110 protein-coding genes, 1 tRNA gene and 1 pseudogene (2 of these 112 only partly in view) are annotated in these 113077 nt (G+C 73.5%); 69 read left to right on the top strand and 43 right to left on the bottom strand.

Annotation, left to right across the window (positions count from 1 at the left end):
- From KV205_RS07760 to KV205_RS07745, 4 genes are all read left to right on the top strand, one after another.
- A protein-coding gene (locus KV205_RS07760; RefSeq protein ID WP_265863313.1) for a phage holin family protein crosses the window boundary here: on the top strand, positions 1-1156 show its 3' portion. The gene continues 1007 nt to the left of window position 1, outside the view; the window shows 1156 of its 2163 coding nt (coding positions 1008-2163); the start codon falls outside the window, past its left edge; it ends in the stop codon at positions 1154-1156.
- 66 nt (positions 1157-1222) lie between these two features.
- A complete protein-coding gene (locus tag KV205_RS07755) occupies positions 1223-2611 on the top strand; it encodes an amino acid permease (RefSeq protein WP_265863268.1) in 1389 nt (462 codons plus the stop codon).
- A 329-nt stretch (positions 2612-2940) separates the two neighbouring features.
- Positions 2941-3297 carry a hypothetical protein gene (locus tag KV205_RS07750; protein ID WP_265863267.1) on the top strand — a complete coding sequence of 119 codons (357 nt, stop codon included), beginning with the start codon at positions 2941-2943 and terminating at the stop codon, positions 3295-3297.
- A 52-nt stretch (positions 3298-3349) separates the two neighbouring features.
- The gene (locus KV205_RS07745; protein WP_265863266.1) at positions 3350-3502 is read left to right on the top strand and encodes a hypothetical protein; all 153 of its coding nucleotides are present in this window, start codon (positions 3350-3352) and stop codon (positions 3500-3502) included.
- 27 nt (positions 3503-3529) lie between these two features.
- Here KV205_RS07745 and KV205_RS07740 read toward each other — a convergent pair whose 3' ends face one another.
- Positions 3530-4711: a low temperature requirement protein A gene (locus tag KV205_RS07740; protein ID WP_265863264.1), complete on the bottom strand. Its 1182-nt coding sequence runs from the start codon at positions 4709-4711 to the stop codon at positions 3530-3532.
- A 251-nt stretch (positions 4712-4962) separates the two neighbouring features.
- On the opposite strand from KV205_RS07740, the gene KV205_RS07735 reads away from it, so the two are divergent.
- Positions 4963-5400: a hypothetical protein gene (locus KV205_RS07735; RefSeq protein ID WP_265863263.1), complete on the top strand. Its 438-nt coding sequence runs from the start codon at positions 4963-4965 to the stop codon at positions 5398-5400.
- Here KV205_RS07735 and KV205_RS07730 read toward each other — a convergent pair whose 3' ends face one another.
- Positions 5401-6210 carry a helix-turn-helix domain-containing protein gene (locus tag KV205_RS07730; RefSeq protein ID WP_265863262.1) on the bottom strand — a complete coding sequence of 270 codons (810 nt, stop codon included), beginning with the start codon at positions 6208-6210 and terminating at the stop codon, positions 5401-5403.
- A 90-nt stretch (positions 6211-6300) separates the two neighbouring features.
- On the opposite strand from KV205_RS07730, the gene KV205_RS07725 reads away from it, so the two are divergent.
- Both KV205_RS07725 and KV205_RS07720 read left to right on the top strand, forming a co-directional pair.
- On the top strand, positions 6301-6603 hold the full coding sequence (locus tag KV205_RS07725; RefSeq protein ID WP_265863261.1) for a 4a-hydroxytetrahydrobiopterin dehydratase: 303 nt from the start codon (positions 6301-6303) through the stop codon (positions 6601-6603).
- Between the two features lie 23 nt (positions 6604-6626).
- Complete coding sequence (locus KV205_RS07720) at positions 6627-7394, top strand: class I SAM-dependent methyltransferase (protein WP_265863259.1); 768 nt, start codon at positions 6627-6629, stop codon at positions 7392-7394.
- Here KV205_RS07720 and KV205_RS07715 read toward each other — a convergent pair.
- Both KV205_RS07715 and KV205_RS07710 read right to left on the bottom strand, forming a co-directional pair.
- A complete protein-coding gene (locus tag KV205_RS07715; RefSeq protein WP_265863257.1) occupies positions 7372-7851 on the bottom strand; it encodes a hypothetical protein in 480 nt (159 codons plus the stop codon). The two genes, KV205_RS07720 and KV205_RS07715, sit on opposite strands and share 23 nt — an antisense overlap.
- On the bottom strand, positions 7848-8339 hold the full coding sequence (locus KV205_RS07710) for a hypothetical protein (RefSeq protein WP_265863255.1): 492 nt from the start codon (positions 8337-8339) through the stop codon (positions 7848-7850). The genes KV205_RS07715 and KV205_RS07710 overlap by 4 nt, the downstream gene beginning before the upstream one ends.
- A gap of 39 nt (positions 8340-8378) precedes the next feature.
- Here KV205_RS07710 and KV205_RS07705 point away from each other — a divergent pair, with 39 nt between their 5' ends.
- A complete protein-coding gene (locus KV205_RS07705; protein ID WP_265863254.1) occupies positions 8379-9329 on the top strand; it encodes a YafY family protein in 951 nt (316 codons plus the stop codon).
- Here KV205_RS07705 and KV205_RS07700 read toward each other — a convergent pair.
- Positions 9320-10207, bottom strand: coding sequence for an NmrA family NAD(P)-binding protein (locus KV205_RS07700; protein WP_265863253.1), 888 nt, complete (start codon positions 10205-10207; stop codon positions 9320-9322). The genes KV205_RS07705 and KV205_RS07700 overlap by 10 nt on opposite strands.
- 96 nt (positions 10208-10303) lie before the next feature.
- On the opposite strand from KV205_RS07700, the gene KV205_RS07695 reads away from it, so the two are divergent.
- Complete coding sequence (locus KV205_RS07695; protein WP_265863252.1) at positions 10304-11239, top strand: AraC family transcriptional regulator; 936 nt, start codon at positions 10304-10306, stop codon at positions 11237-11239.
- 97 nt (positions 11240-11336) lie between these two features.
- On the top strand, positions 11337-12293 hold the full coding sequence (locus KV205_RS07690; protein WP_265863251.1) for a trans-aconitate 2-methyltransferase: 957 nt from the start codon (positions 11337-11339) through the stop codon (positions 12291-12293).
- 76 nt (positions 12294-12369) lie between these two features.
- Here the strand turns inward: KV205_RS07690 and KV205_RS07685 are convergent, their stop codons facing one another.
- The 6 genes from KV205_RS07685 to KV205_RS07660 form a co-directional block, all read right to left on the bottom strand.
- Positions 12370-13158: an aldo/keto reductase gene (locus KV205_RS07685; RefSeq protein ID WP_265863312.1), complete on the bottom strand. Its 789-nt coding sequence runs from the start codon at positions 13156-13158 to the stop codon at positions 12370-12372.
- Positions 13159-13278: 120 nt separating this feature from the next.
- Positions 13279-14061, bottom strand: coding sequence for an ABC transporter ATP-binding protein (locus tag KV205_RS07680; RefSeq protein ID WP_265863250.1), 783 nt, complete (start codon positions 14059-14061; stop codon positions 13279-13281).
- Complete coding sequence (locus KV205_RS07675; protein ID WP_265863249.1) at positions 14058-16742, bottom strand: ATP-binding cassette domain-containing protein; 2685 nt, start codon at positions 16740-16742, stop codon at positions 14058-14060. The genes KV205_RS07680 and KV205_RS07675 overlap by 4 nt, the downstream gene beginning before the upstream one ends.
- Positions 16743-16754: 12 nt before the next feature.
- Positions 16755-18023 carry an ABC transporter substrate-binding protein gene (locus KV205_RS07670; protein ID WP_265863247.1) on the bottom strand — a complete coding sequence of 423 codons (1269 nt, stop codon included), beginning with the start codon at positions 18021-18023 and terminating at the stop codon, positions 16755-16757.
- 103 nt (positions 18024-18126) lie between these two features.
- Positions 18127-19950 carry a long-chain fatty acid--CoA ligase gene (locus tag KV205_RS07665; protein WP_265863245.1) on the bottom strand — a complete coding sequence of 608 codons (1824 nt, stop codon included), beginning with the start codon at positions 19948-19950 and terminating at the stop codon, positions 18127-18129.
- 343 nt (positions 19951-20293) lie between these two features.
- Entirely contained in the window at positions 20294-21199 is a 906-nt protein-coding gene (locus KV205_RS07660; protein WP_265863243.1) for a LysR substrate-binding domain-containing protein, read from the bottom strand.
- A gap of 103 nt (positions 21200-21302) precedes the next feature.
- Here KV205_RS07660 and KV205_RS07655 point away from each other — a divergent pair, with 103 nt between their 5' ends.
- The 4 genes from KV205_RS07655 to KV205_RS07640 all read left to right on the top strand — a co-directional run bounded on the left by KV205_RS07655 (position 21303) and on the right by KV205_RS07640 (position 23951).
- The gene (locus KV205_RS07655; protein ID WP_265863242.1) at positions 21303-22340 is read left to right on the top strand and encodes a bile acid:sodium symporter family protein; all 1038 of its coding nucleotides are present in this window, start codon (positions 21303-21305) and stop codon (positions 22338-22340) included.
- A 9-nt stretch (positions 22341-22349) separates the two neighbouring features.
- Positions 22350-22919 carry a GNAT family N-acetyltransferase gene (locus KV205_RS07650; RefSeq protein ID WP_265863241.1) on the top strand — a complete coding sequence of 190 codons (570 nt, stop codon included), beginning with the start codon at positions 22350-22352 and terminating at the stop codon, positions 22917-22919.
- A 130-nt stretch (positions 22920-23049) separates the two neighbouring features.
- Complete coding sequence (locus tag KV205_RS07645; RefSeq protein WP_265863239.1) at positions 23050-23571, top strand: isochorismatase family protein; 522 nt, start codon at positions 23050-23052, stop codon at positions 23569-23571.
- On the top strand, positions 23568-23951 hold the full coding sequence (locus KV205_RS07640; protein WP_265863237.1) for a (2Fe-2S) ferredoxin domain-containing protein: 384 nt from the start codon (positions 23568-23570) through the stop codon (positions 23949-23951). Before KV205_RS07645 ends, KV205_RS07640 begins: the two co-directional genes overlap by 4 nt.
- Positions 23952-23984: 33 nt before the next feature.
- Here KV205_RS07640 and fdhD read toward each other — a convergent pair whose 3' ends face one another.
- On the bottom strand, positions 23985-24833 hold the full coding sequence (gene fdhD / locus KV205_RS07635) for a formate dehydrogenase accessory sulfurtransferase FdhD (RefSeq protein WP_265863236.1): 849 nt from the start codon (positions 24831-24833) through the stop codon (positions 23985-23987).
- A 254-nt stretch (positions 24834-25087) separates the two neighbouring features.
- Between fdhD and KV205_RS07630 the strand changes: the two genes are divergently transcribed.
- From KV205_RS07630 to KV205_RS07610, 5 genes are all read left to right on the top strand, one after another.
- Positions 25088-26032 (top strand): beta-ketoacyl-ACP synthase III, encoded by a 945-nt coding sequence (locus KV205_RS07630; protein WP_265863234.1) that lies wholly within the window; start codon positions 25088-25090, stop codon positions 26030-26032.
- A 170-nt stretch (positions 26033-26202) separates the two neighbouring features.
- Positions 26203-26886: a hypothetical protein gene (locus KV205_RS07625; RefSeq protein ID WP_265863233.1), complete on the top strand. Its 684-nt coding sequence runs from the start codon at positions 26203-26205 to the stop codon at positions 26884-26886.
- 103 nt (positions 26887-26989) lie between these two features.
- Positions 26990-27628, top strand: a complete 639-nt coding sequence (locus KV205_RS07620; protein ID WP_265863232.1) for a class F sortase — start codon at positions 26990-26992, stop codon at positions 27626-27628.
- 198 nt (positions 27629-27826) lie between these two features.
- Positions 27827-28291 carry a hypothetical protein gene (locus KV205_RS07615; protein WP_265863231.1) on the top strand — a complete coding sequence of 155 codons (465 nt, stop codon included), beginning with the start codon at positions 27827-27829 and terminating at the stop codon, positions 28289-28291.
- A gap of 86 nt (positions 28292-28377) precedes the next feature.
- Positions 28378-28465 (top strand) — tRNA-Leu (locus tag KV205_RS07610).
- 45 nt (positions 28466-28510) lie between these two features.
- On the opposite strand, the gene KV205_RS07605 is transcribed toward KV205_RS07610, so the two are convergent.
- Genes KV205_RS07605 through KV205_RS07595 form a run of 3 tightly spaced genes read right to left on the bottom strand, consistent with a single transcriptional unit; the run spans position 28511 to position 30154 of the window.
- Positions 28511-29236 carry a class I SAM-dependent methyltransferase gene (locus KV205_RS07605; protein WP_265863229.1) on the bottom strand — a complete coding sequence of 242 codons (726 nt, stop codon included), beginning with the start codon at positions 29234-29236 and terminating at the stop codon, positions 28511-28513.
- 28 nt (positions 29237-29264) lie between these two features.
- Positions 29265-29717: a hypothetical protein gene (locus KV205_RS07600; protein ID WP_265863228.1), complete on the bottom strand. Its 453-nt coding sequence runs from the start codon at positions 29715-29717 to the stop codon at positions 29265-29267.
- A 5-nt stretch (positions 29718-29722) separates the two neighbouring features.
- Positions 29723-30154 (bottom strand): ATP-binding protein, encoded by a 432-nt coding sequence (locus tag KV205_RS07595; protein ID WP_265863227.1) that lies wholly within the window; start codon positions 30152-30154, stop codon positions 29723-29725.
- Positions 30155-30408: 254 nt separating this feature from the next.
- Here KV205_RS07595 and KV205_RS07590 point away from each other — a divergent pair, with 254 nt between their 5' ends.
- The 3 genes from KV205_RS07590 (at position 30409) to KV205_RS07580 (ending at position 32414) form a co-directional block, all read left to right on the top strand.
- Positions 30409-31281, top strand: a complete 873-nt coding sequence (locus tag KV205_RS07590; protein ID WP_265863226.1) for a helix-turn-helix transcriptional regulator — start codon at positions 30409-30411, stop codon at positions 31279-31281.
- Positions 31282-31518, top strand: a complete 237-nt coding sequence (locus tag KV205_RS07585) for a DUF397 domain-containing protein (protein ID WP_015037566.1) — start codon at positions 31282-31284, stop codon at positions 31516-31518.
- A 74-nt stretch (positions 31519-31592) separates the two neighbouring features.
- Positions 31593-32414 (top strand): SAM-dependent methyltransferase, encoded by an 822-nt coding sequence (locus KV205_RS07580; RefSeq protein WP_265863220.1) that lies wholly within the window; start codon positions 31593-31595, stop codon positions 32412-32414.
- Positions 32415-32492: 78 nt separating this feature from the next.
- Here KV205_RS07580 and KV205_RS07575 read toward each other — a convergent pair whose 3' ends face one another.
- Together KV205_RS07575 and KV205_RS07570 are read right to left on the bottom strand one after the other, a co-directional pair.
- Positions 32493-34361: a M64 family metallopeptidase gene (locus KV205_RS07575; protein ID WP_265863219.1), complete on the bottom strand. Its 1869-nt coding sequence runs from the start codon at positions 34359-34361 to the stop codon at positions 32493-32495.
- A gap of 104 nt (positions 34362-34465) precedes the next feature.
- Complete coding sequence (locus tag KV205_RS07570) at positions 34466-35809, bottom strand: 6-phospho-beta-glucosidase (RefSeq protein ID WP_265863217.1); 1344 nt, start codon at positions 35807-35809, stop codon at positions 34466-34468.
- Positions 35810-35826: 17 nt separating this feature from the next.
- Between KV205_RS07570 and KV205_RS07565 the strand changes: the two genes are divergently transcribed.
- The 4 genes from KV205_RS07565 (at position 35827) to KV205_RS07550 (ending at position 38353) form a co-directional block, all read left to right on the top strand.
- Entirely contained in the window at positions 35827-36216 is a 390-nt protein-coding gene (locus KV205_RS07565) for a VOC family protein (RefSeq protein ID WP_265863215.1), read from the top strand.
- A 52-nt stretch (positions 36217-36268) separates the two neighbouring features.
- Positions 36269-37198, top strand: a complete 930-nt coding sequence (locus tag KV205_RS07560) for an aminoglycoside phosphotransferase family protein (protein ID WP_265863213.1) — start codon at positions 36269-36271, stop codon at positions 37196-37198.
- Between the two features lie 62 nt (positions 37199-37260).
- Positions 37261-37854, top strand: coding sequence for a GNAT family N-acetyltransferase (locus KV205_RS07555; RefSeq protein ID WP_265863211.1), 594 nt, complete (start codon positions 37261-37263; stop codon positions 37852-37854).
- A 49-nt stretch (positions 37855-37903) separates the two neighbouring features.
- Complete coding sequence (locus KV205_RS07550) at positions 37904-38353, top strand: YchJ family metal-binding protein (RefSeq protein ID WP_265863209.1); 450 nt, start codon at positions 37904-37906, stop codon at positions 38351-38353.
- Between the two features lie 46 nt (positions 38354-38399).
- Here the strand turns inward: KV205_RS07550 and KV205_RS07545 are convergent, their stop codons facing one another.
- The 3 genes from KV205_RS07545 to KV205_RS07535 all read right to left on the bottom strand — a co-directional run bounded on the left by KV205_RS07545 (position 38400) and on the right by KV205_RS07535 (position 42270).
- Positions 38400-40499 carry an MDR family MFS transporter gene (locus KV205_RS07545; protein WP_265863208.1) on the bottom strand — a complete coding sequence of 700 codons (2100 nt, stop codon included), beginning with the start codon at positions 40497-40499 and terminating at the stop codon, positions 38400-38402.
- 117 nt (positions 40500-40616) lie between these two features.
- The gene (locus KV205_RS07540) at positions 40617-40874 is read right to left on the bottom strand and encodes a hypothetical protein (protein ID WP_265863207.1); all 258 of its coding nucleotides are present in this window, start codon (positions 40872-40874) and stop codon (positions 40617-40619) included.
- A 337-nt stretch (positions 40875-41211) separates the two neighbouring features.
- Positions 41212-42270, bottom strand: coding sequence for an ATP-dependent DNA ligase (locus KV205_RS07535; protein WP_265863206.1), 1059 nt, complete (start codon positions 42268-42270; stop codon positions 41212-41214).
- Positions 42271-42346: 76 nt separating this feature from the next.
- Between KV205_RS07535 and ligD the strand changes: the two genes are divergently transcribed.
- Positions 42347-43363 carry a non-homologous end-joining DNA ligase gene (gene ligD / locus KV205_RS07530; protein ID WP_265863204.1) on the top strand — a complete coding sequence of 339 codons (1017 nt, stop codon included), beginning with the start codon at positions 42347-42349 and terminating at the stop codon, positions 43361-43363.
- 35 nt (positions 43364-43398) lie between these two features.
- Here the strand turns inward: ligD and KV205_RS07525 are convergent, their stop codons facing one another.
- Complete coding sequence (locus KV205_RS07525; RefSeq protein WP_265863203.1) at positions 43399-44193, bottom strand: IclR family transcriptional regulator; 795 nt, start codon at positions 44191-44193, stop codon at positions 43399-43401.
- A 240-nt stretch (positions 44194-44433) separates the two neighbouring features.
- Here KV205_RS07525 and KV205_RS07520 point away from each other — a divergent pair, with 240 nt between their 5' ends.
- Positions 44434-44700, top strand: coding sequence for a WhiB family transcriptional regulator (locus tag KV205_RS07520; protein WP_265863202.1), 267 nt, complete (start codon positions 44434-44436; stop codon positions 44698-44700).
- Between the two features lie 52 nt (positions 44701-44752).
- On the opposite strand, the gene KV205_RS07515 is transcribed toward KV205_RS07520, so the two are convergent.
- From KV205_RS07515 to KV205_RS07500, 4 genes are all read right to left on the bottom strand, one after another.
- Positions 44753-45727, bottom strand: a complete 975-nt coding sequence (locus KV205_RS07515; RefSeq protein ID WP_265863201.1) for an acyl-ACP desaturase — start codon at positions 45725-45727, stop codon at positions 44753-44755.
- Positions 45728-45931: 204 nt separating this feature from the next.
- Positions 45932-47554, bottom strand: a complete 1623-nt coding sequence (locus KV205_RS07510) for an ABC-F family ATP-binding cassette domain-containing protein (RefSeq protein WP_265863200.1) — start codon at positions 47552-47554, stop codon at positions 45932-45934.
- Between the two features lie 308 nt (positions 47555-47862).
- On the bottom strand, positions 47863-48279 hold the full coding sequence (locus tag KV205_RS07505) for an SsgA family sporulation/cell division regulator (protein ID WP_265863197.1): 417 nt from the start codon (positions 48277-48279) through the stop codon (positions 47863-47865).
- A gap of 160 nt (positions 48280-48439) precedes the next feature.
- Positions 48440-48904, bottom strand: coding sequence for a (4Fe-4S)-binding protein (locus tag KV205_RS07500; RefSeq protein WP_265863196.1), 465 nt, complete (start codon positions 48902-48904; stop codon positions 48440-48442).
- Between the two features lie 106 nt (positions 48905-49010).
- Here KV205_RS07500 and KV205_RS07495 point away from each other — a divergent pair, with 106 nt between their 5' ends.
- Positions 49011-50117: an oxidoreductase gene (locus KV205_RS07495; protein ID WP_265863195.1), complete on the top strand. Its 1107-nt coding sequence runs from the start codon at positions 49011-49013 to the stop codon at positions 50115-50117.
- Between the two features lie 37 nt (positions 50118-50154).
- On the opposite strand, the gene KV205_RS07490 is transcribed toward KV205_RS07495, so the two are convergent.
- Positions 50155-50454: a YciI family protein gene (locus KV205_RS07490; protein WP_265863194.1), complete on the bottom strand. Its 300-nt coding sequence runs from the start codon at positions 50452-50454 to the stop codon at positions 50155-50157.
- 54 nt (positions 50455-50508) lie between these two features.
- On the opposite strand from KV205_RS07490, the gene KV205_RS07485 reads away from it, so the two are divergent.
- A complete protein-coding gene (locus KV205_RS07485; protein ID WP_265863192.1) occupies positions 50509-51210 on the top strand; it encodes an endonuclease V in 702 nt (233 codons plus the stop codon).
- Positions 51211-51275: 65 nt separating this feature from the next.
- Complete coding sequence (locus KV205_RS07480; protein ID WP_265863190.1) at positions 51276-51698, top strand: VOC family protein; 423 nt, start codon at positions 51276-51278, stop codon at positions 51696-51698.
- Between the two features lie 21 nt (positions 51699-51719).
- Here the strand turns inward: KV205_RS07480 and KV205_RS07475 are convergent, their stop codons facing one another.
- Positions 51720-52907, bottom strand: a complete 1188-nt coding sequence (locus KV205_RS07475; RefSeq protein WP_265863188.1) for a trans-acting enoyl reductase family protein — start codon at positions 52905-52907, stop codon at positions 51720-51722.
- Between the two features lie 226 nt (positions 52908-53133).
- Between KV205_RS07475 and KV205_RS07470 the strand changes: the two genes are divergently transcribed.
- The 4 genes from KV205_RS07470 to KV205_RS07455 all read left to right on the top strand — a co-directional run bounded on the left by KV205_RS07470 (position 53134) and on the right by KV205_RS07455 (position 58991).
- The gene (locus KV205_RS07470) at positions 53134-54318 is read left to right on the top strand and encodes a CaiB/BaiF CoA-transferase family protein (RefSeq protein ID WP_265863186.1); all 1185 of its coding nucleotides are present in this window, start codon (positions 53134-53136) and stop codon (positions 54316-54318) included.
- On the top strand, positions 54315-55466 hold the full coding sequence (locus tag KV205_RS07465; RefSeq protein WP_265863185.1) for an acyl-CoA dehydrogenase family protein: 1152 nt from the start codon (positions 54315-54317) through the stop codon (positions 55464-55466). The genes KV205_RS07470 and KV205_RS07465 overlap by 4 nt, the downstream gene beginning before the upstream one ends.
- Before the next feature lie 84 nt (positions 55467-55550).
- Complete coding sequence (locus KV205_RS07460) at positions 55551-56765, top strand: acetyl-CoA C-acetyltransferase (RefSeq protein ID WP_265863183.1); 1215 nt, start codon at positions 55551-55553, stop codon at positions 56763-56765.
- Positions 56766-56813: 48 nt separating this feature from the next.
- Entirely contained in the window at positions 56814-58991 is a 2178-nt protein-coding gene (locus KV205_RS07455) for a 3-hydroxyacyl-CoA dehydrogenase NAD-binding domain-containing protein (RefSeq protein ID WP_265863181.1), read from the top strand.
- Here the strand turns inward: KV205_RS07455 and KV205_RS07450 are convergent.
- The 5 genes from KV205_RS07450 to KV205_RS07430 form a co-directional block, all read right to left on the bottom strand.
- Positions 58975-59745 carry a MerR family transcriptional regulator gene (locus KV205_RS07450; protein WP_265863178.1) on the bottom strand — a complete coding sequence of 257 codons (771 nt, stop codon included), beginning with the start codon at positions 59743-59745 and terminating at the stop codon, positions 58975-58977. The two genes, KV205_RS07455 and KV205_RS07450, sit on opposite strands and share 17 nt — an antisense overlap.
- 48 nt (positions 59746-59793) lie before the next feature.
- On the bottom strand, positions 59794-60951 hold the full coding sequence (locus KV205_RS07445) for a PP2C family protein-serine/threonine phosphatase (RefSeq protein ID WP_265863176.1): 1158 nt from the start codon (positions 60949-60951) through the stop codon (positions 59794-59796).
- A 36-nt stretch (positions 60952-60987) separates the two neighbouring features.
- A complete protein-coding gene (locus KV205_RS07440; RefSeq protein ID WP_265863174.1) occupies positions 60988-62079 on the bottom strand; it encodes a DNA gyrase subunit B in 1092 nt (363 codons plus the stop codon).
- 256 nt (positions 62080-62335) lie between these two features.
- Entirely contained in the window at positions 62336-63016 is a 681-nt protein-coding gene (locus tag KV205_RS07435; protein WP_265863311.1) for a response regulator transcription factor, read from the bottom strand.
- On the bottom strand, positions 63013-64209 hold the full coding sequence (locus KV205_RS07430; RefSeq protein WP_265863172.1) for a sensor histidine kinase: 1197 nt from the start codon (positions 64207-64209) through the stop codon (positions 63013-63015). Before KV205_RS07430 ends, KV205_RS07435 begins: the two co-directional genes overlap by 4 nt.
- Before the next feature lie 194 nt (positions 64210-64403).
- Between KV205_RS07430 and KV205_RS07425 the strand changes: the two genes are divergently transcribed.
- The 4 genes from KV205_RS07425 (at position 64404) to KV205_RS07410 (ending at position 66674) form a co-directional block, all read left to right on the top strand.
- Positions 64404-64745 (top strand): DUF6223 family protein, encoded by a 342-nt coding sequence (locus tag KV205_RS07425; RefSeq protein ID WP_265863170.1) that lies wholly within the window; start codon positions 64404-64406, stop codon positions 64743-64745.
- Positions 64746-64781: 36 nt separating this feature from the next.
- On the top strand, positions 64782-65468 hold the full coding sequence (locus tag KV205_RS07420) for an alpha/beta fold hydrolase (RefSeq protein ID WP_265863168.1): 687 nt from the start codon (positions 64782-64784) through the stop codon (positions 65466-65468).
- Between the two features lie 156 nt (positions 65469-65624).
- Positions 65625-66107 (top strand): Appr-1-p processing protein, encoded by a 483-nt coding sequence (locus KV205_RS07415; RefSeq protein ID WP_265863167.1) that lies wholly within the window; start codon positions 65625-65627, stop codon positions 66105-66107.
- An 84-nt stretch (positions 66108-66191) separates the two neighbouring features.
- Positions 66192-66674, top strand: coding sequence for a hypothetical protein (locus tag KV205_RS07410; protein WP_265863165.1), 483 nt, complete (start codon positions 66192-66194; stop codon positions 66672-66674).
- A 98-nt stretch (positions 66675-66772) separates the two neighbouring features.
- On the opposite strand, the gene sph is transcribed toward KV205_RS07410, so the two are convergent.
- On the bottom strand, positions 66773-67759 hold the full coding sequence (gene sph, locus KV205_RS07405) for a sphingomyelin phosphodiesterase (protein WP_265863309.1): 987 nt from the start codon (positions 67757-67759) through the stop codon (positions 66773-66775).
- A gap of 197 nt (positions 67760-67956) precedes the next feature.
- Here sph and KV205_RS07400 point away from each other — a divergent pair, with 197 nt between their 5' ends.
- Together KV205_RS07400 and KV205_RS07395 are read left to right on the top strand one after the other, a co-directional pair.
- Entirely contained in the window at positions 67957-68445 is a 489-nt protein-coding gene (locus tag KV205_RS07400) for a hypothetical protein (RefSeq protein WP_265863163.1), read from the top strand.
- A 144-nt stretch (positions 68446-68589) separates the two neighbouring features.
- Positions 68590-69573, top strand: coding sequence for an oxygenase MpaB family protein (locus KV205_RS07395; protein ID WP_374214639.1), 984 nt, complete (start codon positions 68590-68592; stop codon positions 69571-69573).
- Here the strand turns inward: KV205_RS07395 and KV205_RS07390 are convergent.
- Positions 69568-70173, bottom strand: coding sequence for a hypothetical protein (locus KV205_RS07390; protein WP_265863161.1), 606 nt, complete (start codon positions 70171-70173; stop codon positions 69568-69570). The genes KV205_RS07395 and KV205_RS07390 overlap by 6 nt on opposite strands.
- A 354-nt stretch (positions 70174-70527) precedes the next feature.
- Complete coding sequence (locus KV205_RS07385) at positions 70528-71130, bottom strand: TetR/AcrR family transcriptional regulator (RefSeq protein ID WP_265863159.1); 603 nt, start codon at positions 71128-71130, stop codon at positions 70528-70530.
- A gap of 47 nt (positions 71131-71177) precedes the next feature.
- Here KV205_RS07385 and KV205_RS07380 point away from each other — a divergent pair, with 47 nt between their 5' ends.
- On the top strand, positions 71178-71729 hold the full coding sequence (locus tag KV205_RS07380) for a GNAT family N-acetyltransferase (RefSeq protein WP_265863307.1): 552 nt from the start codon (positions 71178-71180) through the stop codon (positions 71727-71729).
- A gap of 76 nt (positions 71730-71805) precedes the next feature.
- On the opposite strand, the gene KV205_RS07375 is transcribed toward KV205_RS07380, so the two are convergent.
- A complete protein-coding gene (locus KV205_RS07375; RefSeq protein ID WP_265863157.1) occupies positions 71806-73338 on the bottom strand; it encodes a M1 family metallopeptidase in 1533 nt (510 codons plus the stop codon).
- Between the two features lie 235 nt (positions 73339-73573).
- On the opposite strand from KV205_RS07375, the gene KV205_RS07370 reads away from it, so the two are divergent.
- The 5 genes from KV205_RS07370 (at position 73574) to KV205_RS07350 (ending at position 78250) form a co-directional block, all read left to right on the top strand.
- Entirely contained in the window at positions 73574-74884 is a 1311-nt protein-coding gene (locus tag KV205_RS07370) for a M14 family metallocarboxypeptidase (protein ID WP_265863306.1), read from the top strand.
- Positions 74885-75012: 128 nt separating this feature from the next.
- A complete protein-coding gene (locus KV205_RS07365; RefSeq protein WP_265863155.1) occupies positions 75013-75321 on the top strand; it encodes a hypothetical protein in 309 nt (102 codons plus the stop codon).
- A 150-nt stretch (positions 75322-75471) separates the two neighbouring features.
- The gene (locus tag KV205_RS07360; protein WP_265863153.1) at positions 75472-77109 is read left to right on the top strand and encodes an ABC-F family ATP-binding cassette domain-containing protein; all 1638 of its coding nucleotides are present in this window, start codon (positions 75472-75474) and stop codon (positions 77107-77109) included.
- Positions 77109-77843: a 2-phosphosulfolactate phosphatase gene (locus KV205_RS07355; protein WP_265863151.1), complete on the top strand. Its 735-nt coding sequence runs from the start codon at positions 77109-77111 to the stop codon at positions 77841-77843. Before KV205_RS07360 ends, KV205_RS07355 begins: the two co-directional genes overlap by 1 nt.
- On the top strand, positions 77840-78250 hold the full coding sequence (locus KV205_RS07350) for a hypothetical protein (protein WP_265863148.1): 411 nt from the start codon (positions 77840-77842) through the stop codon (positions 78248-78250). Before KV205_RS07355 ends, KV205_RS07350 begins: the two co-directional genes overlap by 4 nt.
- Positions 78251-78343: 93 nt before the next feature.
- Here KV205_RS07350 and KV205_RS07345 read toward each other — a convergent pair whose 3' ends face one another.
- Positions 78344-79636 (bottom strand): glycoside hydrolase family 16 protein, encoded by a 1293-nt coding sequence (locus KV205_RS07345; RefSeq protein WP_265863146.1) that lies wholly within the window; start codon positions 79634-79636, stop codon positions 78344-78346.
- Positions 79637-79948: 312 nt separating this feature from the next.
- Between KV205_RS07345 and KV205_RS07340 the strand changes: the two genes are divergently transcribed.
- Entirely contained in the window at positions 79949-81793 is a 1845-nt protein-coding gene (locus KV205_RS07340) for a ricin-type beta-trefoil lectin domain protein (RefSeq protein ID WP_265863304.1), read from the top strand.
- Positions 81794-81857: 64 nt separating this feature from the next.
- Positions 81858-84968, top strand: a complete 3111-nt coding sequence (locus KV205_RS07335; protein WP_265863144.1) for a glycoside hydrolase family 3 N-terminal domain-containing protein — start codon at positions 81858-81860, stop codon at positions 84966-84968.
- 84 nt (positions 84969-85052) lie between these two features.
- Here KV205_RS07335 and KV205_RS07330 read toward each other — a convergent pair whose 3' ends face one another.
- Together KV205_RS07330 and KV205_RS07325 are read right to left on the bottom strand one after the other, a co-directional pair.
- Positions 85053-87464, bottom strand: coding sequence for a Tex family protein (locus tag KV205_RS07330; RefSeq protein ID WP_265863142.1), 2412 nt, complete (start codon positions 87462-87464; stop codon positions 85053-85055).
- 114 nt (positions 87465-87578) lie between these two features.
- A complete protein-coding gene (locus tag KV205_RS07325; RefSeq protein WP_265863140.1) occupies positions 87579-88442 on the bottom strand; it encodes a hypothetical protein in 864 nt (287 codons plus the stop codon).
- A 157-nt stretch (positions 88443-88599) separates the two neighbouring features.
- Between KV205_RS07325 and KV205_RS07320 the strand changes: the two genes are divergently transcribed.
- Complete coding sequence (locus tag KV205_RS07320) at positions 88600-89592, top strand: GlxA family transcriptional regulator (RefSeq protein ID WP_265863138.1); 993 nt, start codon at positions 88600-88602, stop codon at positions 89590-89592.
- Between the two features lie 15 nt (positions 89593-89607).
- Positions 89608-90243 carry a DJ-1/PfpI family protein gene (locus KV205_RS07315; RefSeq protein WP_265863136.1) on the top strand — a complete coding sequence of 212 codons (636 nt, stop codon included), beginning with the start codon at positions 89608-89610 and terminating at the stop codon, positions 90241-90243.
- An 8-nt stretch (positions 90244-90251) separates the two neighbouring features.
- Here KV205_RS07315 and KV205_RS07310 read toward each other — a convergent pair whose 3' ends face one another.
- Positions 90252-90995, bottom strand: a complete 744-nt coding sequence (locus KV205_RS07310; RefSeq protein ID WP_265863134.1) for an enoyl-CoA hydratase/isomerase family protein — start codon at positions 90993-90995, stop codon at positions 90252-90254.
- A 158-nt stretch (positions 90996-91153) separates the two neighbouring features.
- Between KV205_RS07310 and KV205_RS07305 the strand changes: the two genes are divergently transcribed.
- The gene (locus KV205_RS07305; protein ID WP_265863303.1) at positions 91154-91753 is read left to right on the top strand and encodes an HdeD family acid-resistance protein; all 600 of its coding nucleotides are present in this window, start codon (positions 91154-91156) and stop codon (positions 91751-91753) included.
- A gap of 142 nt (positions 91754-91895) precedes the next feature.
- Positions 91896-92342 (top strand): annotated as a pseudogene (locus KV205_RS07300) (ATP-binding protein); the annotation flags it as partial.
- 124 nt (positions 92343-92466) lie between these two features.
- Here KV205_RS07300 and idi read toward each other — a convergent pair.
- The 3 genes from idi to KV205_RS07285 form a co-directional block, all read right to left on the bottom strand.
- Entirely contained in the window at positions 92467-93075 is a 609-nt protein-coding gene (gene idi / locus KV205_RS07295; RefSeq protein WP_265863133.1) for an isopentenyl-diphosphate Delta-isomerase, read from the bottom strand.
- 143 nt (positions 93076-93218) lie between these two features.
- Positions 93219-94508: a bifunctional class I SAM-dependent methyltransferase/N-acetyltransferase gene (locus tag KV205_RS07290; protein WP_274710174.1), complete on the bottom strand. Its 1290-nt coding sequence runs from the start codon at positions 94506-94508 to the stop codon at positions 93219-93221.
- 188 nt (positions 94509-94696) lie between these two features.
- The gene (locus KV205_RS07285) at positions 94697-95638 is read right to left on the bottom strand and encodes a cation diffusion facilitator family transporter (protein ID WP_265863131.1); all 942 of its coding nucleotides are present in this window, start codon (positions 95636-95638) and stop codon (positions 94697-94699) included.
- Positions 95639-96053: 415 nt separating this feature from the next.
- Between KV205_RS07285 and KV205_RS07280 the strand changes: the two genes are divergently transcribed.
- The 16 genes from KV205_RS07280 to KV205_RS07205 all read left to right on the top strand — a co-directional run.
- Positions 96054-97883 carry a DUF5941 domain-containing protein gene (locus tag KV205_RS07280; RefSeq protein ID WP_265863301.1) on the top strand — a complete coding sequence of 610 codons (1830 nt, stop codon included), beginning with the start codon at positions 96054-96056 and terminating at the stop codon, positions 97881-97883.
- Positions 97880-98629, top strand: a complete 750-nt coding sequence (locus KV205_RS07275; RefSeq protein WP_265863130.1) for a phosphocholine cytidylyltransferase family protein — start codon at positions 97880-97882, stop codon at positions 98627-98629. Before KV205_RS07280 ends, KV205_RS07275 begins: the two co-directional genes overlap by 4 nt.
- Positions 98617-99678 (top strand): iron-containing alcohol dehydrogenase family protein, encoded by a 1062-nt coding sequence (locus tag KV205_RS07270; protein WP_265863128.1) that lies wholly within the window; start codon positions 98617-98619, stop codon positions 99676-99678. The genes KV205_RS07275 and KV205_RS07270 overlap by 13 nt, the downstream gene beginning before the upstream one ends.
- Positions 99656-100435, top strand: a complete 780-nt coding sequence (locus tag KV205_RS07265; protein ID WP_265863127.1) for a CDP-alcohol phosphatidyltransferase family protein — start codon at positions 99656-99658, stop codon at positions 100433-100435. Before KV205_RS07270 ends, KV205_RS07265 begins: the two co-directional genes overlap by 23 nt.
- Before the next feature lie 11 nt (positions 100436-100446).
- Positions 100447-101331 carry a glycosyltransferase family 2 protein gene (locus KV205_RS07260; protein ID WP_265863126.1) on the top strand — a complete coding sequence of 295 codons (885 nt, stop codon included), beginning with the start codon at positions 100447-100449 and terminating at the stop codon, positions 101329-101331.
- 49 nt (positions 101332-101380) lie between these two features.
- Complete coding sequence (locus KV205_RS07255) at positions 101381-102310, top strand: ABC transporter permease (protein WP_265863125.1); 930 nt, start codon at positions 101381-101383, stop codon at positions 102308-102310.
- Positions 102303-103088, top strand: coding sequence for an ABC transporter ATP-binding protein (locus KV205_RS07250; RefSeq protein ID WP_265863124.1), 786 nt, complete (start codon positions 102303-102305; stop codon positions 103086-103088). The genes KV205_RS07255 and KV205_RS07250 overlap by 8 nt, the downstream gene beginning before the upstream one ends.
- A gap of 147 nt (positions 103089-103235) precedes the next feature.
- Positions 103236-103868: a TetR/AcrR family transcriptional regulator gene (locus KV205_RS07245; RefSeq protein WP_265863123.1), complete on the top strand. Its 633-nt coding sequence runs from the start codon at positions 103236-103238 to the stop codon at positions 103866-103868.
- Between the two features lie 386 nt (positions 103869-104254).
- Positions 104255-105157, top strand: a complete 903-nt coding sequence (gene hpnC, locus KV205_RS07240; RefSeq protein ID WP_265863122.1) for a squalene synthase HpnC — start codon at positions 104255-104257, stop codon at positions 105155-105157.
- A complete protein-coding gene (gene hpnD, locus KV205_RS07235) occupies positions 105154-106104 on the top strand; it encodes a presqualene diphosphate synthase HpnD (RefSeq protein WP_265863120.1) in 951 nt (316 codons plus the stop codon). The genes hpnC and hpnD overlap by 4 nt, the downstream gene beginning before the upstream one ends.
- Positions 106105-106318: 214 nt before the next feature.
- Entirely contained in the window at positions 106319-107752 is a 1434-nt protein-coding gene (gene hpnE / locus KV205_RS07230) for a hydroxysqualene dehydroxylase HpnE (protein ID WP_265863119.1), read from the top strand.
- Positions 107749-108849 carry a polyprenyl synthetase family protein gene (locus tag KV205_RS07225; RefSeq protein ID WP_265863118.1) on the top strand — a complete coding sequence of 367 codons (1101 nt, stop codon included), beginning with the start codon at positions 107749-107751 and terminating at the stop codon, positions 108847-108849. The genes hpnE and KV205_RS07225 overlap by 4 nt, the downstream gene beginning before the upstream one ends.
- Before the next feature lie 119 nt (positions 108850-108968).
- Positions 108969-110975, top strand: a complete 2007-nt coding sequence (gene shc / locus KV205_RS07220) for a squalene--hopene cyclase (protein ID WP_265863117.1) — start codon at positions 108969-108971, stop codon at positions 110973-110975.
- Positions 110975-111655, top strand: a complete 681-nt coding sequence (locus KV205_RS07215) for a 1-hydroxy-2-methyl-2-butenyl 4-diphosphate reductase (RefSeq protein ID WP_265863116.1) — start codon at positions 110975-110977, stop codon at positions 111653-111655. The genes shc and KV205_RS07215 overlap by 1 nt, the downstream gene beginning before the upstream one ends.
- A 7-nt stretch (positions 111656-111662) precedes the next feature.
- Positions 111663-112685: an adenosyl-hopene transferase HpnH gene (hpnH, locus tag KV205_RS07210; protein ID WP_265863114.1), complete on the top strand. Its 1023-nt coding sequence runs from the start codon at positions 111663-111665 to the stop codon at positions 112683-112685.
- A gap of 11 nt (positions 112686-112696) precedes the next feature.
- Positions 112697-113077, top strand: the 5' end (the start) of a protein-coding gene (locus KV205_RS07205) for an aspartate aminotransferase family protein (protein ID WP_265863300.1). 1005 nt of this gene lie beyond the right edge of the window; 381 of the gene's 1386 nt are visible here — the first part of the coding sequence; the start codon lies at positions 112697-112699; its stop codon lies off the right edge, out of view.

Genomic DNA, 113077 nt, shown 5'->3' with positions numbered 1-113077 from the left:
CCGGCTGCGCCGCGAGACCCCGCGGGTCTCGCGCGGCGGGCTCTACCCCTTCGTCCGGGCCTTCGCGACCGTCGTCGAGCGGGACGTCGTGGTCGCCGCGGTGATGGGCGACATGCTCGCCGGACGTACCGCCGTCTACGCGGACCTGGTCGCCTACGACGAGGTCGCCCACCACTCCGGCCCGCGGGGCCGCGACACCGACCAGGTGCTCGCCCGGCTCGACCGGGCGCTCGGCCTGATCGCCAAGGTCGCCGAGCACGCGCCCCGCCCGTACCGGATCGTGCTGCTCTCCGACCACGGGCAGAGCCCGGGGGAGACCTTCGAGTCGGCCTACGGGCTGACCCTGAAGGATCTCGTACGGGCCGGGTGCGGGCTGCCGGTGTCGCGCCGGGTACGGCGTACGTGGGGGTCCCCCCGGCCGGAGCCAGGGGGAGGCTCGGAGGCCCGCGACGCCGCGCGCGACGCGCTGCGCAGCGCTCTGCACCGTCCGGTGGACGAGGCGGGGGAGGCCGGGAAGGACGGCGCGGAGGCGGCGGCCGTGGCCGCGGCCCGCGCGCCCGAACCGGTCGTCCTCGCCTCCGGAAACCTCGGCCTGGTGTCCTTCCCCGGTGTGCCGCACCGGATGACCCGCGAGGAGATCGACCGCCTTCACCCGGCCCTGCTGCGCACCCTCGCCCACCACCCCGGGATCGGCTTCCTGCTTGTCGCGAGCGAGCGGCACGGTTCGGTGGTGCTCGGCGGGGACGGGGCCGAGGTACCGGTCGCGGGCCTGGCCGACGACGAGGGGCCGCTGGCCGGTTTCGGTCCGGGCGCGGCCGATGCCGTACGCCGCACCGACGGCTTTCCGCACGTCGCCGACATCATGGTCAACTCGATGCACGACCCGGCCGCCGGCACCGTGCACGCCTTCGAGGAGCAGATCGGCTCGCACGGCGGACTCGGCGGCGACCAGTCCCGCCCCTTCCTGCTGTGGCCGCGCGAGCTGACGCCGCCGCCGGCCGATGTGGTCGGCGCCGAGCGGGTGCACGAGGTGCTGCGCGGCTGGCTGCGGGAGGGCGAGGGCCCGCAGGTGCCGCTGGAGATTTCCCCGTCCAGTGCCGATACGGAAGCGTTTCTTCCGGTCGAAGGGCCCGCCGCGCGGGACAAAAACGGGTGATTTGGAGCGTCGTCCCGCCATCCGGACCATGGTGGCGTTTGTACGACGAGAGGCGCATCACCCCCCATGAGCACGGCCACCACCGCACCCCCCACTCAGGACGCACGCGAACCGCGACCCAGCAAGCACGCCCGGCGCTTCGGACTCCCCGTCGCGACCGCCCTGGTCATGGGCAACATCATCGGCGGCGGCATCTTCCTGCTCCCCGCCTCCGTCGCCCCCTTCGGTACCGTCAGCCTGCTCGCCTTCGGCGTGCTCACCCTCGGCGCGATCGCCCTCGCGCTCGTCTTCGGCCGGCTCGCCCGCCGCCTCCCGCAGACCGGCGGCCCGTACGTCTACGCCCGCGCCGCGTTCGGCGACTTCGCCGGCTTCCTGGCCGCCTGGTCGTACTGGATCACCGCCTGGGTCTCCAACGCGGCCCTCGCCGTCGCCGCCGTCGGCTACCTCGACGTGATCGTCCCGATCCACGAGTCCACGCTCGCCACCATCGCCGCCGCCCTCGCCTTCCAGTGGCTGCCCGGCCTCGCCAACCTGGCCGGCACCCGCTATGTCGGCGCGGTGCAGATCGTCGCGACCGTGCTGAAGTTCGTACCGCTGATCCTGGTCGCCGTCGGCGGACTGTTCTTCTTCGACCCCGACAACCTCGGCCCCTTCCAGGCGAGCGGCGGCAGCGCGCTCGGCGCGGTCTCCGCCTCCGCCGCGATCCTGCTCTTCAGCTACCTGGGCGTCGAATCCGCCGCCGTCAGCGCCGGCGAGGTCCGCGACCCGCGCCGCAACGTCGGCCGCGCCACCGTCCTCGGCACCCTCGGCGCCGCCGCCGTCTATCTGCTCGGCACCCTCTCCGTCTTCGGCACGGTCGCCCACGACAAGCTGGTCGGCTCCACGGCGCCCTTCTCCGACGCCACGAACATCATGTTCGGCGGCTCCTGGGGCGGTGCCGCCGTCGCCGTCATGGCCATGGTCAGCATCCTCGGCGCGCTCAACGGCTGGACCCTGCTCAGCGCCCAGGCCCCCTACGCCGCCGCCCGCGACGGCCTGTTCCCGAAGGCCTTCACCGTCAAGCGGCGCGGCGTCCCGACCGTCGGTGTCGTCGTCACCGTCGCCCTCGCCTCGCTCCTGACGGTCTACAACTACACGGCGGGCACCGAGGGCGTCTTCGAGATCCTCGTGCTCGTCACCACCTTCACCGCCACCGTGCCCTATCTGCTGTCCACCGCCGCCCAGATCCACTTCCTCCTCTCCGGCCGGTCGGATCAGGTCTCCAAGGCCCGCCTCGCCCGCGACGGCGTCCTCGCCCTCGCCGCCTTCGGCTTCTCCCTCTGGCTGGTCGCCGGCGCCGGCTACGCCGCGGTCTACCAGGGCGTGCTGTTCCTCTTCGTCGGCGTGCTGGTGTACGCGGTGATGTCGGCCCGCAAGGGCCGCGCGGGCGCCGCGGGCGTCACCCCCGAGGGGTGAAAAGCGCCCCTGCGGCGTAGGCCGGCCGGGCGGATCTTCGGCCCGGCCCGGAAGCTCCCGCGCCGGGCGGGGCAGTACGGATCACCGTGAGCCCCCGAGCCCGTGTCCGGAGCGCCGCGCCGTCTGCCCCTGAGGGCGGGGCGCGGGGCGGTGGGCGCGTGCCCGGGCCTGGCGGAGAGCCGTCTTCGCACCGGGCGCACCCGGGCGATCCGGCCTCGCCCCGGGGTGCCTCTCGTGCCCGAAGGGCTACGGGGGAGGGCGCGGCAGACGTCGCGCGCCGCGGGCACTCCCGCTCGGGCGGAGCCCGTGGGCCGGAGGCACTTCCTCCCGTGCCGCGGGTCGTACCCCCGCCCGGGCACAGCCCCGGGGGAGCGCGATCCGGGCACGGTACGGGCCGGACCGCCCGGTTCGCGCTCGCGGTGCTGCTCGTGCTCGCCGCGCTGCTCGGCGTGGGCGCCGGCGGGGCGGCGGCCTTCGGCGAGGGCGAGATCCGGTCCGTGTCCGCCGCCGCGGACCCCGGCGGCGAGACCCACGAGACCACCGAGCACCAGGCCACCGCGCCCCTCCGCCGTGCGCACCCGCGGCCCGCGCCGCCGCCCTGCGCGGTACGGCCCGCCGCGCCCGCACCCGTCCCCGTACCCGCCGCGCGTGGCGCCGCTCCCCGGTCGGCGGTGATGCGGTGCTGAGAGGCCCTGCCTCCCAGCACCCCACACCCCCCACCGCAAGGAGCGCACCCCCATGCCCGTCGACCCCTTCGCCGTGCTCAACGCCCTGCTGCGCGCCGAGGCCGCACGCAACCGCACGCCCGAACCGCCCGCCCCGGAACCGGCCCCGACACCCGAGCCCGTCCGGGCCGAACCGACTCCCCGCCGGGAGGCCCGCCCCGAGTGACGCCCGCCCCGGCGGACCGGCGCGCGGTCAGGCCTCCGCCGCCGGTTCCGGCCGGGCCGCCGCCCCGCGCCCGTGCACCAGCACCAGGGCGAGGACCGCCGCCGCGAGGAGCGCGAGGGAGAGCAGGGCCGGAACCCGCTGGACCAGGGGGCCGGCCGCGAGGCCGAGCGCGCCGGCGACGAGGAGGGCGGTCGGGCGGCGGCCCGTGGAGCGCAGGACGATCGCCGCGGCGCCGAGGAGGAACACGCCGACGCCGCCGGCGAGCGACCAGGCCACCGTGCCGTGCAGGGGCTCGGTCAGGGCGTAGTGGCCGGTGTCGGCGACCTGGGTGAGGACCTTCTTCATGCCGAGGGCGCACAGCACCACGCCGGCCACCAGCGGCAGATGGAGGAAGGTGTAGACGTCGCGGGCGAAGCGGGTGCGGTCGTCGCCGTCGAGCGCGCCGAGCCGGTGTTCGGCCGGCTCGCCGAAGCGGCGGAAGTAGAGCGCCCACAGCCCGGCCGAGAGCAGCAGCCCCGCCGCGCACGCGCCGATCACCGCCACCGTCAGCGGGAAGTCGGCCACGCCGACGCCCATCGCCACGATCGACTCGCCGAGCGCGATGATCACGATGAGACCGTGCCGTTCGGCGAAGTGGCCGGGGGAGTTGACCCGCCAGCCGGACGCGCCGGTGACGTAGATGCCTCCGTAGTCGATCAGGACCGCGCCCAGCCAGAGCAGCAGCCGCGGCGTCCCCTCGTACGCGCAGCCCGCGAGCAGCAGGGCCAGCGGCGGCGCGACCGAGAGCAGTGCCGTGCGGCGCAGGGTGCGGTGCAGGGCCGTGTCGCCGGGGCTGGCGATCCGGTACGAGACCAGGTGCAGCACCCGCACCAGGCCGTACGACGTCACGAACACCAGCGGCAGCGGCAGCCCGCCGGTGGCGTCCGCGAACAGCTCCGGCACCGCGAGGGACACCACGAACACCACCGCCATCACGGTCACCAGGACCCCGAACAGCGCGCCGGCGTCGGCCCGTACGACATTGCCCAGCCAGGCGAAGCAGCACCAGCACCACCACAGCAGCGCGAGCACCACCATGCCCTCGACCACCCGGGTCGGCGACGGCGCGGCCGCCATCAGCGCCGTGACCTGCGTGATCGCATAGACGAAGACCAGATCGAAGAACAACTCCGCGGGCGTCACCTTGTGATCGCCCCCGGTCGCCACCATGCGTGACCGATTCCCGGCCGCCATGCCGCGCCCCCTCGTTTCCCGGCCGCGCCCCGCCGGCCGTCCCGGCGCGCACCCTACCGGCCCGGGGCGGCCCGCCGGTCCGCATTACCCCGGACGTAATCGACGCACCGGCCCGCCCCCGGCAAGCTCAAGGCACCGGTTCCCGGGCGGCGCACTCCGTCCGGGCACCGGGCACCGGGCACCCACGCCCCACCCCCTCAACCGTTCTGCCAGGAAGGTGATCTCCCATGTCCCAGGCCCTGCTCGCCGGTCTCTCCCGCACCACCGAGCCGCGGTCCATGGTGCGCCGGTTCCTCGCGCTCGACGCCGTCGTCACCGGCGCCAACGGGCTCGCCTACGCCGCCGCCCCCGGACCGCTCGGCGAACTCCTCGGCGTCGACCGGGGGTTGCTCTTCGAGCTCGGGCTCCTCCTCGTCGCGTACGCCGCCGGGGTGGCCTGGCTGGCGAGCCGGACGCGGCCCGCGGCCGGCGGGGTGAAGGCCGTCGTCGACATCAACCTGCTGTGGACCGTGCTGAGCGTGGTCGCCCTCGTGGCCTGGCTGGAGCCGACCACGGCCGGCACGGTGTGGACCCTGCTCCAGGCCGGCACCGTCGCCGGCTTCGCGGCGCTGCAGTGGTCAGCGCTGCGTGCCGACGCCGCCGATACCGCCGGTACCGCCCGCTGATCAGCCGTCGAGCGAGTGCAGATAGGCGACCGTCGCCGGGTCGGCCGGCAGCAGGGTCTCGATGGCCAGCTCGGCGACCGTCACGTCCATCGGCGTGTTGAAGGTCGAGATCGACGACACGAAGGACAGCACGTGCCCGTCGTGCTCGATCCGCAGCGGCAGCGCGAAGTACGGGTACGGCTCCGGGTCCTCCCGGTCGTCCGGGTCCGTCGTCCCGTCCGGCAGCGGATAGGCCGCCACCTCCTCGTACAGCGCCCGCAGCGCCGCCGAGCGGGCCAGGCCGATCTGCCGCTCCATCTGCGCGAGCAGATGCCCCCGCCACTCGCGCAGATTGCGGATCCGCGGCGCCAGGCCCTCCGGGTGCAGCGTGATCCGCATCGCGTTCAGCGGCGGCGTCAGCAGCTGCTCCGGAAGCCCCGCGAGCAGCAGCTGGATCCCCCGGTTGGCCGCCACCACCGTGTACGAGCCGTCGACCACGAGCGCCGGGAACGGCTCGTACCCCTGCAGCAGCCGCTCGATGCCCTCGCGCAGCGTCTCCAGCTCGGGCGCGTCGAGCGCCGACTCGGCGTAGCGCGGCGCGTAACCCGCCGCGAGCAGCAGGGCGTTGCGGTCGCGCACCGGCACGTCCAGGTGCTCCGCGAGCCGCAGGATCATCTCCTCCGAAGGCCGGGAGCGGCCCGTCTCGACGAAGGAGATGTGCCGCGCGGACGAATCCGCCCGCAGCGCCAGTTCCAGCTGGCTCAGCCGCCGCTGCTCGCGCCATCCGCGCAGCAGGGGCCCCACACCCGTGTCGGTCGCGACAGTCGTCATGGGCAGACGGTATCCCAGAGGGGGACCCGGGTACGTTCTCCCCGGGACCGCTCCGTCACCACCCCGCACACCTACCGGAGGGAGCACCACGTGCCCACTGAGCCCCTGTCGCAGAAGGAGATCGAGGACCGCCTGCGGGAGCTCCCCGGCTGGACCCTCGACGGCGACCGCATCACCCGGAGCTACGAGCTCGCCGACCACTTCGCCGCCACCGCGCTCGTCGTCCACGTCGCCCAGATCCAGCAGGAGCTGAACCACCACAGCGATCTGACGCTCGGTTACAACACGGTCGTCGTCTCCGTGAACACCCACTCCGCCGGCGGGGTCACCGAGAAGGACTTCGAACTCGCCGAACGCGTCGAGGCCGTGGCTCCCGGCCACGGCGCGCACTGACGCCCGCGCCGTACCATCCCCGCATGGGGGAGACGATTCTCGACTACGAGGCCGAGGCCGCGCGCTACGACGAGACCCGCGGCGGCGTCCCACGGGCCGAGGCGGCTGCGGAGGCCGTCCTGCGGCTGCTGCCGCCCGGCACCCGCACCCTGCTCGACGTCGCCTGCGGCACCGCACTCGTCACCGAACGCGTCACCCGCCCCGGCCTCACCGCGTACGGCGCCGACGCCGCCCACGCGATGCTGCGCACCGCCGCCGCCCGGCTCCCCGGCCGGGCGGTGCGCGCCGACGCCCGCCGGCTGCCGCTGCCGGACGGGTCGGTCGACGCCGTCAGCGCGATCTGGCTGCTCCACCTGGTGCCGTTCGCCGAGGAGGTCGTCGCCGAGGCCGCCCGGGTGCTCCGGCCCGGCGGGGTGTTCCTCACCACTGTCGACAAGGACGCCTGCCACGACGTCGGCAGCGACATCGACGCCCTCCTCCGCCCGCACCGCACGGCCGCGGCCGGCTCCGGCTCCGGCTCCGACAGCGCGGCGCGCATCACCGCGTACGCCGCCGCCCACGGCCTCGACCCGGCGCCCGGCACCGAGTTCACCGGCCACGGCCAGGGCGCCACCCCGCGCGGGACGGCGCGGAAGCTGCGCCGCGGCTACTACGCCTCCTGGTACCGCGGCACGCCCGCCGACACCGACACCCTGGACGCGGCGCTCGCCGCCCTGCCCGACCAGGACCGGTCGCGACCCGACCCGGTCTACCGGCTCGCCCGCTACCTCAAGAGCGCTCCCCGCGGCTGAACTCCATCACCCAGTTCACCACCCACTCCTCCTCCGTGCCCTCGGTGCCGGCCGGCGCGAAGGACTGCTCCCAGCGCGCCGTGTCCGGACCGATCCCGGTCCAGCGGAACCGCACCCGCACCGGCCGCCCCGCGTAGTGGTCGTCGCCCAGGAACAGCCCCGTGCCGTCCGCGCCGAACCGGCCCCGCACCGGCGGATCGAGCCGGCCGGTGCGGCTGTTGGACCAGTTCAGCGTCCACTCGCCGGTCTCCGGCTCGTACAGGCGCAGCGTCAGTCCGCTGAAGCCCTTCGACGGGAAGACGATCTCGTCGGCGTGCGCCCGGCCGCCCCAGAAGAGACGCCCGGTGGTGTGCCCGTCGAACTCCTCCCAGCCGCTGTCCGGATCGAGGAAGTCGGCGAGCCGGCGGTTGCGCACGGTCCACCGGCCGTCCAGGAAGTCGAAGTCCCCGCCGCTCACGCGCACACCCCCGTGGTGCCCGTGGTCAGCGCGTCCGCGACATAGCCGGCCAGGTCCGGGGTCTCGGGCGCGAGCATGTGCCGTACCCAGGCCGCCCGTTCGTGCCCGAGCGGCGCCAACTCCCACACACAGCCGATCCAGTTGCGGGCGCCCGGCTCGATCCGTACGAAACGGGCCGGGTCCAGGTCCGGGCAGTCGAGCGCCGGCTGCCCGGCCGCCGCACCCGCGAAGTGCAGCACGTTGTCCCACACCCAGCTGTAGACGTTCAGATACGCACCGGTGTCGCCGCCCCGGTGCAGCACCACGAAACCCGCCGCCGGGGTGGTGCCGTCCGGCTCCGGGAGCAGCTCGGGAAGCAGCGCGTACGCCGCCTTCTCCACCTCCGGCTCGATGCCCGCCGGGTCGGCCGTGACGTGGTAGCGCTTCAGCTGCCGGCCGGCGACCACGACCGGCGGCAGGACGAACAGATTCTTCTCCGTGAAAGCCATGGCTGGACTGTAGGAGCGGTTCACTGACATCTTCTGTCAGTGAAGTCCAGCCGACTCCTGACGATCCTGCTGCTGCTCCAGACCCGCGGCCGGATGACCGCCGCCCAGCTCGCCGAGGAGCTGGAGGTCTCCGTCCGCACCGTCTACCGCGACGTCGAGGCCCTGCACACCGCCGGCGTCCCGCTCTACGGGGACGCCGGGCACCGCGGCGGCTACCGGCTGCTCGCCGGCCACCGCTCCCGGCTCACCGGCCTGTACGCACGGGAGGCCGAGGCCCTCGTCCTCGCCGGGCTGCCCGCCGCCGCCGACGAGCTCGGGCTCGGCGGACACTTCGCCGACGCCCAGCTGAAACTGCGCGCCGCCCTCCCCGCCCCGCTGCGCGAGCACGTCGACCGGCTGCGCGGCCGCTTCCACATCGACGCCCCCGGCTGGTACGCGGAGGACACCGGGACCCCGTTCCTGCCGCAGGTCGCCGACGCCGTACGGGACGGGCGGGTGCTCGCCGTGCGCTACCGGCGCTGGAAGGAACCCACCGACGTCGACCGGCGGCTCGCCCCGTACGGTCTGGTGCTCAAGGCCGGCCGCTGGTACCTGGTCGCCGGGCCGGGGCCCCGCACCTACCGGGTCGACCAGATCCTCGACCTCACCGTCACCGACGAGGACGCCGACATCCCCGAGGACTTCGACCTCGCCGCCCACTGGCGCGCCACCCAGGCCGACTTCCACGCCCGGCTCCACCAGGGCGAGGCCGTCGTACGGATCTCCCCGCGCGGCGCCGCCGCCCTCACCGGCGCCGCGGCCCGCGCCCTCGCCGAGAACGGCACCCCCGAACCCGACGGCTGGACCCGGGCCACCCTCCCCGTCGAGGGCCCCGACCACGCGCACGCCACCCTGCTCGCGCTCGGCGCGGAGGTGGAGGTCCTCGCCCCCGAGGACCTCCGCGACCGGATCGCCGCCACCGTGCGCACCCTCGCCGCGCGCTACGCCTGACCGAACGCCCGGGCCGCGTACGCCGAGAAGTCCCGCGGCTCCCGGCCGAGCACCCGCTTCACCCCGTCCGTCACCGGCGTGTTGTGCCCGTCGAGCAGCATCGTGAACAGGGCCGCCAGCCAGGCCGCTTCGGACTCCGGAAGCCCGAAGCCGGTCAGCATCCCGGCGAACTCGGCCTCGCCCATGGGCACATACGCCACCTCACGGCCCGCCGCCCGCCCGATCTCCGCCGCCACCTCGGCGAAGCCGAGGGCCCGCGGTCCCGTCAACTCATGGACCAGACCCGCGTGTTCGTCGTCCGTCAGGGTCGCCACGACGACCTCGGCGAGGTCGTCCACGTCGAGGAACGGCTCGGCCGTGTCACCCGCCGGGAAGGCGATCACCCCGGCCGCGACGCCCTCCGCGAGCAGCCCCTCGTCGAAGTTCTGCGCGAAGAACGCCGCCCGCACCACGGTCAGTTCGACCCCCGAGGCGCGCAGCGCCGCCTCCGCCCGCACCGCCTCCGGCTCGCCGCGCCCGGACAGCAGCGTCAGCCGCCGCACCCCGCGCGCCGCCGCCAGTTCGCCGAAGGTCCGCATGGCCTCCTCGGCGCCCGGCGCCGCGAGGTCCGGGTAGTAGTTCACGTACGCGGCGTCCGCGCCGTCCAGGGCCGGGCCCCAGCTCGTCGGGTCCGCCCAGTCGAAGCGCACGGCCCCGGCCCGGGATCCGGCCCGCACGCGCACCCCGCGCGCCTCAAGGCCGGCGGCCACCCGGCGCCCGGTCTTGCCGGTCGCGGCGGTCACGAGGACGGTCGAAGTGCCGTCGGCACGGGTGCTGTTCGTCCGCTGGTCGCTCGTCTGCGGGTCGCTCGTCCGCTGGTTGTTCGTCTGCGTCGTCATGGGTCCAGACTCGTCGCCGGGGCCCGCCGTTCCCATGCTCCACAGGCTCGCCCGCATACGCGTGCGTCCACGGGCCCGTCGCCTACGCTGGCCGGCATGGACGCACTCGCCGGTCTCCTCGACGGACCCCGGGCCAAGGGCGCCTTCGTCCTGCGCATGGTGATGGCCCCGCCCTGGTCGGTGCGGATCGCCGACGAGGCTCCGCTCTGCCTGATGTGCGTGACCGACGGCGAGGCCTGGATCGTGCCCGAGGACGGGGCGGCGCCGGTGCTGCTCCGGCCCGGCGACCTCGCGATCGCCCGCGGCCCCGACCCGTACACCGTCGCCCACGCCGCCGACGCCCCGCCGACCGCCGTGATCGGCCCCGGTGGCAGCTGCGCCACCCTGAGCGGCGAGCCGCTGGCCGAGTCGATGAGCCTGGGCGTACGGACCTGGGGCAACGCGCCGGACGGCGGCACCACCGTCCTGGTCGGCACCTATCTGCTTGCCGGCGAGGTCAGCCGGCGACTGCTCGACGCGCTGCCCGGGCTGCTCCACCTGCCGGGCGAGGTCTGGAACTGCCCGCTGATGCCGTTCCTGGAGGACGAGATCGGGCGCGACGAGCCCGGCCAGAGCGTGGTCCTCGACCGGCTGCTCGACCTGCTCCTGATCGCCGCCGTCCGCGCCTGGTTCGCCCGGCCCGGCGCGGCGGCGCCCGCCTGGTACCGGGCGATGGGCGACCCCGTGGTCGGCCGGGCGCTGCGGCTCCTGGAGAACGACCCGGCGCACCCGTGGACCGTCGCCTCCCTCGCCGCGAAGACCGGCGTCTCGCGGGCCGCGCTCGCCCGCCGCTTCACCGACCTGGTGGGGGAGCCCCCGATGGCGTACCTCACCGGCTGGCGCATCGACCGGGCCGCCGACCTGCTGCGGCAGACCGAAGCCACGGTGGAGGCGGTGGCGCGGCAGGTCGGCTACAGCAGCGCCTTCGCGCTGAGCGCCGCGTTCAAGCGGGTCCGGGGGATCAGCCCCCAGGAACACCGGGGGCGCGGCTGAGCCGCGGAGATCGGCGGATCCGGAGATCCGGGAATCCGGTTTTGCCGGTCCGGCAAGTTTTCTCGCGTGTACGGCACCGGGCGCGCACGCTGTCCCCATGAGCGCTGACCACCACTCCGGGCACGACCACGGCTCCCACGACCACGACCACGGCTCCCACGGGAACGGACATGGCCATGGCCACGGCCACGGTTCCCACGGCCACGACCACACCCACCTCGACTGGGCCGAGCTGGCACCCCTCCTGACCGTGCAGGCGGAGACCCAGAGCCCTCTCTACGCGGCGGCCGCGGCCTGGCTCGCCTCCCTCTTCCCGGACGGCGCGGTCCGCCGGGTCCTCGACGTCGGCAGCGGGCCGGGCGTCGTCACCGCCCTGCTCGCCGAGGCCTTCCCCGAGGCGGAGGTGGTCGCCGTCGACGCCACCCCGGAACTCCTCGCACTCGCCCGGGAGCGGGCCGAGGACCGCGGCCTCGGCGACCGGGTCGGCACGCTGCGGGCCGAACTCCCCGGCGACTTCGGCTCCCTGGGCACCGCCGACCTGATCTTCGCCAGCAACTCCCTGCACCACATCGGCGACCAGCGGGCCGCGATCGCCTCCTTCGCCGGACTGCTCAACCCCGGCGGTGTGCTCGCCCTCGCCGAGGGTGGCCTGCCGGAGCGCCATCTGCCGTGGAACCAGGGCGTCGGCCGGCCCGGTCTCGAGGCGCGCCTCGACGCGGCGCACGCCGAGTGGTTCGGCGAGATGCGGGCCTCGCTGCCCGACAGCAAGGAGGAGATCGACGACTGGGCCGCTCTGCTCACCGGCGCCGGGCTCGACCCGAGCGGCACCCGCAGCTTCCTCGCCGACGTCCCCGCTCCGGTGCCGGACGCGGTGCGCGGGCAGGTCGTCGCGCACTACGAGCGCCTCCGCGAGGGCTTCGGCGACCGGCTGCCCGACGAGGACCGCGCGGCCGTCGAGCGGCTGCTCGACCCGGCGGAGCCGCTGTCGCTGCACCGGCGCCCGGACGTGTTCCTGCTGCTCGCCCGCACCGTCCACACGGCCCGTAAGTCCTGACCGGCCCGGACACGGAGAGGGCGGGGGCCCGGCGGAAGCGGATCCGCCGGGCCCCCGCCCGTTCAGCTGTACGCGATCAGGCGCCGAACTCGCCCGGGTTCGGGCCCAGCCGGCGGCCCTCGTCGAGCACGGCGAAGGCGGCCAGGTCCTCGGCGTCCAGCTCGAAGTCGAAGACGTCGATGTTCTCGCGGATACGGGACGGGGTGACCGACTTCGGGATCACCACGTTGCCGAGCTGCAGGTGCCAGCGCAGCACCACCTGGGCCGGGGTGCGGCCGTGCTTCTGGGCGATCGCCACGATCGCCGGCACCTCCAGGAGGCCCTTGCCCGAGCCGAGCGGCGACCAGGCCTCGGTCGCGATGCCGTGCTTCGCGTGCGCCTCGCGGGACGCGGTCTGCTGGAGCTGCGGGTGCAGCTCGATCTGGTTGACGGCGGGCACGACCGAGGTCTCGCCGAGCAGCCGCTCCAGGTGCTCGGGCAGGAAGTTCGACACGCCGATGGCGCGCGCCCGGCCGTCGGCCAGGATCTTCTCGAAGGCCCGGTAGGTGTCGACGTACGCGTCCTTCGCCGGCACCGGCCAGTGGATCAGGTACAGGTCGACGACGTCGAGGCCCAGCTTCTCCAGCGACGCGTCGAACGCGCGGAGCGTCGAGTCGTAGCCCTGCTCGCTGTTCCACAGCTTCGTCGTGACGAAGAGCTCCTCGCGCGGGAGCCCCGACGCGGCGAGCGCCTTGCCGGTGCCGGTCTCGTTCCCGTAGATCGCCGCGGTGTCGATCGAGCGGTAACCCGCCTCCAGGGCGGTGGCGACGGCCGTCTCGGCCTCGTCGTCCGGCACCTGCCAGACGCCGAAGCCGAGCTGCGGCATGCGCACGCCGTTGTTCAGGGTGAGGAAGGGGACCTTGTTGTCCGTGCTCACGGGGGATGGATCCTTACGTCGTCGGGGGGCTTCGGAGGCCTTGGGGAGTAGTCCTCACAGCGTCAACGATCACGACGGTGATCGCATTCCGCCCGCCCCCAGATACGCGGCCCGGACCGCCGGATCCGCCCGGACCGTCTCTGCCGGGCCCTCGGCGAGCACCCGGCCCAGGTCGAGGACGACGACCCGGGCGCACAGGTCCATGACGAACGACACGTGGTGCTCGACGAGCAGCACCGCGCAGCCCTCCTCGGCCGCAAGGCGGCGGACCACCGCGGCCAGCCGCGCCCGTTCCTCCGCCGACATGCCGGAGGCGGGCTCGTCGAGCAGGAGCAGCCGGGGCGGGTCGGCGACCGCGCGGGCGAGCTCGGCAAGCCGGGCCCGGCCCACCGGGAGGACGCCCGCGCAGGCGTGCGCGAGCGGACCCAGGTCGCAGGCCCGCAGCACCTCGGCGGCGCGGGCGCGGCGGGCGGTGGTGACGGCGCGCCCGGCGCCACGCCGCCACTCCTGGGCGACGACCAGGTTGTCCTCGACCGTCAGCTGCCCGAAGAGCTGCTGCCGCTGGAACGTGCGCCGCACCCCGTGCCGGGCCCGCCAGACGGGGGAGCGGCGGGTGATGTCGGCGCCGTCCAGAAGGATCCGGCCCCGCTCCGGGCGCCGGATGCCGGACAGCACGTCGAAGAGCGTGGTCTTCCCCGCCCCGTTCGGCCCGATCAGCCCGCAGATCTCCCCGGCCCGCACCACGAGCGACACCTCGTCAAGCGCCCGCACCCCACCGAACCGAACCCCGATCCCGCGCGCCTCCAGCAGCGCGGCACCGCTGGGCGTATCGCGCCCCGGCCCGTACGTCATGAGCGCACCCCCATTCCCAGATAGGCGTCGGCGAGCCGGTCGGGGTCGGCATCGGCGCGGGGGCCGTGCCACACGATGCGGCCCTCCGCCAGATACGCGACGGTGTCCGCGATGCCCAGCGCCTCTGCCGCCTTCTCCTCCACCAGGAGCAGGGCGGTGCCCCGCTCCCGTACCTCGGTGAGCAGGGCGAACACCTCGTCGACCACCTTCGGGGCGAGGCCGAGCGAGGGCTCGTCGGCGATCAGCAGGGCCGGTGGGCGCTGGAGCAGCGGGGCGAGGGCGAGGAGTTGCTGCTCGCCGCCGGAGAGGGAGCCCGCCGGGACGGTGCGCCGGGCCGCGAGCGCCGGGAAACGCGCGTACACGGCCTCCCGGTCCTCGGCGGCGGGCAGTTGGAGCGCGAGGTTCTCCTCGATGGACAGGCCCGCGAAGATGCCCCGGCCCTCGGGCGCGAGCCGCACCCCGCGCCGGGACCGCGCCACGGGGGAGTCGCCGCGGCTCTCGGCCCCGCCGATCCGCACGGCGCCGTCCCGGCACCGCAGCAGTCCGCTGGCCACCCGGCAGAGCGTGGACTTGCCGGCGCCGTTCGCGCCGAGGACGGCCACGATCTCGCCCGCGCGCACGGTGAGGTCGACCCCGTGCAGCACGTCCGCCCCGCCCCCGTACCCGGCACGGACCCCGGACAGCTCAAGCACGGCGCCCTCCGCGCCCGGGGCATCGCCCTCCCGCCGCGGCGGAGGTACGACAGCGGCCGCCGCCCCACCCGTACGCCGCCGCGCCCACCGGCTCGGGACGGCCGCCACGTACCCGTCCGGATCGTTCGCCAGGGCCAGGCCCGCGAGGCCGAACAGCACCACCGGCAGATGGGCGGAGTCCGTGACGTAGGTGGCGAGCAGGTGCGGGGCGACCGCGAAGACGAGCCCGGCGACCACCGCGTACTGCGGCCGCCGCACACCGGCCGCGACCACCACCGCGAGCCACACCAGACCGGCCATGGCGGGGAAGTCGGTCGCGGTGATCCGGGTGTTGTACGAGGCGTAGAGCACCCCGCCGAATCCGGCGAGCCCGGCCGACACGGCGAACACCAGGAGCTTGGTGCGCACCACCGACACCCCGGAGGCCGCGGCGGCGGCCGGTGCGGAGCGGACCGCGAGCATCGCCCGGCCGCGCCGCGAGCCGCGCAGCCGGCTGAGGCCCGCCACGCCCGCCGCGCACAGGACGACCAGGACGACGCCCATCGCCCGGTCGTCGGACAGGTCGAGCGGACCGATCACCGGGCGCGGGATCGCCCAGCCGGTGTCGCCGTTGCGCAGCCACCCGAACTGGAAGAGCACCTGGTCGGCGAGGAAGGCGAGGGCCAGGGTGGCGAGCGCGAGGGAACGCCCGCCGAGCCGCAGCGCGGGCAGCGCCACGACCGCGCCGAGCAGCGCCGCCACCGCCGTGCCGGCGAGCGCCGCCGCGGCGAACGGCCAGCCGTGGCTCATCAGGAGCCCGGCGACCAGCGCGGCGCCGGTGACGAAGGTGGCCTGGGCGAGCGACACCATCGCGCCGAGCCCGGTGACCACGGAGAAGGACAGAAAGATCAGGCCGATCGCCAGCCCCTGGGCGAGGATGCCGCTCCAGAACGGGGTGGTGACGGTGTAGAAGGCGGCCGCGAGCAGTGCCGCGGCTGCCGCCCACGGCCCCCAGCGCCGTACCGCGCCCGCCTCCGCGAGCCGGTCGTCGGGCGGCGGGTCGGCGGCCGCGGTGCCGGCCACCCGCTCGCGCCGGGCGAGCAGCACGAGCCCGGCGAAGAGGATGAGGAAGGGCACGGCGGTACGGAAGCCGGTGATGCCCTCGGCGAAGCTCGCGTAGCCGGCCACCAGGTTCTGGACGACGCCGAGCCCGAGGCCGCCCGCGAAGGCCAGCGGCACGGACGCGAAGCGGCCGAGCACGGCGGCCGTCGCCGACACGAACAGGAAGAGCGTGTAGTCGTGCGCGGAGAGCCCGAGCAGCGGGGTGGCGAGGACACCCGCCAGGCCCGCGAGGCCCGAGGACAGCATCCACGCGACCGACGACAGCCGGTCGGCGTCCACGCCGCGCAGTTCGGCGAGCGAGCGGTTGTCGACGGCGGCCCGCAGCCGCAGGCCGAGCCGGGTGTGCCGGAGCAGCACCCACAGGCCGGCCGCGACCGCCGCCGTCACCAGCCAGGTGATCAGCTGGTCGGAGTCGACGCCGACCCCGTCGATCCCGAGCGCCTCGAAGGGCTGCCAGGAGACGGCGGGACTGGGCCCGACGCCGGGCAGGCCGAACTGGTTCTCGGCCGGCTTCACCGGTGCCCCGGCCCGCTCCAGGAGCTCCACCGCCCACAGCCCGGCGGCCGGCAGCGCGACGAGCAGGCCGATGGTGGCGGTGATCTGGGCCGTCTCGCCGACCCGGGCGAGCCTGCGGAACATCAGCCGGTCGAGCGCCCAGCCGAGGCCGGGCGCGACGACCAGGACGAGCAGCAGGGCGGTCGGGACGGCGGGCCAGGACAGGCCCGAGTGGAGTTCGTAGAAGGCCAGTGCGCACAGATAGGCGGTCGCCCCGTGCGCGAAGTTGAAGAGCCCGGAGGCGGCGGAGGAGAGCACGAGCCCGGTCGCGAGCAGCGCGTACAGCGCGCCCGAGACCAGACCGCTCAGGACGAAGCCCAGCAGGTCACCCACGGCACCGCGCCCCTAGCGGAAGGGGATCGGCGGATAGCAGCGGAAGGGCACGGCGACCTCGTAGCGCCCGCCGGTGAGGCGGACGAGCGCGCCGCAGCCGAAGCTCTCCTTCTGCCCCTTGGGCTCGCTCCGGTCGCCGACCAGGGTGCCGGTGTCGGAGAAGCCGTTCGCGGCCTCCTGGAAGGACTCGACGGTGAGGTTCCTGCCGGCCCTGGCGGCGACGGCCAGAAACAGATCGGCGCTCATGTACCCGGTCATCATGTGCATGTTGAGCGGAACTTCCCTCCCGCCCGCCGCCTTCCTCACATCGGCCTTGAACTGCCGCATCGCCGGGCTGTCCGCCTCGAAGGGCTGGAACTGGAGCAGCACCAGCACCCCGTCGAGGGCCTGCCGGGTCGCGTCCTTGGCGAGCAGCCCGGGGTCGTAGTCGGTCGGGTCGGAGAGCACGCCCCGATACCCGGCCCGCTTGAGCGCGGTGAACAGGCCGATGTTGTACGGTGTCTGCATCACGGACACCACGGCGTCGGGCTGCTTCCCGCCGGGCCCGGAGCGCAGGATCTCCTTGGTGTACGCGGACCAGTCGCTCGGCAGGGAGCCGGCGGGCACCGCGGCCTTGGCGTAGGCGAGGTCGAAGCCGGCCGCCTCGAAGCCCTGGGTGAAGGTGCGGATGCCGAACTTGCCGGCGTCGTTGTCCCCGGCGATCAGCGCGACCGAGCGGCCCTTGGCGCCGCCAAGCACCTGCGCCAGGCCTTCCGGCCAGGTCTGGTTGAGGGTGCCGCCGGGGGTGGGGACGAGGCAGCCGTTGAAACCGTAGATGTGCTTCGGCCCGCAGAAGGAGGGCAGGGTGCCCCAGCCGACCGTGGGCACGGCCCGGGAGTCGAGGAAGTCGGCGCCCGCGAAGGTCACCGAACTCATCGGCGCGACGGCGAAGACCCTCTTCTGCTGGACCAGTTCGCGGGCGGCGGCGAGGTTGCGGGCCGGGTCCTGTCCGTCGTCCTCGGCGCCGAGGTAGTCGATGCGCCGCCCGTTGACCCCGCCTTCGGCGTTCGCCCGGTCGTAGCGGGCCCGGGCGCCGAGGTCGGTGTCCTTCTTGGAGTAGCCGCTGGCGCTCGTCATGGAGACGATCCCGCCGACCTTGATCGTGTCGGCGGTCACTCCCCGTACGGTGCCTCCCGCGCCGCCCGGAGGGCCTGAAGTCCCTCCGGTGGAGGCGGAGTTGCAGGCGGTGGCGAGGAAGAGCGCCGCCGCCGCGGCGGCCAGGGTGCGGAGCGTTCTGGACACGGTCGGTCATCCCTCCGTCGGGTGACCCGCATTCTGTGACCGACCTGACGACCCGTCAATAACTGACGCTCCATCAGTTGATGATCCATCAACAATCCGGAGGTCAGCGGTACAGGGCCTCCACCTCGGCCGCGTACGCCTGCTCGATCGCCTTCCGCTTCAGCTTCAGGGACGGGGTGAGCAGCCCGTGCTCCTCACTGAACGGATGCGCCAGGATCCGGAAGGTGCGGATCGACTCCGCCTGCGAGACCTTGGTGTTCGCCGCCACCACCGCCCGCCGGATCTCGGTCTCCAGACCCGTGTCGTGCACCAGCTCCGCGGGCGGCAGAGAGGGCCGGTTCTGCATCGCCAGCCAGTGCTCCACGGCCTCCTGGTCGAGGGTGACGAGCGCCGCGACATACGGCCGGTCGTTGCCGACCACGATGCACTGGGACACCAGCGGATGCGCCCGCACCCGCTCCTCAAGACCGGCCGGCGACACGCTCTTGCCGCCCGAGGTCACCAGGATCTCCTTCTTCCGCCCGGTGATCGTCAGATAGCCGTCCTCGTCGAGCATGCCGAGGTCCCCCGTGGACAGCCAGCCGTCGTTCAGGACCGCGTCCGTGGCCTGCGGATTGTTCAGATAGCCGGCGAAGACATGCCCGCCGTGCAGCCACACCTCGCCGTCCTCCGCGATGTGCACCGTGGTGCCCGGCACCGGCTGCCCCACGGTGCCGTACCGGGTGCGCTCCGGCGGGTTCGCCGTCGCCGCCGCCGAGGACTCCGTCAGGCCGTACCCCTCGTAGATCGTCACGCCCGCGCCCTCGAAGAACAGCCCGAGCTGCCGGTCCATCCCCGAGCCGCCCGACATCGCGTGCCGCACCCGGCCGCCGAGGGCGTCGCGCACCTTCCCGTACACCGTCTTCTCGAAGAACTGGTGCTGCATCCGCAGCGTCGCCGACGGCCCGGGACCGATGCCGAAGGCCTTGTGCTCCATGGCCTCCGCGTACTTCACGGCCACGTCCACCGCCTTGTCGAACGGTCCCCGCTTCCGCTCCTGCTCGGCACGCCGGCGGGCGGCGTTGAAGACCTTCTCGAAGACGTACGGCACGGCGAGCACGAAGCTCGGCCGGAAGGCCTGCAGATCGGGCAGCAACTCCGCGGCGGCCAGCACCGGCTGGTGGCCCAGCTTCACCCCGCTGCGGATCGCCGCGACCTCCACCATCCGCCCGAAGACGTGCGCCAGTGGCAGGAACAGCAGCGTGGACGCCTCGTCGCCCGGCTTGGAGTGGAACACCGACTCCCACCGCCCGGTCAGCATCTCCGTCTCGAACATGAAGTTGGCGTGGGTGATCACGCAGCCCTTGGGGCGGCCCGTGGTGCCCGAGGTGTAGATCACCGTCGCGACCGACTCCGGCGTCACCGCCCTGCGGTGCCGCTGCACGACGTCCTCGTCGATCTCCTCGCCTGCGGCCGTCAGCTCCTCGACCGCGCCCGCGTCCAGCTGCCACAGGCGCTGCAGCCGCGGCAGCCGGTCGACCACCGAACCGATCGTCATCGCGTGGTCCTCGTGCTCCACCACGCAGGCCGTGACCTCGGCGTCGTGCAGCATCCACAGCACCTGGTCCGCGGACGAGGTCGGATAGATCGGCACCGGCTGGGCGCCGAGGGTCCACAGCGCGAAGTCGAAGAGCGTCCACTCGTAGCGGGTACGCGCCATGATCGCGACCCGGTCGCCGAACCGCACGCCCTGCGCGATCAGCCCCTTCGCGAGCGCGAGGACCTCGTCCCGGAAGGCCGCGGCCGTCACGTCCTGCCACTGCCCGTCGGCGTCCTTGCGGCCCAGGGCCACCCGGTACGGGTCGTTCTCGGCGTGGTCGAACACGGCGTCCGCCAGACCGCCGACCTGAGGCGCCGCCTCGACGGGCGGCACGGTGAACTCGCGCACTGACCTGCTCCTCACCCGCTCGATGTGGCACTCCGTACGGCGCGGGTGAAACTACCCCACGCCGCAGCCGGGCGGGAGTGCCTTCACCAAGCCGCGACATAACGCATCCGCACAGGTCAGCGACGGATGTACGGGCAAGCGAGAGCCTCCCGGGCCCGGTTGCCCGACCGCCGGTAAGCCCCGGAGGCCGGAATCTCCACCGAATCTGTACGGGCTGATCACTGCGGCACCCGACGGGACCGAGGCCCGGCACGAGCCCGCACCGGGGAGGAGACCTGGGCCGGGCGGCCCCCGGAACGTCCCCCACGGCCCCCACCCACCAGCCGTCCGGCCGAAGCCGCCGTCACCGCGGCCGGTGCAACCGGTCCCCGCCCGCCAGGATCGCCGCCGCCAGCGCGTCCGCCGCCTCCTGCGTCGCCCCCCGCCGCCGCCCCTTGCGCAGGACGAAGTTCACCGCGCCCAGCTCCGGCAGCCCCGCCCGCGCCGGTACCTCGACCAGGCCCGCCGGCAGCAGACCCCGGGTGTGCGCCATCACCCCGAGCCCGGCCCGCGCCGCCGCCACGTTCGCGCTCAGGCTGCTGCTGGTGCAGGCGATCCGCCACGGCCGGCCCTGCGCCTGCAGCGCCTCCAGGGCGCGCGCCCGGGTGATGCCCGGCGGCGGGAAGACGATCAGCGGCACCGGACGCTCCGGGTCGAGCCGCAGCCGGGGCGCGCCGATCCACACCAGCACGTCCTGCCAGACCAGCTCCTCACCACCCACGCCCGCCTCCGCCCGGTCGCCACCGCCCGACTCCGCCCGGTCGCCGCGCCGCTTGGCCAGGACGAGGTCGAGCCGCCCCGCCTCAAGCCGCGCCTGGAGCGTGCCGGACAGCTCGACCGTGAGCTCCAGGTCGACCTCCGGGTGCTCGCGCCGGAAGGTCTCCAGGATCTCCGGCAGCCGGGTCGTCACGAAGTCCTCCGACGCGCCGAACCGCAGTCGCCCCCGCAACCGCGTCCCGGTGAAGAAGGCCGCCGCCCGCTCGTGCGCCGCGAGGATCGTGCGGGCGAAGCCGAGCATCGCCTCGCCGTCCTCGGTCAGCTCCACGCCGTGCGTGTCGCGGACGAAGAGGGGCCGGCCGGCGGCCTCCTCCAGGCGCCGCACATGCTGGCTGACCGTCGACTGGCGCAGCCCGAGGCGCCGGGCGGCCTGGGTGAAGCTCAGGGTCTGGGCGACCGCGAGGAAGGTGCGCAGCTGGTTCGGCTCGTACACACCCCGACGATAGCCCCGTGAGCGCCGCTTATCACGATTCGTGATGACAGTCAGTGCGCTGTACGGCGTTCCCGATCGCCGGGGCGTCGACCAGGATGGACCCATGAGCTCCCGTCCTCCCCGCCGCCCCCTCCTCCCGTCGTGGCTGCCCATCGACCCGTACATCCTGGCGCTGCTCGCCACGGTCGGGCTCGCCGCGCTGCTGCCCGCCTCCGGCGGGGCGGCGACGGCCGCGAACGGGGCGGCGACCGGGGCGGTCGCGCTGCTCTTCTTCCTCTACGGGGCGCGGCTCTCGACCCGCGAGGCGCTGGACGGCCTGAAGCACTGGCGGCTCCACGTCACCGTCCTGGCCTGCACCTTCCTGGTCTTCCCGCTGCTCGGCCTGGCGGCCCGGGGACTGGTCCCGACGGTCCTCACCCCCGACCTCCACAGCGGTTTCCTCTTCCTCTGCCTGGTGCCGTCGACGATCCAGTCCTCGATCGCCTTCACCTCGATTGCCCGGGGCAACGTGCCCGCCGCGATCTGCGCGGGCTCGTTCTCCTCGCTGGCCGGCATCCTGGTCACCCCGCTGCTCGCCGCACTGCTCCTCGGCCACAGCGCGGGCGGCTTCTCGGCGGACTCGGTCCTCAAGATCGTGCTGCAGTTGCTCGTGCCGTTCCTCGCCGGGCAGTTCCTGCGCCGCTGGGTGGGCGGCTTCCTGGTCCGGCACAAGAAGGCGCTCGGCTATGTCGACCGGGGCTCGATCCTGCTCGTCGTCTACACGGCGTTCAGCGAGGGCATGAACCGCGGCGTCTGGCACCTGGTGACCCCCGCCCGGCTCGGCCTGCTCCTCGCCGTCGAGGCGGTGCTGCTCGCCGTGATGCTGGGGCTGACCTGGTACGGCGCGAAGCGGCTCGGTTTCGGCCGGGGCGACCGCATCGCGATCCAGTTCGCCGGCTCGAAGAAGAGCCTGGCCGCCGGACTGCCCATGGCCAGCGTCCTGTTCGGCGCGCAGGCCTCGCTCGCCGTGCTCCCGCTGATGCTGTTCCATCAGATGCAGCTGATGGTCTGCGCGGTCATCGCCCGCCGCCGGGCCCGCGACCCGGAGGCGGCGGAGCCGACCGGGGCGAACGACGAGCGGATCGCGGTGCCGGCCCCGTAGGCTCCACCGATGGACAAGATCGCCGCACGGATCACCTCGGACGCCACACCCACGGCCCCCGCCCTCGTCCTGCGCCCCTGGCAGCCGGCCGATGCCCCCGCCCTGGTCGAGCTGGGCCAGGACGCCGCCCTGCGCCGCTGGACGAGCATGGCCGTGGACGACGAGGCGGGCGCGGCCGACTGGATCCGCACGCAGCGGCGGGGCCGGGAGGCGGGCACGCGTTTCGCGTTCGCCGTCCTGGAGCCCCGCGAACAGGGCGCGGCGGAACGGGTGGTGGGCCACGCGGTCCTCAACGGCCTCGCCCCCGGCGCCTCGTCCGCCGAGGTCGGCTACTGGACGGCCGCCCACGCCCGTGGCCGCGGCGTGGCGCCCCGGGCCCTGGAGGCCCTGACGGACTGGGCCTTCGCCACCTTCGCAGGCGCCGGACTGACCCGCCTGGAGCTCCTGCACCAGGTGGACAACACGGCGTCCTGCCGCGTCGCGGAGAAGTGCGGCTACGTACTCGGCGGGATCCTGCCCGCGGCGCCGCCCGCCTACCCCCGCGACGGCCACGTCCACGTACGGACCCACGGGGCCTGACCGCCCCGGCGCCGCTCGCACCCGAGCCCGACACCAGCCCCCGCCCGCGCCCGGGCCCCCGCACCCGCCCGTGGCCGGGATCGCACCCCACCCGCCCCGGGAAGATCATCGGGCCCGATACGGTGCTCCCATGCCCGCACTCGATCCCGGCCGCACCGCGCTCGTCCTCGTCGACCTCATGGAACGCATCGTCGCGCTCCCCCTCGCCCCCCGCCCCGGCAGCGACGTGCTCGCCGCGGCCGGCCGGCTCGCCGAGACCTTCCGGGCCGCCGGCGCGCCCGTCGTCCACATCCGGGTGGAACGTCCCGGCGTCGACACCCAGCCGCCCGGCAGCGACCTCGTCGCCGACCTCGTACACCCCGGCGACGAGATCGTCGTCAAGCGCACCATCGGCGGCTTCCACGACACCGGACTGCACGAACTGCTGCGGAAGCACGGGGCGACGACCCTCGTGTTCGGCGGCATCGCCACCAACCTCGGCGTCGAGTCCACCGCCCGCGCCGCCGGAGACCTCGGCTACGAGCTCGTCTTCGCCGAGGACGCCATGACCGCCCTCACCGCCGACGAGCACCGCGCCTCCGTCCAGCTGGACTTCCCGCGCCTCGGCACGGTCACCCCGGCCGACGCCATCATCCTGGCCGGCGCCGAGTGACCCGGGTGCCGATACGGTACGGGGCCCGCCCCTGCTCCCTCGTGGTGTGCCGCGGCTGCTGCTGCGGCGACGCCCGCAAGAACCCCGGCCAGGACCACGACGGCCAGCTGGCCCGGCTCCGGGCCGCCGCCGCGGAATCCGGCGGCCGGCTGGTCGTCCGTACCAGCGACTGCCTCGGACCCTGCGCGCAGGCGAACGTGCTCGTCGTGCAGCCGTCCACCGAAGGGCGGCGGCGCGGCGGCCGGGCCGCGTGGATCGGCTGGAGCGCCGACCAGGACTGCCTCGACGAGGTCCTGGCCTGGACGGAGGCCGGCGGCCCCGGCCTCGTACCGCCGCCGGCCACCCTGGAACTCCAGATGATCGACCCGCCGAAGAACTAGGAAGGACGAAGGACTGGGAGGAACGAGGAAGGACTAGGACGCCGGGGCCGCCGTCTCCAGTTCGATCCGGTGCTCGCCCGCGTACACGTTCATGTCCTGCCCGCGCAGGAAGCCGACCAGCGTGAGGCCCGACTCCTGCGCCAGGTCCACGGCGAGCGAGGACGGCGCCGACACGGCCGCGAGCACCGGAAGGCCCGCCATCACCGCCTTCTGCGCCAGCTCGAACGAGGCCCGCCCGGACACGAGCAGCACCGCCCGCTCCAGCGGCAGCCGGCCCTCCTGAAGCGCCCGCCCGACCAGCTTGTCGACCGCGTTGTGCCGGCCCACGTCCTCCCGTACGTCGAGCAGTTCGCCGTCCTCCGAGAACAGCGCCGCCGCGTGCAGCCCACCGGTCCGGTCGAAGACCTTCTGCGCCGCGCGCAGCCGCTCCGGCAGCGCCGCGAGCAGCTCCGGCGTCAGCCGCAGCGGCGGCGTGTCGGCGATCGGGAAGCGGGCGGTGGTGCGCACCGCGTCCAGGCTCGCCTTGCCGCAGAGCCCGCACGACGAGGTCGTGTAGACGTTCCGCTCCAGGGAGATGTCGGGCACCACGACGTCCGGCGCCAGCTGCACGTCCACCACGTTGTACGTGTTGACGCCGTCCGCCGTCGCCCCCGCGCAGTACACGATGTTCCGCACGTCCGAGGCCGCCGCGAGGACCCCCTCGCTGACCAGGAAGCCGGCCGCGAGCGCGAAGTCGTCGCCGGGCGTGCGCATGGTGATGGCGATCGGCCGCCCGTTCAGCCGGATCTCCAGCGGTTCCTCCGCCACCAGGGTGTCCGGCCGGGTGCTGACCGCCCCGCCCCGTATGCGCACCACACGCCGTCGCTCCGTGACCCGTCCCATGGTCGCTGCACCGTTTTCCGTCCGAGCGGGGACGGCACTGTCCCCGCGGATCGCCCCCAGGGGCCTGACCGGGCCATTCTCCTCTTGTCACGGTCGAACAGGCACTTCGGGTGAATCTTGGTGGTTTACGTCACCGGTTACCCATCAGTCGCTGACAAGACTGGGTCCTCCCGCTGCCGCAACGGCGCATCAGCATCACCATGCGTCACGCGGCCGCCACGCACCGACCATCGAACGACCGAGGGGGTCCCGGGATGACCGGCACTCGTATCGCCGCGCTCGGGCACTACCAGCCCGCCAAGGTGCTCACCAACGACGACCTCGCCACCCTGGTCGACACCAGCGACGACTGGATCACCAGCCGGGTCGGCATCCGCACCCGGCACATCGCGGGACCCGAGGAGCCGGTCGACGAACTCGCGGCGCACGCCGCCGCCAAGGCCCTCGCCGCCGCCGGTCTCGGCCCCGACGACGTCGACCTGGTGCTCGTCGCGACCTCCACCGCGATCGACCGCTCGCCGAACACGGCCGCCCGGGTCGCCGCCCGCCTCGGCATGGGCTCGCCCGCCACCATGGACCTCAACGTGGTGTGCGCCGGCTTCACCCACGCCCTCGCCACCGCCGACCACGCGATCCGGGCCGGCGGCGCCCGCCGCGCCCTGGTCATCGGCGCCGACAAGATGACCGACGTGGTCGACTGGTCCGACCGCACCACCTGCGTGCTGGTCGGCGACGGCGCGGGCGCCGCGGTCGTCGAGGCGACCGAGACCGACACCGGTGCGATCGGCCCGGTGCTGTGGGGCTCGGTCCCCGAGATGGGCCACGCCGTCCGCATCGAGGGCACCCCGCCGCGCTTCGCCCAGGAGGGCCAGAGCGTCTACCGATGGGCCACCCAGCAGCTGCCCGCCCTCGCCCGCCAGGCCTGCGAGCGCTCCGGCGTCCGCCCCGAGGAGCTGGCCGGAGTGGTGCTCCACCAGGCCAACCTGCGGATCGTCGAGCCGCTCGCCGCGAAGATCGGCGCGGTCAACGCGGTCGTCGCCCGCGATGTCGTCGACTCCGGGAACACCTCCGCCGCCTCCGTCCCGCTCGCCCTCGCCAAGCTGGTCGAACGCGGCGAACTCCCCTCCGGTGCGCCGGTGCTGCTCTTCGGCTTCGGCGGCAACCTCTCCTACGCGGGCCAGGTCGTCCGGGTGCCGTAGCGGAGGCCGGGGGCGGTTCTCGGCCGGTCCGCGGGCGGTTGACCCGATCGGCGGAGCCCGGTGGCGGGGCACCCGGGGCGCGCCTAGCTTCGAACGCGACGAGGGCCCGCAATCGGCCCGCCGCGGAGCGTGAGCTCCGCGTCCGCCCTCGCGTCATCTGGAGGACCCCCATGCGCGCGATACGCGCCGCCGCTTCCGCCGCCCTGCTCGCCCCCCTCGCGACCGCCGCCCTGGTCCTCGCCGCGCCAGGGGCGTCCGCGGACGACGGGGGCTTCGGCCCGGCCGACCTCGGCCTCCTCAAGGACGAGCTGCTGCTCAAGGAGGACGACGCGGCCCCGAAGGACGACGGCGGCGGCGCCCCGCCCAAGGACGCGTTCCCCAAGGACACGGCCCCCAAGGACGGCGGCACCGGGCACAACATCACGTCCTTCGGCTTCTCCGTCACCCCGTCCACCGTGGCGCCCGGCGGCACCGTCACCCTCAAGGCCGACGGCTGCGAGGTGCCCAGCGTGAAGGTCGAGTCCGGGGTCTTCGACACCGTCACCCTGAACGAGGGTCACCAGGGCACCGCCACCGTCGACTTCGACGCCAAGGTCGGCGCCCAGTACGAGGTCACGTTCGACTGCAAGGGCGAGCGCGGCACCACCACCCTCACCATCGCGGGCGGCGGCGGGCACAAGCCCGACACGTCCACCGGCGCCCGCAAGGGCGTCAGGGCCGGCTTCGGCAGCGGCGGCACGGACGGGATCGGCACCACCGAGACGGTCACCGGCGGCGTCCTCATCGCCGGCGCGCTCGGCGCCGCGGTGGTCCTGATGCGCCGCCGCGAACCCACCGGCACCGACGGGTCCTGAACCCGCCGGTCTCCCAGACGGCTCCTCCGCCCCGGTGTGACGAGGTCCGGGGCGGGGGAGCGCCATCTCCGGCACAGATCCGACGCGAAGGGGCGGCAGACACGTGCAGGGCTCGGAAGGGCACGGGCGCCGCGGCGCCTGGGGCGTGATCGCCGTGGTCCTCCTGATCGGCGTGCACCTGGTGCGCGGCGGGGCGGGGGAGTGGCCCGCCGACGGCCCGCCGCAGCCCGCGACGGCCGCCGCGGCCGGCCGGGCCGCCGACGCCGCGACGACCGCCGATCCGCTGCCCGCCTCGCCGCCCGTACGCGTCAGGGTGCCGTCCGTCCGCATCGACGCGCCGGTGACCCGGGTGGGCCTGGACGCCGAGGGCTGGATCGAGGCCCCCGCCCCGTACGACCGCAACCTCGCCGGCTGGTTCACCGGCGCCGTCACCCCCGGCGAGCGCGGCACCGCCGTCGTCGTCGGCCATGTCGACGTGCCCGCCGGCCGGGCCGTCTTCTACGACCTCGGGGCGCTCGCCACCGGCAAGCGGGTCGAGATCGCGCGCACGGACGGCCGGACGGCGGTCTTCACGGTGTACGGGATCGAGGTCGTCCCCAAGGACGACTTCCCGGCCGCACGGGTCTACGGCGCCACCGGTGCCCCCGAGCTCCGCCTGATCACCTGCGGCGGCCGCTATTCGCCGGACGGCGGCTACGAGAGCAACGTCGTCGTCTCGGCCCGCCTGACCGGGCTCCGCTGACCTGACGGACTCCCCCGCCGCACCTGGACCAGGACCGCTCGGTGGTGGTGAGAGTGACCCTCACGGAGCCGGCGTCGGGGGGCGCCGGGTTCCCCCTGACCCCTAAGGGCCACGGCACCGGCGTGCGCCCCGAGTCGTACCCGGAACGGTCCCGCGGAGGTACGGGAAGCGGCCGGACCGGCGCCCACGATGGAACACATGAACCGCACCCGCATCGCCCTCGCCACCGGCGGCGCCCTCGCCGCCCTCGCCTTCACCGGAGTCGTCGCCGTCCCCGCGGTCGGCGACTGGTGGGACTCCCGCCACGACGAGTACGGCGCCTACGCCACCGGCGCCGCCGCCAAGTCCGACCGGGCCTCCGTGCCGCGCTGGCTGCCGGACGCCGCGGGCCGGATCGAGTACGCGATGCGGACCACCGGCGGCGACCGCGCCCTGAAGGCCACCCTCCCCGGCCCCGCCCTCCCGGCCGCCTGCACCCCGCTCCCCGCCACCACCGCCCGCCCCGCCCCCGCCCTGGCCCCCTCCTGGTTCCCGCCCGACGCCCCCGACCGGGCCACCGTCCGCTGCGGCCTCTACTACGCGTACGCGGACGGCGACACCCTGTACGCCTGGCAGGACCACCGCGACTGGGTCGCGGACAACACGGCGCACGCCCCGCACTGACCACGGAAAACGCTGGTGAAAGGCGCCTCGAACCCCTGGTAGAGTTATCCATGTCGCCGCGGGGAACACCCCGCGCAACACCACCGGTCCGGGTGGCGGAATGGCAGACGCGCTAGCTTGAGGTGCTAGTGCCCTTTATCGGGCGTGGGGGTTCAAGTCCCCCCTCGGACACCAGTCAGTACGGAAGGACCCCGACACACGTCGGGGTCCTTCCGCGTTTCACGCCTTCAGGCCCGGGCCCTTGCGGGCCACCACCAGCCGGCAGCGCGGGCTGCCGTCCTCGCGGGCGCCCAGGGAGCGGATCGGCAGGGTCTCCACCGTGAAGCCGGCGGACGCGAGGCGGGTGCGGATGTCGGCGAGGCGGAAGGTGCGGTAGTACATCACGAAGGGCGGCCGCCACAGCGCGTTGCGGACCCGCATCGCCGCGTCGAAGCCCCAGAGCGTCCAGTACGGGGCGGAGCCCACCCGGGGCGGGGCCGGGAGCGGGAAGGCGAAGGTGCCGCCGGGGCGCAGGGCGGCGTGGACGCCGGCGAAGAGGACGCGCTGCTCGGCGGGGAGGAAGTGGCCGAAGGCGCCGAAGCTGACCGCCAGGTCGAAGACCGGTGCGAAGGGCAGGGCCAGGGCGTCGGCCCGTACCAGGGTGGCTTCGGGGTGGGCGGCGCGGGCGCCGGCGAGCATCCCGGCGCTGAAGTCGACGCCCGTGATCGGGCCCGCGCACACCGAGCGCAGCACCCCGAGCCCCGCCCCGGTGCCGCAGCACACGTCCAGGCCCGAGTCGAACGGGCCGAGCGGCTCCAGGGTCTCGGCGACCGCGCCGAGCAGCCGGTCGGAGGTGCGGAACGGCGTCGCGTCGAACTTCGCGGCGAGCAGGTCGTAGCCGTGCTCGACCGACGACAGCGCCTGGCGGGTCAGTTCGTACAGGCTGGGGCCCTCGGGGGAGAACATGCCCCCGACCCTATGGCCTGGAGACGGGCTAGAGCGCGCTGCGCACCTGTGACGGCATGCTCCAGGCCGGCGCGATCCCGGTCAGCTGGCAGGTCAGCAGATAGAGGGGGATCGGCGGGGTGTAGGGGGAGCCGCCGTCGGGGTGGTGGATGAGCCGCGCGCGGCGGTCCGGGATCACGGCCCCGGGGGCGTAGCAGACGGGCAGCGGCCAGGTCAGGTTCAGGTCCGAGCCGGCCGGGACCAGCCACCACCACCAGTCGCCGTCGGCGTAGACACAGCCCTTGGCGGGCAGCCGGGACAGGATGCGGAAGCCGTAGCGGGCGGGGACGCCGACCGCGTCGCAGCCGAGGGTGGCCGGCAGGTCGACGGGGACCGGCAGCCGGGTCTCGCCGAGGGGCGCGGGCACGGGGGAGAGGGCGGGGGACTTGCGGGGGGCGTTCTCGGGGCTCTTGCGGGCGCGCGGGACCAGCAGCGTCGCCATGGTCCTCAGCACGGCTCGCCCATGCCGTGCGCCAGTTCCGCCCAGACGATCTGCGCCGTGCCGTGGCCGGTGCGGTCCGCGCCCCAGGACGCGCACAGGGCGTCGACCAGGATGAGGCCGCGGCCCCGCTCCTCCTCGCCGCACTCGCGTATCCGCGGACCGGCGGGTCCCCCCTCGTCGCGCACGGCTATCCGCAGCCGGTCCTCGCCCTCCCGGATCTCGCAGACGATCCGCGCGCTGGCGGTGTGCACGACGGCGTTGGTGACGAGTTCGGAGACGACCAGGGCGACGGTGTCGCGTATGTCGCCGTCGCAGCCCCAGAGGATCAGCCGTTCCTCGGCCAGCCGCCGGGCCCGGGACACGGACTCGGTCCGCGCGGGCAGTTCGAAGGCGAAGCGACGGAAGGGGACGTCGTGGGGGCGTGGCCGCTGGTTCATGACGCGAGGGCTCATGAGACCTGAGGAGTGCGCGTTACCAGAAGCCACGACCGGATCCTCACAAAGTGGGCAGGAGTGCCGTACACACCCCTCCGGGGCGATTCGCCCGGCGGCGTGCGTACTGGTTCACCGGAATACTGTGCTCCTGAGTCCGACACTTGGCAAGTGGCACTCTGAAAATTGCAGAGTGCGGTGTTCTCTCTGGCGGGGTTCGTGGCACACTCCTGGAAACAGCGCGTCGGGGAGGTCTGAGAGTGAGCGAGCCGCGGTCCGCCCCCACGGTGGGACAGGTCGTACTCGGCAAGCGTCTGCAGGATCTGCGCGAGCGGGCCGGCCTCAAGCGGGAAGAGGCCGCCAAGATCCTCCGGGTCGCCCCGGCCACGATCCGGCGCATGGAGACCGCCGAGGTCGCGCTGAAGATTCCGTACGTACAGCTGCTGCTGAAGGCGTACGGCATCACGGACTCCGAGGCGGAGGGCTTCGTCGCCCTCGCGGAGGAGGCCAACCTCCCCGGCTGGTGGCAGCGGTTCCACGACGTGCTGCCCGGCTGGTTCTCCATGTACGTCAGCCTGGAGGGGGCCGCGAGCCTCATCCGGGCCTACGAACCGCAGTTCGTCCCCGGTCTGCTCCAGACCGAGGAGTACGCCCGTGCCATTCTGCGCAGTGGGGCCGTCGGCGGGAGGAACGCCGAGGAGTCCGAGGAGACCGAGCGTCACGTCGCCCTCCGCATGGAGCGCCAGTCCCTGCTCACCAGGGAGGGCGCGCCCAAGTTCTGGGTGATCATGGACGAGACGGTCTTCCGCCGACCGGTCGGTGACGGGCCCGAAGTGATGCGCGACCAGCTCGACCGGCTGCTCGAGGCTTCGGAGCTGCCGAACGTCACCCTGCAGATCGCGGAGTTCGCGTCCGGACACCACCCCGGTACGTACGGACCGTTCGTCCTCTTCCGCTTCGCCATGCCCGAACTCCCGGACATGGTCTACAGCGAGTACCTGACCGGTGCCGTCTATCTCGACGCGCGCCCCGAGGTGGCTTCCCACCTCGAGGTCATGGACCGCATGGCGGCCCAGGCCGCGACTGCACAACGCACGAAGGAGATTCTCCGGAATCTCCGCAAGGAGCTGTGAATGGATCGCATATACAACGGCATGCCCGCCGCCGAGCTCGGTGCCGAGGGCTGGCACAAGCCGTGGAGCGGCGGGAACGGGGGCAACTGCGTGGAGGCCATGAAGCTGGCCGACGGCAGGGTCGCCGTGCGACAGTCCGCAGACCCTGAAGGACCCGCGCTCATCTACACCCACGGAGAGATCGCCGCCTTCATCCAGGGAGCGAAATCCGGTCAGGCTGATTTCCTGCTCACCTGAACCCTTCCGTCCCACCCCGTGCATCGCGTAACTCTTGCTGCAAGCAGCACCGTTCGACCCGTCGAGGAGAGCCGATGACCCCCCAGGACCCCGTACCCCCGCAGAGCGGCATACGGATCGACACCAGCAAGCCGCATCCCGCGCGGATGTACGACTGGTTCCTGGGCGGCAAGGACAACTATCCCGTCGACGAGGAGATGGCCCGCCAGCTCCTCACCGTCGACGCCCGGGGCCGCGACATGGCCCGGGTCAACCGGGCCTTCATGCACCGCGCCATCCGCTGGCTCAGCGCCCACGGGGTACGCCAGTACCTGGACATCGGCACCGGCATCCCCACCGAGCCCAATCTGCACCAGATCGCGCAGGGCGCCGCGCCGGAGTCCCGGATCGTCTACTGCGACAACGACCCGATCGTGCTCGCGCACGCCGCCGCCCTGCTGCGCTCGACCCCGGAGGGGGCCACCGAGTACATCCAGGCCGACGCCCGCGACCCCGAGCTCATCCTCGAAAGGGCCGGAAAGGTCCTTGACTTCGACCGGCCGATCGCACTGTCGATGCTCGCGCTGTTGCACTTCGTCGGCGACGAGGACGGCGCCTACGAGCTGGTCGGCAAGCTCGTCGACCAGCTGGCCCCCGGCAGCTATCTGGTCCTCTCGCACGTCACCGGCGACTTCAACCCCGAGGGCGCCGAGCAGGCCGCCGCCATGTACAAGGCCCGCGGACTGACCCTGCGGCCGCGCTCCCGCGACGAGCTCGCCGCCTTCTTCGACGGCCTCGACCTGGTCGAGCCGGGCGTCGCCCTCACCGCCGAGTGGCACCCCGAGCTCGGCGAGCCGGTCCCCGTCCCGGGCGACGAGCCCATCCCGGGCTGGGCGGCCGTCGGCCGCAAGCGCTGACCCGCACTCCCGCCGTACGGGAAGGGCCCCCACCGGATCACCGGCGGGGGCCCTTCCCGTATTCCGTGCCGCGGCGCGCTACGGCTTCTTCTCCAGCGTCACCAGGAAACGCTGCGCCCGGCCCACGTTCCCCGCCGCGTCCACCGTGCGGTACTCCACCGTGTGCGTGCCGTACTCCGGCGTCGCGTCGTCCCACGGCACCGCGCGCGGCCGGCCCAGCTTCCCGTACACCAGGTCGTCGATCACCGTCCCCGACGGCGAGAAGCGGAACGGGGCGGCGGCGTCCGTCGGCCAGCCGTAGTACGTGTACCAGCCGTCGCCGTCCACCCGGAACTGGCTCACCACCGCGCCCGCCCCGTCGTCCCGCGCCGTCAGCCGCATCGTGAACGCGCCGTCGTACACGTACTCGACCGGCCGCCCCGGCCGGCGCACCGTGCGCAGCGGCTCCGACAGCTCGTACGCGACGGAGGCCGGCGTCGCGTCCACCGTCCAGCGCAGCACCTCGCGCGTCCCCGGGATCCGGGCGGTCAGCGCGTGCGATCCGGGCGCGAGGCGCAGCGCGGCCAGGTCGAGATCGCGGTCGTTGCCGGGGTTCGGCACGGTACGGCCGTCGAGCGCCCAGACCACCGCCGGGGTGCGGCGCAGCGGGTGGGTGGTGTCGGCGTACACCACGGACCGGGCGCCGACCGGGGCCGCGGTCGCCGTGTGCCCGGTGAACGCCGCCGGTACGGCGGTCCGCGCCGTGCGCAGCGCCGGGTCCACGGTCCACCGGACGGTACGGGTCAGGGCGGCCGAGCCGCGCACCGCCGGGTCGCGCACGAACGGGGTGGGGTCGGTGACCGTCGCCGTCAGCGTGTACGTACGCCCGGGGGACAGGCCGTCCACGGCCCGAAGGTCCAGCGTGCGGGCGCCGCCGGTGCCGAGCGGCCGCCCGTCGAGCCGCCATTCCACGGCGAGTTCGCCGCCCGTGGGGTGCAGGGTGTCCACCCACACCGTGCGGTCGGCGCCGATCGGGGCGGTGTCCGGGGTGTGGTCCTGCACCAGGTCGACCTTGCCGGAGACGGCCTTCACCATCACCTCGCGCTCCACCTGGTCGAAGGCGTAGCCGAGGGTCTTCATCATCGAGTGCCGGCTCGGCCGCCATATGCCCCGGGTGCTGTACATGCCGCCCTCGTACCGCCCGACGACCCCACCGGACTCGCTCTCCTCGCCCAGCCAGCGCCACCACTTGGCCCGCTCCGCCCACATCTGATCCTCCGTCAGAAGCGAGTGGTGGGCGGAGGCCGGCTCGCCGTCCGCGTAGGCGCCGCCGGGCACCCCGCGCGCGTAGTAGTCGTACTCGTCCTGCAGCCCGCCGAGCGAATGGCCTATCTCGTGCGGGGTGATGAGCGCCGACAGGGCGTTGCCGCCGGACGCGGTGGCGTAAGTCCCGCCCGCGCCACCGTAGGTGGAGCTGTGCGCGAGCGCCACGATCTGCCGGTTCGCCGGCCGGGTGCCCGGCACCAGGTCGGCGAACCCGGCCGCCTTCGCGCTGTCCACGGTGAGCAGCCGCTGGACGCTCCCGGGATTGCAGCCGCCCCAGAAGCCCATGTCGAGGGCGGTGTCCCGGGCCGGTGCGTCGAGCGAGGGATCGCAGTCGACGCCCGACTCCTCCGACGGCACCTCCACCGCCCACACGTTGATGTACGAGCGGTACGACGCGAACGGCTCGATGCTCCACAGCGTGCTCAGATGCCGTTCCAGATCGGCCCGGAACGCCGGCATCTCGTCCGCCGTGTAGCCGTCGCCCATCACCACCAGATTGAACCGGCGGTCGGCGGGACCGGTGGTCTGTACGGGGACGACGGTCGCCCCGCCGGACTCGGCGGCGGCCGGCCCTCCGTCGGCCACGGTCCCGGTGGCCACCAGGCCGGCCGCGAGCAGACAGCCCACCAGAAGCCGGGCCACCCCTCGTCTCGCACCCCATCGTCGCGGTGAAGTCATGGGGCGCGAGCCTAGGCCGAGCGCCCCCACTCGTAAAGGTGTTCGCCGGACGACGTCGGCCGGCCATGTCAGCGACGCAAATAGGCAAGCCCCGCGTGCTCGGCCGTGTAGCCGTCGAGCAGGCGGCGGGCCACCGCCACCGAGTCGACCAGCGGATGCAGCGCGAAGGCCTTCACCGCGGTCGCCCGCGAACCGCTCTCCGCCGCGGCCAGGGCCTCCCGCTCTACGGCCTTCACCGCCGTCACCAGCCCCACCGCGTGATACGGGAGGGGGTCCACCGACACCGGGTGCGCGCCGGCCGCGTCCACGAGGCACGGCACCTCGATCACCGCGTCCGCGTCGAGCACCGAAAGGGTGTGCCGGTTGCGGACGTTGAGGATCAGCGTGGCCCGCTCGTTGCGCGCGATGGCCCGCATCAGGGCCAGCGCCACCTTCTCGTAGCCGCCCGACTCCAGGTCCTCCTCGTCCCGCTCGCCGACCCCGGCCGCCTCCCGGTTGTGCGCCATGTAGGTCGCCTCGCGGTCCGCGAGCACCCGGTGCCAGGTGCCGAGCGGCGGGGTGTCCGGCTTGCCCATCTCCTCGTAGAAACCGGCCTGTTGATCCAGGAGGTAGGCGCCGCGGGTCTTCTCCGCCTCGCGGTAGGCGCGGACCGCCTCGCGGTTGAAGTAGTAGTAGTGCAGATACTCGTTGGGGATCGCGCCCAGCGAGCGCAGCCACTCCGTGCCGAAGAGCCTGCCCTCCTCGAAGGAGCCCAGCAGCGCGTCGTCCTCGAAAAGCCGCGGCAGTACGTCATGTCCGCCGACCTTCAACCCCCGTAGCCAGCCCAGGTGGTTGAGGCCCACGTAGTCGATCCACGCCTCGTCCGGGCGGGCGCCGAGCACCCGCGCCACCCGGCGGCCCAGCCCCACCGGCGAGTCGCAGATGCCGATCACCCGGTCGCCGAGGATCCGCGACATCGCCTCGGTGACCATGCCCGCCGGGTTGGTGAAGTTGATGACCCAGGCGTCCGGGGCGAGTTCGGCGATCCGGTGCGCGATGTGCGTCACCACCGGCAGGGTGCGCAGCCCGTACGCGATGCCGCCCGCGCCCACCGTCTCCTGCCCCAGCACGCCCTCGGCCAGCGCGATCCGCTCGTCCGCGGCCCGCCCCGCGAGCCCGCCCACCCGGATGGCGGAGAACACGAAGTCCGCCCCGCGCAGCGCCTCGTCGAGATCGGTCGTCGCGCGCACCACCGGCGCGTCCGGCACCCCCTCGCCCTGCTCGCCCAGGACCCGCTCGATCGCCGAGAGCCGCCCGGCGTCCAGGTCGAACAGGGTGACGTGGGTGACCCGCCCCTCGGCGTGGTCGCCGAGCAGGGCGCCGTACACGAGCGGCACCCGGAATCCGCCGCCTCCGAGAATCGTCAGTTTCATGCTCGTACGCTATCGGGATGCACGTCCTCAGCAGCAGGATCCTGCTCCGCCCGACCGACCCCGAGCGGTCCCGGCGCTTCTACGGCGAGACCCTCGGGCTCCCCGTGTACCGCGAGTTCGGCACCGGCCCCGACCGGGGCACCGTCTACTTCCTCGGCGGCGGCTTCCTGGAACTCTCCGGCCGCGCGTCCGCCCCGCCGCCGGAACCCGGGGCGCGGCTCTGGCTCCAGGTCGCCGACGTGCACGCGGCCCGCGAGGAACTGCGCGGCAAGGCGGACGTGCGCGTGCTGCGCGAGCCCGTCACCGAGCCCTGGGGGCTGATCGAGATGTGGCTGGCCGACCCGGACGGCCTGCGGATCGCGGTCGTGGAGGTGCCGGAGCGGCACCCGCTGCGCTACCGGCCGTAGGGCCGGGAAAAGCGTTCGTCGCGTGGTGCGGTGAAGGCCTAGGGTCCGGAACATGCTGCCTGCTGTGGAGACGGACGAGGAGTGGGACGCGGTCGTCCGGGACGAGGCGGTGATGCGGCCCGGCGCGGCGGAGCTGTGCGCCCGGCTCGGGCTCGCCGGTGCGCCGCTGACCCGCTTCACCGAGGGGTCGCAGCCGGTCTACGCGGTCGGCGACGCGCATGTGCTCAAGCTGTTCCCCGGTTCCGCCGCCCGCGACGGCGTCGCCGAGGCCGGCGTCCTCGCGCGGGTCGAGGGCCGGCTGCCGGTCCCGACCCCGCGGGTCCGCGCGGCGGGGGAGTACGAGAACGGCTGGCGGTACGTCCTGATGTCCCGCCTCACCGGCGAGAACCTCGCCCACGCCTGGGAGCGCGTCCCGCCCGCGCACCGGCAGCGGCTGGTCACCGAGATCGGCGAGACCCTGGCCGTGCTCCACGGCCTCGCCCCCGGCCCGCTCGCCGACCTCCTCGGCCCCGGCGACTGGGCCGCCTTCGTCGACCGCCAGAGCGCCGGCGCCGTCGCGCGGCAGCGGAGCCGCGGACTGCCTGCGGAGTGGCTGGAACAGATCCCCGGATTCCTCGCCTCCGTGACGCCGGCGCTGCCGCGCACCCCGCGGCCCAGCCTGCTGCACACCGAGGTGATGCGGCAGCACTTCCTCGTCGACCCCGACGGGTGGCGGCTCACCGGCCTCTTCGACTTCGAGCCCGCCATGATCGGCGACCGGGCCTACGACTTCGTGGGCGTCGGCCTCTTCGTCACCGGCGGCGACCCGGCCCTGCTGGGACGGCTCGCCCGCGCGTACGGGGAGGGCTTCGAGCCGGACGTGCTGCTCGCGTACACGCTGCTGCACGTCTACAGCAATCTGCCCTGGTACCTGCGGGAGCTCGGCGACCGGGGCGCGGGCGATCTGCGGGAGCTCGCCGAGGCGTGGTTCGGCACGGTCTGAGCGGATCGCGGAAGAGAGACCCCGGTCGCCCGTTCAAGATCACTTGTGGGGAGAATGTCCGCATGGCGAACACGAACATGCCCAAGAAGGCTGTGCTCGCGGACGCCGGGGACATCAGCCACACGCTGGCCCTGGCCTTCGACGACGACCCGATGATGCGCTGGTTCTTCCCCGAGGCCGCCTCCCGCGAGGCGACCCTGGGCCGCTATTTCTCCACCCTCTTCACCCGCCAGTACCTGGCGAACGGCGTGTGCGAACGCACCGACGGCGCCGCCGCGTTCTGGGTGCCGGCCGAGGCGCAGGAGAAGGCCGTGCCGGACGGCGACACCATCCAGGAGCTGATCGCGATACTCGGCGACCGGGCCGGCCTCTTCAAGGAGGCCGTCGAGACCGCCGCCGGGCACACTCCGGGCGAGCCGCACTGGTCCCTCGCCCTGATCGGCGCCGCCCCGGCCGCCCAGGGCACCGGCCAGGGCGCGGCCCTGCTCCGCTCCGGGCTCGCCCAGGCGGACGCGGCCGGTACGCCCGTCTACCTGGAGTCCTCGAAGGCCGCCAACCTGCCCGTGTACGAGCACTTCGGCTTCCGCGTGCGCGAGGAGTTCGCCCTGCCGGGCGGCGGCCCGCTGCTCTGGGGCATGTGGCGCGACCCGCGCTGACCCGACATCTCGGCGGGGCGGGGGGCCGTCGGCACGCGACAATGAGCCCATGTCCCGACGCAAGACCCGCCCCGCCCGCCCGGCCCGTCCCGCGCCCAGCGCCCCCACCGTGACCGCCGAGTCGCCCTGCCCGTGCGGCCTGCCCGCCCCGTACGGCGCCTGCTGCGCCCGCTTCCACACCGGCCCGGCCACCGCCCCCACCGCCGAGCTGCTCATGCGCTCCCGCTACAGCGCCTTCGTCGTCCGCGACGAGCCCTATCTCCTGCGCACCTGGGCCCCGGCCACCCGCCCCGCCGACGTCGACTTCGACCCGACGCTGCGCTGGACCGGCCTGACGATCGAGGCCACCACCGACGGCACCGCCTTCCACCAGCACGGCACCGTCACCTTCCGCGCCCGCTTCACCCACGCCGGCACCCCGGGCGAGCTCCACGAGCGCAGCCGGTTCGCCCGGCACGAGGGCGCGTGGGTGTACGTGGACGGGGACTTCCTGGACTGAGGGAGGGGCCGTACCGGGCCCCGCCCCGCCCTGCCGCACCCCCGGCCTACCGCACCCCGACCCCCACCGTCTCCCGGTCCCCCTGCGGCAGGCCCTGCGCCAGGTCCTCCGCGATGAGCTTCTTCGCGATGGCGTCCGTGGCCGCCCGCAGTTCGGGGCCGCTCGGGCGGCCGCGTTCCTGTTCGACGCGGGCGCAGAGCCAGTCGCCCCAGGCCTTGGTGATGACGTCCGCCTCGCGCTTGCCGGCCTCCGTGTGGGTCAGCAGATTGCCGTGGCGGGTGAGGAAGCCCTCGTCGACCATGCGGTCGAAGACCGGGAGGAGGACCTCGGGCGGGACGCGGCGGCCGGCCGAGATGAGGCCGAGGCTGGCGTGGCCGACGATGCGGGTGAAGAGTTCGACCTGCATGACGGCCCACGCGCCGGCGGTGTCGAGCCGGGTGTCGGAGTCGGCGACGATGCGTTTGGCGGTGTCGTAGTCGGTCTTGCGGATGATCCGGCCGACCGAGAGTTCGAGCAGCTTGGCGGAGTCGCCGGCGGTGGTCGGCGAGGCGAAGCCCTCGCCCATGTCGGGCGCGCTGGCGCGGGCGGTGTCGCGCAGGGCCACCTGCTTGAGGAAGAGCGCGACGACGAAGCCGACGCCCGCCACCGGCACCGTCCACAGGAAGACGGTCTGCAGGGTGTCGGCGTAGGCCTGGACGATCGGTTCGGCGATCCCGCCGGGCAGCGCGTGGAGCCCGGACGGGCTCTGCGAGCCGCGGACGACGGCCGCCGCCGGGTCGAGCCCGGCGGCGGCCGCGAGCCCCGAGGCCTGGGCGACCGCCTCGGTCAGATGGGGCTTGAGGGTGTTGGTGTAGATGGTGCCGAAGACGGCCGTGCCGAAGGAGCTGCCGAGCGTACGGAAGAAGGTGACGCCCGACGTGGCGGTGCCCAGGTCCGCGTAGTCCACGGTGTTCTGCACCGCGATGGTGAGCACCTGCATGCACAGGCCGATGCCGGTGCCGAGCACGAACATGTAGAGCGAGGCCAGCCAGGCGCTGGTGTCCGGGCCGAGCAGGGAGAGCAGGAAGAGGCCGAGGCCCATCACCAGACAGCCGACGATGGGGAAGATCCGGTACCGGCCGGTCTTGCTGACCACGTTGCCGCTGAAGATCGAGGCGATGAGCAGACCGATGACCATCGGCAGGGTCCGGATGCCGGAGATCGTCGCCGAGTCCCCGTCCACGTACTGCAGATAGGTCGGCAGGAAGGTCATCGCGCCGAGCATCGCGAAGCCGACGACGAAGCTGAGCACCGAGCACACGGTGAAGACCGGATTGCGGAACAGGCGCATGGGCAGCATGGGTTCGGCCGCCCGGGTCTCCGCCACGCAGAACAGCGCGAGCGCGATCAGCCCGCCCGCGAAGAGCCCGATGATGACGCCGGAGCTCCACGCGTACTCGTTGCCGCCCCAACTGGTCGCCAGGATCAGGGCGCTGGAGCCGACCGCGACGAGCGCGATGCCCAGATAGTCGATCACCGGGCGGCTGGCGGAGCGCACGGAGGGGATGGAGCGGGCGGCGGCGATCACGACCAGGATCGCGATCGGCACGTTGACGTAGAACGCCCAGCGCCAGCTGAGGTGGTCGGTGAACAGTCCGCCGAGCAGCGGCCCGATGACGGTGGAGACGCCGAACACCGCGCCGATCGCGCCCTGGTACTTGCCGCGCTCGCGCAGCGGGATGACGTCCGCGATCAGCGCCATCGAGGTGACCATCAGACCGCCGGCGCCGATGCCCTGGAGGCCGCGCCACACGATCAGCAGCGTCATGTTGGTGGCGAGGCCGCACAGGAACGAGCCGGTGATGAAGACGATCGCCGAGATCTGGAAGATCACCTTGCGGCCGAAGAGATCGCCGAACTTGCCGACGAGGACGGTCGCGACGGTCTCCGCCAGGAGGTAGGAAGTGACCACCCAGGACATGTGGGCGGCGCCGCCGAGGTCCGACACGATCGTCGGCAGCGCGGTGCCCACGATCGTCTGGTCGAGCGCGGCGAGCAGCACGCCGAGCATGATCGTGCCGAAGACGACGTTGCGACGGCGGCTGTCGAGCACCGGGGGCTCGGCGGCGGGGGGCGCGGGCGGCGCTGCTTCGCTGGTGGTGGTCACTCTCGCAGGGTCACACCGACGGCGGCGTCCCGCATGTGGAGGACACCCGAACCGGTGCGTACGCAGACGGCCCAGGGCGTACGCCGACGGCGCGGCCCGGCCCGGGCGGGCGGCCCGTCAGTAGCCGGGGCGCACCGGCAGCTTGGGGTGGTGCTTGGCGAGGATCTTGTTGGCCCGGGCGAGCGCGGCGAGCGCGTGCTCCCGGTCGGCCCGGTCCTCCGCGCACAGCGGCCCGCGGAAGCGGTACACCTCGCGCGCCGCGCAGTCGGCGTCGACCTCGGCCTGCAGCACGTGCAGCGGCAGGCAGGAACCGATCAGCGCGGCGACGCGGTCGGGGATCGGCACGGGGACGAGGGTCGAGGGCGAGGCGATCACGGTCGGTCCTTGTGGGGGTCGCGGGCGGGGCGGACGAGGGTTTCTCTCCGCCGTACGTACTTCCATACGTACCGGATGCCGGTGCCGGTTCGCCGACGGCCCTGTCACCGCCGCGCAACACCCGGGGCGCCGCCTCGCCGCGGCGTACGGGCGGGCGCGCCGGTGCCCCGGACGTTCCCGCAGGTGCGGCCGGGTGCGCCCGTCCCGTCGAGCCTCAGTCCATCGAACGAAGTGGCGGGAAGCGGCCGTTGCGCGCAAACATGATGTGGGGCATCTCACGTCCGCCCGGCGCCGTAACGATCTCCGTGTGGTAATGGGGCGCCGCGAGTCCGCGCCGCTACGCGAGGATCTCGCCGAGGTCGTACGAGACCGGCTCCTCCAGCTGCGCGTAGCCGCAGGACTCCGGGGTCCGGTCCGGGCGCCAGCGCTTGAACTGGGCCGTGTGCCGGAAGCGGTCGCCCTCCATGTGGTCGTAGCCGACCTCGCAGACCCGCTCCGGCCGCAGCGCCACCCACGACAGGTCCTTCTTGCCCGACCAGCGGCTCGGCGCGCCCGGCAGACGCGAGGACTCGTGCGCCGACTCGTCCGTCCAGGCCGCCCACGGATGCCCGTCCGGCGGGTCCATGACCAGCGGCGCCAGCTCCTCGACCAGTTCGGCCCGGCGCTGGGCGGTGAACGCCGCGCACACGCCGACGTGTTGGAGCGCGCCCCGGTCGTCGTACAGGCCGAGCAGCAGCGAGCCGATCACCGGCCCGCTCTTGTGGAAGCGATATCCGGCCACGACCACATCGGCGGTGCGCTCGTGCTTGATCTTGTACATCAGGCGCGCGTCCGGCCGGTACGGCAGGTCGAGCGGCTTGGCGATCACCCCGTCGAGCCCGGCTCCCTCGTACTGCTCGAACCAGCGTGCCGCGAGCTCCGGATCCGTCGTCGCGGGCGCGAGGTGCACCGGGGGAGTCACCCCGTCGAGCGCCCGCTCCAGGGCGGCGCGCCGCTCGGCGAGCGGCGTGTCGAGGAAGGCCTCGTCGTCCAGGGCGAGCAGGTCGAAGACGACGAACCGGGCCGGCGTGGTCTCGGCCAGCATCCGCACCCGCGAGTCGGCCGGATGGATCCGCTCGGTGAGCCGGTCGAAGTCCAGCCGCCCGCCGTGCTCGATGACGATCTCCCCGTCCACCACGCAGCGCTCCGGCAGCCGGGCGAGCAGCGCCTCGACGAGCTCGGGGAAGTACCGGGTCAGCGGCTTGCCGGTGCGGCTGCCGATGAAGAGCTCCGGCCCGTCCCGGTGCACCAGGGCGCGGAAGCCGTCCCACTTGGCCTCGTACTGCATCCCCGGCGGGATCTTCTTGACGGCCTTCGCCAGCATCGGTTTCACGGGCGGCATCACCGGCAGGTCCATGCCCGCGATTCTAGGGAGGATCCAGATGATTCGTCCCGATATGCGCGCCATGGGTGCCCGCCCTAGGCTGACCGGCATGGCAGGCAAGGCGGCAGCGGTGGAGCTCGAGGTCGGCGACCGGACCGTGAAGGTGTCCAACCCCGACAAGGTGTACTTCCCCGAGCCCGGCTACACCAAGATGGACCTGGTCCGCTACTACCTGGCCGTCGGCGAGGGCATCACCCGCGCGCTGCGCGACCGGCCCACCACCCTGGAGCGCTACCCCGACGGCGTGACCGGCGAGTCCTTCTTCCAGAAGCGCGCCCCCAAGTACCTGCCCGACTGGATCCCCACCGCCCACATCACCTTCCCCAGCGGCCGCTCCGCCGACGAGATGTGCCCCACCGAGCCGGCCGCCGTGCTGTGGGCGGCCAATCTGGGCGCGGTCACCTTCCACCCCTGGCCGGTGCGCCGGGGGGACACCGACCACCCCGACGAGCTGCGCCTCGACCTCGACCCGCAGCCCGGCACCGACTACGCCGACGCCGTCCGCGCCGCCCACGAACTGCGCGCGGTCCTCGACGAGCACGGGCTGCGCGGCTGGCCCAAGACCTCCGGCGGCCGCGGACTGCACGTCTTCGTGCCGATCCTGCCCAACTGGACCTTCACCCAGGTCCGGCGGGCCGCCATCGCCTGCGGCCGGGAACTGGAACGGCGCATGCCGGACCGGGTCACCATCAAGTGGTGGAAGGAGGAGCGCGGCGAGCGGATCTTCGTCGACTACAACCAGACCGCCCGCGACCGCACCATCGCCTCCGCCTACTCCGTCCGCCCCCGCCCGCACGCGCCCGTCTCCGCGCCGCTGCGCTGGGAGGAGATCGACGACGCCGTCCCGCGCGACTTCGACATCCGTACGATGCCGGCGCGGTACGCCGAACTCGGCGACGTGCACGCCGACATGGACGCCGAGCGCTTCAGCCTGGAGCCGCTGCTCGAACTGGCCCGGCGGGACGAGGCCGAGCACGGCCTGGGCGACCTGCCCTATCCGCCGGAGTACCCGAAGATGCCGGGCGAGCCGAAGCGGGTCCAGCCGAGCCGCGCGAAGAAGGACTGACCTGCGGCCGGTTCGGTACGCCCGGCGCCCAGGGTTTACGCCTCCGGCGCGCGCCGCTCGCCGGGCGGGAGCAGCAGTACCTCCAGGGCACGGGCGCAGGCCCCGGCCCGCGCCAGGAACCAGTCGAGCCTGGCGTCCGCGAGCAGCCGCCGGTCGGCCCGTACGGCCAGGGCGAACCGGGCCCGTCCCGACCGGTCCAGGACCGGCACCGCGAGCGTGCGCTCCCCGGGCTGCGGGTCGTCCTCGGCCAGGGCGTGCCCCCGCTCCCGTATCCGCGCCGACTCCGGATCCGCCGCGCCGCCGCCCGGCTCACCGGGCCCCGGCCAGGCGAGCAGCACCCGGCCCTGCGCGGTCGCGCGCAGCGGCCGGCGCAGCGAGACCTTCGGGGTGACCGCCCCGCCGGCCACCGTCACCGCGTACGGGCCGCTGCGCAGCGCCAGGGTGACGGTGCCGCCGGTCCGCTCGGCGAGATCGCCCAGCTCGGGCCCGGCCAGATGCAGTCCGCGCTGGTGGTACGAGAGCCGGCCGAGCTCCGTGACCACCGGGCCGAGCCGGTAGCGCGCCGTGCGCGGGTCCTGCTCCAGGAAACCGGCCGAGAGCAGCGTCCGGGCGAGCCGGTGCGCGGTCGACGTGGACAGACCGAGCCGGCGGGCCAGGTCCGAGGCGCTCGGGTCGGGCCCGTTGTCCTGGAAACAGCGCAGGACGTCCAGGGCCCGGCGGACGGCCTGCGCCCCGGCGGGCGCGGCGGCGGGCGGCGCCGAGGGCGACGGCACGGACTCGGGCGTTCCTTCGGGCGCGGTGAACGACTGGGCGGCCTGGAGGGTGGTCATGGCCCCCACGCTGCCACATCGCGGGAGGCCCGCAGGGTGGGATCCGGCGACCGGAAACACACCGTTCACGCGCCCTCCCACCGGCTGGGACGCGGCCGGCCCCCGGATCCGCAGATCATGGCCGAAACCGGTCGGACCGGCGCGTCGGAAACCCGCTCCGGCGCGCCGTGTTGACGTCCGGACGGTGCCGTTGATCGGACGTTGATGGCGCGTTTAGAGCCCCGGACCACAGTGGTTCCCATGCAGAACGACACCATGACCCTCGCCCCGCTGCCCCTCGTGGCCGACGACCTCTCGTGGCAGGAGGACGCGCTGTGCGCCCAGGCCGGGCCGGAGTTCTTCTTCCCGGCGCCGGGCTCCTCGACCCGCGAGGCGAAGCTGCTGTGCGGGGCCTGCGAGGGCCGCATCGCCTGCCTGGAGTACGCGCTGACGCACGACGAGCGGTTCGGCGTGTGGGGCGGCCTCTCGGAGAAGGAGCGGATCCGGCTCAAGCGGCGTCGGGGCTGATCCCGCGCGGGGAGTCAGCCCCCGGCCACGGGGGCTCAGCCGGCCGCGGGGCTCAGCCGGCCGCGCGGGCTTCCATCCGGGCCTTGCGCGCCGCGAGCCGCTCGTCGAACTTGCGGGCCTCGGCGTCCAGGCCGTTCATGTACAGACCGAGCTCCTCCTGGGCGCGCAGACCGTCCGGGCCGAGCCCGTCGATGTCGAGCACCTTGAGGAAGCGGAGCACCGGCTGCAGCACGTCGTCGTGGTGGATGCGCAGGTTGTAGATGCCGCCGATGGCCATCTGGGCCGCCGCGCGCTCGAAGCCGGGCATCCCGTGGCCGGGCATGCGGAAGCCGACGACCACGTCCCGTACCGCCTGCATGGTCAGGTCGGGGGCGAGCTCGAAGGCCGCGCCCAGCAGGTTGCGGTAGAAGATCATGTGCAGATTCTCGTCCAGCGCGATGCGGGCGAGCATCCGCTCGCAGACCGGGTCGCCGGAGTGGTGGCCGGCGTTGCGGTGCGAGATGCGGGTGGCGAGCTCCTGGAAGGACACGTACGCGATCGAGTGCAGCATCGAGTGCCGGTTGTCGGACTCGAATCCCTCGCTCATGTGCGCCATGCGGAAACGTTCAAGCTCGTCCGGGTCGACGGCCCGCGAGGCCAGCAGGTAGTCGCGCATCACGATGCTGTGCCGGCCCTCCTCCGCGGTCCAGCGGTGCACCCAGGTGCCCCAGGCGCCGTCGCGGCCGAAGAGGGTGGCGATCTCGTGGTGGTAGCTCGGCAGGTTGTCCTCGGTCAGCAGGTTCACCACGAGGGCGATCCGGCCGACGTCGGAGAGCTTCGACTGCGAGCGGTCCCAGGCCTCGCCGTCCTCGAAGAGGCCCGGGAAGTTCCGGCCGTCCGACCACGGGACGTACTCGTGCGGCATCCAGTCCTTGTAGACCTTCAGATGCCGGTTGATCTCCTTCTCCACGGCCTCTTCGAGAGCGTACAGGAGCCGTGCGTCGGTCCACCCTGAAGAAGTACCGAGGTGGGGAGAGGTGAGCGTCACGGGGACTCCTGGGGACGGAGAAGGGCATTCGAACTACCTACGGCTTCGTAGGTTACGAGACCGTAGGTTAAGGCCCCGTAAGGCGTCGGCCAAGCCCGTCTCGGCGATGTCCGGTTACGTTCCGCTATGCCCCCAGGTCCCGTACCACGGAAGAGACCCAGGTCACGCGTTTGTTCGCCGGGTCCCCCGTGGTCGGGCGGCTACTCAGAGCAGACGGTCGGCCGTCGTCGGCCGCAGGGTGCCGTCGAGGGTCAGCCACCGCGTGATCCCCAGCGATTCGAGGAACGGCAGGTCGTGACTGACGACGACCAGCGCGCCCTCGTACGCCTCGAGGGCGGACGTCAGACTGCGGACCGAGGCCAGGTCCAGGTTGTTCGTCGGCTCGTCGAGGAGCAGCAGGCGCGGCGCGGGCTCGGCGAGCAGCAGCGCCGCCAGCGTCGCGCGGAAGCGCTCACCGCCCGACAGCGTCCCCGCCGGCCGGTCCGCCCGAGCGCCCCGGAACAGGAACCGGGCGAGGCGCGCCCGGATCTCGTTGGGCGTGGCCCGCGGCGCGAACCGCGCCACGTTCTGCACCACGCTCAGCCCGTCGTCCAGGACGTCGAGTCGCTGCGGCAGGAAGCGCAGCGGCACGTGCACCTCGAACTCGCCCGAGACTGGGGCGAGTTCACCCGCGAGCGTCCGCAGCAGGGTCGTCTTCCCGGCCCCGTTCCGGCCGAGCAGCGCCACCCGCTCGGGTCCCCGCAGCTCGAACCCGCCGTCGACCCGTGCCCCGTAGGGCAGTTCCAGATCGCGCAGGGTCAGCACGTCCTGCCCCGGATGCACGGTGGTACGGGGCAGCTCGACGCGGATCTCGTCGTCGTCCCGCACCAGCTCCACCGCCGCGTCGAGCCGCGAACGCGCCGCGTCGAGACGTTCGGCGTGCAGCGCCCGGTGCTTCCCCGCGGACACCTCGGCCTGGCTCCTGCGGTTGTTCGCGACGATCTTCGGCACCACCTTGTTCTCGAAGCTCTTCTGCGCATAGCGCCTGCGACGAGCCAACTTCGCCTGAGCGTCGGAGAGTTCGCGCTTCTGCCGCTGTACGTCGGCCTCCGCGACCCGCACCATCCGCTCGGCCGCCTCCTGTTCGGCGGCCAGCGCGGCCTGGTAGTCCGACCAGGCGCCGCCGTACCAGGTGACCTCGCCGTCCCGGAGGTCGGCGATCTGGTCGACCCGTTCGAGGAGTTCGCGGTCGTGGCTCACCACGACGAGGACGCCCGTCCAGGCGTCCACCGCCTCGTAGAGCCGGCGCCGCGCGGACCGGTCCAGGTTGTTGGTCGGCTCGTCGAGCAGCAGCACCTCGGGCCGGGCGAGGAGCAGCGCGGCGAGCCGCAGCAGCACGGACTCGCCGCCGGACAGCTCCCCGATCGTGCGGTCCAGGTCGATGTGGCCCAGGCCGAGCTGGTCGAGCACCGCCCGGGCGCGCTCCTCCACGTCCCAGTCGTCGCCGACGGCCGCGAAGTGCTCCTCGGCCGTGTCGCCCGACTCGATCGCGTGCAGGGCGGCCCGCGCCGCGTCGATGCCGAGCGCCCGGTCGACCCGCAGCGCGGTGTCCAGGACCAGGTTCTGCGGGAGATAGCCGATCTCGCCGGCCGTGCGGACGGTGCCGGATGACGGGGTCAGCTCGCCGGCGAGCAGCTTGAGCAGGGTCGACTTCCCCGCGCCGTTGAGCCCGACCAGACCGGTCCGGCCGGGGCCGACGGCAAGGCGGAAGTCGTCGAGGACCCGAGTGCCGTCGGGCCAGGAGAAGGAGAGGGACGAACAGGTGATGAAGACGGGGCGAGTTGCCAAGAGGGCCTCCCGGATGCGAAGCGTGGAAAAAGGGGCATCGCGTGAGACACCGGGGCGCGGCGGGATGTCGGGACCAGGAGATCCGGGCCGGAACGGAGACCGGAGCGGCAGGAGCGCTCGTACGCCGAGGTCGGACGACGGCACACGCGGCGGCAGCAGGCAACAGGCATGGCGGCACGCGCGGCACGGTGTCTCAGGACCTCAGACGTTCAACGGCCTGCTCCGATCTGGCGACGACAACGACGCGGACGACGCTACGGGCGGGGTCCGGGGGAGGGCAACCGATTTATCGGAGGGTGGCCGAGCGTCTAGGGGTGCTCCTCCAGGAGCTGCGCCAGGTCCTGGTCCCAGTCCACGTACTGGTGCTCGCGGCCGGACGGCACCACGTGCTGCGAGCGCTCCAGGAAACTGCGCAGCTCCGAGGTGCGGATGTGCACCATGGCCACGCCCTCGGGCGCGTGGAACTCGACCACCGTGCGGTCGTAGCCGTACGGCCGCAGCCGTACGTCCCCGACGCCGGCCGGCCCGTCCACGCCCTGCACGAGCAGCTCGCGGGCGAACGCCCAGGACACCTCGACGCCCTCCAGGGTCGCGGGCGGCGGGAAGGCCATGCTCACGGCGTACGGGTCCGCGCGGTCGTAGCGCAGGGTGGCGGCGACCGACTCCGTGCGGGGTGCGGACGCGACCAGACGGGCCTGCACGGCCTGCTCGATGACCTTGGACATGGGCCAGCCTCCTGTCGCGGTGCCTTGCATCCGCTGCCTCTGCCTGACACAAGGAGAGACGATCCACGGGGCCGGATCGTGCACCGGAGGGGTACGTGAGCTGTGTCACCGCCGGGGCGCGCGGCGCCGTCGGGGCTCCTCGGGGTCCTCGGCAGTGGCCTCAGCGGTTCTCGGCCCGGTCGAAGTCGCCGCCCGCGCAGGGGCCCGAGTGGTCGCAGTACGGCTGGTTCCCGGAGGCCCCGCAGCCGCACAGCACTGCCCGGACCTCGTGCCGCTCGCCGCTGCCGGTGCGAACCCGCAGGTCACCGCGGATCAGCAGGCGTCCGTCCGGCATCCGGCGGACGGTGGTCGGGTCGTCCGGCGGTTCGGTCGTGCCGTCCGCCAGGTGGTAGCGCAGCGCGCCCGAGGGGCAGCGGCGGACCACCTCGGCGACCTCCGAGGGCGCCGCCTCGCCGGGCCGCACCCAGGGGCGCTTCTGCAGGTCGAAGACGGCCGGGAGACCGCGCACGCACTCGGCCGCGTGCAGACAGCGGCGTGGCTCGAAAGTGACGGTGATGCCCTCGCCGTCGTACTCCTTGAGCTTCGGCGCCTCGTCGGGGACGGGGTCGTTCACGCGGTCCGTCATGCGCACCAGCCTAGGAAGGCGGCGGCCGGTGCGCACTCCGGCCGTACGCCTCCGGCCGACGACGCGGTCTGGACGGGGTCTTCGCCGTGGGCTAGCTTCCGGCGCCATGACGTCCATGGGGAAGACGAGACGAGTGGTGGCGGCGGGACTGGCTGGGGCGGCGCTCGCGACGGCCCTGACGGTGCCGGCCGAGGCGGCGGGGGCCGCGGGGGCGGCCGACGGGCACGCCACCGGCGCGTGGCCGGGCTGGCGGCTCACCGGGACCGGCACCGACGCCCGCTTCCGCGGTCTTGCCGCGGTCAGCCGCTCGGTGGCCTGGGCCGCCGGGTCCAAGGGCACGGTCCTGCGCACCACCGACGGCGGAGCGAGCTGGCGGAACGTCTCTCCGCCCGAGGCGGCCGGTCTGGAGTTCCGCGACGTCGAGGCCTTCGACGCGCGGCGGGCCGTGGTCCTCGCGATCGGCGAGGGCGAGGCGTCCCGGGTCTTCCGCACCGAGGACGGCGGGACGACCTGGACGGAGTCCTTCCGCAACACCGACCCGCGCGCCTTCTACGACTGCATGACCTTCTTCGACCGGCGGCACGGGCTCGCGATGAGCGACCCGGTCGACGGCAAGTACCGCATCCTGTCCACCCGCGACGGCGGCCGTTCCTGGGAGGTCCTGCCGAGCGACGGCATGCCGGCGGCGCTGCCCGGCGAGGCCGGGTTCGCGGCGAGCGGCCAGTGCCTGGTGTCCGCCGGCCCGCGCGACGTGTGGCTGGCGACCGGCGGCGGCGCGGCCGGGCGCGTGCTGCACTCGGCGGACCGCGGGCTGACCTGGACCGCCACCGAGACCACCGTCCCGGCGGGCGAGGGCGCCAAGGGCGTCTTCGGGCTCGCCTTCCGCGACCGGCGGCACGGCATCGCGGTCGGCGGCGACTACCGCAAGGACCAGCCCTCGCCGCTGGCCGCCGCCGTCACCGGCGACGCGGGCCGCAGCTGGACCGCGTCCACCACCCCGCCGCCCGCCTACCGCTCCGGCGTCGCCTGGCTCCCGCACAGCGGGTCCGCCGCGCTCGCCGTCGGCCCCACCGGCACCGACCTCACCACCGACGGCGGCCGCACCTGGCGCACGGTCGACCCCGGCTCGTACGACACGGTCGACTGCACCACCGACGGCGCCTGCTGGGCCGCCGGCGAGAAGGGCCGCATCGCCCGGGCGGAACGCCGCTAGCGAAGCCGTCCGGGGGCCGGGCCCGGCCCCCGGACGGTCAGGCGGGCAACTCGTCCCGGAACGGCGCCAGTCCGTCCACCGACTTGGTGGCGTAGAACTGCACGATCCGGTACGCACACACCCCGGCGACGACGAACGGATCGCCCGCCACGATCTCCTCGATCTCCGCCCGCCCGACCCCACCGGCCAGAATCACCCCACCGTCCCGCGGCTCCTTCCGCCCGGACGCCAGGAACACCCCCTCGGCATACCGCGCGTTCAGCCACTCGACATGCGCGCCCAGAAGCGCGTCGACCCGCTCGATGGGCGCGGTGTAACTCAACTCCAGTACGAACATGATCGCCAGGCTACCGGCCCCCTCGAACCCCACGGCCGCATAGGGTTGTGGACCGTGACGATCATCGAGATTCCCGAGGGATGGCCCGCCGACGAGGACGCGGCGCTCGCCGTGCAGCAGGAGCTGCGGGGGCGGCTGGTGCTCGGGGAGGAGGGGCCCGGGGTCGGGGAGGGGAACGTCACCGGGGTGGACGTGGCGTATGACGACGAGCGGGACCTGGTCGCCGCGGCGGCCGTCGTGCTCGACGGGCGGAGCCTGGAGGTGGTGGAGGAGGCGACGGCGGTGGGGCGGGTGTCGTTCCCGTATGTGCCGGGGCTGCTGGCGTTCCGGGAGGTGCCGACCGTGCTCGCCGCGCTCGGGCGGCTCTCCGCCGACCCCGGGCTGCTCGTCTGCGACGGCTACGGGATCGCACACCCGCGCCGGTTCGGACTCGCCAGCCATCTCGGGGTGCTCACCGACCGCCCGGCGATCGGTGTCGCCAAGAACCCGTTCACCTTCACGTACGAGCAACCCGGCGCCGCCCGCGGCGAGTTCAGCCCGCTCGTCGCCGACGGCGAGACCGTCGGACGGGCCCTGCGCACCCGCGCCGGCGTCAAGCCGGTCTTCGTCTCCGTCGGGCACCGCGTCTCGCTCGACCGGGCCTGCGCGCTCACCCTGCACCTCAGCCCGCGCTTCCGGCTGCCCGAGACCACCCGGCACGCCGACGCGCTGTGCCGCCGGGCGCTGCGGGACGCCCTGAGCACGAGCACCCCGTGACGCTTGGGACGACTGAGTACCCGTACGGATATCGAGCCGTGACACCGCGGCGGCAGAGTGTGGGCATGACATCCCCCGGCACGACCCGTCCCACCCCCATCGGAACCCTGCAGTGCGTCGTCCTGGACTGCCCCGACGTGATGGAACTCGCCGTCTTCTACCAGCGGTTGCTCGGAGGCGAGATCAACCGCCCCGACCCCCAGTGGGCCGTCGGCGACGCCTGGGCCACCCTGCACGGCGCCGGCGGCACCCCGGTGCTGGCCTTCCAGGGCGTGGCCGACCACCGGCCGCCGGTATGGGGAGCGCCCGAGCAGCAGTTCCACATCGACGTCCGGGTCGCCGACCTCGACGCCGCGCACGAGGCGGTCCTCGCGCTCGGCGCCTGGCGCCTGGACGGCGACGGCGGCGAGGACGGGAACGGCGACGACCGGGCCTGGCGCATCTACGCCGACCCGGCCGGCCATCCCTTCTGCCTCGTCCGGCACTGACCGCCCCAGGAAAGGACGCGGTCAGCCCGAGTGCGCCACCCGGAAGCGCAGGCCTGCCGCCCGCAGCCGCTCGATCAGCGCGTCGCCCATCGCGACCGCCGTCGTCACCTGCCCGGCGGTCTTCGGCAGGGTGTCGTGCGCCAGGCACAGCGCCGACTCGGCCAGCATCTTCGCCGTCTCGTCGTAGCCCGGATCGCCGCCCGACACCTCGGTGAAGACGCGCCGCCCGCCGACCTCGCCGACGAACCGCACCGAGAACCAGCTGCGCGCCCGCCGCTCCGCGCTCGGCCCCTGGCCCGGCTCCCAACGGTCCATCAGCCAGTCGCGTACGAAGGGGAGTTGGGCCGCGAGCACGCCCGCGCCGACCACCGCCGAGCCGCCCAGCGCCATCGGCAGCGTCTTCACCGAGGCGTAGTGGCGGTAGCGGAAGTCCGGCCCGTAACGCTCCAGGCCGCGCGCCGAACGCGCCACCACCTGCGGGTCGATCGTGGGCAGCGGCAGCGCCCAGGTGCCGGTCTCGCGGCTGAAGCGGGGCCGGCCCAGCGGCGCCCGGGCCCGCCGGGTCACCAACCGCGGCTCGTACAGGCGGCGTTCGCGCGCGGCCCGGAGGATCTCCCGGCCGCGCCCGAACGCGGTGAGCGCCGAGGCGAAGGTGCCGCCGGAGAAGATCGCGCCGGCCCGTACGAACCCGTCGATCCGCAGCGGCACGCCCTCCGGCAGCTGCCGCACGGTGAAGTACACGCCCAGGTCGTGCGGGACCGAGTCGAAGCCGCAGGCGTGCACGAGCCGGGCGCCGGTCTCGCGGGCGACGGCGTCGTAGCGCACGTACATCCGGTCCACGAACTCGGCCTCGCCGGTCAGGTCCAGATAGTCGGTGCCGGCCTCCGCGCAGGCGGCGACCAGCTCCTCGCCGTACCAGACATAGGGCCCGACGGTGCTGGCCACCACCCGTGCGGACCCGGCGAGTTCGCGCAGCGCGGCCGGATCGGCGGAGTCCGCGACGAGCAGCGGCAGCTCGGCGCAGCGCGGCCACCGCGCCGCGAGCCGGTCGCGCAGGGCGGCGAGCCTGCCGCGGCTGCGGCCGGCCAGGGCCCAGCGGGTCTCCGCGGGGGCGTGCTGGGCGAGGTACTCCGCGGTGAGCTCCCCCACGAAACCGGTCGCTCCGAAGAGGACCACGTCGTACGGCCGTGCGGCCGCCCCTGTCTCCATCCAGCCCCTCGCCTTCGCCCCCGCGCCGCACCCGGCGCGCGTGTCGTCGGCGGACTCTAGCGGACGCGGTCCGGTGGGCGGACCGGGCGGTACCCGCCGTGCGGACCGGGCGGTACCCCTCGGCAATTTCCAAGCGCTTGCTCGGCTCGGGGGCTTGTGCCGAGTGGAACACGTTCCTAGCATCTTCGGTGTTACATCATCACTGTCACACACGTCTGGGGACTCGATGGGTACGAGGAGCACGACGCAGACCGAGCGGACCGGCCCGCTCTCCGGCGTCCGCGTGGTCGAACTCGCCGGGATCGGCCCCGGCCCCTTCGCCGCCATGCTGCTCGCCGACCTCGGCGCCGACGTCGTCCGCGTCGACCGCCCCGGCGGCGCCGCCCTCGGCATCGACCCCGCCCACGACCTCACCAACCGCAACAAGCGCTCCGTCGTCCTCGACCTCAAGACCGACGGCGGCACCGGCACCGTGCTCGACCTGGTCGCCCGGGCCCACATCCTCATCGAGGGCTACCGGCCCGGCGTCGCCGAACGCCTCGGCCTCGGCCCCGACGCCTGCCTCGCCCGCAACCCGCGACTCGTCTACGGCCGGATGACCGGCTGGGGCCAGGACGGCCCGCTGGCCAAGGCCGCCGGCCACGACATCGCGTACCTCGCCGTCACCGGCACCCTCGGCATGATCGGCCCCGACCCGGACGGCCCGCCCACCGTGCCCGCCAACCTCGTCGGCGACTACGCGGGCGGCTCCCTCTACCTCGTCATCGGCGTCCTCGCCGCCCTCCAGCACGCGCGGACGCACGGCGAGGGCCAGGTCGTCGACGCCGCCATCGTCGACGGCGCCGCGCACCTCGCCACCATGATCCACGGCATGCTCGCGGCCGGCAGCTGGCAGGACCGGCGCGGGGTCAACCTGCTCGACGGCGGCTGCCCCTTCTACGGCGTGTACGAGACCTCCGACGGCGGCTTCATGGCCGTCGGCGCCCTGGAGCAGCAGTTCTACGACGAGTTCGTCCGCCTCCTCGGCATCGAGGAGGCCGCCCCGGCGCGCCGCGACCTCGCCCGCTGGGACGAACTGCGCGCGGCCGTCGCCGCCCGCTTCCGCACCCGTACGAGAGAGGAGTGGACGGGCGTCTTCGAGGGCACCGACGCCTGCGTGGCCCCCGTCCTCTCGATGCGCGAGGCCCCCGCCCACCCCCACCTCGCCGCCCGCGGCACCTTCGTCGAGCACGGCGGACTCGTCCAGCCCGCGCCCGCACCCCGCTTCTCCGCCACCCCCGGCGCGGTGCGCACCGGGCCCGCGCGGCCGGGCGCCGACGCCGACGAGGTCGCCCGCGACTGGGCCGTACCCGCCCTGCACACCCCGGACGCCCCGCCCGCCCCCGACGCCCAGGAGCCGAAGAACGCATGAAGCGCACGCTCTACACCGACGACCACGAGGCCTTCCGGGGAGTCGTCCGGACCTTCCTGGAGAAGGAGGTGCTGCCGCACTACGCGCAGTGGGAGAAGGACGGCATCGTCTCCCGCGAGGCGTGGCGCGCCGCCGGCCGGCAGGGGCTCCTCGGCATCGCCGTCGAGGAGGAGTACGGCGGTGGCGGCAACCCCGACTTCCGGTACGCCGCCGTTCTCGCCGAGGAGTTCACCAGGGCCGCCGCCCCCGGTCTGGCGATCGGCCTGCACAACGACATCATCGGCCCGTACCTCACCAAGCTCGCCACCGACGAGCAGAAGCGGCGCTGGCTGCCCGGCTTCTGCAGCGGCGAGCTCGTCACCGCGATCGCGATGACCGAGCCCGGCGCGGGCTCCGACCTGCAGGGGATCCGGACGACCGCCGAGGACCACGGCGACCACTGGGTCCTCAACGGCTCCAAGACCTTCATCTCCAACGGCATCCTCGCCGACCTCGTCGTGGTCGTCGCGAAGACCACCCCCGAGGGCGGCGCCCACGGCCTGTCGCTGCTCGTCGTCGAGCGCGGCATGGAGGGCTTCGAGCGCGGCCGGAACCTCGACAAGATCGGGCAGAAGTCCCAGGACACCGCCGAGCTGTTCTTCAAGGACGTCCGGGTCCCCAAGGAGAACCTGCTCGGCGAGCTCAACGGCGCCTTCGTCCACCTCATGACCAATCTGGCTCAGGAGCGGCTCGCCATCGCCGTCGCCGGCATCGCCGGCGCCGAGCACCTCCTTGAGCTGACGACGACGTACGTCAAGGAGCGCGAGGCGTTCGGCCGGCCGCTGGCCAAGCTGCAGCACGTGCGCTTCGAGATCGCCGAGATGGCCACCGAGTGCGCCGTCACCCGCGCGTTCGTCGACCGCTGTATCGCCGAGCACGCCGATCCGGCCGGCCTCGGGCTCGACCCCGTCAACGCCTCGATGGCCAAGTGGTGGGCGACCGAGCTGCAGAAGCGGGTCGCCGACCGGTGCCTGCAACTGCACGGCGGATACGGCTACATGAGCGAATTCCCGGTGGCCAGGGCGTTCACCGACGGCCGTATCCAGACCATCTACGGCGGGACGACCGAGATCATGAAGGAGATCATCGGCCGCTCCCTGCTCACCTGACCCCCGCCGACCCGCCGACCCGCCGACCCGTCGAACCCGCCGACCCTCCGAAACCCCTCTGTGACTCGCCCGAAAGGCAACACCGTGACCACCGAAGCGTACGTCTACGACGCGATCCGCACCCCGCGCGGCCGCGGCAAGGCCAACGGGGCCCTGCACGGCACCAAGCCGATCGACCTCGTCGTCGGCCTCATCCACGAGATCCAGGCCCGCCAGCCCGGCCTGGACCCGGCGGCGATCGACGACATCGTGCTGGGCGTCGTGGGCCCGGTCGGCGACCAGGGTTCCGTCATCGCCCGGATCGCCGCCATCGCCGCGGGCCTGCCGGACACCGTCGCCGGCGTCCAGGAGAACCGCTTCTGCGCCTCCGGCCTCGAAGCGGTCAACCTGGCCGCGATGAAGGTCCGCTCCGGCTGGGAGGACCTGGTGCTGGCCGGCGGCGTCGAGTCGATGTCCCGGGTCCCGATGGCCTCGGACGGCGGCGCCTGGTTCGCCGACCCGATGACCAACATCGCCACCAACTTCGTCCCGCAGGGCATCGGCGCCGACCTCATCGCCACCATCGAGGGCTTCTCGCGCCGCGACGTCGACGAGTACGCCGCGCTGTCCCAGGAGCGGGCCGCCGCGGCAGTCAAGGCCGGGCGCTTCGACCGCTCGATCGTCCCCGTCAGGGACCGGGCCGGGCTCACCGTCCTGGACCACGACGAGCACCTGCGCCCCGGCACCACCGCCGACTCCCTCGCCCGCCTCAAGCCGTCCTTCGCGGACATCGGCGAGCTCGGCGGCTTCGACGCCGTCGCGCTGCAGAAGTACCACTGGATCGAGGAGATCGACCACGTCCACCACGCCGGAAACTCCTCCGGCATCGTCGACGGCGCCTCGCTCGTCGCGATCGGCTCGAAGGAGGTCGGCGAGCGGTACGGGCTGACGCCGCGCGCCCGGATCGTGGCGGCGGCCGTCTCCGGCTCCGAGCCGACCATCATGCTCACCGGCCCCGCCCCGGCCACCCGCAAGGCGCTGGCCAAGGCCGGTCTCACCATCGACGACATCGACCTGATCGAGATCAACGAGGCCTTCGCCGCCGTCGTCCTGCGCTTCGCCAAGGACATGGGCGTCTCCCTCGACAAGATCAACGTCAACGGCGGCGCCATCGCCCTCGGCCACCCGCTCGGCGCCACTGGCGCGATGATCCTCGGCACCCTCGTCGACGAGCTGGAGCGCCAGGACAAGCGCTACGGCCTCGCCACGCTGTGCGTCGGCGGCGGCATGGGCATCGCCACCATCGTCGAGCGCGTCTGACCACCCGGTCCGCACCCCTCTTACGGATCCAACGGAGAAGCATCAGTCATGAGCGAGAGCACCACCATCCGCTGGGAGCAGGACGAGACCGGCGTCGTCACCCTCGTCCTCGACGACCCCGACCAGTCCGCGAACACGATGAACCAGGCCTTCCGGGCCTCCATCAAGGCGATCGCCGACCGCGCGGTGGCCGAGCAGGACTCCATCCGCGGCATCATCTACACCTCCGCGAAGAAGACCTTCTTCGCCGGCGGCGACCTCAAGGACATGATCAAGGCCGGCCCCGAGGACGCCCGGGCGATCTTCGACACCGCCATCGAGATCAAGGACTCCCTGCGCCGCATCGAGACCCTGGGCAAGCCGGTGGTCGCGGCGATCAACGGCGCGGCGCTGGGCGGCGGTTACGAGATCGCGCTCGCCTCCCACCACCGGATCGCGCTCGACGCGCCCGGCTCCAAGATCGGCCTGCCCGAGGTCACCCTCGGCCTGCTGCCCGGCGGTGGCGGCGTCGCCCGCACCGTACGCCTCATGGGCATCACCGACGCGCTCCTCAAGGTGCTCCTCCAGGGCACCCAGTACAACCCGAAGCGCGCCCTCGACAACGGGCTCGTGCACGAGCTGGCCGCCACACCGGAGGAGATGCTGGCCCAGGCCCGCGCCTTCATCGACGCCCACCCCGAGTCGCGGCAGCCGTGGGACGTCCCCGGCTACAAGATCCCCGGCGGGACCCCGTCCAACCCGCGGTTCGCCGCCAACCTGCCGGCCTTCCCCGCCAACCTGCGCAAGCAGCTGAACGGCGCCCCCTACCCGGCCCCGCGCAACATCATGGCCGCGGCCGTCGAGGGCTCCCAGGTCGACTTCGAGACCGCGCTGACCATCGAGTCCCGCTACTTCACCGAGCTGGTCACCGGCCAGACCGCGAAGAACATGATCCAGGCCTTCTTCTTCGACCTCCAGGCCGTCAACTCCGGCGCCAGCCGCCCCAAGGGCGTCGAGAAGCGCCAGGTGCGCAAGGTCGCGGTGCTCGGCGCCGGGATGATGGGCGCGGGCATCGCCTACTCCTGCGCCCGCGCCGGCATCGAGGTCGTCCTCAAGGACGTCACCGACGAGGCGGCCGCCAAGGGCAAGGCGTACTCCGAGAAGCTGTGCGCGAAGGCCGTCGCCAAGGGCCGTACGACCCAGGCCAAGGCGGACGCCCTCCTCGCCCTCATCACCCCCACCGCCGATCCCCAGGCGCTGGCCGGCTGTGACGCGGTCATCGAGGCGGTCTTCGAGGACACCGCCCTCAAGCACAAGGTGTTCCAGGAGATCCAGCACGTTGTCGAGCCCGACGCGCTGCTCTGCTCCAACACCTCCACCCTCCCCATCACCGTCCTGGCCGAAGGCGTGGAGCGGCAGGCCGACTTCATCGGCCTGCACTTCTTCTCGCCCGTCGACAAGATGCCGCTGGTCGAGATCATCAAGGGCGAGCACACCGGCGACGAGGCGCTGGCCCGCGCCTTCGACCTGGTCCGCCAGATCAACAAGACGCCGATCGTCGTCAACGACTCCCGCGGCTTCTTCACCTCCCGGGTGATCGGCCACTTCATCAACGAGGGCGTCGCCATGGTCGGCGAGGGCGCCGAGCCCGCCTCCGTCGAGCAGGCCGCCGCCCAGGCCGGCTACCCGGCGAAGGTCCTCTCCCTCATGGACGAGCTGACCCTCACCCTCCCGCGCAAGATCCGCAACGAGACGCGCAAGGCGGTCGAGGAGGCCGGCGGCACCTGGGTCTTCCACCCCGGCGAGCTCGTCATCGACCGCATGGTCGACGAGTTCGGCCGCCCCGGGCGCAGCGGCGGCGCCGGCTTCTACGACTACGCGGAGGACGGCAAGCGCGGCAAGCTCTGGCCGGGCCTGCGCGAGCACTTCACCAAGCCCGAGGTCGAGATCCCGTTCCGCGACATGCAGGAGCGGATGCTCTTCTCCGAGGCCCTGGACACGGTTCGCCTCATCGAGGAGGGCGTGCTGACCTCGGTCGCCGACGCCAACATCGGCTCCATCCTGGGCATCGGCTTCCCGGCGTGGACCGGTGGCGTGCTCCAGTACATCAACGGTTACGAGGGCGGCGTCGCCGGCTTCGTCGAGCGGGCGCGCGAGCTGGCGGCGACGTACGGCGAGCGCTTCACCCCGCCGGCGCTCCTCGTGGAGAAGGCCGAGCGCGGCGAGGTCTTCACGGACGCGCGGTAGTACGTGGAGTGCCGGTCGTCCTGAAGGCGGTCCTCAGCTCCTCGCTGAGCGACCGCTGGAAGGCCGTCACGAGGGCCTGGACCACCATCGGCTGCATGTGCGCCGACAGCGACTTCATCGCCGTCAGGTGGTCCGGGTCCGCGCCGCTCTCCCGGTACGGATTCCACACCTGCTCCTGGAACAGGCGCGCCAGCTCCTGCGCGGCGCTCCGCGCGTGCTCCAGGAGCACCGTGCGCGAAGCCAGGATCGTCTCGTGCTCGATCGGCACGTCGAGCAGCTCCACGCCGAGCCGCAGCAGCGCGCCGTCCAGCCGGAACACGTCCGGGTCGGGGCCCTTGTCAAGGACGCCCATCGCGGCCAGCCGGTCCACGTCCCGGTCCGCGAGCGGCCGCCCGGCCCGCCGCTCCAGCTCCTGCCGGGTGATCTCCTCGGCCGACTCCGGCGCCCAGGACGCCACCAGCGCCCGGTGGATCGCCAGATCCTGCGCGCTCAGATCCGGCGGCAGCTGCTCCAGATACCGCTCGATCGCCGCGAGCGTCATCCCCTGCCGCTGCAGCTCCTCGATCAGCGCGAGCCGGGAGAGGTGCGCGGGTCCGTACCGCCCGACACGCCGCGCCCCGATCACGGGCGGCGGCAACAGACCGCGCGTGCCGTAGAACCGCACGGTCCGCACCGTGACGCCGGCCCGGGCGGCCAGTTCGTCGACGGTGTAGCCGGGCTCGTCGGCCCGTTCCTCGCTCGCCTGCTGCTGCATGGTTCAACAGTATTGCTGTCTCACCAGCCTTGTAAAAGAGTTCCGAGGCTAGAGGGACGGCTCTCCCGGGGCGAGTCGCTCGACCGCGACCAGCGCCGCGTCGTCGCCGAGGTGCCCGCCCGCGTACGCCTGGAGGTCGGCCCGCAGCCGGGCGAGCAGGGTGGGCGGGTCGTCCCCGGCCCAGGCCGGCAGGCGCTCGGCGAGCGGGTAGAAGGCCCGGGTGTGGTCGCGGGCCTCGACGACGCCGTCCGTGTAGAGCAGCAACACGTCGCCGACGTCGAACGGGAAGGTCTCCACCGTGACGTCGGGGACGCCGGGAGCGCCGGGGGAGAGGACGTCGGACAGGCCGAGGGGCGGGCTGGCGTCGGCGGCGTCGAGGGGGATCACCTGCCCCTCGCGCAGCAGCAGCGGCGGCGGATGCCCGCAGTTGACGAGCCGTACGACCGGTTCGGCGTCGGGGATGTCGAGGACCAGCGCGGTGACGAAGGCCTCGTCGGCGCCGTCGTCCTCCGGGTCCGCGCCGCCGCCGCCGTCGTCGTCGTCCGCCGACACCATCCCCGCCTCCAGCTGCCCGATCAGCTCCGGCAGCTCCCGCTCGCGCCGCGCGGTGACCCGGAACGCGCCCAGGACCAGCGAGGCCTCGCTGATCGCGTCGAGACCCTTCCCCCGGGCGTCCCCGATGAGCAGCCGCGTCCCCCGCCCCGTACGCGCCGCCGCGTACAGGTCCCCGCCCATCTGCGCCTCCTCCTCGGCCGCCAGATACACCGACGCGATGTGCAGCGGCCCCGCCCGGTGCGGCAGCGGGCGCAGGACGACGCTCTGCGCGGCGTGCGCGACCGCCCGCAGCCGGGTCACCCGGCCCTCGTCCCGCTCCCGCAGATGCGCGAAGAAGGTCACGATCACCGAGATCAGCACCAGCGCGATGATCTGGTACGTGTGGTTCAGGTCCGTGAGACTCGTCCGCGCCACCCCCACCACCGACTGTGCGAGGACCGCGACCGCCCCCACCAGCGCCGTCATCCGCGGCCCCGCGAACGACGCCGCCAACGCCGGCGCCGCCACCAGGAACGGCCCCAGATGCACCTCGGGCGGCGCCAGCACGTCCACGACGGTGACCGCCGCGATCAGCCCGAACGGCACGCAGAGCAGCCACCGCCCGCCCCGCCGGGACAGGCGGAGCCGCCGATCACGCCGGTGGGCCTCCATGGGACAGGCATACCCGAGGACCGGGTACCTGTCCTGTTACGGACCGGTGAGCCGGCGGACCACGGCCTCCGCCCGTTCGGGATGCGCCGCGCGCCAGGCGGCGAGGTGTTGTCGTACGGCCTCGGCCACGGTGCCACGTACGCCGTCGCTGCCGAGCCGTTCCCGGGTGACCCCCTCGAAGACCGGGTCGTCCAGCTTCACCGAGACGACCGCCGTCAGGCCGCTATCGGGTGCCGTCCGCAGGCCGAGCGCGGCCGCCACCCCGTCTCGGAAGCCCTCCACATGCGCGCCGCCCTCACAGGTCGGCGCACTGTTGTCGAAGGACCGGATCCCCGCCCCCGGCCCCTCGCTCCACCTCAGGGCCACCTCCACCGCCCCCGCCAGGCGCGAGTCCTCCCGCTCGAAATGCACGATGTCGGGGTGTACGGGGTTGTCGGCACCCGAGTCGAGGAAGGCGACGAAGTCCCGCGCCCCGCCCGGGAACCGGCAATGCTCCTGCCGCGGGGCATCGCTCTCGGCCCGCTCGTCGGTCAGGGTGAGCGTGAGCTCCCGGTTCAGGAAGGCCAGCTCCCTGAAGCGCTCCAGAAGCTCGTCGAACGAACACTCCACCGTCTCGAAGACGTCCGCGTCCGGCCGGAACACGATCGTGGTCCCGCTCCCCGTGGCGGGCCCGGCGGGCCCGGTGGTGACGGCCGGCGCAAGCGCGATGCCCCGCTCGTACCGCTGCACCCGGCGCACACCGTCGCGCCGCACCTCGGCGGTCAACTCGCTCGACAGGGCGTTGGCGACCGGAGCGCCGACGTGACTCAGGTCCATGGTGCGCCGGTCCCGTGGCCGCACCCCGGCGCGGACGTGCGTCATCATGCCTTCGAGTCCGAGCCCGCCGCCGTCCCCCGCCCCGTCGTCCTCGACCCGGATCCGGCCGTCGGCCATGAGGGTGACGTCCAAGCGGGTCGCGCGCCCCGCCAGGACCTCGTTCACCGGCCGGTCGAGCACCCCGTACAGCAGATTGTGCAGACCCCGTTGGCTCGTCGACCCGACATACATTCCGGGCCGCTGCCGAATCGCTTCCGGCCATTCGAGCACCTTGACGTTCGCGGCGCTGTACATGTTCGGGCTGTCGCTCACGAATCCCCCCTCGGGCGTGTTCCGCGGTTCCCGTCAGCCTAGGAGAATTCCCGGAAAAGGCCAGGTCAGAGCTGGTTGGCGGAGGAATCGCGGAGGCGTGTACGGGCCGGTGGGCGCCGTCTGTGAGCGTGCGGACCGGAAGGGGTGCGGGGCACGGGTGACGGCGGTGCGGGGCACCGGCGCAGGCGCGCACGGGCCTGTTCAGGGCGGCCCCCGCGGCACTGATTTCGCTGTGGCCCCGGGGCCCCGCCGCGGCCTACCCCCGGTCCGGGACGTCCCCGCCCGGCCGCACCAGCCCCGACTCGTACGCCAGGACCACCAGTTGCGCCCGGTCCCGGGCCCGGAGTTTGGTCATGGCGCGGTTGACGTGGGTCTTCGCCGTCATCGGGGTGATCACCATGCGCTCGGCGATCTCGTCGTTGGACAGGCCGCGGGCGACCAGGGCCACGGCCTCGCGCTCTCGGGCGGTCAGTTCGTCGAGGCCGGGGCCCGGGCGGGCGGTGGCAGGGGGCTGGGCGAGGTAGCGGTGGATCAGTCTGCGGGTGATGGACGGCGCGAGCAGCGCGTCGCCGCGGGCCGCGACGCGGACCGCGTGCAGGAAGTCCTCGGGCAGGACGTCCTTCACCAGGAAGCCGGCGGCGCCGGCGCGCAGCGCGTCGAGGACGTACTCGTCCATGCCGTAGTTGGTGAGGATCACGACATGGACCCCGGCGAGCGCCGGGTCGGCGGCGATCCGGCGGGTCGCCTCGATGCCGTCCACGAGCGGCATCCGGATGTCGACGAGGGCCACGTCCGGCACGTGCGCGCGGGCCAGGGCCAGGCCCTCCGCGCCGTCGGCGGCCTCCGCGACCACCTCGATGTCGTCCTCCAGGTCGAGGAGCGCGCGGAACCCGCTGCGGATGAGCGGCTGGTCGTCCACCAGCAGGACCCGGATCACCATCCCCGCCCCCGCCCCGCGGCACGCTCGCCGGCCGGGTCGGGCGCCACCGGCAGTTCGGCGCGCACCGCGAAACCGCCCTCGGCGCGGGGCTCGGCCCGCAGCCGCCCGCCGAGCGCCGTCACCCGCTCCCGCATGCCGAGCAGCCCCAGACCGGGCGCCGGTGCGCGGCCCGGCCGCGCCCTGCCGTCGTCCTCGACCCGTACGGACACGGCGTCCGGCCGGCAGGCGACCCACACCGACACCGTGCGGGCGTCCGCGTGCCGGGCGACATTGGTCAGGGACTCCTGGACGATCCGGTAGACGGTACGGTCCACCGCGGCCGGCACCTCCGGCCGCCGCCCCTCCGCCTGCCCGCCGCCCTCCACCGTCAGTGTCGCGTCCAGACCGAACGCCCGCGCCCGCTCTACCAGCTCCGGCACCGCGTCGAGCCCGCGCGGCGGCGCGGTGTCGTCGTCCCGCAGCGCCTCCAGCGTCGCCCGCAGCTCCCGGCTCGCCTCCCGCCCCGCCTCCTGGATCGCGAGCAGCGCCGGCGGCACCTCCTCGCCGCGCCGCCGCGCCACGTGCACGGCCACCTCCGCCTGCACCTTCACCACCGAGATCTGATGGGTGAGCGAGTCGTGCAGCTCGCGGGCGATCCGCAGCCGCTCCTCGTCGGCCCGGCGCCGCGCCGTCTCCTCCCGGGTGCGTTCGGCCTCGTCCGCGCGCCGCTCGGCCTGGCGCAGCGCCTCGCCCGCCGCGCCGGCCGCGATCAGCCAGGCGAGTTCGAGCGCGCCGCGGGCCCGCGCGAACGCCTCGCCCGTGTCGTCCAGGCCCGAGACCAGGGCCGCCACCGGCAGCGCCGCGATCATGGCCACGCTCACGGCCGCCGTGACGGCGCGCCGGCCCGCCCGAACCGCCGCGTACACCGCGCAGAGATAGCCGACCACCGGCACGTCGAAGCCCGCCGCCTGATACCCCACCGCGCACAGCCCGGTCATCACGAGCACCGCGACGGGGGCCCGGCGGCGCGCGAGCAGCGCGAGACCGCCGGCTGCCAGCAGCCCGTATCCGAGCAGGCCGACCCACGTCGTCCCCTGCGCGGGCCGCTCCGACACCCCGGTGACCACCAGTGCCGCCGCCACGCCGACCGCGATCACCGGGTCCCCGAACCGGGCCCACAGCCTTGCCGCACCCGCCGAACCTGCCTTCATGCGCGCACCCTAACCGGCCGCCCCGCGCCCCCGGATCCTCCGCACGGACCGGGCCGGCTACCACGGACGCGGTAGGCGGCGGGTGCGCTGCCGCGGGCGCGGCAGGGAAAGAGTCCACGCCGGCCGGACGACCGGACAGGGGCGCGCGGGACAGGCTCGGGACACACCGCGACAGGAGAGATGAGGAGCCCACGATGTCCGACCTGACCACGCTCGCCGCCAGCGTCTACACCCTCAGCGCCGGCCGGATCGGCGCCAGCGCCGCCGCCCTGATCGGCCTGGCCGCCGCCGTCACCGCCTGGCGGGCCCTGACCCGCCCCACCGGCCGCCTCGCCCGCTTCGGGGGCGGGCCCGCCCTGGCCGCCGGACTGTTCGCGACGGCCCTCGGCGCCCTCGTCGCGACCACCGCCGACGGCGGCGTCGGCACCGGCAACGGCCTCGGCGGCGCCTACGTGGCGCTGCTGGTGGGCGCGCTGGCCACCGGCCTGGCCGCGGCGGTCGTACGGCGGTCGCGGCGCGGGCCTCAGGTCCGGTGACCGGGTGATCCCGTGCCCCGTGGCAGCCTTGCGCCCATGACGACGAACGGCCGGCCGGACGGGCCCGCGCGGGGAGCCCTGGAGACCGACGGGCGGCGGCTCTCCTACCTCGACCACGGGGGACCCGGGCGGATCCTGCTCGCCCTGCACGGGCACTTCGGCGAGGGGCGCACCTTCGCCGGGCTCGCGCGGGCGCTGGGGCCGGGGCACCGGGTGATCGCACTCGACCAGCGGGGGCACGGCGACTCCGACCGGGCGGAGGAGTACTCCCGGGAGGGGTACGTCGCGGACGTCGGCGCGCTGCTCGACCACCTCGGGCTCGGGACCGTGGACCTGCTCGGGCACTCGCTCGGCGGGGTCAACGCGTACCAGTTCGCGGCCCGGCACCCCGGGCGGGTGCGGGCGCTGGTGGTGGAGGACGTCGGGGCCGAGGTCGACGGCGACCTGTCCTTCTGCCTCGACTGGCCGCGCCGGGCCCCGACCCGCGCCGCCCTCGTCGCGGGTCTCGGCGGGTCCGCGCCCCATCTGACGGACGCGATCCGCGAACACCCCGACCCTGGTCCACACGACACGGCCTCGCCTTCCGGCCGGAGGACATGGTCGTCTCGCAGCGCGCGCTCAACGGCGTGCACTGGGACGACTGGCTGGCCGGCGCCTGCCCCGCCCTGCTCGTACGCGGCACCCGGAGCGGTGTCCTCGGCGCGGAGCACGCCCGGGCCATGACCGAGCGCCGCCCCGGCACGCGGCTCGTCGAACTGCCCGCCGGCCACACCGTCCACGCCACCGACCCCACCGGCTTCGCCGACGCCGTACGCCGGTTCCTCGCCGTCGCACAGGCGTCCCCGGCCGGTTGTCAGACCCGGCCCGTACGGTTGTTTCATGAACGCGATCGAGTACGTACGGGGGGACGCCACCGCGCCGCGCGGCAAGGGCGTCAAGATCGTGGCGCACGTCTGCAACGACCTGGGCGGCTGGGGAAAGGGCTTCGTGCTCGCCGTGTCGCGGCGCTGGCCGGAGCCGGAGGCGGCCTACCGCCGCTGGCACCGCGAGCGCGCGCGGAACGACTTCGGGCTCGGCGCCGCGCAGTTCGTCCGGGTCGAGCCGTATGTGTGGGTGGCCAACCTGGTGGGCCAGCGGGGGATACGGACGGGGCGGAGCAGCGGGGTCCCGGTGCGGTACGAGGCGATCGACGCCGCGCTCGCGCTGCTCGCCGCGAAAGCGGCGGAGCTGGGGGCCTCCGTGCACATGCCCCGGATCGGCTGCGGCCTGGCCGGCGGGCGCTGGGAGCGGATCGAGCCGCTGATAACGGAGCGCCTGGTGGCGCGCGGGACACCGGTCACCGTGTACGACACGGGGGCGTAGCACGCCCCTGGCGAGGGGCGTGGCACGGCGGACGCTAGAGTCATGCGCCTGTTCGAATCAGGGGCATGACACAGGGGGAGGGGTATGCAGGCGCAACTCAGGGAGAAGGCCACCGAGTTGGCCGAGGTCCTGTGGAAGGAGCACACCGTCTACCGCGAGCGCGGCGGCGGCGTGGTGATCCGCGGCGATCATGTGCGCCGGTGGATAAGCCTGGCGCCGACCGGGGGCAAGGACCAGGCGCTGATGCGCGCCGGGCGGATCCTGGACGGTGGGACGACCGCGCCCGCACGCCTGGAGGTGGTCGTGGACCTGGCGTCCGGCACCGCCGAGCTGGCCGCGGTCTGCCGCCGGCTGCTCGCGGAGACCGCGGCGGACGCCGCGCCTTCCACGGCCGGCGCCGCCCGGCCGCCCAGAGCCGCCCGCGCGACGAAGGGGAAGACGAAGGCGAAGGCGCCGCGGGGGCCGCGCGCGGGGCGTCACACGGGCATCGGCTCGTGGGTGGTGCTGCTGTGCGTCGGGGGTGTCGTCGCCCTCTGGGCGTACAGCGTCTTCGGCGGCGCCTACTAGGCACGCGCCGCACCGCCAGACCGCACCGCCCCGGACGCGCGGCGGCGCCGCGAAACCCTCGCCGGGTCCCGCGGCGCCGCCGGCCGGGGCGGGGGCGGTCAGCCCGCCACGTAGGCCGTCACCGGGTAGTGGTCGGACAGGTTGGTGTACGTGTACTGCGTGCCCCAGCTGGAGACCGTCCAGGGCGCGGTCGTCTCCGGGACCACGTTGTTCGTCCAGCCCGCCGGGCGGGCGTGGCCGGCCCGGAAGAGGACGTGGTCGAGGTCCTCGCGCGGGTCGGTCGGGTAGCGGTCGTGGGCGATCGAGTTCAGCGCCGTGTCGAAGGAGTACGGGTGACCGGTGCGGGCGTCCGCGCCGACCAGGTCCGCGTCGGCGAGCATGGTGCCGTACTCGGGCGTGCGGGAGTCCACGTTCATGTCGCCCGTGACGATGACCTGCTCGTTCGCCGGGATGTTCTTGGCGTCGAGGAAGGCGTCGATGTTCTTGAACTGGCGGCTGCGCATCTGCGCCGCCTCGCCCGCCGAGCAGCCCGGGTCGGTGGACTGGGCGTGGGTGCCGACCACGTGCACCTTGGTGCCGTTGACATCGAGCACCGCGTAGACGAAGCCCTTGTTCGAGTACCAGTCGGCGCCGCAGGCGTCCTTATACACGTACTGCTCCTTGCGCACGATCGGCCACTTGCTGAGCAGCGTCACGCCGCCGTCCTCCGGCGTGGTGGTGGAGTAGGCGCCGCCGGTGGCGTCCCAGCCCGACTTCGAGCGGCCCACGACCGGGGTCTGGTAGGGGTACTCCGCCGCCGCCTTCGTCTTCAGGGCGTCGGAGGAGGAGTTGTCGAAGGCCTCCTGGAGGACGACGACGTCGTTGCCGTGGAAGAAGGACGTCGTGGGGATGGTGGCGGCCCGGTGGTCCTGGCCCCAGTTCGGGTAGAGCGTCTTGGACATCAGGAAGACGTTGTACGTGAGCACCTTCAGGCTCGGCGTCGCGGTGGCCGTCCCGGTGTCCGCGGCGGTGGCGGCCGAGGCGGCGGTCGCGGTCCCGGTCAGGGTGGCGGCGGCCACAGCGATCGAGAGGGCCGCGCCGGACATGCGGCGGAGAGCGGAGAACTGCACGTGAAACTCCCAACGGAGAGTGGGGGGTTGGGCTCGGGCGCGGCACATACAATCAGCCGTGGTTACCTTCCGGTAGCCGTCGGATGCCACGAATCTTTCGCCGCTCGCACAATCGCGCCAACTCTTAGGCAAGTGTCCGAATTGCGAGTTTCGCGACCAGGTAAGATGCGCTCATGACCCTCGCGCAGAACTCGAAGATCTTTCCCACCGACCTGGGCCCCCTGAACCCGGTGTGGGCGGAGCTCATCCTCGGTGCCGTCCTCTTCGGCCTCACCTTCCTGATCCTGGCCAAGGGGATCCTCCCGAAGATCAAGCGCACCCTCGAGGAGCGCGAGGACGCCATCGAGGGCGGCACCGACCGCGCCGACGACCTGCGCGCCGAGGCCACCGCGATCCGCGAGCAGTACGAGGCCGAGCTGGCCGAGGCCCGCCACGACGCCGCCCGCATCCGCTCCCAGGCCACCGAGGAGGGCTCGGCCGCCATCGCCGCCGCCCGCGCCGAGGGCATCCGCGAGCGCGAGGCCATCCTCGCCGCCGGCCACGAGAAGATCGCCGCCGAGCGCGACGCCGCCGAGCGCGAGCTCTCCGCCGACGTCGACGCCTGGGCCCACGCCCTGGCCGGCCGCATCGTCGGCGAGCCGGTCGGCGCCGACCGAGCCTGACGCACCGCACGCACACCCGTACGGGGCCGCGCCCCGGGCCGCTCAGCAGGCCCGGGCCGCGGCCCCGCGTCGTATCCGCCCCCGGAGCGCGTTTGCCCGCCCCCGGGTGACCCGGGCAGCCTGGAAGAACGAGAGGAGAGCGCGTTGACGGACCACGGCCACGGCCACGACCACGGCAAGGGCGTCGAAGGCGAGTCCTTCGAAGGCAGGGACGCCGAGCACGCGCGCACGGCGACCGCCACCGCCCCGCGCCGTGACCCCGCCCGCCGTGCCGAACCCGTCCCGCCGCCCGTCGGCGGCGCCCTGTGGACCCTCGCCGGTGACGTCCGGGCGCTGATGATGCTGCCCGCCGCGCTCACCATGCAGGTCGCGCACCCCGCCGTCGGCGCCGGCGTCGACGCCCACTCCGTCTTCCGCACCGACCCCTGGGGCCGCGGCGAGCGCTCCCTGCGCTCGCTCCAGCTGTGGATCTACGGCGGCGAGCACGCCGCCGAGGAGGGCCGCAGGCTGCGGGCGCTCCACAAGACGATCGGCGGCACCGACGTCCACGGCCGCCGCTACCACGCCCTCGACCCCGCCTACTACGCCTGGGTGCACGCCACCGGCTACCCGGTCTACCGCCACGGCCTCGGCTATCTCTTCCGCCCGCTCACCGAGGAACAGGAACGCCGGCTCTACGCCGAGTGGCTCCAGGTCGGACGGATCCTCGGCATCCACGACCGGGACATGCCGCAGACCATCGAGGACTTCTGGCCGTACTACCGCCGGATCCTCGACGAGGAGCTGGAGGCCACCGTCGTCGTCCGCGAACTGCTCGCCACCGACCTCCCCGTCCCGGCCCCCGACCGCGGCCCGCTCCCGGTCCGCCTCGCCCTGCGCGCCCTCTGGCCGCTGCTCCGCCGGCCCTTCCTGCGCGCCCGCGCCTTCCTGACCGTCGGCCTGATGCCGCCCGAGGCCCGCGCCGCCATCGGCCTGGACTGGACCCCCGCCCAGGAGCGCCGACTGCGCCGCCTCGGCCGGATCGTCCGCGCGGTCGTCCCGGTCCTGCCGGAACGGCTCCGCTACCTCCCGCTCGCCCGGAAGGCCAGGGCGGAGGCCAGGGCGGAGGCGCGCCGTCGCGCGCTATGACAGGGCGGCGGGAGCGGCGAAGGGCGGCAGGCCCTTGAAGCTCTCGTGGAGGGCCAGGCTCGGGGTGATCCGGCGCAGCACGGCCCGTACCCGGGTCAGCGGGTGGTCGGGGAAGCGGGCGTCCCAGCGCTCGTCGTCCGCCGCGTGGGACGGCAGGCCGCCGGTGATGTCGGCGCCGTAGGGGTGGGCGGTGAAGTAGCGCATCGGGCCCACCTCGTTGAGTATCAGGGCCTCACGCAGCCCGGTCGTCCGCCCCTCGCCCGCCTGCACCTTCACCACCACGCTGCACCGGGCCCGCGGGATGGTCCAGGAGCCGACGAACGCCTGCCCGTGCCCCTGCGTCTGCGGCACCTTGACCAGCTGGCGTACGGCGGGCAGCGAGTCCACCTCGCCGAGCTCGGCCTCGATCAGCCCGGCGCCCGCCCCGGCGGCCGACCGGGCCAGACCGTACCGCAGCCGGTCCGGCTCGCCGAGCGAGGCGGGCAGGTCGGGCACGAGGTCGAAGAAGTGGACGGAGAGCAGCAGCCCCTGCCCGTCGGTCCACACTCCCGGCTCCAGCGCGCTGAATCCGGTGAGGTCGAGCCCGGTGATCGGTGTCATGCGTCATCTTCCCTTGTGCCTGGTGCTTGTACGGTCTTCGTGGCGGACGGCAACTCGCGCGCGGGGCGCCGGGCCTCGACGTCCGGGTGCGGCAGTCCCGCGAACGGGCCGTCGGACACCATCGGCGCGGCGAGGCGAGCTGGACGTCGTGTGGGTGCGCGGGCGGGTTGGCGGCGCCGCGACGAGCGGCGCCGTACGCGTGTTCCAGGGCGGCCCGGTCGACGGCGTCGATCCGGGAGTCGATCCGGCGAGCGATCCCGGCATCGGCTCCGGGGCCCGCGAACTCCCCCTCGATGCCCCTGTGTTGTGCCCCTCGCTCCGGGCGCCCGTGCCGCATGCCGGGACCCTACGCGATTACGAGGACAGCGGCGGACCGGCGGCCAGGGCGGCGAGGTAGTCGTCGAGGAGGACGGCCTGTCGCTCGGGCGGGAACTCCGCCGGGGCGAGCAGGGCCTGGACGACCAGGCCGAGGGCGAAGGACTGGGCGCCGAGGGCCAGCCGGTCCGGGTCGCCCGCCGGGAGCTCGCCGCGCGACTGGGCCGCCGCGATCAGCTCCGCGAGGCGGGCCCGGCCGCGGGCGTAGCGGGCGGCGTGGTCGCTGCTCAGGGTGGGGTCGGCGAGGGCGGTGTCCCAGGAGGAGACCCAGATCCGGTTGCTCGCCGTGGCCTCGGGGTCGAGCGGCAGGACGTCGAGGAGCGCGGCGCGCACGGCGGCCAGGCCCTCGCCCCCGGCGCGGCGCGGCCGGGCGGCGGTGCGCTCGTCGAGGAGGTCGAGGGCGTGCCGGACCAGGTCGCGCTTGGCCGGGAAGTAGTGGGTGAGCAGCCCCGTCGTGGCGCCCAGTTCGGCGGCGACCGCGCGCAGCGTCAGCCCGTCGAAGCCCTGCGCGGCGAGGACCCGCCAGACGGCCTCGGAGACCTCGCGGCGGCGGGCCTCGTGATCTCCCTTGGTGCGTGCCATGCTGCTACGGTAATAGTCATAACGCTTGTTGTGTGAATGGGGTCACGATGTTCACCCTCCCGCTGCGGGACAACGCCGAGCTCCGCCCACTGGAGACCTGGCACGCCGAGGAGTTCGCCGCCCACCTGGACCGGGCCCGCGAGCACATCCGGCCGTGGGTCGGCCCGGCCTTCGTCACCGACGACGTCGCGGGCGCCCGCGACACCCTGGTCCGGTACGGCGAGCGCCGCGCGGCCGACGGCGGACGCCTCTACGGCCTCTGGCTCGACGGCACCCTCGTCGGCGGCGTCATGTTCGTCGCCTTCGACGCCGCCTCCGGCGGCTGCGAGCTGGGCTGCTGGCTGGAGCCGGCCGGGGAGGGGCACGGACTGGTCACCGAGGCCTGCGCCCGGCTGCTCGACTGGGCCTTCGACGAGCGCGGGATGCACCGCGCCGAGTGGCACTGCCGGGCCGACAACGCCCGCAGCTCCGCCGTCGCCGAACGGCTCGGCATGACCCTCGAAGGCACCCGCCGCGAGGCCTGGCCGTACGGCGGCGCCCGCCACGACAAGCAGCTCTGGGGCCTCCTCGCCCACGAGTGGCAGGCCCGCCGCGCCTGAGCCCCGCATGCGCGGGAGCGCCCCCGTCCCACCCGACCGTGGGACGAGGGCGCCGGACCGTGCCGTGCGGTGCGGGTCAGCGCCCGCCGCGCTCGCCGTGCTCGTGCTCGTCGTGTTCGTGGATCGTGTTCGTCGCCGCGATCTTCTTCCACGACTTCGGAGCCACCGGCGTGCGCGGCGCGGCCGCCAGGCCGGCCACACCCGCCGCCGCGGCCGCCGTCCCCGCCGGCTTCACCGGCTGGAAGAGCCAGGTGTCGAAGAGGCCGGAGAGCGGCTTGCCCGAGACCCGCTCGGCGTACCGCACGAAGTCGGCCACGTGCGCGTTGCCGTACGCGTGCTCCTGCGGCCAGCCCTTGAGGATCGCGAAGAAGTCCTCGTCGCCGACCTCGTCGCGCAGCGCCTGGAGCGCCAGCGCGCCCCGGTCGTAGACGGCGACGTCGAACTGGTTCTCCGCGCCCGGGTCGCCCGGCTTCACCGTCCAGAACGGGTCGTCCGCCGCCCGCGACCGGTACACGTAGTCCGCGAGTTCCCGCGCCGTCCCCTCGCCCTCCTTCTCCGACCACAGCCACTGGCTGTAGCGGGCGAAGCCCTCGTTGATCCAGATGTCCTTCCAGTCGGCGACCGACACGCTGTCGCCGTACCACTGGTGGGCCAGCTCGTGCACGACCACCGAGACGTTCGCGCCGTTCGCGAACTGCCGCGGGCTGTAGAACGGCCGGGTCTGGGTCTCCAGGGCGTAGCCGCTGGTCACGTTCGGGACGTAGCCGCCGAGGGAGTTGAAGGGGTACGGGCCGTAGACCGACTCCAGCCACTCCGCGACCTCGGCCGTGCGCTCGATCGAGGCGCGCGCCGCGCCGTCGTTGTCGCCGAGGTCCTTGCTGTAGGCGTTGAGGACCGGCAGGCCGTTCGCCGTCGTGTCGGTCGTGATGTCGAACTTCCCGACCGCCAGCGTCGCCAGATAGGGGGCCTGCGGCTTGTTGGAGCGCCAGTTGAAGCGGGTCCAGCCCAGCTTGGTGGACTGCGACTGCAGCACGCCGTTGCTGATCGCCTGGGTGCCGTCCGGGACGAGCACCGACACGTCGAAGGTCGCCTTGTCCAACGGGTGGTCGTTGGACGGGAACCACCAGACGGCCGAATCCGGCTCCTGCGCGGCCACGCCGCCGTCCGGGGTGCGGTGCCAGGCCGTCCAGCCGCCGATCTTCAGCTCGGACGGCTTGCCCGCGTAACGCACCACGACCGAGAGGGACTTGCCCTTCGCGAGCGGGGTGGCCGGGGTGACCTCCAGCTCGTGCTCGCCGGAGGTGGTGAAGGCCGCCGGGCGCCCGTTCACCCGTACCTCGCTCACCTTCAGACCGAGGTCGAGGTTGAAGCGGGACAGGTTCTGCTTCGTCGTGGCGACGAGGGTCGCCGTGCCCTCCAGGAGGTCGGTCGCGGGCTGGTACTTCAGCCGCAGGTCGTAGTGGGAGACGTCATAGCCGCCGTTGCCGCTGGCGGGGTAGTAGGAGTCGCCGATGCCCGGCGCGCCAGGAACGAAGTCGGCCGCCGATGCCGGGATCGCCAGCAGCAGCGAGGCCGCGAGGGCGCTCGGAACGATGATTCTGCGGTGCACAGGTGCTCCCCTAGTGGTCCGGTCGTCAGAGAGAGGTAAGACGCACAGGTGGTCGTCGGTCCTTAGCGACACTATTCAGGGCCCCGACGGCCCGTCACGTCCAGAGCACCCCCTGTCACATGAACGCCATTCGGCCGACACGAACCTCCCGTTCCGGCCGTCGCATCCGCACCGCTTGTCCGTGACGGCCCTCTTTTGCGCGGCAGTCGACAGCGGTACGTTCCGCCCCATGTCGATGACGACGACCCGCACCTTCCGCGGTCCCCGGCGCGCGCTCCTCATCTCGGCGTGCGCCGCCGCCCTGGCGCTGCCGCTCCTCGCCGCCCCGACCCCCGCCGCCGGCAGTGCGCTGCCACCGCCGCCCCCGCGCACCGGCTTCGAGGAGAGCGGCGGCGCCCGCTGGACGAGCGAGGCCGAGGAGGCGGCCTTCCTGGCCGCCGTCGACCGGGGCAGCGAACGGCTCGCCGTCCGCACCATCGGCACCACCGCGCAGGGCCGCCCGCTGCGGCTCGCCACCCTCGGCACCGGCCCGACGCTCGTACTGCTCATCTGCTCCCAGCACGGCGACGAACCCGCAGGCCGCGAGGCCTGTCTGAGTACGGTGCGCGATCTCGCCCACGACCGGAGCGAGGCCACCCGCCGCTTCCTGGCCCGCACCACCCTGCTCGTGGTGCCCACCGCCAACCCCGACGGACGCGAGGCGAACACCCGCGGCAACAGCGCCGGCATCGACATCAACCGCGACCACCTCGCGCTGCGCACCGCAGAAGCCCGCGCCCTCGCCGCCGTCCTCCGCGACCGACGGCCGGAACTCGTCTACGACCTCCACGAGTACGGCGCCACCCCGCCGTACTACGACAAGGACCTGCTCGCCCTCTGGCCGCGCAACCTCAACACCGACCCCGCCGTCCACGCGGAGTCCCACACCCTCTCCGAGGCGTACGTACGGCCCGCCGCCGGGCGCGCGGGCTTCAGCAGCGGCATCTACGGCATCTGGACCGACCCCTACACCGGCGAACCGGTCAAGCAGGTCGCCGGCGACGGCCAGGAGCGCATCCTGCGCAACACGGCGGGCCTCAAGCACGCCGTCGGCCTGCTCGTCGAGACCCGCGAGGACGCCCTCGACCCGGCCGAGAAGGACGACCCCGCCCGTAACCACCTGCGCCGGGTCGCCACCCAACGCGCCGCGCTCAAGGGCGCGTTCGGGTACGTGGCGGAGCGCGCCGGCCGACTCGCCGCGGCCACCCTCCACGCCCGCCGCACCGGCCTCGCCGACCACGGCCCGGTCCTCCTCGGCGGCGCCGACAACGACCCCGCCGAACCCGCCGAGATCCTCCAGGACCCGCCCTGCGGCTACCGCCTGACGGCGGATCAGTACGTGGAGACCGGCGACGAACTCGACCTGCACGGCATCGCGGTGGTGCCCCGCGCGGACGGCGGGGCGCTCGTCCCGCTGCGCCAGTCGCAGCGCGCGCTCGTGCCGCTGCTGCTCGACCCGCGGGCCGCGTACGGACTCACTCGCGGAGCACCTGTGGAGAAGTGCTGAGGACATGGTGAGGAGGCGGTGAGCGGCGTCAGTGGTGTGCGGGTCGGATGATCATTCCGGGTTAGGGTCGCCAATCGGTATTGACCATACCTGAACGGGCGCTACCGGCCCGGAAGTTGGAGTTAACCATGACGAACGCGACGCCGCTGCGCCGCACCCTGACGGCCCTGGCCGCCACGACGCTGCTGGCCGGGGGCCTGCTGCTCGGCCAGACCGCGACCGCCCCGACCGCCCACGCGGCCGGCAAGACGGTCGTCTGCAGGGTGGCGGAGCTGCGCCAGCAGGCCGCCCAGCTGCGCAGCAAGGCCGCCAAGCTCGACCGCCTCGGCGAGAAGGCCGCGGCCCGCAAGGCCCGCGACCAGGCCGCCGCCCTGGAGCGCAAGGCCAAGGCCTGCGAGGCCGCGGACGACACCGCGCCGAAGCCGTTCCCGCGCTAGGAACGACGGCACCGCCGCCGACCTGACCGCCCGCCCCGGAGCCGTACGGCTCCGGGGCGGGCGCTCGCGTACGGGTCCCGGCCCCCGGGCCGGCCAGGACAGGTCCGCCGCGACATGCCCCGGCGACTCTCGCCTAGGATTCATCCCCTGATGACTGCCACCCTCGTCGCCAAGAACCTCGCCGCCGGCCACGGCGAACGCTCCCTCTTCTCCGGGCTCGACCTCGTCGTCGCCCCCGGGGACGTCATCGGCCTCGTCGGCGTCAACGGCGCCGGCAAGTCGACCCTGCTGCGGCTGCTCGCCGGGCTCGACACCCCCGAGGACGGCGAGCTGCGCCTCTCGCCGCCCACCGCCACCGTCGGGCACCTCCCGCAGGAGCCGGAGCGGCGCGAAGGGGAGACCGTCCGCGAGTTCCTGGCCCGCAGGACCGGCGTGGCCGCCGCGCAGGCCGCCATGGACGAGGCCACCCAGGGCCTGGTCGACGGCACGCCCGGCGCCGACGACGCGTACGCCGTCAGCCTGGAGCGCTGGCTCGACCTCGGCGGCGCCGACCTCGACGAGCGCGCCGAGGAGGTGGCCGGCTCGCTCGGCCTCACCGTCGGCCTCGACCAGCCGATGACCGGGCTCTCCGGCGGCCAGGCCGCCCGCGCCGGACTCGCCTCGCTGCTCCTCTCCCGCTACGACGTCTTCCTGCTCGACGAGCCCACCAACGACCTGGACCTCGACGGCCTCGAACGCCTGGAGGCCTTCGTCCAGGGGCTGCGCGCCGGCACCGTCGTGATCAGCCACGACCGCGAGTTCCTCACCCGCACCGTCACCAAGGTCCTGGAGCTCGACCTCGCCCAGCAGCAGATCACCCTCTACGGCGGCGGCTACGAGGCCTATCTGGAGGAGCGGGCCACCGCCCGGCGGCACGCCCGCGAGGAGTACGAGGAGTACGCCGACAAGAAGGCGGGCCTCGAATCGCGCGCCCTCATGCAGCGCAACTGGATGGACAAGGGCGTCCGCAACGCCCGCCGCAAGGCCACCGACAACGACAAGATCGGGCGCAAGCTGCGCGGCGAGGCCAGCGAGAAGCAGGCCGCGAAGGCCCGCCAGACCCAGCGCATGATCGAGCGCCTCGACGTCGTCGACGAGCCCCGCAAGGAGTGGGAGCTGCGCATGGAGATCGCCGCCGCGCCCCGCTCCGGCGCGGTCGTCGCGACCCTCCGCGAGGCCGCGGTGAAGCGCGGCGACTTCTCCTTCGGGCCGGTCGGCATGCAGATCGACTGGGCCGACCGGGTCGCCATCACCGGCGCCAACGGCGCCGGCAAGTCCACCCTGCTCGCCGCCCTCCTCGGCCGGCTGCCGCTGGACTCCGGCGACGCGGCCCTCGGCCCTGGTGTCGTCGTCGGCGAGGTCGACCAGGCCCGCAAGCTGTTCCATGGCACCGAGACCCTGCTCGAAGCCTTCTGCGCGGCCGTCCCCGACACCGAGTCGGCGGACGTCCGGACCCTGCTCGCCAAGTTCGGCCTCAAGGCCGACCACGTGCTGCGGCCCGCCACCACCCTGTCGCCCGGCGAACGCACCCGCGCCGCGCTCGCCCTGCTCCAGGGCCGCGGCGTGAACCTGCTCGTCCTCGACGAGCCGACCAACCACCTCGACCTGCCCGCGATCGAGCAGCTGGAGTCGGCCCTCGACTCGTACGACGGCACGCTGCTGCTCGTCACCCACGACCGGCGCATGCTGGACGCGGTCCGCACCACCCGCCGCATCGAGGTCGCGGACGGCAAGGTGACCGAGCTCTGATGACGGTCTCGTTCGGGTGGGGGCCGGTCGAGGCACGGGCCCTCGCCTCCTCCGCCGCGTACGTGGTCGTGGTCGACGTGCTGTCCTTCACGACCGCAGTCGGCGTCGCCGTGGAGCGCGGCGCCGTCGTCCACCCGTACCGCTGGCGGGACGAGACGGCCGTCGCGTACGCCCGCGAGCAGGACGCCGTCCTCGCCGTCGGGCGCCGCGCGGCCACCCCCGAGCACCCGTGGTCGCTCTCCCCGGCCGCGCTGTGCGCCGCGCCGGTCCCGGACCGGCTGGTGCTGCCGTCCCCGAACGGCTCCACCATCGCCGCCGAGGCCGCGGGCTCCGGCGCGACCGTCGTCGCCGCCTCGCTGCGCAATGCCGGCGCCGTCGCCCGGTGGCTCGGGGCCCGATCCGGATCCGGCGCCGGTGTCGCCGTCATCGCCTCCGGCGAGCGGTGGCCCGACGGCTCGCTGCGCCCCGCCCTGGAGGACCTCCTCGGCGCCGGCGCGGTCCTGGCCGCCCTCCAGGAGAAGGCCGCCGGGCCCGCCCTGACCCCCGAGGCGACCGCGGCGGCCACGCTGTGGACCGCCACCAAGGACCCGGTCGCCGCCTTGCACGGCTGCGCGTCGGGCCGTGAACTGTACGAGTACGGCTATCCGCAGGACGTGGAGGTGGCCGCCGAGATCGACGCGTCGACCGCCGTCCCCGTCCTGGTGGACGGCGCTTTCCAGGAGGCAGCACGATGACCACCGACGACTCCCGCGTGACGCGCCTCGTCGCGATGCTCGACGATCTGGAGGCCGATGTCGACGAGACGATCGACCTCGCCGACGAGATCGCGGCGACCGGCGACCGGGAGCTGCTCCCGCGCCTGGAGTCCGAGCTCGACCGGACGGTCGCCGACCGCAACTCCTACGGCCGGGAGCTCCTCGGCGGTCTCATCGCCGCCCTCGGCGGCCCCGACCGCCTCCCGGTCCTGGTCCGCGCCTCGGCCGTCGACCTCGGTGACGACCAGGACGGCCTGGCCGCGGAGATCGTCGACCTGGTGCAGGCCGACCCGAAGGGAGCGGAGCGCCTGCTGCGCCCGCTGACGGAGGACGCCGACCTGACGGTGGCGAACCGGGCGGAGTGGGCGCTGCGCTTCGTCCCGTAACCCGTAAGCCGGGCAGTCCGAGCAGCTGGGGTGAAGGCCCGGTCCACCGCCGTGGACCGGGCCTTCACGCATGCGTGCACCGCGTCAGGGAACTCAGCCCACGGTCCACTTCTGGGCGGCGGTGCCGTTGCAGGTCCAGATCTGCAGCCGGGTGCCGTTCGCCGAGTTGCTGTTCGGGACGTCGAGGCACTTGTTCGCGGCGACGTTCACGATGTCCTTGGCCGCCTCGACCCGCCATTTCTGGGCGCCGGTGCCGTTGCAGTCGTAGAGCTGGAGCTTGGCGCCGTCCGCCGTCGACCCGGCGGTGACGTCCAGGCACTTGCCGAGCGCGCGGATCGAGCCGTCGGCGTTCACGGTCCACTGCTGGGCCGCGGTGCCGTTGCAGTCGTAGAGCTGGACCGGGGTGCCGTTGGCGGTGTTGGCCCCGGCCACGTCGACGCACTTGCCGGCGAGGCCGGTGATCGGGCCGCCGCTGCCGGTCGGCGGGGCCGACTGGTCGTTGGTGACCCGTACGTAGTCGACGGTCAGGGTGTTCGGCATCGGGGTGCTGCCGTCCGGGTCGCCCGGCCAGTAGCCGCCGACGGCCAGGTTGAGGATGAGGAAGAACGGGTGGTCGTAGACCCACTGGCGGCCGCCGAGGTCGGCCGGCGTCCGGGTCTGGTAGGTGACGCCGTCGACCTTCCAGACCAGCTTGTTCGGCGACCACTCGACGCGGAAGGTGTGGAACGCGTCGGCGAACGGCGAGCCGATCGAGTAGGGGGCGCCGATGCCGCCGGAGCCCGAGTAGCCGGGGCCGTGGATGGTGCCGTGCACGGTGTTCGGCTCGAAGCCGACGTTCTCCATGACGTCGATCTCGCCGCTCTGCGGCCAGCCGACGCTGCCGATGTCGTTGCCGAGCATCCAGAACGCGGGCCACATGCCCTGGCCGCGCGACATCTTCATCCGGGCCTCGAAGGTGCCGTACGTCTGGGTGAACTTGCCGGAGGTGTTGAGCCGGGCCGAGGTGTACTCGCAACGGCCGTACCAGCAGTTGTAGTTGCCCGGGTTCTCGCGCCGGGCGGTGATGACCAGGTTGCCCTGGCCGTCGTGCACGGCGTTGCCGGTGGAGTTCGTGTAGTACTGCCGCTCGTGGTTGTTGACGTTGTCGCCGGTCTCCAGATTCCACTTGGAGCCGTCGACCGGCGTGCCGGCCGGGGCGTTGAACTCGTCGCTGAACGTGGTGGCCTGGACGCCGACTTCGGCCGCGGCCGACGAGGCCGCCGTCGTCGCCGAGGTCGCCGCGATCGCGGACGGCTGTGCCGTGGGGCTGACCAGGGCTGCCACGGTGGCGCAGCCGAGGCCGAGGGCGAGCAGAAGCCGTGATCGTCGAGAGGGGGGTGCGGACATCGTTGTCACCGCCGACGTGGGGGAGGGTCGTGGACGGCAACGAAGAGTGCCATGGTCCGGACCAAGCCGACAAGACCTTGGGCCGAATCCGCTCCCAACCGGTGTTGTGTGTTCGGGAGTTGTACGCGGGAGGGGTTGACGCGCACGAGGAGCCTCCATAGCTTCACACCTTAAAGAAAGCCCGAAGGCCTGGGCCCCCATCGAAAGGTCTGTCAGGTGCACTACAGAAGCAGGTCCTGGTTCGGCGCCCGCGCCGCCCGCGCCGCCCGCACCGCCCCCGTCGGCCGCCGGCACCGCCGCCTCGCCGCCCTCCTGAGCGGCGCCCTCCTCGCGAGCGGCCTGGTCATGACCGGTCCCGGCGTCGCCGAGGCCGCCGGCGAGCGGGTCGACGTCTGGCTGACCACCACCTCCGACGCCGGCGGCCGTACGGTCACCCGGGGACTCGCCCCGCAGCCGCCGATCGCCTTCGGCCCCGCCGGCGGCAGCGCGAACCGCACCATCACCGTCGACGAGAAGACCACCTACCAGCAGTTCGAGGGCGGCGGCGCGTCGATCACCGACACCACCGCCCACCTCCTGCGCGGCGGCGCGATCAGCGCCGCCACCCGCGACGAGGTGATGCGCAAGCTGTTCTCGCCGACCGACGGCATCGGCCTCTCCTTCGTCCGCAACCCGATCGGCGCCTCCGACCTCTCCCGGCCCGGCAACGTCTCGCTCGACGACACCTGCTGCGACCTCGCCGACTTCGGCACCAACGGCTACGACACGAACGTGCGGCTGCTGACCGTCCAGGCCAAGCAGCTCAACCCGGCGCTCCGGCTCAAGGCCGTGCCGTGGAGTGCACCCGGCTGGATGAAGGACAACGGCCGGATGGACCAGATGGGCTGGCTGAAGTGGGAGTACTACCCGCTCTACGCCCAGTATCTGGTGAAGTACGTCCAGAGCTACCAGGCGGCCGGCGTCAAGGTCGACTACCTCTCCGTCCAGAACGAGCCGAACTGCTGCCAGGCGAGCAACCCCACCGCCATGAACTACCCGGGCATGAGCTGGAACCCCTCCGGTCTGGTCGAGTTCACCAAGAACCACGTCTACCCGGCCTTCCGGGCCGCCGGGATCACCACCAAGGTCCTCGTGCACGACTGGAACTACGGCGACTACGCCAATTTCGGCTCCGGCGTCCTGAACGACGCGGGCGTCCGCAACGACCCGCTGTTCGGCGGCATCGCCTGGCACGGCTACTTCGGCGACCCGGCCGTCGGCACCCAGGTCCACGACCAGTACCCGACCGTGAAGCAGTTCAGCACCGAGCACTCCGGCGGCACCTGGATCGGCAACCAGCACAACGAGGACCTGAAGGACATCGTCGACTACGCCCGCAACTGGAGCAGCAGCCTGACCAAGTGGAGCCTGGCGCTCAACCAGGACATGGGCCCGCACAACGGCGGCTGCGGCACCTGTACGGGGCTGATCACGGTCCAGGAGGGCGGCCCGCGGGCCGGCCAGGTCGACTACACGATCGAGTACTACACGACCGGCCACCTCACGAAGTTCGTGCGTCCCGGCGCGTACCGCATCGCCTCCACCGCCGACTCCACCGTGCAGAACGTGGCCTGGCGCAACCCCGACGGCTCCAAGGCCCTCATCGCCCACAACGGCGGCGCCTCCGCCCAGTCCGTCCGCGTCGACTGGGGCGGCCAGTCCTTCACGTACACCCTGCCCGCCCGCACCACCGCCACCTTCACCTGGTCCGGCACGACGGCGAGCGCACCGGCCGGGCCGCTGACGGGCCTCGCAGGGAAGTGCCTGGACGTGGCCGGCGCGGCCACCGCCGACGGCACCCCGGTGCAGCTCTACACCTGCAACGGCACCGACGCCCAGCGGTGGACCCTCGCCGCCGACGGCAGCATCCGGGCCCTCGGCAAGTGCCTCGACGTCACCGCCGCCGGCACCGCCGACGGGACCAAGGTCCAGCTCTACACCTGCAACGGCACGGGCGCACAACGCTGGTCGTACAACGCCACGACGCACGACGTCGTCAACACGGCGGCGAACAAGTGCCTCGACGTCACCGGCAACAGCTCGGCGGACGGGACCCGCACCCAGATCTGGTCCTGCACCGGCGCCGCCAACCAGAAGTGGACCCACCAGCCGTCCTGACCCACCAGCCGTCCTGACGCACCAGCAGCCACCCGCCCCCGTACCCCTCTTCACAGGAGCCCGCATGCCGCACCCGCGCCACCGAAGAAGGGCGAGCGCCGCCGCGCTCGCCACCACCGTCCTCGCCGGACTGCTCGCCGGAGCCGTCCCGAGCGCCGCCGCGTCGGCCGAGTCGGCCGCGTCCGCCGCCGAGGCCGACCCGGCGCCCCGGCCCGTCGACCGCTTCGAGGGCGAGGTCCCCTTCGCCGGGCCGCCCGCCGAGGGCCTGTTCACCTGGGGCAGCGACGCCGACGACCACCCGGCGCTCGGCCTCGCCGAGCGCGCCGACGCCCCCGAGGGCGCCAAGGTGCTCGAAGGCCGCTACGACATCAGCGGCTGGGGCGGCTTCACCCACGACTTCGCCTTCGACCGGCCGGCGCAGGACTGGACCGCGTACAAGGGCATCCGCTTCTGGTGGTACGGGCAGAACACCGCCCCGCTGCCGCCCGGCTCCGGCAAGCGGATCAACTTCGAGATCAAGGACGGCGGCGCCAACGGCGAGGCCTCCGAGCTCTGGACCACCTCCTTCACCGACGACTGGGAGGGCTGGCACCTCGTCGAGATCCCCTTCTCCGAGTTCCACTACCGCGCCGACTACCAGCCGGTCGGCGGCATCGACCAGGTCCTCGGCCTCGACAAGATGTGGGGCTACGCGGTCACCCTGCCCACCGGTGCGCCCGGCGGGCGCTTCGCCCTCGACGGCGTCGAGCTGTACGGCAAGGCCGACCCGGCCCTCAACACCCGGGTCGTGACGGGCGCCGTGGTGCACCCGGTCGACGAGGGCGGCACCGCCCGGATCGACGTCTCGGTCGCCACCACCGGCTCCCAGCCGACCGGCGAGCCGGTCACCGTCGCGTACACCACGGACGACGGCGGGCCGGCGCAGCCCGGCACCGACTACACACCGGTCAGCGGCACCCTCGTCTTCCCCGCCGGGACGCCCTCCGGGACGACCCGCTCGATCACCGTGACCACCCTGAAGGACGGGTCCGCCGAAGAGGCCGAGACGATCCCGGTGAAGCTCACGGTCGACGGCGCGAAGGCGCCCGCGGAGACCCCGGTCGTCGCGGTGAACGCGCACGGACTGCCCTACCTGGACGCGCGGCTCCCGGTGCGGAAGCGGGTCGCGGACCTGCTCTCCCGGATGACGCTCCAGGAGAAGGCCGGCCAGATGACCCAGGCCGAGCGCAACGCCCTGCGCTCGCCAGGCGACATCGCCGGCTACGACCTCGGCTCGCTGCTCTCCGGCGGCGGCTCCGTGCCCACGCCGAACACGGCCGAGGCCTGGGCCCGGATGGTCGACGCGTACCAGCTGCGCACCCGGGCCACCCGGTTGCAGATCCCGCTGATCTACGGCGTGGACGCGGTGCACGGGCACAACAACGTCATCGGCTCGACGATCATGCCGCACAACATCGGCATCGGCGCCGGCCGCGACCCCGGCCTCGCCGCCCGCACCGGTGCCGTCACGGCCAAGGAGGTCCGGGCCACCGGCGTGCCCTGGGACTTCGCACCCTGCCTGTGCGTGACCCGGGACGAACGCTGGGGCCGCTCCTACGAGTCCTTCGGCGAGGACCCGGCGCTCGTCAACGCCATGGAGACCGTCATCGACGGGATGCAGGGCGCGCGGGACGGCCGCGACCTGGACCGCAACGACAAGGTGCTGACCACCGCCAAGCACTTCGTCGGCGACGGCGGTACGGAGTTCGGGTCGTCGACGACGGGCTCGTACACGATCGACCAGGGTGTCACCCGGGTCACCCGCCAGGAGCTGGAGGCCGTGCACCTCGCGCCCTTCGCCGAGGCCGTCAAGCACGGCGTGGGCACCGTCATGCCCTCGTACTCCTCGCTCGACATCCTCGGCGACGACCAAGGTCCCGTGAAGATGCACGCCAACGCCGAGATGATCAACGGCGTCCTCAAGGACCGGATGGGCTTCCAGGGCTTCGTCATCAGCGACTGGCAGGCCATCGACCAGATCCCCGGCGACTACCCGAGCGACGTCCGGACCTCGGTCAACGCCGGCCTCGACATGATCATGGTGCCGACGAACTACCAGGAGTTCACCCGGACCCTGGTCGCCGAGGTGCAGGCGGGCCGCGTCCCGACCGCCCGGATCGACGACGCCGTCGCCCGGATCCTCACCCAGAAGTTCCGCCTCGGCCTCTTCGAGAAGCCGTACGCGGACACCGCCGACCTGGCTGGCGTCGGCTCGGCCGAGCACCGCGCGGTGGCGCGCGAGGCGGCCGCCGCCTCGCAGGTGCTCCTGAAGAACGCGGGCGGTGTCCTGCCGCTGAAGCCGACCCAGAACGTGTACGTGGCCGGCTCCAACGCGGACGACCTCGGCAACCAGGCCGGCGGCTGGACCGTCACCTGGCAGGGCGCCTCCGGCCGGACCACCACCGGCACCACCATCCTGGAGGCCATGAAGAAGTCCGCCGACCCCGGCGCCACGCTCACCTGGTCCAAGGACGCCTCCGCGCCCACCGCGGGCCATGACGTGGGTGTCGTGGTGGTCGGCGAGACGCCGTACGCCGAGGGCATGGGCGACGTCGGCAACGGCCACGACCTGGAGCTCAGCGCCGCCGACCAGGCCGCCGTCGACCGGGTCTGCGCCGCCATGCCCTGCGCGGTCCTCGTCGTCTCCGGCCGCCCCCAGCTCATCGGCGACCGGCTGCCCGCCATCGACGCCCTGGTCGCGTCCTGGCTGCCCGGCACGGAGGGCGACGGCGTCGCCGACGTCCTCTACGGCCGCAAGCCCTTCACCGGCCAACTCCCGGTCAGCTGGCCGAAGTCCGAGACCCAGCTCCCGCTGAACGTCGGCGACGCGTCGTACGACCCGCAGTTCCCGTACGGCTGGGGCCTCACCACCCTCCGCGCCACCCCGCAGGGCGGCGAACCGGCCCTCCGTGCGATCGCCCTCGCCGCCCGCGCCCTCCAGAAGACCGGCCAGGCCAAGTCCCCCGCGGCCCGCCAACTCGCGGCCCGCGCCCGCCTGATCGTCCAGGACCGCATCGGCGGCGACCTCACCGAGCGCTCGGCGAAGCCCTTCGCCGACGCGGACCACCTGCTGCTGAGCGGCGACGTGGTGGGCGCGGTCACGAAGCTGACGGAGGCGTACCGCGCGGCGGGCTGACCGACAGAGCGCCCGCGGTGAACGACCGGGGCCGGCCCGCTTCCCTTCGGAAGCGTGCCGGCCCCTCGCCGTTCCCCGGGCGCGTCAGCGCTTGCCGCGGCCCCGCCGGTCGCCCGAGCCGCCCTCGTTCAGCAGGCCCGCCTTGCGCAGCGCGTCCGCCATCGCGCTGTTCGCGGGGGCCGGGGCGCCGCCCTGGGAGCGGTCGCGGTCACGACCGCCACCGCCACCGCCACCGCCGCCGCGGCGCTGCTGCGGCGGGCGCCCGCCACGGTCGCCGCGCTCGCGCCTCGGCGCACCCGGCTCCGCGCCGGAGGTGGACGCCGCGGCCTCGTCCTCGAGCCGCAGCGTCAGCGAGATCCGCTTGCGCGGGATGTCGACGTCCAGGACCTTGACCTTGACCACGTCGCCCGGCTTGACGACGTCCCGCGGGTCCTTGACGAAGGTCTTGGACATGGCGGAGACGTGCACCAGGCCGTCCTGGTGGACGCCGATGTCGACGAAGGCACCGAAGGCGGCGACATTGGTGACGACGCCCTCCAGGACCATGCCCGCCACCAGGTCGCCGATCTTCTCGACGCCCTCCTTGAAGGTGGCCGTCTTGAAGGCGGGGCGCGGGTCGCGGCCCGGCTTCTCCAGCTCCTTCAGGATGTCGGTGACCGTCGGCAGACCGAAGGTCTCGTCGACGAACTCGTCGGCCCGCAGCGAGCGCAGCACACCCGTGTTGCCGATGAGCGCGGCGACCTCGCCGCCCGCCGTCTTCACCATCCGCCGCACCACCGGGTACGCCTCCGGGTGCACCGCCGACGCGTCCAGCGGGTCGTCGCCGCCGCGGATGCGCAGGAAGCCCGCGCACTGCTCGTACGCCTTGGGGCCGAGCCGCGCCACGTCCTTGAGCGCCTTGCGGGAGCGGAAGGGGCCGTTGGCGTCGCGGTGGGCGACGATGTTCTCGGCGAGCCCGGCGCCGATGCCGGAGACCCGCGAAAGCAGCGGCGCGGAGGCGGTGTTGACGTCGACGCCGACACCGTTCACACAGTCCTCGACCACCGCGTCGAGCGAACGCGACAGCTTCACCTCGGACAGGTCGTGCTGGTACTGGCCGACGCCGATCGACTTCGGGTCGATCTTCACCAGCTCGGCCAGCGGGTCCTGCAGCCGCCGCGCGATGGAGACCGCGCCGCGCAACGACACGTCCAGGCCCGGGAGTTCCTGCGAGGCGAAGGCGGAGGCGGAGTAGACCGAGGCGCCGGCCTCCGACACCATCACCTTCGTCAGCGTCAACTCGGGGTGCTTGGCGATGAGTTCCGCGGCGAGCTTGTCGGTCTCGCGGGACGCGGTGCCGTTGCCGATGGCGACCAGCTCGACCGCGTGCTCCTTCGCGAGCCGGGCCAGCTTCGCCAGCGACTCGTCCCACTTGTTGGCCGGCACGTGCGGGTAGATGGTGTCGGTGGCCACGACCTTGCCGGTCGCGTCGACCACGGCCACCTTCACACCCGTACGGAAACCGGGGTCGAGGCCCAGCGTCGCCCGCGTGCCCGCCGGAGCGGCGAGCAGCAGATCGCGCAGGTTCGCCGCGAAGACCCGCACCGCCTCGTCCTCGGCGGCCGTGCGGAGCCGCAGCCGCAGGTCGATGCCGAGGTGCACCAGGATCCGGGTGCGCCAGGCCCAGCGGACGGTGTGCAGGAGCCACTTGTCGCCCGGCCGGCCCCGGTCGGCCACGCCGAAGCGGTGGGCGACGATCGGCTCGTACGAGGAGGTGGGGGCGTCGGAGGGCTCCTCCGGCTCCAGATCCAGGGTGAGCACGTCCTCCTTCTCGCCGCGCAGCATCGCGAGGATGCGGTGCGAGGGCAGCGCCGTGAACGGCTCGGCGAAGTCGAAGTAGTCGGCGAACTTCGCGCCCGCCTCCTCCTTGCCCTCCCGCACCTTCGCGGCCAGCCGGCCCCGGCCCCACATGCGCTCGCGCAGCTCGCCGATGAGGTCGGCGTCCTCCGAGAAGCGCTCGGCGAGGATGGCCCGCGCGCCCTCCAGGGCGGCCGCCGGGTCGGCGACGCCCTTGTCGGCGTCGACGAACGCGGCCGCGGCGGCCAGCGGTTCCACCGTCGGATCGCCGAGCAGGCCCTCCGCCAGCGGCTCCAGACCGGCCTCGCGGGCGATCTGCGCCTTGGTGCGCCGCTTGGGCTTGAAGGGCAGATAGATGTCCTCCAGGCGCGCCTTGGTGTCGGCGGCCCGGATCTGCGCCTCGAGCTCGGGCGTCAGCTTGCCCTGTTCCCGTACGGAGTCGAGGACGGCGGAGCGCCGGTCCTCCAGCTCGCGCAGATACCGCAGCCGCTCCTCCAGGGTGCGCAGCTGCGCGTCGTCGAGCATCTCGGTCGCTTCCTTGCGGTAGCGCGCGATGAACGGCACGGTCGAACCGCCGTCGAGCAGTTCGACGGCCGCCTTCACCTGTCGCTCGCGTACGCCGAGCTCCTCGGCGATCCTTGCCTCGATGGACGTCGTCACGATGTCCGACCCGCCTTCTCGTGCCTCAAAGCTTGCGGATGCATTCTGCCGGGTCGGTCACCCGTACGCGGCAACCGACCCGCCCTGCCCTGTCTCCGGGGTCTCCGGGGTGCCTCAGCCCTTGCCGGTGAGGCCCGCCGGGAACGCGCCCGCGCCGGCCGCCGTCACCAGGAAGCCCTTGGCGAGCTCGGTGAGCCGGGCCGTGCCCTCGGCGCCCAGGTGCGCGTACGGCGCGGCGTCCAGACGGTCGGTCTCGACCTCCAGGCTCTCCCGGAGGGCCGCGCCGGCCTCGGTGAGCTCGCCCTCGGCGTCGAGCAGCCCGCGCTCGGTCAGCCGCGCGAGGGCCGCGTCCCAGTCCGCGCGCCCCCAGCCCCGGGTGCCGAGGACCCAGCGCGGCGCCATGCCCTTGCCGGTGGCGGTGTGGCTGGCGAGCGCCTCCACCGGGTCGAGCCCGGCGCTCAGCAGGGCCGCCACGTGCCCGTCGCCGCGGTGCTCGCGCAGCAGCGTGGCGGCGTGCCAGAGCCGCAGGTGCGGCGCGTCCGGCACCGGCAGGTCGGCGTTGCCCGAGTACAGCGGACGGGCGTGCCGGGTGCACGCCTCGGCGGCGCGCAGCGCGAGCTCGGCGGCCTCGGCCATCTCGGCGGAGGCCACGGCCGCGTCGCCGAGCAGCCGCCGGTAGGTGGCGTCCACGGCCCGCAGCCGCGCGTCGAGGACGGCGGCGGGGGAGGCGGTCTCCCAGACGGCGGGCAGATGCCGGGCGAGGAACGCGTGCTCGTAGTTGTAGAAGGCCGCGGCCACGGTTCCGGCCCCGACGGCGCCGAGCGGCGCGCTGCGCGTGGCCAGCCGTATCGCGCTCGTGTCCTCGATGCCCAGGTCCTTGAACTCGGTGTCCAGGTCGGGCGAGAAGAACAGGGTCGCGTGCAGCAGGTTGACGGGGTGGGCGCAGCGGCGGCCGGCGAGCGGCGGCAGAGTCGTCATGATCCGCACCCTACCTACCGGTCGGTACGCCGGGAATCCCCGGCCCCGGCCACCCTCGGCCACGTCCGGCCACCTCCGGCCTTGGTGAAGGACGCATGGCAGGAAAGGTGGGGTCGGCGTCATTGCGGCCATCTCCGGCGCGGCGAAGGATGGAGCCATGAGCCAGCCCCGACCCGTGCTCGTCGTCCTCTTCGACGGCGTCCAGAGCATCGACGTCACCGGACCCGTCGAGGTGTTCACCGGTGCCGCCCGGGCCGTCGGGCGGCCCGACGTCTGTCCCGTACGCACCGCCTCGCTGGACGGCGGCCCGGTGCGCACCGACAGCGGGCTGACCCTGCTGCCCGACGGCTCCCTCGACGAGGCCGTCGCCGGAGGGCCGCCGCACACCCTGCTGGTCCCCGGCGGTGGCGGTACCCGCCGCCCCGACCCGGCGCTGATCGCCTGGCTGCGCGCGCACGCCCCGGACGCCGAACGCCTGGTCTCCGTCTGCACCGGGGCACTGCTCCTCGCCGCGGCGGGACAGCTCGACGGGCACCGGGTGACCACCCACTGGTCGGCCTGCGAGCTGCTTGCCCGCCGCCACCCGGCGGTCACGGTCGAGCCCGAGCCGATCTTCGTACGGGACGGGCGGGTCGCCACCTCCGCGGGCGTCACCGCGGGCATCGACCTCGCGCTCGCCCTGGTCGAGGAGGACCTCGGCCGCGAGGCCGCGCTCACCGTGGCCCGCCATCTGGTGGTGTTCCTGCGCAGACCCGGCCACCAGGCCCAGTTCAGCGCCCAGCTCGCCGCCCAGACCGCGCGCCGCGAACCGCTCAGGGACCTCCAGGCCTGGATCGCCGAGCACCCGGACGGCGACCTGTCCGTCGAGTCCCTCGCCGCCCGGGCCCGGCTCTCGCCCCGGCACTTCGCCCGCGCCTTCCGGGCCGAGACCGGCGTCACGCCCGGCCGTTACGTCGACCGGGTCCGCCTCGAACACGCCCGCCGGCTCCTGGAGGAGACCGCGCACGGCGTCGAGGAGGTCGCCCGCGCCGCCGGCTACGGCACCCCGGAGGCGATGCGCCGCGCCTTCGTCAAGGCGCTCGGCACCGCGCCCGCCGACTACCGCCGCCGTTTCCACGCACCCGTACGAGACCACGCACCCGTCAGCTGAAAGGAAGCGCACAGCATGCAGATCGCCGTCCTGCTCTACCCGGGGTTCACCACGCTCGACGCCGTCGGCGCGTACGAGCTCCTCGCCCGCCTCCCCGGCGCCGAGACCGTCTTCGTGGCCAAGGAGGCCGGACCGGTCCGCAACGACCAGGGCAGCCTCGCCCTGGTCGCCGACAAGACCCTCGCCGAGGTCCCGCGCCCGGACATCGTGCTCGTCCCCGGCGGCCCGGACGCCCGCACCGCCAAGGACGACCCGGAGATACGGGCCTGGCTGCGCGCCGCCGACGAGACCAGCACCTGGACCACCTCCGTGTGCACCGGCTCGCTGCTGCTCGGCGCGGCCGGACTGCTCACCGGCCGGCGCGCCACCACCCACTGGCTCGCGTACGAGGAGCTGAGCGCGCTCGGCGCCGAACCCACCGGCGAGCGCGTCGTCTTCGACGGCAAGTACGTGACGGCCGCCGGCGTCTCGTCCGGCATCGACATGGCGCTCCACCTCCTCGGCCGGATCGGCGGCGACGCGACCGCGCAGACGATCCAGCTGCTCACCGAGTACGACCCGCAGCCGCCGTACGACGCGGGCTCGCCCGAGAAGGCCCCGGCCGAGATCGTCGCCCAGTGGCGCGGCCGTTCCACGGACGAACTCGGCTAGCGGCCGGCTCAGCGCCCGTACGTGAACCGGGGCGCGCGCCGCTCCAGGAAGGCGGCGACCCCCTCCGCGGTGTCGCCGCTGCCGCGCGCCTGGTCCGCCCAGTGCTCGTCGCGGCCGGTCCGGCCGTCGGCGAACTCCTTGGCGGCGGACTGGGTGAGCAGCGAGCGGGAGACGAGGGTACGGGTGAACTCGGCGACCCGCTTGTCGAGTTCGCCCACCGGGTGGACCTCGTCCACCAGGCCGGTGCGCAGCGCCCGCTCGGTGTCGATCAACTCGCCGGAGAACAGCAGGTACTTGGCGGCCGCGGGCCCGACCAGGGCGGCCAGCCGCCGGGTGGAGGAGGCGGGGTAGACGATGCCGAGCTTCGCCGGGGTGACCCCGAAGCGCGCGCCCTCCTCGGCGAACCGCAGGTCGCAGGCGGCGGCGAGCTGGCTGCCGCCGCCCACGCAGTAGCCGCGCACGGCGGCCAGGGTCGGCTTCGGGAAGGCGGCGAGCGCCGCCTCGGCGCGGACGGCGAGGGACTGCTGCTCGTCACCCGGTTCGCGCAGCGCCGAGATGTCGGCCCCGGCGCAGAAGGTGTCGCCCGCGCCGGTGAGCACGAGCGCGCGCACCGCCGGGTCGGCGGCGAGCGGGGCGAGCAGCCCGGGCAGGGACCGCCACATGTCCGCCGTCATCGCGTTGCGCTTGGCGGGGTTGGCGATGACGAGGGTGGCGACCTCGTCCACGACGTTCACGGTCAGCTGCGGCTCCATGCGCCGGATGCTATCCGGGGACCCGCTACGTACGATCAAGAAGGGGGTGCGAGGAGGAGACGCCCATGGCCCGCGAGGACACCCCCGACCCGCAGCCCGCGGAGGACCGGCCCACGGACGACCGGCCCACCGAGGGCCACCTCACGGGGGACCGGCCCATGGAGGACCTGGCCCGTGAGGGGAAGCGGCTCCGCCGCAGCTTCGGGTGGCTCGCCGCGCTCGGGGTGCTGCTCGTCATCGGCGGGATCGTCGGTCTGATCTACACCTGGGCGGCCACCCTCACCTCGATGCTGCTGTTCGGCTGGCTGCTGCTCATCGGCGGCGTGGTCGGTCTGCTGCACGCGATCGCGTCGCGCGGGACCGGCTCCTTCTGGCTCGCGGCGGTGGTCGCGGCGCTGAACATCGCCGCCGGCGTGGTGGTGATCCGGCATCCGGAGGGCTCGGCCGAGGCGCTGACCATGTTCGCCGCCCTGCTCTTCCTGACCGGCGGTCTGTTCCGGCTCGTGGGCAGCGTGGTGGTGCGCGGGCCGCAGTTCGGCTGGACCCTGCTGCAGGGCGCCTTCGGGCTGCTGCTCGGCCTCCTGGTGCTCTTCGACTGGCCCGACAGCAGCCGTTACGTGCTCGGGGTGTTCTTCTCGCTCGCGCTGCTCTTCGACGGCCTCGGCCTGATCGCGATGGGTGTCGGGGGACGCCGTATCGTCAGTATGGTCACACCAACGGCGCCGACGACGAAGGCGTCAGCAGGGGATCAGGAATAGTCGAACAACTGACGTTGGCATACTCACCCGATCAGGAACCGGTCGATATCTGTCGACTTCTGGTCAGTATCCCGAGGTGCGGTGCCGGATTCCCAAGACTCGACCCGTGGCGACAATCGAGCACGAGGGCGGGAGCCGGACTATGGAGAGCCGCGGGAGCGTCCCCGCCCGGCCACCGTCCTACGAAGGGGTCTGGCGCTTCACCGCTCCCGCGGTCGACGTGTCCGTGCCGCAGGCCCGGCACGCCGTCCGCGACCTGTTGGTCCGGCAGAGCGTCCCGGTGCACGACGACACCGTGCAGGGACTGCTCCTCATCGTCTCCGAACTGGTCACCAACGCGGTGAAGCACGCCGCGCTGCTCTCCCCGGAGATAGCGGTCGAGGTGGCCATCGGGGCGGAGTGGGTCCGGGTGTCCGTCGAGGACAACCACCCCTACCGCCCCAAGGCCCTGGAGGCCGACTGGGGCCAGACCGGCGGCCGCGGGCTGCTCCTCGTCCGGGAGATCGCCCGCGAGGCCGGCGGCGCCTGCGACGTCGAGCACACCGCGAGCGGCGGCAAGATCATCTGGGCGGCGCTGCCGCTCAACCCGTTCGTGCCGGGTCAGGCCCCGGTCGGCCCCCTGGCCCAGGCCGCCCAGGTCCAGGTTCAGGGCCAGGTCCAGACCCCGGTTCCGACGGTCCAGACCCAGCCCCAGCCTCAGACCCAGGCCGTGGTCACCAGCCCCCGGCCTGACCCGTCAGCTCCCTGATCGCCGGCCGCGCCGCGTCGAGCACCGTCATGAACCAGGCGGAGAACGGCGCGGCCTTGTGCCGCTCGGCCAGCTCGGCGGCGGTCACGAAGGCGGTCTCCTCGACCTCCTCCGGGTCCGGCCGCGGCCCCGACTGCACCAGGCCGACGAAGAGGTGGTTGAACTCCTGCTCCACCAGGCCCGAGGCCGGGTCCGGGTGGTTGTAGCGGACCGTGCCGGCCGCCGCGAGCAGCGAGGGCGAGACGCCCAGCTCCTCGAAGGTGCGCCGGGCGGCCGCCGCGAACGGGGCCTCGCCCGGGTAGGGGTGGCCGCAGCAGGTGTTGGACCACACGCCGGGGGAGTGGTACTTGCCGAGCGCGCGCCGCTGCAGCAGCAGCCGGCCCTCCTCGTCGAAGAGGAAGACCGAGAACGCGCGGTGCAGCTGCCCCGGCGCCTGGTGCGCGGAGTGCTTCTCCGCCGTGCCGATCGTGACGCCGTTCTCGTCGACCAGTTCGAGCATGATCGGCGCCTCGGCCTCGGTCGGCCGTACGCCGTTCGACGAGTTGTGAGCCACGGTGGCTGATGTGGTCGGCATACCCATCCTTCGGTTTCGGTCCTGGCCCTCGCGGGCCACCTCAGTCTGCCGTACAAAACCGGCTTGTCCGTACTTCGGAGGCCGGACATGGCCGCTCCCACCGCACCGGAGTACACCCCGGTGCGGCGGGAGCGGCGACCTCGTCAGACTCCGAAAGCCGCGGGATACGTGATCGTGCCCCTGGCCACGGCGCCGGAACCCTCCACATCGAGCGCCATCATGGCCTCGTCCGGGACCTCGAAGGGTGGCCGGATTCCATACGCGGACGCGCGTGCGAACCCGAACCGCGGGTAGTACCCCGGATGGCCGAGGACCAGAATCAGCCGCTCTCCGCGCAGCCGCGCCGCGTCGAGCACGGCCCGTACGACGGCCTGTCCGGCCCCGGTCCGCTGGTGCTCCGGAGCCACCGCGACCGGCGCGAGCGCCGCCGCCGGGACCCCGTCGACCTGGCACCGGGTGATCAGCGCGTACGCGGCGACCGTGCCGTCCGCTGCCTCCGCCACGTACGAGAGGCCGGGCAGCCAGGCGTCCCCGTCGGTGCGCAGGGCGTCGACGAGTCCCGCCTCCTCCGGGGTGGGGAAGGCCGCCGCGTTGATCGCCCGTACGAGGGGGATGTCCGCCGCGGTCTCCTCGCGGGTCCGCCAGCGCGGGTCGGCGGGCCGGAGCACGAAGCCGGTGTACCCGTAGTCGCCGCCGTGCGCGCGGCGCATCGCGATCTCGGCCCGCGCCGCGGCGACGGCCTCGGCCATGCCCGGCACGGAGGTGTCCGCCGTGTCGGCGTGATGCGCGAGCGGACCGTAGTACTCGTCCCAGTCGCTCTCGGGCTGCGGGACGGTGCCGAGGACGTGGTAGCCGGCCGCGACGGCCGCCGCCGCGTTCGCCGTGACGCTGCGGAGCGGGTAGTGCTCCTCCCAGAAGGCCCGGGCCTCGGGCGCCGGCTCCGAGCTCGTCCACACGCACTCGGTGAGCACGAGCGTGCCGCCGGGCGCGAGCAGCCGGCGCCACTCGGCGAGCGCCCGGTCGAAGCCGAGCGCGAAGACCGAGCTCTCGGCCCAGACCAGGTCGAAGGACCCGTCGGGCAGCTCGGCCGACGCGCCCATGTCGGCGCGGAGGGTACGGACGCGGTCGTCGAGCCCGCGGGCGGCGGCCGCCGCCCGCAGTTCGGCCAGGAACGGCTCGTGCAGATCGACCGCGGTCACCTCGGCGCCCGCCTCGGCGGCGAGCAGCAGGGCGGAGCGGCCGGGGCCGCAGCCCAGGTCGAGCACGCGCGGGCGCTCGGGCAGCGGGCCCGCGAGCGCGAGCAGTCGGCGGGTGGTGGCGTCGGAGCCGGGGCCCTGCCGCGGCAGACCGTGGTGCAGGGCGAAGAAGGCGTCGTGCAGCGCCTCGGTGGAGACGGTGTTGTCGTTGATGTCGTTGAAGTCGTTGTCGGACAACGTGGGAAACCCTTGGTGAGAGGGCCCCGGCCGACGACAGGACGAGGTGAGGCGTCAGGTCAGCCGGAGACCCGGAGGCTGAGGGACGACCGGGCGCTGCCGCTGCGGGCAGCCTTCATCGCGACGGTCATCAACCTCAGCTCCTCTCACCGCACACGTACGACGTACGGCATGAGCCTAGCAACAACTCACAGGCAGAGCCTGGCCTCGTGCTCGGCATGACCGGCCGGCTCCAGCTGGAAGGTGCAGTGCTCGACGTCGAAGTGCGAGCCCAGGCAGCCCTGCAGATCGTGCAGCAGCTTCTCGTGCCCGATCGCGTCCAGGGTGTCCTGGCTGACGACCACGTGCGCCGAGAGCACCGGCATCCCCGAGGTGATCGTCCAGGCGTGCAGGTCGTGCACGTCCTCGACGCCCGGCAGCGCCAGGATGTGCGCCCGTACCTCCGCCATGTCGACGCCCTTGGGGGCGGACTCCAGGAGCACGTCCAGGGTCTCCCGCAGCAGCTTGACCGTGCGGGGCACGATCATCAGGCCGATCACGATCGAGGCGATCGGGTCCGCGTACTGCCAGCCGGTGAGCAGGATGATGCCAGCGGCCACGATCACCGTCACCGAGCCGAGCGCGTCCGCGAGCACCTCCAGATAGGCGCCGCGCACGTTCAGGCTGTCCTGCTGGCCGCGCATCAGCAGCGACAGGGAGACGATGTTGGCCACCAGGCCGACCACGGCGAAGGCGATGGCCAGTCCGCCGCGGGTGTCGGCCGGCTCGATGAACCGCTGGATCGCCTCGTAGAGGACGTATCCGCCGACGCCGAGCAGGAGCAGACAGTTGGCGAGCGCGGCGAGGATCTCGGCCCGCGCGAAGCCGAAGGTGCGGTTTCCGGTGGGCGGCCGGTTGGCGAAGTGGATGGCGAGCAGCGCCATCCCGAGGCCGAGGGCGTCGGTCGCCATGTGCGCCGCATCCGCGATCAGCGCGAGCGAGTCGGCGACCATGCCGCCGACGATCTCCACCACCATCACGGAGAGCGTGATGCCGAGTGCGATCCGCAGTCGGTTCCTGTAGGCCAGGGCCGCGGTGCCGGTCGGCGGCGGTCCGCCGTGGCTGTGTCCGTGGTCGTGTCCAGCCCCCATGACAAGGCCTCCCGGGTCGTGTCGGCTACGTGCTCGGTGGTGTCTTCGATTCGCCAGTGAACTACGGGAGGGGGGTATCTGCAACACGGTACTGAACACCGTTGTCATATGCTCTGACCTGCGGTTATGCGAACCGGACAGGGAGTGGCCGAAACCACCCCCAGGAGGGAGCGCGATCGCGGTTTGTCGCCCGGACGGGGGATCGCCCATGATGATCTCTCCGGCACCTGGCGTACCCGCGCGGACACGGGGCGGCACGGGGGAGACCGTCCCGCGAAACCTCGGTGAACTCGTGCTTCCGTCATCCGATAGCCTCAGCCGACGTGCCGCCGCCGGTGCCGGGCCGCCTCGCCGCGTCCGCAGCCGTGCCGGGGCCCCGCCGGCCCGTCCGCCAGCTCCAAGGAGTGAGTTCGCCCTGTCGACCGCCATCCTCACCGGTCCGCCGGTACCCGGATCGTCGCTCGACGCCGATCTGCGGTCCCTCGGCTTCACCGTCGAGACCGCGTCCGGCCCCCACGAGACCGGCGCCCTGCTGGCCCGTGTCCCCGCCGGACAGCGCGTCGCCCTCGTGGACCCCCGCTTCGTCGGGCACCTCCACGCGCTGCGGCTCGCGCTGACCGACCCCCGCTTCCCGGCCGCCGCCGCGCCCGGCGCGCTCACCGCGCAGCCCGAGGCCCGCCAGGCCCTGGCCCGCGCCCTCGACCGGGAGACGGGCCCCGGTGCCGCGCCCGCCGGGCCCGCCGCCGGCGGCGACCAGGCGCTCGCCGTCAGCCTGCCCGACACCCTCGCCGACGCGCTCGACGCCGACGGCGTGGCCGTGCACCGGCCGGCGTTCGGCACCCTCGTCGCCACCGTGCCCGACGGACCGGAGGCCCGCCACGAGGCGCGGGCCGCCGTCGAGGCCGTCGACGACGAAGCCGTACGCCTGAAGTCGGCCGTCAAGGCCCACGACGGCTTCTTCACCACCTTCTTCATCAGCCCGTACTCGCGCTACATCGCCCGCTGGTGCGCGCGCCGCGGTCTGACCCCCAACCAGGTCACCACCGCCTCCCTGCTCACCGCGCTGCTCGCGGCCGGCTGCGCCGCCACCGGCGACCGCGCCGGATACGTCGCGGCCGGCGTGCTGCTCCTGGTCTCCTTCGTCCTCGACTGCACCGACGGGCAGCTCGCCCGCTACTCCCTGCAGTACTCGACGATGGGCGCCTGGCTCGACGCCACCTTCGACCGCGCCAAGGAGTACGCCTTCTACGCCGGCCTCGCGCTCGGCGCGGCCCGCAACGGCGACGACGTCTGGGCGCTCGCGCTCGGCGCCATGGTCCTCATGACCTGCCGGCACGTCGTGGACTTCTCCTTCAACGAGGCCAACCACGACGCCACCGCCAACACCAGCCCCACCGCCGCCCTCTCCACCCGGCTCGACAGCGCCGGCTGGACGGTCTGGGCCCGGCGCATGATCATCCTGCCGATCGGCGAGCGCTGGGCGATGATCGCCGTCCTCACCGCCGTCACCAGCCCCCGGATCGTCTTCTGGGCGCTGATCATCGGCTGCGCCTTCGGCGCCTGCTACACCACGGCCGGCCGGGTGCTGCGTTCCGTGACCCGCAAGGCCACGCGCACCGACCGGGCCGCCCAGGCCCTCGCCGACCTCGCCGACTCCGGGCCGCTCGCCTCGGGCGTCGCCCGGATGTTCCGCCGCGGCCGGGCCCGGGGCCTCGTCGCTCCGCTGTTCGCGCTGCTCGGCGCGGCCTGCGTCCTGGTCTGCGCCGCCGTGACCGGCCCCGGCTGGGCCACGGTGGGCGCCGCCGTCGCGTACGCCTTCTGGGCCGGGCAGGCCGTCGCCGCCCCCCTCAAGGGCGCGCTCGACTGGCTCGTCCCCCCGGTCTTCCGCGCCGCCGAGTACGGCACCGTGCTCGGCCTCGCCGCCCAGGCGGACGCCGCTCAGGCCCTTCCCGCGGCGTTCGGGCTGGTCGCGGCGGTCGCCTACCATCACTACGACACGGTGTACCGCATTCGCGGCGGCACCGGCGCGCCGCCCGCCTGGCTGGTGCGCACCGTCGGCGGCCACGAGGGACGCACGCTCGTGGTGGCCGCGCTCGCCGCACTCCTCGCGGACCGCGGCGACGACTTCACCCGGGCCCTCACCGCACTCGCGGTCGCCGTGGGTCTCGTGGTGCTCGCGGAGTCCATCCGCTTCTGGGTCTCCTCCGGAGCACCCGCCGTACATGACGAAGGAGAGACAGCATGATTGGCCTCGTACTGGCAGCCGGTGCCGGACGGCGTCTGCGCCCCTACACCGACACGCTTCCGAAGGCCCTCGTGCCCGTGGACCCCGCCGGTGACGGTTCTCTCACCGTGCTCGACCTCACGCTGAAGAACTTCGCCGAGGTCGGCCTCACCGAGGCGGCCATCGTCGTCGGCTACCGCAAGGAGGCCGTGTACGCGCGCAAGGAGCAGCTGGAGGCGACGTACGGCCTGAAGCTGACCCTCATCGACAACGACAAGGCCGAGGAGTGGAACAACGCCTACTCCCTGTGGTGCGCGCGTGAGGTCCTCAAGCGCGGTGTGATCCTCGCCAACGGCGACACCGTCCACCCGGTCTCCGTCGAGCAGACCCTGCTCGCCGCCCGCGGGAACGGCCAGAAGATCATCCTCGCCCTCGACACGGTGAAGAACCTCGCCGACGAGGAGATGAAGGTCGTCACCGCCGACGGCAAGGGCGTCCAGAAGATCACCAAGCTGATGGACCCGGCCGACGCCACCGGCGAGTACATCGGCGTCACCCTCATCGAGGCCGAGGCCGCCGAGGAGCTCGCCGACGCGCTGAAGGCCACCTTCGAGCGCGACCCCGACCTCTACTACGAGGACGGCTACCAGGAACTGGTCAACCGCGGCTTCACCGTCGACGTGGCCCCCATCGGCGACGTCAAGTGGGTCGAGATCGACAACCACGACGACCTCGCGAAGGGCCGTGAGATCGCGTGCCAGTACTGACCCGGCTCATCCCCTCGCCGGTCGTCGTCGACATCCGCGGCGGAGCGCTGGACGACCTGTCCGCGCTCCTCGCGGACCAGCGGATCTCCAGCAACGGCCGGATCGCCGTCGCCATCAGCGGCGGCTCCGGCCTGCGCCTGCGTGACCGCTTCGCCCCCGAGCTGCCGGACGCCGACTGGTACCCGGTGGCCGGCGGCACCATCGACGAGGCCGTCCGGCTCGCCGATGCCATGCGCGGCAAGCGCTACGACGCGGTCGTGGCGCTCGGCGGCGGCAAGATCATCGACGTGACCAAGTACGCGGCGGCCCGGGTCGGGCTGCCGTTGGTGGCCATCGCCACCAATCTGTCGCACGACGGCATCTGCTCGCCGATCTCCACCCTGGACAACGACAACGGGCGCGGCTCCTACGGCGTGCCCACCCCGATCGCGCTGGTCATCGACCTCGACGTCATCAGGGACGCGCCGGTCCGCTTCGTCCGCTCCGGCATCGGCGACGCCATCTCCAACCTCTCCGCCATCGCCGACTGGGAGCTGTCCCACCGCGAGACCGGCGAGAAGGTCGACGGCCTGGCCGCCGCCATGGCGCGCAGCGCCGGCGAGGCCGTGCTCCGCCACCCCGGCGGCGTCGGCGACGACGACTTCCTCGTCACCCTCTCCGAGGGCCTGGTGATGTCCGGCATCGCCATGTCGATCAGCGGCGACAGCCGCCCCTCCTCGGGCGCCTGCCACGAGATCAGCCACGCCTTCGACCTGCTCTTCCCCACCCGGGCGGCCAGCCACGGCGAGCAGTGCGGCCTCGGCGCGGCCTTCGCCATGCACCTGCGCGGGGCCCGCGAGGAGTCCGCGCAGATGGTCGACACCCTGCGCCGGCACGGCCTGCCGGTGCTGCCCGAGGAGATGGGCTTCACCGTCGACGAGTTCGTCCGGGCCGTCGAGTTCGCCCCGCAGACCCGGCCGGGCCGCTTCACCATCCTCGAGCACCTCGACCTGTCCACAGACCAGATCAGGGACGCGTACGCCGACTATGCAAAAACCATCGGTAGCTGAGCTCCGACCGGTCGTCCACCCGCCGGGTGTGAAGGACCGGCGGAGCGGCGAACACTGGGGCGGCCGCCTGTACATGCGGGAGATCTCGCTGCGGATCACCCGCCACCTGGCGAACACCCGGGTCACGCCCAACCAGCTGACCTATCTGATGACGCTGTCCGGCGTCCTCGCCGCGCCCGCGCTGCTCGTGCCCGGGATCTGGGGCGCCGTGCTCGGCGTCCTCGCCGTCCAGGGCTATCTGCTGCTCGACTGCGTCGACGGCGAGCTGGCCCGCTGGAAGAAGCAGTACTCGCTGGCCGGCGTCTACCTGGACCGGGTCGGCGCCTATCTGTGCGACGCGGCCGTGCTCGTCGGCTTCGGCCTGCGCGCCGCCGACCCGTGGGGGAGCGGCCGGATCGACTGGCTGTGGGCCTTCCTCGGCACCCTGGCCGCGCTCGGCGCCATCCTGATCAAGGCGGAGACCGACCTGGTCGGCGTCGCCCGCCATCAGAACGGGATGCCGCCGGTCAAGGAGGCGGCGTCCGAGCCGCGCTCCTCCGGCATGGCGCTGGCCCGCCGGGCCGCCGGCGCGCTCAAGTTCCACCGGCTGGTCCTGGGGATCGAGGCCTCCCTCCTCGTCCTGGTCCTCGCGATCGCGGACCAGGTCCGGGGCGACCTGTTCTTCTCCCGGCTCGGCGTCGCCGTGCTCGCCGGCATCGCGCTGCTGCAGACCGTGCTCCACCTGGTCTCGATCCTGGCCTCCAGCAGGCTCAAGTGAGGACGGCCACCATGACCAGGCCGATGAAGCTGGGCGCGGTCGTCATCACCATGGGCAACCGCCCCGACGACCTGCGCGCCCTCCTCGACTCGGTCGCCCGGCAGCAGGGCGAACCGGTCGAGGTGGTCGTGGTGGGCCAGGGCGTGGAGGTCACCGGGCTGCCCGCGGGCGTCCGCTCGGTGACCCTCCCGGAGAACGTCGGCATCCCGGCCGGCCGCAACATCGGCATCGAGGCCTTCGGGCCCGGCGGCAGCGACGTCGACGCCCTGCTGTTCCTGGACGACGACGGCCTGCTCGCCAACGACGACACCGCGGAGCTGATCCGCCAGGCCTTCACGGCCGACCCGCGGCTCGGCATCATCAGCTTCCGGATCGCCGACCCCGAGACCGGCCGCACCCAGCGCCGGCACGTGCCGCGGCTGCGCGCCTCGGACCCGATGCGCTCCTCGCGCGTCACCACCTTCCTCGGCGGCGCCAACGCGGTGCGCACCAAGGTCTTCGCCGAGGTCGGCGGACTGCCGGACGCGTTCTTCTACGCGCACGAGGAGACCGATCTCGCCTGGCGGGCCCTCGACGCCGACTGGATGATCGATTACCGTTCCGACATGGTGCTGCTGCACCCCACCACCCCGCCGTCCCGGCACGCGACGTACCACTTCAACGTGGCCCGCAACCGAGTGTGGCTGGCCCGCCGCAATCTTCCCGCACCCCTGGTGCCGGTCTATCTCGGCGTCTGGCTGCTGCTCACGCTGGCGCGGCGGCCCTCCGTACCGGCCCTCAAGGCGTGGTTCGGCGGATTCCGGGCGGGCTGGCGGATCCCTTGCGGTCCGCGGCACCCCATGAGGTGGCGTACGGTGTGGCGGCTGACCCGACTGGGACGCCCGCCCGTCGTCTGACATCGTGGTACCCGACTTGCCGCGCATCCCGAACACGAAAGTTTCGACTGTGAGTGACACATCCCAGGACGGTGGGGTCGTGACGAGCGCCCGACCGTCCGCCGACAGCGGCCTGAGCCCGGCCGAGCTGGCGGCGAAGTACGGACTCTCCGTCAGCGGGGCCCGGCCGGGCCTCGTGGAGTACGTCCGCCAGCTGTGGGGCCGGCGCCACTTCATCCTGGCCTTCTCGCAGGCGAAGCTCACCGCCCAGTACAGCCAGGCAAAGCTCGGCCAGCTGTGGCAGGTGGTGACCCCGCTCCTGAACGCCGCTGTCTACTTCCTGATCTTCGGTGTGATCATCGGCGCGGACCGCGGCATGTCGCGGTCGGTGTACATCCCGTTCCTGGTGACGGGCGTGTTCGTGTTCACCTTCACCCAGAGCTCGGTGATGGCCGGCGTCCGCGCCATCTCCGGCAACCTGGGCCTGGTCCGGGCCCTGCACTTCCCCCGGGCCTCGCTGCCCATCTCCTTCGCGCTCCAGCAGCTCCAGCAGCTGCTGTTCTCGATGGTGGTGCTCGTCGCCGTCGCGGTGGCCTTCGGCAGCTACCCCTCGCTCAGCTGGCTGCTCGTCCTGCCGGCGCTGCTGCTGCAGTTCGTGTTCAACGCGGGCCTCGCCATGATCGTGGCGCGGATGGGCGCCAAGACGCCCGACCTCGCGCAGCTGATGCCGTTCATCATGCGCACCTGGATGTACGCGTCGGGCGTCATGTTCTCGATCCCGGTGATGCTGGAGGACAAGCCGGCCTGGATCGCGGACCTGCTCCAGTACAACCCGGCCGCGCTGCACATGGACCTCATCCGGTTCGCGCTGATCGACGGCTACGGCGCGTCCAACCTGCCGCCGCACGTCTGGTTCGTCACCCTCGCCTGGTCCCTCGTGATCGGCCTGGGCGGCTTCGTCTACTTCTGGAAGGCCGAGGAGAGGTACGGCCGTGGCTGACAGCGACCGGGGCCGGATCCCCACCGTCATCGCGGACAACGTCCACATCGTCTACCGGGTCAACGGCGGCGCCGGCGGCAAGGGCAGCGCCACCGCGGCCCTCAGCCGCATCATCCGGCGCCGCAAGGGCCAGACCGAGCGCGGGGTGCGCAAGGTGCACGCCGTCCGCGGCGTGTCCTTCACCGCCTACCGCGGTGAGGCCATCGGCCTCATCGGCAGCAACGGCTCCGGCAAGTCGACCCTGCTGCGCGCCATCGCCGGCCTGCTGCCCACCGAGAGCGGCAAGGTCTACACCGACGGCCAGCCCTCGCTGCTCGGCGTCAACGCCGCGCTCATGAGCGACCTCACCGGTGAGCGCAACGTGATCCTCGGCGGCCTCGCCATGGGCATGAGCCGCGAGCAGATCAAGAACCGCTATCAGGACATCGTCGACTTCTCCGGCATCAACGAGAAGGGCGACTTCATCTCGCTGCCGATGCGCACCTACTCGTCCGGCATGGGCGCCCGGCTCCGCTTCGCCATCGCCGCCGCCAAGCAGCACGACGTCCTCATGATCGACGAGGCCCTGGCGACCGGCGACCGCAAGTTCCAGAACCGTTCCGAGGCCCGCATCCGCGAGCTGCGCAAGGAGGCCGGCACGGTCTTCCTGGTGAGCCACAACAACAAGTCGATCCGCGACACCTGCGACCGCGTGCTCTGGCTGGAGAAGGGCGAGCTGCTCATGGACGGCCCGACCGACGAGGTCATCGCCGCCTACGAGCGCGAGACCGGCAAGTAGCCGCGCTCGCCGCCGTACCCGTCGCGCCACCGCCGCCCCCGCCGAACCGATCGGCGGGGGCGGCGGTGCGTTCACGGACGTCCGGTTTTCGCGCGTCGCGCGGCCACCCGGAATGTTCATGCGGTCAACATCGGGCAGGATGAGCGCATGGCAGCGATCCCGGGAGGAAAGACGTATCACCACGGCGACCTGCGCAACGCCCTCATCTGCGCCGCCGTCGGACTCGCCGGCGAAGGGGGGCCCGAACGCGTCGTCCTGCGCGAGGCCGCCCGCCGGGTGGGCGTCTCGCCCACCGCCGCCTACCGGCACTTCGAGGGCCGCGGCGAGCTCCTCGCCGCCGTCCGCGACCACGCCCGGCGGGCCCTCGCCGACTCCATGGAGCGGGCCGCCGCCCGGATGCCCGGCGCCGACGACCCGGCCCTCGCCGCCGAGGCCCGGCTCGCCGCCCTCTGCCGCGGCTACGTGGCCTTCGCCGTCGAGCAGCCCGGCCTCTACCGCTCCGCCTTCGGCACCCCCCGCACCGAGGCGGCGGAGCCGGAGGCCCCGGCCGGTGAGGTACGCGCCTTCACCCTGCTCACCGACGCCCTGACCGCCCTCGGCGCCACCGCCCGCCCGCCGCGCGCCGCCCGCCCGGCCGCCGACGCCGCCGCGTGGTCGGCCGTGCACGGACTGTCGCTGCTGCTGCTCGAGGGGCCACTGCGCCGGCTGCCCGCCCAGCGCCGGGACGACGTCGTCGACTCCACCCTCGCCATGGTGGTCTCCGGCACCCGCGTACCCTGACGCCCGGGCTCCCCCCCCCCCGGGCCGCCCCAGGGCGCGCCCAAGTCATGGTCAACAAGGTCAAGAACGGGTGAACTTCCGCCCGTACGGGGAAGGTTGACATCGCGCCCGGCGTTGTCCACAGGCGCCCGGCCCCCCGACGCGGCATCCGGCCCCGTACCACGTAAGCTGTACCGGTCCGTTTCGCGGCAAGTGGGGCGATACCCCGCGGCGTCCGGGCCCCGGGCGGAGGGCCACGGGCAGGGCTCGGCGGCGTGTCCGAAATAGGATGGATTCGATCCGCGGTGTAGAACGGGAGATGTGACGGCCATGACGCAGAATCTCCAGCTCCACGAGGGTGTCGCCGTCCCCGCGTCGGGCAGCGGCCGGTGACCGGAATCGGGCAGGTGCGAGACCAGGACACCTCGCACGCCACTCTCGGCAAGGCCGCGGACGAGAACTTCCCCGTGGCGCCCTTCTTCCTGCCGCGCGCCTGGCGCGACGACCTGATGGCCGTGTACGGCTTCGCCCGGCTCGTCGACGACATCGGCGACGGCGACCTCGCCCCCGGCGGCGCGGACGCCCGGCTGCTCGGCGTCGCCCCCGAGCGGGCCGGCGACCGGCTCGCCCTCCTCGACGCCTTCGAGACCGACCTCCGGCGCGTCTTCGACCCCGCAGGCGACGGCCCGCACCACCCGCTGCTGCGCGCCCTCGTCCCCACCGTCGAGCGCTGCGGGCTGCCCCCCGAGCCGTTCCTCGGCCTGATCGCCGCCAACCGGCAGGACCAGCTGGTCAGCCGTTACGAGACCTACGACGACCTGCTCGCCTACTGCGAGCTCTCCGCGAACCCGGTCGGCCGGCTCGTGCTCGGCATCACCGGCACCGCGACCCCCGAGCGGATCCGCCGCTCCGACGAGATCTGCACCGCGCTCCAGATCGTCGAGCACCTCCAGGACGTCGCCGAGGACCTGGCCCGCGACCGGGTCTATCTGCCGGCCGAGGACCTCAAGCGGTTCCACGTCACCGTCGACGACCTCGCCGCCCCCACCGCCGGGGCCTCCGTGCGCGCCCTGATCGCCTTCGAGGCCGGCCGGGCCCGCGACCTGCTCGACTCCGGAGTCCCGCTCGTCGGCAGCGTCCGCGGCCGGCTCCGGCTGCTGCTCGCGGGCTTCGCCGGCGGCGGGTACGCGGCACTCGACGCGATCGCCGCCGCGGGCTTCGACGTCCTGCCCGGGCCGCCCAAGGCCGCCAAACCGAGTCTGATCCGCCGGGCGGGCGCCGTCCTGCTCACGGCGCGGAAAGAGGGGTGAGCCGCACCGTGGAGGTACAGTCCCAGCCGTCCGCGCCGGTCCAGGCCGCGTACAGCTACTGCGAGGCCGTGACCGGACAGCAGGCACGCAACTTCGCGTACGGGATCCGGCTGCTGCCGACCGAGAAGCGCCAGGCCATGTCCGCGCTGTACGCCTTCTCGCGGCGGGTCGACGACATCGGCGACGGGCCGCTCGCGCCCGCCGACAAGAAGGAGCGCCTGGAGGGCACCCGCGCGATCCTCGCCCGGATCCGCGCGGGCGAGGTCGAGGAGGACGACACCGACCCGGTGGCCGTCGCCCTCGCCGACACCGCCCGCCGCTTCCCGGTCCCGCTCGAAGGCCTCGACGAGCTCATCGACGGCGTCCTCATGGACGTGCGCGGCGAGACCTACGAGACCTGGGACGACCTCAAGGTCTACTGCCGGTGCGTGGCCGGCGCCATCGGCCGGCTCTCGCTCGGCGTCTTCGGCACCCAGCCCGGCGCCGCCGGCGCCGACCGCGCCCCCGAGTACGCCGACACCCTCGGCCTCGCGCTGCAGCTCACCAACATCCTGCGCGACGTCCGCGAGGACGCCGGCAACGGGCGCACCTACCTGCCGGCCGACGACCTCGCCAAGTTCGGCTGCTCCGCCGGCTTCGCCGCCGACACCCCGCCGCCCGGCGCCGACTTCGCCGGCCTGGTCCACTTCGAGGTCCGCCGCGCCCGCGCCCTCTTCGCCGAGGGCTACCGCCTCCTCCCCATGCTCGACCGCCGCAGCGGCGCCTGCGTCGCCGCCATGGCCGGCATCTACCGCCGCCTCCTCGACCGCATCGAACGCGACCCCGAGGCCGTCCTCCGCGGCCGCGTCTCCCTCCCCGGCCGCGAGAAGGCCTACGTCGCGGTCCGCGGCCTCTCCGGCCTGGACGCCCGCCACATCTCCCGGCGCACGGTCAGGAGGCCGGCGTGAGCGACGGAGCATGGGGCGGGAAGCCGCCGGCCGGGGCCGTGCCGGCGGGCGCCGGCGAAGCGGCGTGCCGTTGCCGCGCCACCGCGACGGCGCCGCAGGGTGCCGGGGTTTCGCATGCCAGCGCGTCTGCCGGCCGCACGGCCGCTCACGCGGCCCGGACAACCCGCGGTCCCCGTACCGCGTCACCGATCACGACATCCCGAGGGGAGGCCGTATGACCGCCGACGACATCAGGGTCACCGGGGGAGCCACCGCCGCCGTGCGCGGGCACGGGGGGCGGCCGGCGCGGGCCGTCGTGGTCGGGGGCGGGCTGGCCGGGGTGACCAGTGCGCTGCAGCTGGCCGAGGCCGGGGTGCGGGTGACGCTGCTCGAAGGGCGGCCGCGGCTCGGCGGGCTCGCGTTCTCGTTCAAGCGCGGGGACCTCACCGTCGACAACGGGCAGCACGTGTATCTGCGCTGCTGCACCGGCTACCGCTGGTTCCTGGACCGGGTGGGCGGCGCCCACCTGGCGCCCGTGCAGCGGCGGCTCGACGTGCCCGTGCTCGACGTGGGGCGGCAGGCCGGACCGCGGCTCGGGCGGCTGCGGCGCGACGCGCTGCCCGTACCGCTGCACCTGGCGCGCAGCCTCGCCACGTATCCGCATCTGTCGCTCGGCGAGCGGGCGGGCGTCGCCCGGGCCGCGCTCGCGCTGCAGAAGCTGGACCCCGCCGACCCCGCCCTGGACGGCACCGACTTCGGCACCTGGCTCGGCCGGCACGGCCAGTCCGCCCGCGCCGTCGAGGCGCTGTGGGACCTGGTCGGGGTGGCCACCCTCAACGCCGTCGCCCCCGACGCCTCCATGGGCCTTGCCGCCAAGGTGTTCAAGACCGGCCTGCTGTCCGAGAACGGCGCCGCCGACATCGGCTGGGCCCACGTCCCGCTCGGCGAACTGCACGACACCCTCGCCCGCAAGGCCCTCGACGCCCTCGGCGTCCGCACCGAACTGCGCGCCAAGGCCGAGCGCATCACCCGCACCGACGACGGACGCTGGACCGTGACGCTGCCGGGGGAGACCCTGGAAGCCGACGCCGTCGTCCTCGCCGTACCCCAGCGCGAGGCCCACGAACTGCTGCCCGAGGGCGCCCTCGACGACCCCGACCGGCTCCTCGACATCGGCACCGCGCCCATCCTCAACGTGCACGTCGTCTACGACCGCAAGGTGCTGCGCCGGCCCTTCTTCACCGCGATCGGCAGCCCCGTCCAGTGGGTCTTCGACCGCACCGAGTCCTCCGGACTCACCGGCCCCGGCCAGTACCTGGCGGTCTCCCAGTCCGCCGCCCGGGACGAGATCGACGAGCCCGTCGCCGTGCTCCGCGAGCGCTACCTCCCGGAGCTGGAGCGGCTGCTGCCCGCCGCCCGCGGCGCCGGCATCCGGGACTTCTTCGTCACCCGCGAGCGGACCGCCACGTTCGCCCCCACCCCTGGCGTCGGCCGGCTCCGCCCCGGCGCCCGCACCCGCGCGCCCGGCCTCTACCTGGCCGGCGCATGGACCGCCACCGGCTGGCCCGCGACCATGGAGGGTGCCGTCCGCAGCGGCTTCAGCGCCGCGGGCGCCGCACTCTCCGCACTCGGCCGCCACTACGACCATCCGCTGCAGGAGGCGGCATGAGTGTGAGTACCGGAACCAGAGGAGAGACCGTGCCGACCGTGCCACCGGGGAATCCGGCTGTCGACACCGCGGACGTCGCCGCACTGCTGGAGCGGGGCCGCGCCCTGTCCACGCCCGTCATGCGGGCGGCCGTCGACCGCCTCGCGCCGCCCATGGACACCGTGGCCGCCTACCACTTCGGCTGGATCGACGCCCTCGGTCACCCGACCGAGGGCGACAGCGGCAAGGCCGTGCGCCCCGCGCTCGCCCTGATCTCCGCCGAGGCCGCCGGCGCCGCCCCCGAGGTCGGCATCCCCGGCGCCGTCGCCGTGGAGCTCGTGCACAACTTCTCGCTGCTCCACGACGACCTCATGGACGGCGACGAGCAGCGCCGCCACCGCGACACCGTGTGGAAGGTGTACGGCCCCGCCCAGGCCATCCTGGTCGGCGACGCGCTGTCCGCCCTCGCCAACGAGGTGCTGCTCGAACTCGGCACCGTCGAGGCCGGCCGCGCCACCCGCCGGCTGACCACCGCCAACCGCAAGCTCATCGACGGCCAGGCGCAGGACATCTCCTACGAGCACCGCGAGCGGGTCACCGTCGAGGAGTGCCTGGAGATGGAGGGCAACAAGACCGGCGCCCTGCTCGCCTGCGCCGCCTCCATCGGCGCCGTCCTCGCGGGCGCCGACGACCGCACCGCCGACAAGCTGGAGGAGTACGGCTACCACCTCGGGCTCGCCTTCCAGGCCGTGGACGACCTCCTCGGCATCTGGGGCGACCCGGACTCCACCGGCAAGCAGACCTGGTCCGACCTGCGCCAGCGCAAGAAGTCGCTGCCCGTCGTCGCCGCCCTCGCGGCCGGCGGCCCGGCCTCCGAGCGGCTCGGCGAACTGCTCGCCGCCGACGCCAAGAGCACCGACTTCGACTCGTTCTCGGAGGCCGAGTTCGCCGCCCGCGCCGCCCTCATCGAGGAGGCCGGCGGCCGGGAGTGGACCTCCCAGGAGGCCCGCCGCCAGCACGAGATCGCCATCAGCGCCCTGCACGACGTGGACCTCCCCGCCCACGTGCGGGAACAGCTGACGGCACTGGCCGATTTCGTCGTCGTACGGAAGAGATGATCACCATCGCTCTGATATGAGTGCGCAGTCGCCGGCCGGTGCCACCCGGCACCGGCCGACGGCAGACCCGAAGAAGCAGAAAGTACGCCCGAGTACACCGCCTGCACGAAGGGGAAGCCATGACAGCGACGACCGACGGAAGCGCCGGGGCCATGGGACCCCGAGCGGCCGCGGCCAGCACCACCACCACGACCACCACCGCGCCCGCGTTCACCTCGCAGGGCGCCCTCGACGAGGCCGCCGCCCGCGCGGCCGAGCGCTCCGTCGCCCACCTCCTCGGCCGCCAGGACCCCGAGGGCTGGTGGAAGGGCGACCTGGAGACCAACGTCACCATGGACGCCGAGGACCTGCTGCTTCGCCGGTTCCTGGGCATCCTCGAACCGGAGACCGTCCGCGCCGCCGCCCTGCACATCCGCGGCGAGCAGCGCGCCGACGGCACCTGGGCCACCTTCCACGGCGGGCCCGCCGAACTCTCCGCCACCATCGAGGCCTACGTCGCCCTGCGGCTCGCCGGGGACGCCCCCGAGGACCCGCACATGGCCCGTGCCGCGGCCTGGGTCCGCGAGCAGGGCGGCATCGCCCGGGCCCGCGTCTTCACCCGCATCTGGCTCGCCCTCTTCGGCTGGTGGAGCTGGGACGACCTGCCGGAGCTCCCGCCCGAGCTGGTCTTCCTGCCGAGCTGGTTCCCGCTCAACATCTACGACTTCGGCTGCTGGGCCCGCCAGACGATCGTGCCGCTCACCGTCGTCTCCGCCCTGCGCCCGGTGCGGCCCGCGCCGTTCCCGCTGGACGAGCTGCACACCGACCCGGCCCGCCCCAACCCCGGCAAGCCCCTCGCCCCGGCGGCCAGTTGGGACGGCTTCTTCCAGCGCGTCGACAAGGGACTGCACCTCTACCGCAAGGTGGCCCCGCGCCGGCTGCGGAAGATCGCCATGAACGTCGCCGCCCGCTGGATCGTCGAGCGGCAGGAGAACGACGGCTGCTGGGGCGGCATCCAGCCGCCCGCCGTCTACTCGGTCATCGCCCTGCATCTGCTCGGCTACGACCTGCAGCACCCGGTGATGAAGGCCGGCCTGGAGTCCCTCGACCGCTTCGCCGTGTGGCGCGAGGACGGTGCCCGGATGATCGAGGCCTGCCAGTCCCCGGTCTGGGACACCTGCCTCGCCACCATCGCGCTCGCCGACGCGGGCGTACGGCCCGACCACCCGGCCCTGGTGAAGGCCGCCGACTGGATGCTCGGCGAGGAGATCGTCCGCAAGGGCGACTGGGCCGTGCGCCGGCCCGAACTCCCGCCGGGCGGCTGGGCCTTCGAGTTCCACAACGACAACTACCCGGACATCGACGACACCGCCGAGGTGATCCTCGCGCTGCGCCGCGTCGCGCACCCCGAGCCGGCCCGGGTGGACGCGGCCGTCCGCCGCGGCGCCCGGTGGACCGCGGGCATGCAGTCGAGGAACGGCGCCTGGGGCGCCTTCGACGCCGACAACACCAGCCCCTTTCCCAACCGGCTGCCGTTCTGCGACTTCGGCGAGGTGATCGACCCGCCCTCGGCCGACGTCACCGCCCACGTCGTGGAGATGCTCGCCTGGGAGGGCCGCGCCGACGACCCCCGCGCCCGCCGGGGCATCGAGTGGCTGCTGGCGGAACAGGAGCCCGGCGGCGCCTGGTTCGGGCGCTGGGGCGTCAACTACATCTACGGTACGGGCTCGGTGCTGCCCGCGCTCACCGCCGCCGGGCTCGCCCGCAGCCACCCCGCGATCCGGCGGGCCGTCGACTGGCTGCGGTCCGTGCAGAACGACGACGGCGGCTGGGGCGAGGACCTCCGCTCGTACCGCGAGGAGCGCTGGATCGGGCACGGCGAGTCCACCGCCTCGCAGACCGCCTGGGCGCTGATCGCGCTGCTCGCGGCCGGCGAGCGCGAGTCCGAGGCGGTCCGGCGCGGCGTCGCCTGGCTGGCCGCCACCCAGCGCGAGGACGGCTCCTGGGACGAGCCCCAGTTCACCGGTACCGGGTTCCCCTGGGACTTCTCCATCAACTACCACCTCTACCGCCAGGTCTTCCCGCTCACCGCGCTCGGCCGCTATGTGAACGGGGAGCCGGCCCTGCCCGGCCGGGAGGCCCGCTGATGGGCGGCGAACCGGCCGCCGGAGCCGCCGGGGACGCCGGGGACACGGCAGCCGCCGTGCCGCCGCTGGTCGTCGCCTGCGCGCTCGGCATCGAGAAGCTGGCGCTGCGCAGCGGCGACCGGGGCGGGGCGCCCGCCCCGGTCACGGTGGTGCGCACCGGCATGGGCCCGGCGCACGCCCGGCGGACCGTCGCGCGCACCCTCGGCCGGGAGCCCTGGCGGGACGCCGCCGTCATCGCCTCCGGCTTCTGCGCGGGGCTCGCGCCCGGCATGCACCCCGGCGACCTGATCGTCGCCGAGGAGACCCGCGGCCCCGACGGCACCACCCCGTGCGTCGGCACCGACCTGCTCGTCAAGGCGCTCAGCCGGGCGCTGCCCGGCCGCACCGTCCACACCGGCCCGCTCACCGGCTCCGACCACGTGGTGCGCGGCCCCGAGCGGGCCGCGCTGCGGGCCGGCGGCGCGATCGCCGTCGACATGGAGTCGGCCGCCACCCTGAGCACCGCCGTGGCCGCCGGAGCACGCCCGGTTGCGGCCGTACGGGTGGTCGTGGACGCTCCAGAACATGAACTGGTCCGGATCGGCACGGTGCGCGGGGGAATATCGGCCTTCCGTGTGCTGCGTGCGGTCCTGCCCGCATTCTTCGAATGGCACCGTTCTTTGCTGCTCCCCAGGAGGTGAACGAGTTATGGCCATGCCGCTCCGTCAGTCCATCCGGGTCGGGACCTATCTCTTCGAACAGAAGCTCCGCAAGCGGGACAAGTTCCCGCTGATCGTCGAGCTGGAGCCGCTCTTCGCGTGCAACCTCAAGTGCGAGGGCTGCGGAAAGATCCAGCACCCGGCCGGTGTGCTCAAGCAGCGCATGCCGGTGGCCCAGGCGGTCGGCGCCGTCCTGGAGTCCGGGGCGCCGATGGTGTCGATCGCCGGCGGCGAGCCGCTGATGCACCCTCAGATCGACGAGATCGTGCGCCAGCTGGTGGCCAAGCGGAAGTACGTCTTCCTGTGCACCAACGCCATGCTGCTGCGCAAGAAACTGGACAAGTTCACGCCCTCCCCGTATTTCGCCTTCGCGGTGCACATCGACGGGCTGCGCGAGCGGCACGACGAATCGGTGGCGAAGGAAGGGGTGTTCGACGAGGCCGTCGCGGCGATCAAGGAGGCCAAACGGCGCGGCTTCCGGGTCACCACCAATTCGACCTTCTTCAACACCGACACCCCGCAGACGATCATCGAGGTGCTCAACTTCCTCAACGACGACCTGCAGGTCGACGAAATGATGATCTCGCCCGCCTATGCCTATGAGAAGGCGCCCGACCAGGAACACTTCCTGGGTGTCGAACAGACCAGGGAACTCTTCAGGAAGGCGTTCGCGGGTGGAAACCGGCGCCGCTGGCGGCTCAACCACTCGCCGCTCTTCCTGGACTTCCTGGAGGGCAAGGCCGACTTCCCGTGCACCGCGTGGGCGATCCCCAACTACTCGCTCTTCGGGTGGCAGCGCCCCTGCTATCTGATGAGCGACGGCTACGTCCCGACGTACCGCGAGCTCATCGAGGAGACGGACTGGGACAAGTACGGCCGCGGCCGTGACCCGCGCTGCGCCAACTGCATGGCGCACTGCGGCTACGAGCCCACCGCCGTCCTCGCCACCATGGGCTCGCTCAAGGAGTCCCTCCGCGCGGTCCGCGAGACCGTCAACGGGAACCACGGGTGAGCGAGCGCGCCATGACCGGTGAGTTCGACCTGAAGGCACTGCTCGCCGAGCGCGGCGGCGAGCGCTACGAGCTGCACGCCCGCCACCTCAACCACCAGCTCCCGCGGATGCTCCACACCATCGGCTTCGACCGGGTCTACGAGCGGGCCGAGGGCGCCCACTTCTGGGACGCCGACGGCAACGACTACCTCGACATGCTCGCCGGCTTCGGCGTCATGGGCCTGGGCCGGCACCACCCCGTCGTTCGGCAGGCCCTGCACGACGTGCTCGACGCCCAGCTCGCCGACCTCACCCGCTTCGACTGCCAGCCGCTGCCCGGACTGCTCGCCGAGCGGCTGCTCGCGCACAGCCCCCACCTCGACCGGGTCTTCTTCGGCAACAGCGGCACCGAG

The sequence above is a fragment of the Streptomyces sp. SKN60 genome, assembly GCF_026236535.1.
In the GTDB taxonomy this organism is placed as follows: domain Bacteria; phylum Actinomycetota; class Actinomycetes; order Streptomycetales; family Streptomycetaceae; genus Streptomyces.
The sequence above is the reverse complement of the archived record's forward strand: the minus strand, read 5'-3'. Positions and strand labels throughout refer to the sequence as shown.

Excerpts from the sequence above, each read along its gene's own strand:
- KV205_RS07700 (WP_265863253.1), bottom strand. The coding sequence starts at position 10,207 with ATGACGACGCAGACGAACAACCAGCGGACGAGCGACCCGCAGACGAGC.
- KV205_RS07565 (WP_265863215.1), top strand. The coding sequence starts at position 35,827 with ATGCACGTCCTCAGCAGCAGGATCCTGCTCCGCCCGACCGACCCCGAG.
- KV205_RS07275 (WP_265863130.1), top strand. The coding sequence starts at position 97,880 with ATGATTGGCCTCGTACTGGCAGCCGGTGCCGGACGGCGTCTGCGCCCC.
- KV205_RS07595 (WP_265863227.1), bottom strand. The coding sequence starts at position 30,154 with ATGAACCAGCGGCCACGCCCCCACGACGTCCCCTTCCGTCGCTTCGCC.
- KV205_RS07215 (WP_265863116.1), top strand. The coding sequence starts at position 110,975 with ATGGGCGGCGAACCGGCCGCCGGAGCCGCCGGGGACGCCGGGGACACG.
- KV205_RS07550 (WP_265863209.1), top strand. The coding sequence starts at position 37,904 with ATGTCCCGACGCAAGACCCGCCCCGCCCGCCCGGCCCGTCCCGCGCCC.
- KV205_RS07500 (WP_265863196.1), bottom strand. The coding sequence starts at position 48,904 with ATGACGGACCGCGTGAACGACCCCGTCCCCGACGAGGCGCCGAAGCTC.
- KV205_RS07370 (WP_265863306.1), top strand. The coding sequence starts at position 73,574 with ATGACGACGACCCGCACCTTCCGCGGTCCCCGGCGCGCGCTCCTCATC.
- KV205_RS07410 (WP_265863165.1), top strand. The coding sequence starts at position 66,192 with ATGCAGGCGCAACTCAGGGAGAAGGCCACCGAGTTGGCCGAGGTCCTG.
- KV205_RS07490 (WP_265863194.1), bottom strand. The coding sequence starts at position 50,454 with ATGTTCGTACTGGAGTTGAGTTACACCGCGCCCATCGAGCGGGTCGAC.
- KV205_RS07755 (WP_265863268.1), top strand. The coding sequence starts at position 1,223 with ATGAGCACGGCCACCACCGCACCCCCCACTCAGGACGCACGCGAACCG.
- KV205_RS07260 (WP_265863126.1), top strand. The coding sequence starts at position 100,447 with ATGACCAGGCCGATGAAGCTGGGCGCGGTCGTCATCACCATGGGCAAC.
- fdhD (WP_265863236.1), bottom strand. The coding sequence starts at position 24,833 with ATGGGACGGGTCACGGAGCGACGGCGTGTGGTGCGCATACGGGGCGGG.
- KV205_RS07385 (WP_265863159.1), bottom strand. The coding sequence starts at position 71,130 with ATGGCACGCACCAAGGGAGATCACGAGGCCCGCCGCCGCGAGGTCTCC.
- KV205_RS07335 (WP_265863144.1), top strand. The coding sequence starts at position 81,858 with ATGCCGCACCCGCGCCACCGAAGAAGGGCGAGCGCCGCCGCGCTCGCC.
- KV205_RS07730 (WP_265863262.1), bottom strand. The coding sequence starts at position 6,210 with ATGACGACTGTCGCGACCGACACGGGTGTGGGGCCCCTGCTGCGCGGA.
- KV205_RS07465 (WP_265863185.1), top strand. The coding sequence starts at position 54,315 with ATGAAGCGCACGCTCTACACCGACGACCACGAGGCCTTCCGGGGAGTC.
- KV205_RS07305 (WP_265863303.1), top strand. The coding sequence starts at position 91,154 with ATGGAGGACCTGGCCCGTGAGGGGAAGCGGCTCCGCCGCAGCTTCGGG.
- KV205_RS07430 (WP_265863172.1), bottom strand. The coding sequence starts at position 64,209 with ATGAAGGCAGGTTCGGCGGGTGCGGCAAGGCTGTGGGCCCGGTTCGGG.
- KV205_RS07710 (WP_265863255.1), bottom strand. The coding sequence starts at position 8,339 with ATGGCTTTCACGGAGAAGAATCTGTTCGTCCTGCCGCCGGTCGTGGTC.
- KV205_RS07225 (WP_265863118.1), top strand. The coding sequence starts at position 107,749 with ATGAGTGTGAGTACCGGAACCAGAGGAGAGACCGTGCCGACCGTGCCA.
- KV205_RS07415 (WP_265863167.1), top strand. The coding sequence starts at position 65,625 with ATGAACGCGATCGAGTACGTACGGGGGGACGCCACCGCGCCGCGCGGC.
- KV205_RS07655 (WP_265863242.1), top strand. The coding sequence starts at position 21,303 with ATGAGCTCCCGTCCTCCCCGCCGCCCCCTCCTCCCGTCGTGGCTGCCC.
- KV205_RS07600 (WP_265863228.1), bottom strand. The coding sequence starts at position 29,717 with ATGGCGACGCTGCTGGTCCCGCGCGCCCGCAAGAGCCCCGAGAACGCC.
- KV205_RS07390 (WP_265863161.1), bottom strand. The coding sequence starts at position 70,173 with ATGACACCGATCACCGGGCTCGACCTCACCGGATTCAGCGCGCTGGAG.
- KV205_RS07315 (WP_265863136.1), top strand. The coding sequence starts at position 89,608 with ATGCAGATCGCCGTCCTGCTCTACCCGGGGTTCACCACGCTCGACGCC.
- KV205_RS07685 (WP_265863312.1), bottom strand. The coding sequence starts at position 13,158 with ATGCCGCAGCTCGGCTTCGGCGTCTGGCAGGTGCCGGACGACGAGGCC.
- KV205_RS07560 (WP_265863213.1), top strand. The coding sequence starts at position 36,269 with ATGCTGCCTGCTGTGGAGACGGACGAGGAGTGGGACGCGGTCGTCCGG.
- KV205_RS07680 (WP_265863250.1), bottom strand. The coding sequence starts at position 14,061 with ATGACGTACGGGCCGGGGCGCGATACGCCCAGCGGTGCCGCGCTGCTG.
- KV205_RS07310 (WP_265863134.1), bottom strand. The coding sequence starts at position 90,995 with ATGGAGCCGCAGCTGACCGTGAACGTCGTGGACGAGGTCGCCACCCTC.
- sph (WP_265863309.1), bottom strand. The coding sequence starts at position 67,759 with ATGTCCGGCGCGGCCCTCTCGATCGCTGTGGCCGCCGCCACCCTGACC.
- KV205_RS07740 (WP_265863264.1), bottom strand. The coding sequence starts at position 4,711 with ATGGTGGCGACCGGGGGCGATCACAAGGTGACGCCCGCGGAGTTGTTC.
- KV205_RS07520 (WP_265863202.1), top strand. The coding sequence starts at position 44,434 with ATGCAGAACGACACCATGACCCTCGCCCCGCTGCCCCTCGTGGCCGAC.
- KV205_RS07320 (WP_265863138.1), top strand. The coding sequence starts at position 88,600 with ATGAGCCAGCCCCGACCCGTGCTCGTCGTCCTCTTCGACGGCGTCCAG.
- ligD (WP_265863204.1), top strand. The coding sequence starts at position 42,347 with ATGGCAGGCAAGGCGGCAGCGGTGGAGCTCGAGGTCGGCGACCGGACC.
- KV205_RS07630 (WP_265863234.1), top strand. The coding sequence starts at position 25,088 with ATGACCGGCACTCGTATCGCCGCGCTCGGGCACTACCAGCCCGCCAAG.
- KV205_RS07245 (WP_265863123.1), top strand. The coding sequence starts at position 103,236 with ATGGCAGCGATCCCGGGAGGAAAGACGTATCACCACGGCGACCTGCGC.
- KV205_RS07605 (WP_265863229.1), bottom strand. The coding sequence starts at position 29,236 with ATGTTCTCCCCCGAGGGCCCCAGCCTGTACGAACTGACCCGCCAGGCG.
- KV205_RS07735 (WP_265863263.1), top strand. The coding sequence starts at position 4,963 with ATGTCCCAGGCCCTGCTCGCCGGTCTCTCCCGCACCACCGAGCCGCGG.
- KV205_RS07345 (WP_265863146.1), bottom strand. The coding sequence starts at position 79,636 with ATGTCCGCACCCCCCTCTCGACGATCACGGCTTCTGCTCGCCCTCGGC.
- KV205_RS07535 (WP_265863206.1), bottom strand. The coding sequence starts at position 42,270 with ATGGACCTGCCGGTGATGCCGCCCGTGAAACCGATGCTGGCGAAGGCC.
- hpnH (WP_265863114.1), top strand. The coding sequence starts at position 111,663 with ATGGCCATGCCGCTCCGTCAGTCCATCCGGGTCGGGACCTATCTCTTC.
- KV205_RS07525 (WP_265863203.1), bottom strand. The coding sequence starts at position 44,193 with ATGACCACCCTCCAGGCCGCCCAGTCGTTCACCGCGCCCGAAGGAACG.
- KV205_RS07585 (WP_015037566.1), top strand. The coding sequence starts at position 31,282 with ATGGATCGCATATACAACGGCATGCCCGCCGCCGAGCTCGGTGCCGAG.
- KV205_RS07400 (WP_265863163.1), top strand. The coding sequence starts at position 67,957 with ATGACCCTCGCGCAGAACTCGAAGATCTTTCCCACCGACCTGGGCCCC.
- KV205_RS07285 (WP_265863131.1), bottom strand. The coding sequence starts at position 95,638 with ATGGGGGCTGGACACGACCACGGACACAGCCACGGCGGACCGCCGCCG.
- KV205_RS07470 (WP_265863186.1), top strand. The coding sequence starts at position 53,134 with ATGGGTACGAGGAGCACGACGCAGACCGAGCGGACCGGCCCGCTCTCC.
- KV205_RS07360 (WP_265863153.1), top strand. The coding sequence starts at position 75,472 with ATGACTGCCACCCTCGTCGCCAAGAACCTCGCCGCCGGCCACGGCGAA.
- hpnE (WP_265863119.1), top strand. The coding sequence starts at position 106,319 with ATGACCGCCGACGACATCAGGGTCACCGGGGGAGCCACCGCCGCCGTG.
- idi (WP_265863133.1), bottom strand. The coding sequence starts at position 93,075 with ATGCCGACCACATCAGCCACCGTGGCTCACAACTCGTCGAACGGCGTA.
- KV205_RS07505 (WP_265863197.1), bottom strand. The coding sequence starts at position 48,279 with ATGTCCAAGGTCATCGAGCAGGCCGTGCAGGCCCGTCTGGTCGCGTCC.
- KV205_RS07645 (WP_265863239.1), top strand. The coding sequence starts at position 23,050 with ATGCCCGCACTCGATCCCGGCCGCACCGCGCTCGTCCTCGTCGACCTC.
- KV205_RS07495 (WP_265863195.1), top strand. The coding sequence starts at position 49,011 with ATGACGTCCATGGGGAAGACGAGACGAGTGGTGGCGGCGGGACTGGCT.
- KV205_RS07325 (WP_265863140.1), bottom strand. The coding sequence starts at position 88,442 with ATGACGACTCTGCCGCCGCTCGCCGGCCGCCGCTGCGCCCACCCCGTC.
- KV205_RS07745 (WP_265863266.1), top strand. The coding sequence starts at position 3,350 with ATGCCCGTCGACCCCTTCGCCGTGCTCAACGCCCTGCTGCGCGCCGAG.
- KV205_RS07570 (WP_265863217.1), bottom strand. The coding sequence starts at position 35,809 with ATGAAACTGACGATTCTCGGAGGCGGCGGATTCCGGGTGCCGCTCGTG.
- KV205_RS07350 (WP_265863148.1), top strand. The coding sequence starts at position 77,840 with ATGACCACCGACGACTCCCGCGTGACGCGCCTCGTCGCGATGCTCGAC.
- KV205_RS07480 (WP_265863190.1), top strand. The coding sequence starts at position 51,276 with ATGACATCCCCCGGCACGACCCGTCCCACCCCCATCGGAACCCTGCAG.
- KV205_RS07555 (WP_265863211.1), top strand. The coding sequence starts at position 37,261 with ATGGCGAACACGAACATGCCCAAGAAGGCTGTGCTCGCGGACGCCGGG.
- KV205_RS07420 (WP_265863168.1), top strand. The coding sequence starts at position 64,782 with ATGACGACGAACGGCCGGCCGGACGGGCCCGCGCGGGGAGCCCTGGAG.
- KV205_RS07425 (WP_265863170.1), top strand. The coding sequence starts at position 64,404 with ATGTCCGACCTGACCACGCTCGCCGCCAGCGTCTACACCCTCAGCGCC.
- KV205_RS07475 (WP_265863188.1), bottom strand. The coding sequence starts at position 52,907 with ATGGAGACAGGGGCGGCCGCACGGCCGTACGACGTGGTCCTCTTCGGA.
- KV205_RS07265 (WP_265863127.1), top strand. The coding sequence starts at position 99,656 with ATGCAAAAACCATCGGTAGCTGAGCTCCGACCGGTCGTCCACCCGCCG.
- KV205_RS07380 (WP_265863307.1), top strand. The coding sequence starts at position 71,178 with ATGTTCACCCTCCCGCTGCGGGACAACGCCGAGCTCCGCCCACTGGAG.
- KV205_RS07625 (WP_265863233.1), top strand. The coding sequence starts at position 26,203 with ATGCGCGCGATACGCGCCGCCGCTTCCGCCGCCCTGCTCGCCCCCCTC.
- KV205_RS07445 (WP_265863176.1), bottom strand. The coding sequence starts at position 60,951 with ATGGAGGCCCACCGGCGTGATCGGCGGCTCCGCCTGTCCCGGCGGGGC.
- KV205_RS07615 (WP_265863231.1), top strand. The coding sequence starts at position 27,827 with ATGAACCGCACCCGCATCGCCCTCGCCACCGGCGGCGCCCTCGCCGCC.
- KV205_RS07455 (WP_265863181.1), top strand. The coding sequence starts at position 56,814 with ATGAGCGAGAGCACCACCATCCGCTGGGAGCAGGACGAGACCGGCGTC.
- shc (WP_265863117.1), top strand. The coding sequence starts at position 108,969 with ATGACAGCGACGACCGACGGAAGCGCCGGGGCCATGGGACCCCGAGCG.
- KV205_RS07580 (WP_265863220.1), top strand. The coding sequence starts at position 31,593 with ATGACCCCCCAGGACCCCGTACCCCCGCAGAGCGGCATACGGATCGAC.
- KV205_RS07720 (WP_265863259.1), top strand. The coding sequence starts at position 6,627 with ATGGGGGAGACGATTCTCGACTACGAGGCCGAGGCCGCGCGCTACGAC.
- KV205_RS07690 (WP_265863251.1), top strand. The coding sequence starts at position 11,337 with ATGAGCGCTGACCACCACTCCGGGCACGACCACGGCTCCCACGACCAC.
- KV205_RS07365 (WP_265863155.1), top strand. The coding sequence starts at position 75,013 with ATGACGAACGCGACGCCGCTGCGCCGCACCCTGACGGCCCTGGCCGCC.
- KV205_RS07695 (WP_265863252.1), top strand. The coding sequence starts at position 10,304 with ATGGACGCACTCGCCGGTCTCCTCGACGGACCCCGGGCCAAGGGCGCC.
- KV205_RS07650 (WP_265863241.1), top strand. The coding sequence starts at position 22,350 with ATGGACAAGATCGCCGCACGGATCACCTCGGACGCCACACCCACGGCC.
- KV205_RS07355 (WP_265863151.1), top strand. The coding sequence starts at position 77,109 with ATGACGGTCTCGTTCGGGTGGGGGCCGGTCGAGGCACGGGCCCTCGCC.
- KV205_RS07450 (WP_265863178.1), bottom strand. The coding sequence starts at position 59,745 with ATGCAGCAGCAGGCGAGCGAGGAACGGGCCGACGAGCCCGGCTACACC.